We start from the raw sequence: 115,343 nt of genomic DNA, 5'->3' as shown, positions 1-115,343 counted from the left end.
CGTTATCATTGTGATAGCTGCAGACGATAGCGTGATGCCGCAAACCCGCGAGGCCATAAACCACGCACAGGCTGCAGGCGCACCAATCATCTTCGCGTTCAATAAGATTGACAGGCCAGGCGCCAACTCGGATAAGATCCGTGAGCAGCTATCGGCTATGAATATTCTGGTAGAAGAATGGGGCGGCAAATACCAAACCCAGGAAATATCTGCCAAAACAGGCTTAAATATCGAGCTGTTGCTTGAGAAAGTGTTGCTTGAAGCAGAATTGCTTGAGCTTACCGCCAACCCTAATAAACGTGCCGTGGGTACGGTAATCGAGTCGGCCCTGGATAAAGGCCGTGGTATCGTTACTACCGTATTGGTACAGGCCGGCCGCTTAAAAGTGGGCGACCCGATACTGGCCGGTTGCTACAGTGGGCGTGTAAAAGCGTTAACCAACGAACGTGGTCAGCGCGTAACTTCGGCAGGGCCTTCAACACCGGTACAGGTACTGGGTATGCAGGGTGCACCAACCGCAGGTGACAGGTTCAACTCGCTGGAAAGCGAAGTAGAAGCACGCGAAATAGCCAACAAGCGTTTGCAATTGCAACGCGAGCAGGGCTTACGTACCCAGAAACACATCACCCTTGATGAAATTGGCCGCCGTTTGGCAGTTGGTAACTTTAAGGAACTTAACATCATTGTTAAGGGCGACGTGGATGGTTCTATCGAGGCACTGTCAGATTCGTTACTGAAACTATCTACCGAGCAGATACAGGTGAACATCATCTCTAAAGCAGTTGGGCAGATATCAGAAAGCGACGTGTTGCTGGCTTCTGCATCAGATGCGATCATCATTGGTTTCCAGGTACGTCCTTCGGGAAGTGCGCGTAAACTGGCCGAAGCAGAGCAGATCGATATCCGCTTGTACTCCATCATCTACGATGCGATCAATGAGATAAAGGCAGCTATGGAAGGCATGCTTGCACCAACCTTCGAAGAGAAGATCGTTGCGAACGTGGAAATCCGTGACGTGTTCAAGATCAGCAAGGTGGGTACGATCGCAGGTTGTATGGTACTTGATGGTAAGATTACCCGTAACAGCAAGATCCGCATCATCCGCGATGGCGTGGTAGTGCACACCGGCGAACTGGCATCACTGAAACGTTTCAAAGACGATGTGAAAGAAGTTTTAACCGGCTACGAGTGCGGGTTGAACATCAACAACTACAACAACATCGAAGTTGGCGATATAGTAGAAGCATACGAAAACGTAGAAGTAAAGCGAAAGCTGGCTTAAGGGTTTTTGTTTAGATAATTGAAAGGGATGGCCAAAAGCTATCCCTTTTTTGGTTTGTAGTGCCCGGGTGTTTTGCCACGGCAAACAGAGCTGGAAATTCCTGGAAAATTATAGCTGAACCAAGTGCGATTTATTGGAAAAAGCTGGAAATATTTTTCGGTCCGAAAATGTGGTATTTTGTCAAAAAGGGCCATTACATGCAAACAAGGCTGTTTTTCGCCGTGCAAGAAAAATGCTACAAAACGCTAGAAAAACTCCGAAAAACACGGAAATACTCGGATTTTTTACGGTCTTTTGGTCAAAATGAGTCCTGTGGAGCAAAAATTAAGTCTTGTTCAAAGCGGTAAAAACAGGTGGGTAAGCTTTTCCAGTGCCGACCAATTCCACCGCATTTGTCCGGTATTTCTATAAAATAAAACTGGACAAAATCCGCGGGCCAAACCCACTAATCAACCACTGCTCTTATCCTGTCTTCGATTTGTTTTACCAGTTCGTCTACAGGTGTTTTGCCGGGTTCTATGGGTTCCAGCACCGTCCAGCTCATGGGGGTGAAGGTGTTTAGCGGGTACAGGCCGTAGCGGCGCATCTTCCACGAATCTTTGATGGCTACCGGTACCAGTAAGGCATCGGGACACTTCTTCAACAGCGCAGCCACACCTGCTGATTGAAAGGTTTTTACCTTGCCATCCTTAGAGCGCGTACCCTCAGGGAATATCATCGCGCTCCATTTATTCTCCTTCATCCGGATACCGAATTTTACCAGCTCGGTTATAGATTGCCGCGCGTCTTTCCTGTCGATATTGGCCCCACCGCCTACTTTGAGGTTGTAGGATATAGATGGTATGCCTTTGGTAAGCTCCACTTTGGATATGAACTTTGCGTGGTACTTCCGCAGGAAGTAAATCATCGGTGGTATGTCGAAATCGCTTTGGTGGTTGGCTATAAATATGATAGAGCGGCCAAGTGGCAAATTTTGCTTATTGGTGAATTTAACGGGGTTGAACAAAATGTAGTAGGTGCCCACCAGGAAGAAGTTGAGGATATCAACCGAACGCTTATGCGCCTTGTAGCCGCCCAGATTATAGCAAAGCCATTGTATGGGCTGAAAAATAATCAGCATCCCCATAAATGCAATAGTAGCAAGCGGGGACAAAAAATAGCCTAAAAACTTTTTCATTAACGCCGCAAAGGTATATTTTTTTGAGAAATTGGTAAACCTTTGGCTTATAATCTGTTCTCTAATTGCATCAGCTTTACTTTAAGTACGGCACCAACGGTTACCGAATCAGTTATTTCGCCGGCGTTTACCATGCGGTAAACCTCGTCAAAAGGCACTTTGTTCACTAATAGTTCCTCGGTGTCTTCAGGCTCGGCCTCGTGCTGCTCGAGCCCCCGGGCCATATAAATAATGCACAGTTCATCGCTTACCGAATTGGAGAGGTGCATCTGCAGTATCTCGGTCCACTCGCTGGCTTTAAGGCCTGTTTCTTCCAGCAGCTCGCGTTTGGCCGATTCTAATGGGTCGGTGCCCTCCGGGCCTCCGCCTTCGGGTATTTCCCAGCAATACTGGTTAAGCACAAAGCGGTATTGGCCAACCAGGTAAGTGTTCATATCTGCGTCCAAGGGGATAACGCCTATGGCTACATTTTTGAAATGCACCTTGCCGTAAATGCCCGGGTTGCCCGACGGGTTGAGCACCTTATACTCGGTAACGTTTATCCAGGGGTTATCATATACGTTTTGTTCGCCGGTTATGGTCCAGGGGTTTTCGGTAGGGTGTTGCATGGTGTCTGAATCAGAATTTAAGAATTTTCAGGATGCCTTTAAATCGCACCTAAAATAAGCAATTACACGGCCTTCCCTGCATTAGTCCGCTTCAAATATCCCGGCACATTCACCAATAATATGCCGGCTAATATGATAAACAAACTTAAAAGCTGGGCGGTGTTCACTTCCTCATGGATAAACAGCCAGCCCAAAAACACCGCTACCACCGGGTTTACATAAGTATGCGTGCTTATGATGGCCGGCGGCTTGATGCTAAGCAACCACACGAAAGATTGATAGGCAATAAGCGAACCCATTACGATAAGGAATATAAGGCCTGCCCAGGCTTCGCCCTTTACCGCGCCGAACGAAAAGCCAACCTGTTCGCTTTTGCAAAGGGCTACCACGGCTGCTGCAAGGCCGGCAGCCAATAACTGCACGCAGGCATTCATCACGGTAGAGCTTTTCCCCTCGCTGCCCTTTACGATGAGCGAGCCTATTATCCATAGCAACGCACCAAATAATATGGCCACGCTGGCAACAATAGCCATCGGCGAGGGGTGTATTTGAGCAACGCCCAGTTTCATAAACAAAAAGATGCCTATGAAGCCGATGATGAGCCCGCTAACGATAAATTTATTGGAGAAATACTCCTTCCAGCGTTTGCGGTCTATCACCAAAAGCATCAACGGCTCGGTTGCTACCAGTATAGCCGCCTGGCCCGAACTGATGTACTGCTCGGCCCATGCTATAACGCCGGTGCCCCCTACCAGCATCAATGTACCGGCCAGGGCATGGCGTAGCATCGCTTTCGTCTCGGGGAAGCTTTCTACTTTTATTTTGCACCAGGCAAGCAATAGCAAGCCGGCGGTAAGGTATCGCAAACTAATTAAAATAAAAGGCGGGAAACCCTGCAAGCCATATATCACCGCCAGGTAGGTGCTGCCCCATACCACGTATATGTTAAAGAAGGCGAATGCCACCAGCAATGGCGATATGGCTTTTTGCGTTTTCATGTCGGTGAATGCGTTGAGCTTATACTTGTTTGAGGGTATAAGCCAAATAAAAGGGTATAAAAAAAGCGGCTGAAAATTTCGGCCGCTTTTGTTGATTTTAATTTATTAGGGGAATTATAATCCAAATTCGGCTTTTACCTTATCCACGTAATCCAGCTTTTCCCAGGTAAACAGTTCCACTTCGCGCTCCAGCTTGCTGCCATCATGTGCGTTGAAGGTTTTGGTAACTATTTCGCTTGGTTTGCCAAAGTGGCCGTAAGCTGCAGTTTCGCTATAGATAGGGTTGCGCAGTTTAAAGCGTGTCTCAATAGCGTAAGGGGTCATGTTGAAAATCGACTCTACTTTTTTGGCTATCTCACCGTCGTTCAAACCAACCTTGGCAGTGCCGTAGGTGTTTACGTAAATACCCATTGGCTGGGCTACGCCAATGGCGTATGATACTTGTACCAAAACTTCGGTACAAACGCCGGCCGCAACCAGGTTTTTGGCAATGTGGCGGGTAGCGTAAGCTGCAGAACGGTCAACTTTAGATGGGTCTTTACCGCTGAATGCGCCACCGCCGTGCGCGCCTTTACCGCCGTAAGTATCAACGATAATTTTACGGCCGGTTAAGCCTGTATCGCCATGCGGGCCGCCGATAACGAATTTGCCGGTAGGGTTGATATGGTATTTGATATCGCTGTTAAAGAAGTGCGCGTATTTAGGGTATTTTGCTTTTACGCGGGGTATCAAAATGCTGATGATATCGTCGCTTATCTTTTTCAGCATGGCGGTTTCTTCGTCAAAATCGTCGTGCTGGGTAGATATTACGATGGCATCTATGCGTTGCGGGGTGTTATCGTCGGCGTATTCTAATGTAACCTGCGATTTTGCATCCGGGCGCAGGTATTTTATCTCAGTATTTTCGCGGCGGATAGCAGCAAGCTCAATCAATAAAGCATGTGCAATATCCAATGCCAGCGGCATATAATTATCGGTTTCGGCAGTTGCATAGCCAAACATCATGCCCTGGTCGCCTGCGCCTTGCTCTTCTGGTGCTTTACGCTCAACCCCCTGGTTAATATCTGGTGATTGCTCGTGTATGGCCGAAAGCACGCCGCAAGAGCTGCCATCGAACATGTACTCGCCTTTGGTGTAACCAATTTTGTTGATTACCTCGCGGGCAATCTTTTGAACGTCTAAATAAGCCTTAGATTTTACCTCGCCGGCCAAAATTACCTGTCCGGTGGTTACCAGGGTTTCGCAGGCAACTTTCGATTGTGGGTCGAACGCTAAGAAATTATCGATTAAAGCGTCGGATATCTGGTCGGCAACTTTGTCCGGGTGTCCTTCTGATACAGATTCTGAAGTGAATAAATATGGCATATTTTTATTTGAAATAAACGTTAAAGCCGAAAGTATGGATTTATTTGAAACTTGTAAAAAGAGAAGCAGGAATTAGCACTTTTTTACGTGGTTGCAACATGTGCAGGGCAGGCCCGCACCATCAAATCAGTCCACTTACGCGGGGCAAAAATAAAACAATTTTTCACAAAGCCGAAAATACATTTACTTTTGCCGCTTGTAAAGCTATATAGTTGAAAAGGAAAGCGTTATTTATTATAAACCCGGTATCGGGAGGGAAGAAGAAAGATGGGGTGCCGGAGCTTATAAAAAAGTACCTCGACCATTCACTATTTGAGTATAAAACCATATTTAGTACCGGCGTAAAGCATGCGCGCGATGTTGCACGCGAGCAGGCAAAATATTACGATATGATAGTTGCCGTAGGCGGCGATGGCACGGTTAACGAGGTGGCATCAGCAATAGCGGGCACTAACACGGTACTGGGCGTTATACCTTATGGCTCGGGCAATGGGCTATCGCGCTTTTTAAGCGTGCCTATGGATGCCGAGGGGGCCATAAAAGGCATCAACGCGGGCCGTATAATTAACATAGATGCAGGCAAGATGAACGACCGTTGGTTCTTCAATATGGCAGGGATGGGTTTCGATGCCCATATTAGCCAGGTATTTGCCAACGGAAGCACCAAACGAGGTTTTATCGGCTATCTTAAATCATCCATCCGCGAGATTTCGAGTTATAAAGCACAGCAATACCTTATTGATATAGATGGCGTGGAGTACCGGCGCGAAGCATTTATGCTGAGCATTGCCAATTCGTCGCAATACGGCAACAATGCGCATATATCGCCAACGGCCTCTGTGCAGGATGGTCTGCTTGATGTTTGCATCATCAAACCCTTCCCGTTATACCGTTTCCCCGAAATGGGCTTCAGGATGCTTTTCAAGGCAAGCGAAAGCTCTAAATATGTAGAGATTATCAAAGGGAAAAACATCAGCATTACCCGGTCGCAGCCCGGACCTATCCATTTAGATGGCGAGCCGAGGGAAGCCGGCGTAGATATAGCAATAAACGTAATGCCCGCCACGCTGCAAATTATTGTTGGCGATAACTATAAAGGCTGATAACATGGCAAAGAAAAACTATACCGGCATCATGTACTCTACAGATCCTGATTTCCAATATCAGGAGGAGGGTAGCCATGCCCAGGAAACCCTGCCGCCTCAGCAACAAAACCTCAAAATATTCCTGGATCGAATAAAAGGCAATAAGGTGGTAACCCGTGTAAACGGCTTTATAGGTATCGATGCCGATTTAGCGGCCATAGGCAAAAAACTGAAAACTAAATGCGGCGTTGGCGGTTCTACCAAAGATGGCGAAGTGCTACTGCAAGGCGATTTTAGGGACAAGGTGCTCACCTTATTACAGGCAGATGGCTATAAAGCCAAAAAAGCCGGCGGATAATCGTAAAAACTACACTAAACATTTACTTTGGAGGCACCCTGTGGGCAGCCATATGCATTCGATGCACGGTTTGTTTCAACTTGTACCAACTTGTACAGTCATACCCCATGCTGAGGGGCACAATCTTTATTATTTTCGGGGCATAGTGCTTTGTGTTACAGTGCTTTTGCGCCGGGGATTTGCCTGCTTGCGGCATTTTAAAATTTGGCCGATAAAAATCCGGGAGTGGCCAATGCGTAAAAACGACACACTGTGCGGCAAAAACATAGCTGTGACTATTGCTTAGACATTACTATATCAGCTTAGTTACACACTTTTTATGGCCCAAAGTTTGCTATTGACAAAAAAAATGGGTTTTATTGCAGAATATTATTTGACAAAAACACAATTTTACCGCGTAATAGCGTTAAGTATTACCATTTTGCAAAACGGCTTCGCGGCCTATATTAAATTATTATAAACAATTACATAAAAAGTTTTTTTAATTCATTTAAATTCTATTTTTGTTAACCGCTTAATACGCACACATTTTTATTAACTTATATTACTAACAAAACGAAAACTAAAATCAAAAGTAATGGCAACTGCACCAACAAAACCAACTACCCCTGTTAAGAAAGAAAGCTCAAGTGCATCAGGCGCATTTGCAACTTTAACTATTCCAATTTGCATCGCTGTGGCCGTATGTATTTACATCTTCATATTGGGCGATGGAAGTCATTATAAAGGTGGCAACTCTGAAAATGATGTGAACCCTGGCGATTACTTCGGTATCATCCACAAAGGTGGTGTTATCGTGCCTATCATCATGTCTTACCTGTTAATGGTTATCGTGTTCTCTATCGAGAGGGCAATCGTTATCGGCAAAGCTTCTGGTACCGGCAACGTAGATGTATTCGTTAAAAAAATCACATCGTTATTAAACGCCGGCGATATCAAAGCTGCCAGCGCTGCTTGCGATACTCAAAAAGGTTCGGTAGCAAACGTTATCAAATCGGGCTTGAAGAAATACAAAGAAATGGAAGAAGAGCCAAACCTGGATGTTGACCAGAAAACTTTGGCTATCCAAAAAGACATCGAAGAAGCAACTGCTTTGGAAATGCCAATGTTAGAGCAAAACCTTACCATCATTGCTACCCTGGTATCTATTGGTACATTAACCGGTTTGTTGGGTACGGTAATCGGTATGATCAAGGCCTTCGGTGCGTTAGCAGCTTCTGGTGCTCCAAACCAATCAGCCCTGTCTAACTCAATCTCTGAAGCACTTATCAACACTGCGTTGGGTATCGGTACTTCTGCCGTATCAATCGTAATGTACAACTTGTTTACTTCTAAGATAGATAAGCTTACTTACGCTATCGACGAAACAGGCTTCAGCATCGTTCAAACATTCGCTGCATCGCATAAAAACAGCAGGTAATAAAATATTAGTGCTTGTTTCCACGTTATGACAAAATATAATTTGGAATTTATTTGAAATTGTAACACTTAATATTTAACTTTACACCATGCCAAGAGTAAAAGTCCAAAGAAAGAGCACTTCGATAGATATGACCGCCATGTGCGACGTAGCTTTCTTATTGCTTACCTTCTTTATATTAACAGCAAAACCAAGGACCGAGGATCCTGTACCGGTTGACATACCGGCATCCACAACGGTACAACCTATCCCTGATGATAACATGCTGATGTTAACTGTGGGCCAGGGCAAAGTGTTCTTCTCGGTAGATGGTAACGATATCCGTAAAACACTGCTCAATCAGATGGGCGATAAGTACGGAATTAAGTTTACGCCTCAGCAACAGGAGAAATTTGCAGGGCTGCCAATATTTGGCGTGCCGATAAGCAAGCTGGGTGGTTTCCTGGATTTAGATGCAGAGGGAAGGAAAGCTTTCCAGCAAGAAGGTATCCCGCATGACACGACAGACAATAACGAGCTGTCTGACTGGATCCGCGAGGCGCGCCGCGTAGATGTAAGTTTGCACGGGTTAGCATTGCGTATTTCTATCAAAGGGGATAACAAAGAAGAATACCCAACCATCAAGAAACTGATAGGCGTTCTTCAGAAACAAAAGATAAACAAGTTCGCGCTGATCACTACGATCAAATCGGATCCTAAAAAATAAAAAGATGGCAGAATTAGATACCTCCGGCGGGGGTAAACATAAAGGCGGCAAGGTTCGCAGTAAAAAAGCCTCTACGCGCGTGGATTTAACCGCGATGGTGGATTTGGCTTTCTTGCTCATCACCTTCTTTATGCTTACCACTACGCTATCAAAACCAAAGGCAATGGATTTAACCATGCCTGATAAGGATGAGAAGACAAAAGACCAGTTGCCTATGGCAGCGTCACGCTCCATGACCTTGCTGTTGGGTGCCAACAACAAAGTAGAATGGTTTATTGGCGAGCCGGGCAAAACCCAGCCAACTACCGAAGGCTACGGTAAAGACGGCTTGCGTAAAACCCTCATCGAAAAAGGAAGAGAAATACAACAGAGTACGGGTAAATTCATGTTTGTGTTAATCAAACCAAGCGATAAATCAAACTATAAAAACATAGTTGATACGATTGACGAGATGAATATAACAGGGGTGCAATCGTATGCAATTGTTGATATCCTACCTGCAGAGCTTGAACTGCTCAAAAGGGATGGCAATTATTAAGTATAAATTAATGCGATAAGACAATGTTAGGATCAAAATTAGACATTCTAAACCAGCAATGGATAGACGTTGTTTTTAAAGGCCGTAACAAAGATTATGGAGCATACGAATTACGTAAGGACAATCCTCGTCATACCAACAAGGCCCTTATTATTGGCGTAGCTGTATTTGTTTTTGCGATATCCTTTAAAACAATCCTCAATAAAATTGAGGGCTTTATCCCTAAGGCTGATGAAAAGGTGAAGATTACCGAGGTGGTGCTTCCACCGCCACCGGTAGATCAAACCAAGAAACCACCTCCGCCACCTCCGGAACCACCAAAACCGAAGATTGACCAGGTGCGTTTCCCTCCTCCGGTTGTAAAACCTGATAACGAGGTACAGGAGAAAGAGCCTCCTACCCAGGAAGAGTTAAAAGTTGCCGACCCTGGCCAAAAAGACCAAAAAGGTGACCCTAATGCTGATATCAGGATTGAAGAACCTGTAGGTAATGCAGACGTAAAGCAAGTAGTTGAGGATAACCCTAACCAGATTTTCCAGGCGGTAGAGCAGCAACCTGCTTTCCCGGGCGGTGAAGGCGGTTTTGGTAAGTACTTATTTAAAGCTATACACTACCCGGCTGTTGCCAGAGAGAATAACGTACAGGGACGCGTAATTTTAACCTTCGTGGTTGAAAAAGATGGGTCGTTGACGGATATCAAGGTGCTTAGGGGCATAGGCAGCGGTTGCGACGAAGAAGCAATACGCGCTTTGAAAGCTTCCCCAAAATGGAAACCAGGTATACAAAACGGTCGCCCGGTTCGTGTGCAATTTAGCGTACCTATAGCGTTCTCGCTTGCTTCAGAAGAGTAATTTAATGTTACCTGATAATAACAAAGAGCAAAAATCGCCCAAAAGGCGGTTTTTGCTTATTTTAGGAGTTGTTACATTCGTGGCGCTTTTAGTTCTTGGGCTGTTGTTGATATTCCTGGATAACTTCCCGCCGCGATTAGATCCTACCCAAAAGAAGTTGTTTGGTGGGTTTGTATTAGTTTATGCAGTGTTGCGTTTTTCGCGCTACTTAAAAAGAAAGCCCGATAATGAAGAATAAGTATTTCCTTTTGTTGATAGGTGCACTGTTTATTTTAGCATTTCAGGGCTGTACGGAAAATAAAAAGGACAAGAAAGCAGTTATAGTAGACGGCTTTACGTCGGGTACGCTCGTTTTTGCAGCCGACGAGTCGTTTTCGCCAATAGTAGGCGAAGAAGAATATGTGTTCAGGGCCCTTTATCCAGATGCAAAGCCGGAAATAAAATACGCGCCTGAAAGCCAAACGATAAACGCCTTGATGAACGATAAGGTAAGGGTGGCCATTATTTCGCGCGAACTGGATACAACAGAGGTCGGTATCTTAAGGAGAAGGGCATTGGCCCCCGATGTTAATAAATTTGCTGTTGATGCCGTTGCGTTGATTGTTAACCAGGCATCTAACGATACTTTAATATCGGTTAAAGAGGTGATAGCCATGCTTAATGGCAAAGCTAAAACAGATAAAAACATCGTTTTTGATAACCCCAACTCAAGTTTGGTAAGATATTTGAAACAAATATCGGGGAACAAGGATTTTACACAGAAGAATATATACGCGCTGAAGTCTAATAAAGAGGTTATAAAGTACGTAAGTACCCACCCTGATGCCATTGGCATTACCGGATTTGCCTGGTTAAACGACCCGGATAAGGATTACGCCGACGATGTAAATAAGGTGAAGATAATGGGTGTTAAGGACGAAAGCAGTAAAACTGCGCCTAAAGAGTACTTTAAACCATCGCAGACAACGCTCGTCCAACATACGTATCCATTGAGCAGATCGCTGTATATAGTTGATTGCACAGGCAGAAAAGGATTGGGAGCAGGCTTTGCATCATTTTTAGCCAGCGAGCGCGGACAAAGGATAATATTGAAATCGGGCTTGCTGCCCGAGTCAATCCCCTCAAGGGAAATAAATATTAAACACTAATACTGAATACTAATTAAGAAACTAAGATAAGATGAAAATGATCAGTAAAATAAGTAAACTAGTTTTAGCGCTGGCATTTGTAGGCTCGTCGGTTTTAGCGCAGAGTTTAGAGGATGCGAAGAAAGCCATCGATGCGGAGCAATACCAGAAAGCTAAGGGCATGCTTAAGAATTTAACCGTTACCCAATCTACAAAAGACGAGAACTTTTTTTACCTGGGTTGGGTTTACATTTTGCAGGATTACACCGATTCTGCCAGAACCGTATTCAACAAAGGTATTGCCGTTAACCCTAAGTCGGCTCTTAACTACGCAGGTTTGGGTGTTGCCGCATTTGTTGATAAAGACAGGGCTACCGCAACAACCAACTTTAACCAGGCCATTGCTTTGGCAGGCAAAGCCAGCAAGCCTTACGCTTATATAGGCAAAGGTTATCTGATGTCGCCAGTGAACGACAGGGTATCTCCTGCTGATGCTGATGCGGCAATCGCTATCCTGAATAAAGGAAAGGCATTGAACGCTAAAGACGTAGACGTGTTGCTAGCCCTGGGAGATGCTTACCGCACGCAATCTAAAAACACTGAAGCATTGGGTAACTACCAGGCTGCGCTGGAAATAGATCCAAAACTGGCAGCTGCAAAAGTGGCTACCGGCGTGATCTGGAAATTCGCTAATAACTTCGAATCATCAGAAACCGAGTTCCAGGCTGCTTTAGCTATCGACCCTAATTATGGCCCTGCTTATCGCGAATGGGCAGAAACCGATGTGCGTTGGGCTTTAACAGACCCTAAAGTGGCATCTGTAAAAGTTAAGGAAGCTACGGAGCAGTATCGTAAATACTTGTCGTTAACAGATCTTTCGGTCGAGTCGCGCTTACGTTATGCCGACTTCCTGGTGTATTCAGGCGATTGGAAGACCTTGCAAACAGAAGCTGCAGCATTGGCTAAAGTTTCTTCTAACTTAAAAGTTCAGCGCTACTTGTTGTATTCATCAGTAGAGAATAAGGATTATCCTGCTGCGTTGGCTGCTGGTAACATATGGCTTCAGAAAGCGGACGCAAAACGCATTATCCCGCGCGATTACGTTTACCAGGGCCGTGCGCAGATTGCCTCCGGCTTAGACTCTTTGGGTGTTGCCTCATTGCGTACTGCTGCCACCTTAGATACTACCCAGGCAGATGTTTACCAGGAAATAGGTAAATCGTTATACGGTAAAAAGAAATTCCTGGAGGCCGCTGAAGCTTACAAGATGTACATCACTAAATCGCGTAAAACCACGCTGAATGATTACCTGTCTGAAGGCTTAAGCTATTACAAAGCCTACACCGATCAGTTCTTCAGCACTGCCAAGCCAAAGCCTACGCCGGATTCGACGCTATTGATCAAAGCCGACACCGCGTTCAGCTACATACAGCATAAAGCCGCATCGCCTTTGGCCATAGTGGCCTTGTACCAGGCGCGTGCCAACGACTTTAAAGAACCGGCCGACAGGACCTTGTATAAAGGTTATGCTAAGCCTTACTATGAGCAGTACATACAACTTGTTACCACCAAAGGCGTAACCGATGCGGATAAATCATTCCTGGGCGAAGCTTACGCTTACTTAGGTTACTACTACGAGTTTAAGGAAAAAGACGACGCTAAAGCCGCCGAAAACTTTACTAAAGCCAAGGAGTACGATCCGGCAAATAAGGCTGCGATAAACTACTTCCAAAGAAAGGCCCAAGGGGCGAAAGGCAAGTAACACCAGGCCTTTTAAAAATAATAAGAGCCCCTTGCAAAAGGGGCTTTTTTATTATCGGCTCATTTGTATATTTGCAGCATGGAATTACAAAGTTCACCCGGCGATTTTCTTCCGATTATATTCCAGATGCTGGTTGCGCTGGGTTTTGTGGTTACAACCATGTTTGTTACACACAAAATAGGCCCCAAACGTGTTACTAAGGATAAACTTACACCCTTCGAATCGGGTATAGAAGTTGTAGGCAACGCCCGCAGCGCCGTTTCTATTAAATATTTCCTGGTAGCCATCCTTTTTGTGCTGTTTGATGTGGAAGTAATTTTCATGTACCCCTGGGCGGTAAATTTTCGCGAGTTGGGCAAGGATGGGCTGATAGAGATGTTTATTTTTATGGCAACATTACTGGCTGGTTTTATCTACATTATTAAAAAAGGTGCTCTGGATTGGGATTAGTTTAGACTGATTCTAAATATATTGGCTCTCCTTTCTTCGTGTACTCGTTACAACGTATTTTATTAAATTTGCACATCAGTTTTAGCTGATGGGTTTATTTTATTTGATAGAAATTCATGAGTGATATTCAAATAGTTGAGGCCCCCGCAGGGGTAGAAGGTTCTGGCTTTTTTGCCACGTCGCTTGATAAAGCGATAGGTGTGGCCCGGGCAAACTCGTTATGGCCCTTACCATTCGCAACCTCTTGCTGCGGCATCGAATTTATGGCCACTATGGCCTCTACGTATGATCTTAGCCGTTTCGGTGCCGAGCGCTTGAGTTTTTCGCCCCGCCAGGCAGATTTGTTGATGGTGATGGGTACGATATCAAAGAAAATGGGTCCGGTTTTACGCCAGGTGTACCTGCAAATGGCCGAACCCCGTTGGGTGATGGCCGTTGGCGCATGCGCATCAAGCGGCGGTATTTTTGATACTTACTCGGTTTTGCAAGGGATTGACGAAGTGATACCGGTAGACGTTTACGTACCCGGCTGCCCTCCACGCCCCGAAGCAATAATAGATGGTTTTATGGCGATACAGGAGTTGGTTAAAACTGAAACCGGCCGCCGCCGTGAGGAACCGAAATACCAGGCATTGTTGGCTAAATACGGAATACAATAATGGGTAAGATAGCTAACGAAGTATTGCTGCAGGCATTGGGCGAGAAATTCCCCGGCCAGATTACCGAAGTTAATCAGGATTACGGACTTTTAACGGTAGAAACCGACAGGGAGCAAATCAGCGATGTGCTTGCCTACCTCAAAAACGACCCGGAACTGAAGTTTATTTTCCTTACGGATATAACGGCTATTCATTATCCTGAGCTGGAGAAGGCGATAGGGGTTATTTACCACTTGCATAGCTTAACTACCAATACGCGCATTCGCGTAAAGGTTTTCCTTTCTACCGATGACGTTCACATTCCAACGGCTACCATGCTATGGGAAGGCGCCAATTGGATGGAAAGAGAAACATATGATTTTTTTGGGGTGATATTTGACGGGCATCCCGACCTGAGGAGGATACTGAACGTGGATGACATGACGGTGTTCCCGATGAGAAAAGAGTTCCCGCTGGAAGATCCAAACCGTATTGATAAAAAAGATTACTTTTTTGGAAGATAATGCAGAACCATCCCGTATATACAGATAACGATCCGCAAACCGAGCATTCCACGCTCAACCTCGGCCCAACGCACCCTGCTACGCACGGTGTTTTCCAGAACGTGCTGGAGATGGATGGCGAGAGGATAGTTAGCGGCGTATCAACCATAGGCTACATACATCGCGCTTTCGAAAAGATTGCCGAACACCGCCCCTTTTACCAGATAACCCCGCTTACTGATAGGTTGAACTACTGCTCATCGCCCATCAATAATATGGGCTGGCACATGACGGTTGAGAAACTGCTTGGCATTACCATGCCGAAACGTGTTGATTATATGCGTGTGATCATTATGGAGCTTGCCCGTATTGCAGATCATATTGTGTGTAACTCGATATTAGGCGTAGATACCGGCGCGTTGACGGGTTTTACCTACATGATGCAGTATCGCGAAGCGATATACGAGGTTTACGAAGAGATATGCGGCTCGCGCCTTACCACAAACATAGGCCGTATAGGCGGTTTCGAGCGCAACTTCAATGATATCGCTTTCCGTAAGATAAAGAAAGTATTAAAAGATTTCAACTACGGTTTAAAGGAATTCGAAAGCCTTTTTAACCGTAACCGCATATTTGTGGATCGTACGCGCGGCGTTGCTGCCGTTACGACAGAGGACGCGCTCAGTTACAGCTGGAGCGGCCCCATATTGCGCGCCACAGGTGTTGATTATGATGTAAGGGCCATGGAGCCGTATTCATCCTACGAGGATTTCGATTTCGAAGTACCGGTTGGCGATAACGGCGACGTTTATGCCCGCTTTTTGGTGCGTAACGAAGAGATGTGGCAGAGCATGCGCATTATTGAGCAGGCCCTTGCTAAAATAGAGAAAGAGCCATCAGATATCTTCCACGCGGATGTGCCGGCGTTTTACCTGCCTCCGAAGGAAGAAGTTTACAATAATATGGAAGCCCTTATCTATCACTTCAAAATAGTGATGGGCGAAGTGGAAACCCCGAATTCCGAAGTTTACCACGCTGTAGAGGGAGCTAACGGAGAACTTGGTTTTTACCTGGTGAACGATGGCGGCCGCTCGCCATACCGTTTGCATTTCCGCAGGCCAAGCTTCATCAATTACCAGATGTATGCGCCCATGAGCCGCGGCATGCTGTTATCTGATGCCATTATTAACATGAGTAGTTTAAACGTAATAGCAGGAGAGTTAGATGCTTAGCGTACAAGATACCAATACGCCGGTTACATTTTCGCCGGAGCTTACAGCAAAGTTTGCTGATGTAGTTAGCCGTTACCCTGCAGGCAAGCAAAAATCGGCCTTGCTGCCTATACTGCATTTGGTGCAGGCAGAATACGGCTGGGTAAGCCCGCCGGCAATGGATAGCGTTGCCGACTACCTTTCAATCCAATCGATAGAGGTTTATGAGGTGGCATCGTTTTACACCATGTACTTTTTAAAGCCCCAAGGGAAGTACATGCTTGAAGTTTGCCGCACGGGCCCTTGTGAAATTGTAGGCGCAACGCCCATAATGGAACACATAGAAAAAACGCTTGGCGTAAAAGAGGGCGATGTTACCGAGGATGGCTTGTTTAGCTGGCGAGGCGTAGAGTGCCTTGCAGCCTGCGGTTATGGCCCGGTATTACAAATTGGCCCAGAATATACATTTTACGAAAACTTGACCACCGATTCGGTTGATAAACTGATAGGGGATTTAAAAGCGAAAGCAAATAATTAATGAGTGAACGAAGCAGGTTGATAAGCTGGGATTTAGCACTAACAGCAGGCATATTAATGTTTCTGTTTTTGCAGGTGCCAGGCAGCTACAACCTCATCATTGGGTTAATAACCGTAATGATACTTTCTAATTGTGTAAGAAATCATGTAACCGCTTATAAACTAAACGGTAAAATATATTAATAGTAATGGCTCGTAAACTTTTACTTGAACATATCAACGTACCCGGCATCAATACCTTTGATGTGTACCGCTCTAAAGGCGGCTATGCAGCGGTGGAGAAGGCCCTAAAAACCCTCACGCCAGAAGAAATTGTGGAAGAGGTGAAAAAATCGGGCTTGCGTGGTCGTGGTGGCGCCGGTTTCCCTACCGGGATGAAGTGGAGCTTTTTGGCCAAACCCGAAGGCGTGGCCCGTTACCTGGTGTGCAACGGCGACGAATCTGAACCAGGTACGTTTAAAGACCGTTTCCTGATGACTTACATCCCTCACTTACTAATTGAGGGGATGATTGTATCCAGCTTTGCGCTAGGTGCAAATACATCGTATATATACCTGCGCGGCGAAATGATGCCGCAAATACGCATCCTTGAGAAAGCTATTGCCGAAGCAAAAGCAAAGGGCTTTTTAGGAAAGAATATTTTAGGCACGGGTTATGACCTGGAGCTTTACGTGCAGCCCGGTGGCGGTGCATACATCTGCGGTGAAGAAACTGCATTGTTAGAGTCGCTGGAAGGTAAACGAGGCAACCCGAGGATAAAACCACCATTTCCGGCTATTGCAGGTTTGTATGGCTGCCCTACGGTAGTAAACAATGTAGAATCGATCGCAGCAGTTGTGCCAATCATTAACGATGGTGGCGACGAGTATGCTAAGATTGGCATAGGCCGCAGTACAGGCACCAAGCTGATATCAGCCGGCGGTAACCTGAAAAGGCCGGGCGTTTATGAGATAGACCTTGGCCTGTCGTGTGAAGAATTTGTTTACGGTGACGAATATTGCCAGGGCATAGCCAACGGCAAACGCCTTAAAGCGGTTGTTGCAGGCGGTTCATCAGTACCGATTCTCCCTGCTAATCTGTTTTTGAAGACGGTTAATAACGAAGCCCGCCTGATGAGCTACGAATCGTTATCTGATGGCGGTTTCGTAAGCGGCACCATGCTAGGTTCGGGTGGTTTCATAGCTTATGACGAAGACCAGTGTATCGTGCGCAATACCTGGAATTTTTCGAGATTCTATCACCATGAAAGCTGCGGGCAATGTTCACCATGCCGCGAAGGCACCGGCTGGATGGAAAAAGTTTTGCACCGCCTGGAATACGGTCACGGCAAAATGAGCGACATTGATTTGCTGGTTGATGTATCGAAAAAGATAGAAGGTAACACGATTTGCCCGCTTGGCGATGCAGCAGCCTGGCCGGTTGCCAGTGCTATACGCCACTTTAGGGACGAGTTTGAATGGCACGTAACAAATGCCTACGAAGCTACCACACGTAACTACGGGATAGCGCGTTATGCCGATCCGTTGAATGCAGTTGTAGCGTAGTAAAAAATGGAGCAGGCCGTTATCATTGAGTTTAACTATGGCCTCAAAGAGGATGAACCATTTTATGACCTGGTTGAAAGGTTGATGGCTCTGTTAAAGGATAGTGAAGTTGGTTTTTATGACGGGCATGAAATAGCCCTTGATAATAGTGACGGCTCATTTTACTTGTATGGCCCGGACGCTAAAAAGTTGTACGAACTGGTAAGAAAGGATTTGGAGACTGTTCCTTTTATGGTTGGCGCAAATATTATATTAAGGTTTGGGCCACCGGAAACAGGTGTTAAAGCAGTTAGCTTTAGTTTAAATTTGAATTAAAGTGTCCAGCTAATTTGAAGTAACTTTGAATATGCAAAGCATTGATGATTTAGACTTCTCGAAAACTTACACCTACGCGGATTACTATTCCTGGCGTTTTGAAGAGCGTTTGGAATTAATTAAGGGTAAGATTTTTAGAATGAGCCCCGCGCCAAGCGGAAATCACCAGATTATATCAGGTAATATTTCGGGGGAGTTACATCAATATTTAAAGAATAAGCCTTGCAGGGTATTTGCAGCACCTTTTGACGTACGACTAGTAAGAAACGAAAAAAGTGATAAAAAAGTAAAAACCGTAGTTCAGCCTGATGTTTGTGTCATTTGTGACTTAGCGAAGATGGCCGATCCAAGGAGTTGCCTGGGCGCACCGGATATTGTAGTGGAGATATTGTCGCCGGGGAACAATAAGAAAGAAATCAAAATAAAATACGATCTGTACGAGGAGTTTGGTGTAAAGGAGTATTGGTTGGTTTATCCGGACGAGCAATCGCTGATAAGATATATCCTTAATAGCGAAGGGAAATTTGTTACCGAAGGAAGAGCGTTGACTGTTGGTGATAAATTGATAACCCCCATTTTACCAGGTTTTGAGTTGGCGATGGACGATGTATTCGCCAAGTTATTTGAACAGGAATAAGAACTTAAACATACTTTGATAAGTATAAATTATAAATGAAGGTAACAATAGATAGTATATCCATTGAAGTAGAGCCGGGAACTACCATCCTGAACGCCGCAAGGATGATAGGTGGTGATATCGTTCCGCCTGCTATGTGCTATTACTCTAAGCTGGAAGGCACGGGCGGTAAATGTCGTACGTGTTTGGTGCAGGTAAGCAAAGGTTCTGAAAAAGACCCACGCCCTATGCCGAAGCTGGTAGCGAGCTGCCGTACTACCGTTATGGACGGCATGGAGGTAAAAAACATATCTTCCCCGGAAGTGATTGAGGCCCGTAAAGGTGTGGTGGAAATGCTTTTGATAAACCACCCGCTTGATTGCCCTGTATGCGATCAGGCCGGCGAATGCCACTTGCAGGATTTGGGTTACGAACACGGCGCAGCCAAAACCCGTTACGAATTCGACCGCCGCACGTTCGAGAAAATCGATATCGGTGATAAGATACAGCTGCACATGACGCGCTGCATACTTTGTTACCGCTGCGTGTTTGTGGCCGACCAGATTACCGACCATCGTATACACGGCATCCTTAACCGTGGCGACCACTCCGAAATTTCTACTTATATTACTAAAGCAGTAGATAACGATTTCAGCGGCAACGTAATAGACGTTTGCCCGGTAGGCGCTTTAACCGATAAGACTTTCCGCTTCAAGAACCGTGTATGGTTTACCAAACCGGTAGAGGCACACCGCGATTGCGACCACGAAAAGTGCAACGGTAAAGTAACCCTTTGGTACAAAGGCGAAGATGTTATACGCGTAACCGCACGTAAAGATGAATACGGCGAGGTGGAAGAATTTATATGCAATACCTGCCGTTTCGACAAAAAGAAAACAGCTGATTGGGTGATAGAAGGCCCGCGTAAAGTATCCAATAAATCGGTTATCAGCTCAAACCACTATGATACGCTTAAGCCACTGCCTGTGGTTAAAACCAACCCGGTATTGCAGCAAGCCAATAAAGAACAATTTGAAAGGGAGACGCGCTTATAATGGAAATAGCAGATATACTGATTAAGTTTGGGCTTATTATCGTTATATTCATGATAAGCCTGGTAGTAGCCATGTACTCTACTTATGCTGAGCGTAAGATAGCTGCCTTTTTTCAGGATAGGGTGGGCCCAAACCGCGCCGGCCCATGGGGCATTTTACAACCGCTGGCAGATGGCGGAAAAATGTTTTTGAAGGAAGAAATCATCCCAACAAACGCAACGCCGTTCTTGTTTATTGTTGGCCCATCGTTAGCTATCCTTACAGCCTGCATTGGGTCGGCAGTTATACCATGGGGGCAAAATATCGTTATTGCGGGCAAAACCATACCGCTGCAGGTTACCGATATCAACGTAGGTATCCTGTATATTTTCGGCGTAGTGTCACTAGGTGTTTATGGCGTGATGATTGGCGGCTGGGCATCAAACAATAAATATTCGCTGCTTGGCGCTATCCGCGCGGCATCGCAAAATATCAGCTACGAAATTTCGATGGGGCTGTCTATCATTGCCTTGTTATTGGTTACGCACACCTTAAGCCTTGCGGAGATTGCCCAACAGCAGCATGGCTGGCACTGGAACGTGATTTATCAGCCAGTGGGTTTTGTTTTATTCCTGATATGTGCTTTTGCTGAGACTAACCGCACACCCTTCGATTTGCCGGAGTGCGAAACCGAGCTGGTAGGTGGTTATCATACCGAGTACTCTTCGATGAAATTAGGTTTTTACCTGTTTGCGGAGTATATCAATATGTTTATTTCATCGGCAGTAATGGTTACCCTCTACTGGGGCAGCTACAATTACCCGGGCATGGATACCGTGAATGAGTTTTTGGGAGCAACCTGGGGGCCGCTGTTCGGCTTCGCGGTAATGTTCTTGAAAGTATTACTGTTCATCTTCTTTTTTATGTGGGTGCGCTGGACTATCCCGCGTTTCCGTTACGACCAACTGATGGACCTGGGATGGAAGGTTTTGATACCATTGGCTATCGCCAATATTGTGGTTACGGCTTGTGTTATTACTTTTTTATAATTGAGGATTAGTTTAAAATGGAATCATTAAGTAATAAAAAGAAAGTTTTAGAAGTAAAGCCCCTCAATTTTTGGGAACGTGCTTACCTGCCTGCTATTGCAAAAGGTTTGACCATTACCATGGGCCACTTCTTTAAAAAGCCGGTTACCATACAATATCCCGAGCAAAAACGCGAGTTCTCTGAAAATTTCAGGGGGCAACATTCGCTTAAACGCGACGAGAACGGTGCTGAACGCTGCACTGCCTGTGGCCTTTGCGCATTATCATGCCCTGCAGAAGCCATCACCATGACAGCAGCCGAACGCCAGAAAGGCGAGGAGCATTTATACCGCGAAGAAAAATACGCCGCCGTTTACGAAATTAACATGTTGCGCTGCATTTTTTGTGGCCTTTGTGAGGAAGCCTGCCCTAAGGAAGCGATATACCTCGATGGCGATGTGGTAGCATCAGATTACCTGCGTAAGGATTTTATTTACGGTAAAGACAAATTAGTAGAAGCACCTTTAAATCAATAACCAAAGTTTTATACCTTTGCCCAACCTTTTACACGGGCGAAAGTATTTAGTAAAATAAAACATGAGTACATTTTACTTCATCGCGTTTTTATCTGTCTTTTTCTCGATACTGGTTATTTCTGCGAAGAACCCGGTACATAGCATACTGTACCTTATACTTACCTTTTTTACGTTCACCGTACACTATATTTTAATGAACGCTCAGTTTTTGGCCATCGTAAACTTTATTGTTTACATGGGTGCCATACTGGTTTTGTTTTTGTATACGCTGATGCTCATCAACCTCAATAAAGAGAGCGAGCCGGTAAAACCTATTTATGTAAAACTTGCCGCAGTAGTGGGAGCAGGTATTTTGATGGTGGCGCTTGTATCATCTTTAAAAGTCGCCACTAACGTATCAGACCCGGTGGTGTTGCAAAACCCCAACCTTGGCCTGGTGAAAAACCTGGGTAAAGTATTATTCAAAGATTTTTTATTGCCTTTCGAGGTATCGTCGGTGTTGCTGCTATCGGCAATGGTGGGCGCTGTATTGCTGGCAACAAAAGATAAAAAAGAACAAAAAGCAACGATCTGATGAACAGTATAGCCAATACCATGCATGCGGTGCCGCTTAATCATTATATACTCTTAAGCGCGATTATTTTCTCTATCGGCGTTATGGGCGTGCTTTTGCGCCGCAATGCTATAGTGATATTCATGTCGGTTGAGTTGATGCTTAATTCGGTTAACCTGTTGCTTACCGCATTTTCGGTTTACCGCAACGACCCGGCCGGGCAGGTTTTCGTTTTTTTTATCATGGCACTTGCCGCAGCAGAAGTTGCCGTAGGCTTGGCCATTATAGTAATGATATACCGCAATACCAATTCGATAGATATCAACGTGTTGAACAGGTTGAAATGGTAGTAGGCCCCCCAGCCCCCTGAAGGGGGAGTTGGTAGGGATTTATAAAATTAAAATTAAAACTTCTGTTCCCCCTTCAGGGGGCTAGGGGGCAAGAACTATACAAATGGATAAATATATCTGGCTTATTCCTATATTACCTTTAGCCGGTTTTGTGATAAACGGACTTGGGCGCAACACCTTGTCGAAAAGCGTTATCGGCGCTATCGGCAGTTTGCTGGTGTTTGTGGCTTTCGGTATAAGCGCGCTTGCTTTTTTCCAGATAAAATCTAACGGCGTACCAATAAACGTTACGCTTTTCAACTGGATTAGCGTTGGCGACATAAAAATCCCTTTCGCTTTCCTGGTAGATCAGCTTAGCTCTATCATGCTGTTGATCATCACCGGCGTAGGGTTTCTCATACATCTTTACTCGGCCGGGTATATGCACGATGATGCAGGTTTCGGCAAGTTCTTTGCTTATTTGAACTTGTTCGTGTTCTTCATGCTGCTGCTGGTAATGGGCAGCAACTATATCGTGATGTTTATTGGCTGGGAAGGTGTGGGCCTTTGCTCTTACCTGCTCATCGGTTTTTGGTACACCAATGCCAGCTATGCCGATGCTGCCAAAAAGGCCTTCATAATGAACCGCATAGGCGACCTTGGCTTTTTGCTTGGCGTATTCATCCTCACTGCAGTATTTAAAAGCGTTGAATTTGCTACAATATTCCCTAAGGCAGCTACCATGATAAGGGGTGATTCGATGTTCACCCTCGTTACCTTGCTGCTTTTTGTGGGCGCAATTGGTAAATCGGCACAGTTACCGCTGTTTACCTGGCTGCCCGATGCGATGGCCGGCCCAACCCCTGTTTCGGCCCTGATACACGCCGCAACCATGGTAACGGCAGGTATCTATATGATAGCCCGCTCAAACATCCTCTTCACCATGGCACCGCAAACTATGGAGATTATAGCCATAGTAGGTTTAACTACAGCTTGTTTTGCCGCACTGATTGCCCTTACGCAAACCGACATCAAGAAGGTACTGGCTTATTCTACGGTATCTCAGTTGGGTTATATGTTTTTGGGTTTAGGCGTTGGCGCTTACACCGGTTCGTTCTTCCACGTGTTGACGCACGCTTTCTTTAAGGCCTTGTTGTTCCTTGGTGCAGGTTCGGTTATCCACGCCATGAGCGGCGAACAGGATATGCGCAAGATGGGTGGACTGAAGGGCAAGATAAAGATTACTTTTATAACCATGCTTTTCGGTACCGTCGCCATTGCCGGTATCCCTCCTTTCTCGGGCTTCTTCTCTAAAGACGAAATTTTAGCAGCGGCATTTGCACATAGCACTACTTTTTATGTAGTGGGCGTAATTACGGCCATGCTTACCTCTTTCTATATGTTCCGGATGATGTACCTTACTTTCTGGGGTAAATTCCGTGGCACGCACGACCAGGAACACCACCTGCATGAGTCGCCGCCGAGTATGACCATCCCGCTTATCGTACTGGCTATATTATCGATTATCGGCGGTTTTATTGGCGTGCCTGCTGTAATGGGTGGCCATCACGAATTGGGCGCTTACCTGGCACCGGTGTTCGAAGAATCTACCAAAATATTAGGCGAGCACGAACTAAGCCACAGCACCGAATGGTCGCTGATGGGGATTTCTGTTAGCGTGGCACTTATTGCGATGTTGTATGCCTACATCAAATATGTAAGAGGCGGCAGCTTGCCAGTGGCCGACGAGGAAGAACGCCCGGCATTGGCCAATCTTTCGTACCACAAATTTTATATCGACGAGTTGTACGATACCATAATACGCAAGCCATTGGATTTCCTGTCAGATTTTTTCTACAAGGTGGTGGAGCAGTTAGGTATTGATGGCCTGGTTAATGGCTTAGGTAAAGGCACCCTCGAGACAAGCAAAGGGCTGCGCTTGCTGCAAACGGGCAATGTAGGTTTCTACATATTTATGATGGTGGTGGGTATTATTGCCATTTTGGTTTACGGTTTAATTAAAATATAAAACGATAGCGTTTTACCCAATAAAATGACGGTTAGCATTTTACTTTTTTTACCGATTTTGGCAGCCCTTGTGGTATTGCTGTTCAAAAATGAGATGGCCAAACATGTTGCCATGTTTTTTGCCATTGCCGAACTGGCCCTTGCCCTTTATTTCCTAAACGGTTTCGTGGCCGATGCATCGCTGCAATATTCTATAGATGTTCCCTGGATAAAACAGTTCAGTATTTATTTTAAAGCGGGCATAGATGGCATAAGTATGGTGATGGTATTGCTTACTACCGTGCTGGTTCCGCTGATTATATTAACCACGTACGAACATCAGTACAAAAATGCCAAAGCATTCTACGCCCTTATTCTGTTTATGCAGGCGGGCTTGCTAACGGTGTTCACCGCGTTTGATGGTTTCTTGTTTTATGTGGGCTGGGAAGCTGCGCTTATCCCTATTTACTTTATTTGTGCCTTGTGGGGCGGCGAAAACCGCATCCGTATCAATATCAAATTCTTTATCTATACGTTCGCGGGGTCCTTGTTTATGCTGGTAGCCATCATTTACCTGTATCTGCAAACCCCAACCAAAGATTATGATCTGGAGCATTTCTACGCTTTAAGTTTAGATGCAAAGCATCAATCCTGGGTGTTCCTGGCTTTCTTTTTGGCCTTTGCCATCAAGATGCCGATATTCCCTTTCCATACCTGGCAGCCCGATACTTATACGGAAGCACCGACGGCTGGTACTATGATGCTATCCGGTATTATGTTGAAGATGGGTATTTACGGCGTTATTCGGTGGTTGATACCGAACGCACCGGTCGGCTTTTTAACCTGGGCTAACATAGCCATTATATTATCAGTAATCGGTATCGTTTACGCATCCATTATTGCTTTCAAACAAACCGATGGAAAGCGTTTGGTAGCATACTCATCTATCGCACACGTCGGGCTGATAGCAGCCGGTATCTTCGCCTGGAATATTTATGGCGTACAAGGTGCCATGATACAGATGGTAAGCCATGGTATCAACGTGGTGGGGATGTTTTTTATATGGGACATCATCAGCAGGCGGTTGAACACCCGCGATATAGACAAGCTTGGCGGTATAGCCAAAGTGGCTCCCAATTTTGCTATAGCATTTTTGATAATCGTTTTGGGTACGGTCGCACTACCTTTAACCAATGGTTTCGTGGGCGAGTTTCTGTTATTAAGAGGCGTTTTCGGCTGGGATATCGTTACGGCGGGCATTGCAGGTACTACTATTATCCTTGGCGCGGTTTATATGCTGCGCATGTATAAGGACGTAATGCAAGGCGAGCTGAACGAGCTTACCGCTACCTTTACAGATATCAAAGGATCGGAGAAACTAGCGTTGGGCATTATCTGCGCGCTGATCATCGTTATCGGCGTTTATCCGCAGCCATTGCTGCATATTTCCGAAGCTTCGGTTACGAATTTGCTGGAAACCGTGAGCCATAAATTTATTACAACGAAATTTTAAAGTACAGATATAATTAGCTAATGACCACTTTAATCATCATATCTGTTTTGCCTATCGTACTGCTGTACCTGGGTTTATATAAGGCCCAAAAGGCGCTTTTGCCGGTAACCATAGTAGGCATGTTGATTGCCCTTGCTGCCGCCGTTATGCAATGGACCAAGGAAGACCAGGCGCAGCCAATATATAATGGCATGATGCTTTTTAATAACTTCTCAATCGTTTTTTCGGTAGCAAGTATCGTGTCTACGATATTGATACTGATGCTTTCTAAAGGGTATTTCGAGAAGATAAGCAATCACATTGCCGAATATTACGCCATCATCCTGTTCTCGTTGGCCGGCATCATCGTAATGGTGAGCTTCCATAACTTAACCATGCTGTTTGTGGGTATCGAAATCATGTCGGTAAGTTTATACATCCTGGCAGGGATTCGCAAAAACGACTTCGCATCTAACGAAGCTGCACTGAAATACTTCCTGATGGGCGCATTCTCAACAGGTTTCTTGTTGTTTGGCATCACGCTTATTTATGGCTCTACCGGCTCGTTCGATCTGGATGCTATCAACGCCTGGGTGGTTACCAATCCACACAGCCACAATGCATTATTTTATACCGGGATATTGCTTATTATAGTTGGCCTTTGCTTTAAAGTTGGCGCAGCCCCCTTCCATTTCTGGACGCCGGATGTTTACGAGGGCGCGCCTGCGTTAATTACTGCCTTCATGTCTACCGTGGTTAAGGCAGCGGGCTTTGCAGCATTTTACCGTTTGTTTTCGGGAAGCTTTAGCACCGTATCTTCGTTTTGGTCGCCGGTTATATTGGTTATTACCATCGCGACACTATTTATAGGTAACATAACTGCGCTTTACCAGCAAAGCTTCAAGCGTATGCTGGCGTTCTCCAGTATATCGCATGCAGGCTACCTGTTATTTGCCATAGTGGCTTTAGGCGCGGCATCGGCAAATTCAATATTTGTTTATTCTACAGCATATTCTATCGCTTCTATCATCGCATTCGGTGCTTTAGTATTAGTAAGGCAGCAAACCGGTACCGATAACTTCGAGGGCTTCAACGGGCTTGCCCGCAAAAATCCATTCCTGGCTTTTGCGCTTACCGTGAGCATGCTTTCGCTGGCAGGTATCCCCTTAACGGCGGGCTTTGTTGGCAAGTTCTACATGTTCTCGGGTGCGTTGCTGCAGTATAAATATCTCATGGTAATTATTGCGGTAGTAAACGCTATCATCAGCATATTCTATTATTTCAGGGTAATTATTGCCATGTATTTCCGCAGTGCCGATCGCACCGAAGTACTTGTACCGGCTTACTACAAATTCGTTTTTGGCTTTTCGGTACTGGTTACGATTGCCATAGGCGTTTACCCCGAGTTGATATCCCGCCTTATTTAATTTATCGCTAAAGCATTTTCCATATAATATTTGTAGTTTTACGGATATACTTAATGGGAGATTTTTGGGAATACCTGCAGAATTTGACCGATGCGAAATCCATTATTAGCAATGGCGGTTTTTACTTGTTGCTTATAGTGGTTTACGCCGAAACTGGTTTGTTCTTTGGTTTCTTCCTCCCGGGCGATTATCTTTTGTTTTTGGCGGGTATATTAACCGCTGCCGGCATTATAGAAGTCCCCGTTTATATCCTGGTGCCGTCGTTAATAGTAGCCGGTATTTTGGGCAACTATACGGGTTACTGGTTTGGCTATCGAACGGGGCCGGTGCTTTTCAACAAAAACGATTCGTTATTCTTTAAGAAGCGTTATATAGCCGTTGCCGAGGAGTTTTACGACAAATACGGCGGCATGGCATTGATTTTAGGCAGATTTTTCCCTATAGTTAGGACATTTGCTCCTATATTTGCGGGTGTTGTAAAAGTAGATATCAAAAAGTTTACTTTATATAATATCATCGGCAGCGTTGCATGGGTTAGCATTTTAACGCTGGCCGGGTATTTTTTAGGCAGGAGGTTCCCGCAACTGAAAGATTACCTGCAATACATCATACTTGGATTGATAATAATAACAACCGTTCCGTTGATTATTGCTTTCGTAAAAAAGAAACTGGCAAAGGCAAACGACGGGGAACAACAGTAATATAGTAATATAACATATACCAAATGAGTACACAACATCCATGGCACCAGGTTTCTCCGGGAGAAAACGTTCCGGAAATAGTTAACGCGATAATTGAAATACCTAAAGGTTCTAAAGCGAAATATGAAATTGATAAGGATTCGGGTTTGTTAAAGCTCGATCGTGTTTTGTTTTCATCGGTAATGTACCCCGCTAATTATGGCTTTATCCCGCAAACTTATTGTGATGACAAGGATCCGCTTGATATTTTGGTGCTTTGTTCAATAGATGTTTACCCGATGAGCATCATCGAAGCAAAGGTTGTAGGCGTAATGCACATGGTTGATAATGGCGAGCAGGATGACAAAATCATCGCAGTTGCAAAAAACGACATGTCGGTAAATTATATTAACGACCTGAACGAGTTGCCACCCCACGCCATGACCGAAATCGTGCGTTTCTTTAAAGATTATAAAAAACTGGAAGGCAAAAACGTAACCATTGAGCACCTGCTGGGTTTACGTTACGCCCAAAAAGTAATTACCGAAGCCCAGGAATTGTATAAAACTACTTTTCCTGTTTACCAATAAATAATTGATGGACCCCGCGCATTACGAGATAAATGGCCTTTATATAATAGCAACCATATTTTTGGTGCTGCTCAACGGTTTTTTTGTAGCCGCTGAATTTGCCATGGTAAGGGTGCGTGGCTCGCAGATAGAGCTTAAAGCCAAAAGCGGTAGTGGCGTTGCCAAGGTTGCCCGCGGCATTTTGCATAATTTAGATGGTTACCTGGCTGCAACGCAACTGGGTATTACCATTGCCTCGCTGGGGCTTGGTGTTGTGGGCGAAGGAGTGGTTACCAATATTGTGATCAGGGGCTTTTTAGCTGTGGGAATCACTTTGTCTCCCGGCTTTAATACTGCTGCACATATTGTATCATTTGCGGTAATTACCGTCCTTCATATCGTTTTCGGGGAGCTTGCACCAAAATCCCTGGCTATACAGAAATCTGTCAGGACTACGCTAGCGGTTTCGGTACCGTTACAATTCTTCTTTGTTGTATTCAGGCCGCTAATCTGGCTGCTCAACGGTTTCGCCAACTTTATATTGAGGCTGATGGGCATCACCACCTTAGAGGGCGGCGAAGCGCATCACAGTTCCGAAGAATTGCAATACCTTTTGGAGCAAGGCAAGGAAAGCGGCGCGCTGGATTCTAACGAGCATGAACTGATACAGAACGTTTTTGATTTTAACGAGCGTGTGGTGAAGAACATCATGGTGCCGCGTACAAAAATATCGGGCATAGAGGTTGATACGCCTACCCACGAGCTGTTGGAGATATTGATAACCGAAGGTTACTCGCGCATGCCTGTTTATGATGACGTAATTGATAAGATTATCGGTATAGTGCATGCCAAAGATGTATTGCCACTATTGGCCAGGGGCGAGGAAATAGTACTGAAGAACATCATCCGCAAGCCTTACTTCATTCCTGAGACCAAGAAGATAAACGACCTGATGGCCGAACTGCAGCAAAAACGCATACAGATAGCTATCGTATCTGACGAGTTTGGCGGTACCGCCGGCATGGTTACCCTGGAAGATATCGTGGAAGAACTGGTGGGCGAGATACAGGACGAATTCGACGAGGAAAAACCCATCGTAGAAAAAATAAATGAACGCGAGTTTGTGGTAAACGCCCTTGCGCCTATATACGACGTGAATGAGCACCTGCCGCACGATTTGCCCGAGGATGGCGACTTCGATACCGTATCAGGCTGGTTAGGCGATATATTCGGCAAAATACCTGATGTGGGAGAGCAAAAGGAATCGAACGGCTATAATATAACGGTGCTGAAAAAATCAGACCAGAACATTGAATCGGTTAAGCTGGAATTGCTGATAAACGAAGAAGACGCTGTAGATTTACATTAGTAATTTTACCAATGCAGCTTTTTTACACGCCCGATATCGATCCCACCGTATCCCAATACTTTTTAAGCGAGGAAGAAAGCAAGCACGCCGTGCGCGTATTGCGTTTAGTAAATGGCGATGCCGTTACCCTGGTAGATGGCAAAGGCGGCTTGTACCGGGCCGAAATTAAGGATGCACACCCCAAACGCACCATCCTGCAAATAAATTCCGTTGAAACAGGCTTTGGTAAACGTAATCATTACCTGCACATAGCTGTAGCACCAACAAAAAATATAGAGCGCACCGAGTGGTTTTTAGAGAAAGCTACGGAGATAGGTATCGATGAAGTTTCGCTCATCATCTGCCAGCGATCGGAGCGCAAGGAGGCCAAGGTAGAGCGGCTCAATAAAATCATCACATCGGCTGTAAAGCAATCTATCAAAGCATATCACCCTGTATTGAATGAGGCGGTAACGTTTAGTCAGTTCCTGAAACAACCTTTCGAGGGGCAAAAATTCATGGCGCACTGTGCCGACGGCGAAAAATTGGCCCTGGCGCAATCTTTGGATAAACAAAGCCGTTATTTGATATTGATTGGCCCCGAAGGCGATTTTAGCCCCGCCGAAATAGATATGGCTTTGCAGAACGGATTTAAAGCCATAACTTTAGGTGAAAGCCGGCTGCGTACCGAAACCGCCGCACTGGAGGCCTGCTTCGAAACCAACTTTTTGAACCGGATATGAGGAACCCCCTTTTTTTTGCAGCCGCCATTGCTTTGCTACTGTGCATAAGCAGTTTTAGCGAGACATCGTATAAAATGGGGCGTATTAAATACAACGGCGGGGGCGACTGGTACGGCGATCGCACCGCGCTCATCAACCTCATCAAATTCTGTAATGAGAACCTGAAGACCAACTTCCAGCCCGAAGAGGAAACCGTGGAGGTAGGCAGCGAGGAATTATTCAATTACCCCTTTACGTTTATGACCGGCCATGGCAACGTGATATTTACCGATCAGGAAGCCAAAAACCTGCGGAAGTATTTAACAGGAGGCGGGTTCCTGCACATCGACGATAACTACGGTTTCGATCAGTTTATACGCCCGCAGATGAAGAAGGTATTCCCCGAGTTGGATTTTGTGGAACTGCCCGTAAACTACGCCATCTATCACCAGAAATACAGCTTCCCCACAGGCCTGCCTAAGATACACGAGCACGACGGCAAGCGCCCGCAAGGTTTCGGTTTGATATACAAAGGCAGGCTGGTATGCTATTATACCTACCAATGCGATTTGGGCAACGGCTGGGAAGACTTGGGCACTTACCCCGGCGATAGCCAGGAGACGCGGCTTAAAGCCCTGCGCATGGGCGCTAATTTGGTGCAGTATATATTTACGAAATGATATGTATAAGATAAAGGTAAATAACCGGCACGATTTCGAGGTAGACAGGCAAGCAGATGGTTTGCTGGTGAATAATGTTGCGGTAAATGCCGACATAGCGACTTTGAACCCAACCTTATACCATATCATAAGCAACCAGGCATCGTACAATGCAGAGGTGGTAAGTTTTGATAGAGCGGCAAAAACGGCCGAAATTAAAGTAAACAACAATGTTTATACCGTATCGGCAAAAGATCAGTTCGATGTATTGCTGGATAAGTTAGGCATGAGCAGTGCCAGCACTGCGCGGATAAGCGAGATAAAAGCCCCTATGCCCGGCCTGGTACTTAAGGTTTTTGCCCAGGAGGGCACAGAGGTGAAAAAGGGAGATAACCTTTTTGTGCTGGAAGCGATGAAGATGGAGAACATCATCAAATGCCCGGCAGATGTTGTGGTTAAAGCAATCAATATTAAACCCGGAGATAAAGTAGAAAAAGGGCAGGTATTAATGATGTTTTAACACGTAGTTTTAGAGATTCCCCCATTATTTTAATAGAATATTAACAAAAGGCGCAAAAACTTGTGCCTTTTGTTGCGTTTATGCTTTTTTTTTGTGAACTTACTTTTTCAATTCACTTAATTACTATCGCATGAAGAAATTTCTACTCTCATTCCTGCTGTTTTTTACCTGCGTAACGCTGGCTTTTAGCCAAAACGTTGCCGTTACAGGTAAAGTAACAGATCAGAAGGACGGCTCTGCGTTACCGGGAGTAACCGTGTCCGTTAAAGGCTCACCTACCATCGGCACCCAAACCGATATCAACGGTAAATACAGTTTATCTGTACCTACAGGGAAAGTACTTATATTTAAATATATCGGGTACAAAGATGTGGAGCAAACCGTAAGCGGGAGCGTTTTGAACGCCTCTATGGTAACCGATTCTAAACAGCTTACCGAGGTGGTAGTAGTTGGTTACGGTACGCAAAAACGCCAGAGCATTACCGGCTCGGTAGCATCTATTGCTGCCAAAGAGATAGAAAATACGCCGGTAACTACGCTGGAGCAAGCCATACAGGGTAAAGCGGCGGGTGTTGTTATACAATCAAACAACGGGAAGCTTGGCCAGGGCATTAAAATAAGCGTACGTGGTACTTCCTCCATATCAGCAGGTACGCAGCCTTTAATCGTATTGGATGGTATTATCCTTAACCAGGCCGATATATCAAGCACAAGCGCATCTACCAACCCGTTGGCAGATATCAACTTCAACGATTTCGAATCGGTGCAGATATTGAAAGATGCTTCTGCATCGGCTATCTACGGTGCACGTGCATCAAACGGTGTTATCCTGTTAACCTCCAAACAAGGTAAGGCGGGTAAAACTAAGTTGAATTTCAGCACGCAATTCGGTAACAGCAAACCATCACGCCACCGCCAATTTTTGAATACCGCGCAGTACCTGCAGATAGAGCGCCGTGCGGGCGTGGGCGGTGCCCTTCAGGATTTCAACAACGGGTTTTACGATACCTACGAAGATGCATTGGCCGATGACCAGGCATTCGTAGAAAGCCGCCTATTAAGATATGCTGCCGGCGTTGCCGATGTTGGCGCAGTCAACACCGATTGGGAGAAGCTTGCCTTTCAGGATGCTCCTCAAGCAATTTATGACCTTAACTTATCGGGCGGTAGCGATAAAACTACCTACCTCATATCGGGCCAGTATTCGGATCAGAAAGGTATTATAGTAGGCAATCGTTTCAAAAAATATTCGGGTCGCGTAAACGTTAGCAGCAAACCATTCAGTAGAGTAGAAGTGGGGCTGAACCTCAACTTCGCCAACACGGTGAACAACCGCGTATCAGACGATAACCAGTTTTCTACACCTTTGCAGATTGTGGCCCTATCGCCAAATACGCCGGTGATAGATCCGCGCACAGGTTTGCTCAGCGGAAGCCTGCCTGGTTCTGCAAGTAACTACCCGGTGTATTACAACCCACTGCTTAGCATAGATAATGCTTATTACAACACTACCATATTCCGTACCATAGGCAACGTGTACGGTAGCTGGGAGATATTGAAGCACTTAACGCTCCGTAGCGAGTTTGGTTTAGATCAAACCAACCAGAACGAAGATAGCTACTATGGTCGCTTAACGTTCCGCAACACCGGTACGCCAAACGGTTCGGGCGAGAACACCAATAATAGCATCATTCACTATACAGTAAACAACTACATCAACTACAAAAATATATTCGCTACCAATCACTCGCTGGATGTAACAGCAGGTACCAGTTACGAGTACAGCCACTTTGTAGGTAATGATATACAGGGCCAACAGTTCCCTTCAGATGCTTACAAGCAAATTGCATCTGCAGCGGTTAAATCCGGCGGCTCATCGTCACAAAGCGAATTCTCTTTCGTGTCATACTTCGCAAGGGCCAACTACGCTTACAAAGGTAAATACCTGTTATCGGCCAGTGCCAGAACCGACGCTTCTTCGCGCTTTGGCGTAAACAGCCGTTATGGTTTCTTCCCTGCGGTTTCTGCGGGCTGGATACTTTCAGAAGAAAGCTTCCTTAAAAGCTCTACCTTTCTCAGCAACCTGAAACTTAAAGCAGGTTACGGTTTAACAGGTAATGCCGAAGTAGGCGATTACCCTGCATTGGGTTTATTTGCGGGCGATGCCGGCTATAACGGATCTGCAGGCCAGCGTTTCATCCAGATAGCCAACCCCGACCTTAAGTGGGAAACCACAGGCCAGTTAGATATAGGCGTAGATTTCGGCTTTTTTAACAATCGTATCTCGGGAACTGTTGAATACTACAAAAAAAACACCCGCGATTTGCTATTGGGCGTAAACATACCGGGCACATCGGGCATATCTGTACAAACCCAAAACCTGGGTAAACTGTATAACAAGGGCTTCGAGCTTTCCTTGTCGGGTGATATATTCGTTGGCAAATTTAAATGGACCAGTAGCTTCAATGCGGCCTACAACAAAAACATCGTAACCGATATCAAAGGCCAGATATTAGGCAGCAACGACCTTAACCGCGTAATAGAAGGCCAGCCTATCGGCGTGTTTTACGGTAAAGAGTACGCAGGCGTGGATCCGGCAAACGGCGATGCCTTATATTTCCTGAATACCAAAGATGGCAGCGGCAACCTCATCAAAACCAAAACAGCCGATTACAATGCAGCGCAGAATGTGATACTGGGTAACCCAACACCTAAATACACCGGCGGTTGGACAAACACCTTCAGCTATGCAGGGTTCGATCTATCGGTAACTATGCAAGGCGCGTTCGGTAATAAAATTTACAACGGCGGCGGCCAATACATGACAGCCTCGGCCAGCAACGGTTTCGATAACCAAACCGTAGACCAAATGGCCTACTGGGATAAACCAGGCGACATTACCGATGTCCCCGAGCCGCGTTTATTCTACGGAAACGGCGTAAACGCATCAAGCCGTTACTTGTCTTCGGGCTCCTATGTAAGGATGAAAACCGTTGGCTTTGGTTATACCATTCCTAAAGCATGGTTAGCAAAAATAAGGCTGAACAACGCAAGGGTATTTATGAATGCTTACAACCTTTTCCTGATTACCAAATACAAAGGATGGGATCCGGAGGTTAACGCCGATTATCAGGCAAGCAACATCAACCTCGGCGTTGATTTTTACTCGGCTCCGCAGCCACGCACAATTACTTTTGGAGTGAACATAGGATTATAATTTTAATATTATAGCAATGAAAAAATTTAGACCGATATACATAACCGCTTTAAGCACTGCGCTGTTGATGACAGCCTGCAACAAGCAACTGGATCTTAAGCCTTTTCAGTCCGTTGGACAAGAGGTGGCCATCCTTACCTCAACCGATGTGCAAATTACCCTGGTGGGTGCTTATAACAGGCTTGCCTTATCAAGTACCTACGGTGGAGGGAATTTTCTGGAGCCCGATTTGATGGCTACGCAAACCCTTATAGATTGGCAAGGGACCTTTCAGGACCTGAGCCAGATGGTGGCCCAAACCGTTACCAACGATAACGGGTTCGTAGAGAGTATGTGGCTGGGATCGTACCAGGCCATAAACCAGGCCAATAACGTTATTGCCAATATAGACAAAGCCGATGCCGCACAAAAGAACCGCATGGAAGGCGAAGCCAAATTCATTAGGGGCATATTGTACTTTAACCTGGCCGAGATGTACGGCAAATCATATAACGACGGCAGCCCTGCAACCAACCTTGCGGTGCCTATTGTGACTACGCCCACTACGGTGATAGACGAGAATTCTAAAGTGCCTCGCGCTACCGTTGAGCAGGTTTATGCACAGGCTATAAAAGACCTTACCGATGCCCAAACGCTTTTGCCGGTGAGCAACAGCTTTTATGCAACAAAAAACGCAGCGACTGCTATGCTGGCCAGGGTTTACCTGCAGAAAGGCGATTATGCCAGCGCAAGAGCAGCTGCCAATACGGTAATAGCCTCGGGCAAGTATTCATTAGTTGATACTTATACCGATGAGTTCCCATACCCCGCACAGGTGCATGTGGATAACACTACCGAAGATATATTTGCTATACAGGTTACTGCGCAGCAGGGTACCAATGGCCTTAACACTTATTTTGGTTCGCCGGATGATAGTGGCCGTGGCGATATCATCGTTAGAGATAACTTCCTGGCGGAATTTGACCCGGACGACCAACGCGCAGCCATTTACACCGAAGATAGCGACGGTATTATCCGCGTAGGCAAATTCAATAACGTTTATGGTAACGTACGCGTTATACGCCTGGCCGAAATGTACCTGATACGTGCCGAAGCCAACTTTAGGCTGACTACCGCAACAGGCGCTACCCCGGTTGCTGATATAAACACCATCAGGGAGCGTGCAGGCTTAGATGACCTGGGCGCAGTTACGTTGGCAGATATCCTGAAAGAAAGAAGGCTGGAGCTGGCCTTTGAGGGTGGTTTCTTTTTGCATGATGCAAAACGCCTGAAACTGGATGTTGGCGCATTGCATTTCGACTCGCCGAAACTGGTGTTCCCGGTTCCGTTGCGCGAAATAAACGCCAATAGCAACCTGGTACAAAACGAAGGTTACTAACACTAATCCATAAAACAGAAAACCCCGAAGCCAATCAGCTTCGGGGTTTTTTGTTTTATGGGAGTGAGGCAGCGAACGGGCCTACTTTAGTTCGCCCAATTTTATCAGCGCATAAAATAGCCCTGTGCAATGTAACGATTGGGGTATCTTATTGTCGGCAAGCAACTGCTTCACTTCATCAATGGTGTATTCCATCACCTCTATGCGTTCGTGCTCATCAAGGCACTGTTCCTGCACTTTTTTGCCGCCGCGGGCCAGGTAGCAATAGGTAACGTTGCCCGCAGTAGATGGGTTGGCATACACGGTGCTTATCAGCTCAACTTCTTCAAAGGCGTAGCCGGTTTCTTCCAGCAGCTCGCGGCGCATGCCGGCCTCTTTATCTTCGCCTTCTTCTATTACGCCGCCGGGTATTTCTAATGACATAATGCCCGCTGCGTGGCGGTATTGCCTTATCATGATTATTTTATTGTCTTCGGTAAGCGCAACGGCGTTAGCCCAATTTGGGTATTCCAGCACGTAGTACTCATCTACTATAGTACCATCGGACATTTCGCATTTATCGGCTCGGAGGGTGGCCCAGGGGCCTTTATGCACATAAGTGCTGGAAAGCGTTTTCCATTTATGTTCGCTCATAGTTATTTTTAAAGAAACGCAATATATGGTTCCTCTTGTTTAAATTATCAAAAGATTCGTAATGATGCTCTTCCTCAAGCCTATCGAATATGGCGAGGACTTTGGTTAGGATAGCCGCCGTTTCCTCGTCGGCTTTAAAAGGTTCGGCAAATACATAAAGCATTTGGCTTAGGGCGTTCAGCTTTTCCGCACTGTAGGCCCTGGTTTTAAGCATCGAAACAAAGTCTGTTTCGGATGTTTGCAACAACTCATCCAACTCGGCATTATATTCATCCTGCAATACCGTGTTGAAGTATTGCCTGTACTCCTCGTCGTTGCTTTCGGCCTTTAGGCCGAATAGTTTCGCCAAAAGTAAAGCCATTTTACGTGTTTCATTAAGTATAAAATCGTATTGGGCCATAGTTTGAAGATTAGAGGTTAGTGGATTAGAATTTAGTCACAACCCGATATGGGGCAATTCCGGTATAAAGCGTGTTCTCTTTTTTAGAATTTAGAGCTTAGCATTTAGGATTTCATCACTTACCAGCTCCCGCTACTACCACCGCCGCCGCTGCTGCCGCCGCCAAAACCTCCCCAGCCGCCACCGCTGCTTCCGCCACCTCCGCCGGAGAACCCTCCCCAATCGCTGCCGCTGCTACGGCCACCGCCACCAAGCATATTGCCCGCCAGTAACCACCATAATGGATTAGCGCCACCACGACTGCCAATAATGCGCCCGCCACCGCCGCCGCCTCCTTTGCGGAAGATAAAAATGATGATAACGATTACGATGATGATAACGAAGCCCCAGGAACCCCCGCCATCACGGTTGCCTTTTTTGGTCTTGGTGCTTTTGAACCCGGAGGGCGCTTTATACTCGCCCTTGGTAAATTTGATGATGTCGTTTGTAGCGGCATCCAGCCCGGCAAAATACTCGCCTTCTTTAAAGCTGGGCTTCAAATCGTTCTGGATGATTTCCTGCGTTACGATGTCGGGCAGGGCGCCCTCTAAGCCGTAACCCGTTTGTACCGACATTTTGCGGTCCTCAATAGCTACCAGCACTAAAACGCCGTTGTTTTTTTCTTTGGTGCCGATGCCCCATTTGCGGATGAGCCCGTTGCCGTATTCTATGGTCTCGTAACCATCCAGTGATTTAACAATAACTATGGCTATCTGGTTGGTGGTAGAATCTTCGAACGCCCGTATTTTGGCATCCAACATTTGTTTTTCCTGGGGCGATAGCGTTCCCGTAAAATCGGCTACGGGGCTATCGGTTGGCCGCTCGGGATAGTTTTGCGCGAAAGCGCCTGTTATGCACAGTGCAAGGCCCAGGCACAATAATATTCTTTTAAACATTAGGGTAAGTTTAGTTGCCATCCATAAAGGCGATATCGTCGGGCAGTTCGTTTTTATCATCCAGCATGTGCGGGAAATATTTTTTTAGCTGCTCGCCGGCTTTGGCAATGCCGGTAATTATACCCTCCAGCAGGTTGCCGTATTTAAAATGGCTCAGCATATCTTCTTTGGTGCTATCCCAAAAATCGGCAGGCACCACTCCGTTTATACCGGCATCGCCGATGATGGCGAACTTACGGTCGACAGTGGCCACGTAAATAAGCACGCCATTGCGCAGTTTGGTTTTATCCATGCCTAACTGGCTAAAGTATTTTGCGGCGCGGTCAAGCGTGTTATCGCTGCAGGTTTTCTCCACGCAAACGCGTATCTCGCCCGATGTATTCTTTTCGGCCGCGGCCACAGCCTTTTGTATCTGCTGCTGCTCTTCTTCGGTAAATACTGCCATTTTATTTTTCGTGATTACACAGATTAATTTGATTTACACCGATTTTTAGGATTGCATTGCAGATAGCGTGGCATCTGTTTAAATCATAAAAATCGGTGTAATCAGAAATAATGTTATAGCTCAACCTTAGGTGCTTTAGCCGATGCCGGATCGGCCTGAAAATAGCCCTTCTCTTTAAACCCGAACATCTTAGCAGTAAGGTTTGCCGGGAACGAGCGGATTTTACTGTTGTAAGCCTGTACGGCTTCGTTGAAATCTTTGCGGGCTATGCTAATGCGGTTCTCGGTGCCTTCCAACTGCGATTGCAAGCCACGGAATGCGTCGTTTGCCCTTAAAGTGGGATAATTCTCGGTAACTTGTAATAGTCGGCCCAATGCAGTGCTCAGCTGACCCTGAGCAGCCTGGTATTGCTGTATGCTTTCGGGTGTAAGCTTGCTGGCGTCAACCTGTATAGATGTTGCTTTGGCGCGGGCCTGCACAACCTCTGTCAAGGTGCTTTTTTCGAAGTTGGCTTCGCCTTTTACGGTAGCTACCAGGTTAGGGATAAGGTCGGCACGGCGCTGGTATTGTGTTTCTACCTGGCCCCATTTGCCTTTTATATTTTCGTCGGCAGTAACCATGCTATTGTAGCTGCACGAGCTTAACGACATTGCGCCAACCAATACGGCAAGCGCTACGAATAATTTTTTCATGCTGATGTTGTTTTTAGTTTTCGGTGATGTGAATTTACGAATTAGATTACAAAAGCCGTACCGATGTTACAAAACGTAACAATTACGCCATATTGGCAATATACGCTTAGGTAAGCTGCAATTAAATAGCGTTAACCAAGATATGATTTTATATTTGCTTCCGGTTAATTTGTTTACTGATAGCACACCACCGCACACTAATGAAGAAATTATTAGCAGCCATATTCCTATTTGGCACGGCATCTGCCAACGCCCAAAACCCCACCCACGAAAAACTGGTACAGTACGTAAAGCCCATCATCGGTACACAGCGGATGGGGCATACCTATCCGGGAGCTACCGTTCCTTTTGGGATGGTGCAGCTAAGCCCCGAAACCGACACCGCCAGCTACGAACTAAACGGCAAATACAACCCCGACGTTTATAAATACTGCGCGGGTTATCAGTACGATGATAAAACCATCGTGGGTTTCAGTCATACCCACTTCAGCGGCACCGGCCACTCGGATCTGGGCGACTTCCTCATCATGCCAACCGTGGGCACATTAAAGCTTAACCCCGGAACGGCCGATAAACCCGGCAGCGGCTACCGATCTGCATTTTCGCATGCCAACGAGGTAAGCGAAGCCAACTACTACAAAGTAAAGCTTGACGAAAGCAATATCATCGCCGAGATGACCACCAGCGCCCGCGTAGGTTTCCATCAGTACACTTTCCCCAAAACCGATCAGGCGCATATCGTGCTCGATCTGATGGCCGGCATTTACAACTACCCCGATAAAACCGTATGGACGTACGTAAAGATACTGAACGATAGCACCCTGGTGGGTTACCGCCAAACCAATGGCTGGGCACGTACGCGCACGCTATATTTTGCGATGTCATTCAACAAAAAATTCGACCATTATGGCTTTAAAAAGTACGAGAAACGACAAGTTTACGGAGGCTTTTGGGGTAAATTCAACCAAACAAAAGACTTCCCCGAAATAGCCGGCAAACAGATACGCGCCTGGTTCGATTTCAAGACACAGGAGAACGAGAAGATTAAGATAAAGTTCTCCCTATCTCCGGTGAGCATGGATGGCGCATTGGCCAACATGCAAGCCGAGGTACCGGGTTGGGATTTCGAGAAGGTAAAAGCCGATGGCCAGGCCCTTTGGGAAACCGCTTTGGAGAAAATTACTGTTGGCGGCAGCGTAGACCGTAAACAGGATTTTTATACCGCCATGTACCATACCATGATAAACCCCACCGTTTATATGGACGTGGATGGCCAGTATAAAGGCATCGACCAGAATATACACAAGGCCGATGGCTTTACCAACTACACCACTTTTTCGCTGTGGGATACCTACCGGGCGTTGCACCCGCTGTTCAATATCATCGAGCCACAGCGCAATGCCGATATGGTAAAATCTATGCTGGCCCATTACGACCAAAGCCCCGAACATATGCTGCCCGTTTGGAGCAATAGCGGCAACGAGAACTGGTGCATGAGCGGCTACCACAGTGTGTCTGTATTGGCAGATGCCGTAGTAAAAGGCAACGCGCCCTTCGATGCCAACAAGGCTTTGGATGCTGCTGTAGCCACTGCGCGCCATCGCAGCTACGAGGGCATTGGCGAGTACATAGATAAGGGCTTTATCCCCGATGAAAAAACGGGCGTGTCGGTATCCAACACGCTGGAATATGCTTATGACGATTGGGCGATAGCCCAAATGGCCAAAAAGCTGAACAGGATGGATATCTATAACGAATTCATCAAACGCAGCGAGAACTATAAAAACGTTTACGACCCTTCGGTAGGCTTTATGCGCCCTAAACTGGCCAATGGAACCTTCCGCGCCAAGTTCGACCCACTGAGTACCATCAACGAAGGTTTTATAGAAGGCAACTCCTGGAACTACACCCTATTTGCCCCGCAAGACCCCGAAGGACTGATAAAACTAATGGGCGGCGATAAACGTTTCGTGCGATACCTGGACTCATTGTTCACTATGGAACTGCCCGATAAATACTTTGCCGAGACAGAAGACATTACCCGCGACGGTATCATAGGCAATTACGTGCACGGCAACGAGCCATCGCACCACGTGGCCTACCTGTACAACTGGACCGATAAGCCCTGGAAAACACAGGAACGCATACGTATGATACTGAACCGCATGTACAAGCCCACCCCGGATGGCCTGGGCGGTAATGATGATACGGGCCAGATGAGTGCCTGGTACATCTTCAGCACGCTAGGCTTTTACCCGGTTGCGCCGGCCTCTAACGATTATGCCATCGGCAGCCCTGCCATTACCAACGCAGTGATTCAAGTTGGCGGCGGCAAAACTTTTACCATCACCGTGAAAAACCAAAGCGAGAAGAACGTTTACATCCAAAAGATGTTGCTGAACGGCCAACCGCTAAGCGGCCTCACCATTACCCACCAGCAAATTATGGCTGGCGGCGAGCTGGTGTTTTTTATGAGCAGTAAACACAAATAGAAAGCAGCGGGTTACTATAGAAAACCAAAGAAAAACGCCGAAAAATCTACGATTTTTTACGGTGTTTTTCTTGTTTTACGGCCTTTAGCAATCCCGGTATTTTAACGCCCGATAACGGCGGTTTCTCTAAAAATAATATTCGCTTAACACCGGTCAGTTTTTTTAATAATAGCTTCGCGCAAAACTATATTTGTGTACGATGCAGACATTTATCAAAACAAGCAAGGCCTTATTGGTGCTGCTATGTGCAGCCACATTGGCCTCGGCGCAGCCAGAAGTTAAAAAGGCGCTTTTCATCATAGCGGATGGTATCCCCGCCGATGCGATTGAGAAGCTATCGACCCCCAACCTTAATGCCATCGCACGCGAGGGCGGCTATTTCCGTGCGCATGTGGGTGGCGATAAAGATACTTATAGCCAAACGCCTACCATATCTGCAGTGGGCTACAACAGCCTGCTAACCGGCACCTGGGTAAACAAGCACAACGTTTGGGATAACGATATCAAGGATCCCAACTATAACTACCCTACCATCTTCCGGCTGTTTAAAAACCAGTACCCTAAAAAAAAGATAGCCGTTTATTCCAGCTGGCTGGATAACCGCACCAAATTGGTTGGCGACAGCCTTGCCACTACCAATTATCTGCATGTAGATTACCATGCCGACGGTTTCGAGCTGGACACGATCAACTTTAAGCACGACAATGCGAGTGCCTACATGCACCGTATAGACGAAAGGGTTATTGCCGATGCCGCCACAGGCATCCGTAAGAACGCGCCCGACCTAAGCTGGGTGTACCTGGAGTTTACCGACGATATGGGCCACGGCCATGGCGACAGTCCCCAATACTACGAAGCCATACAGATGATGGATAAGCAAGTAGGCAAAATATGGGCTGCTATACAGTATCGCCAGAAAAACTTTAACGAGGAGTGGGAGATATTTATAACTACCGACCACGGGCGCGACGAGAAGACCGGGCATAACCACGGCGGGCAATCGGCCAGGCAGCGCTCTACCTGGATGTTTACTAACGCAAAAGGATTCAACGCCTATAAGAAATATTACTACCCCGGCATTGTAGATATTATGCCCTCAATAGCAAGGTTTATGAATATCAGCATCCCTGCGAAATACCAACGGGAGATTGACGGTACGCCACTCACGGGCCCGGTTTCGATAGCGGACGCAAAAGTAAACCTGGTACAGGGTGCAATAGACGTTAGCTGGAAAGCCTTTGGCAAAGGCGAAAAGGTAAAAATATGGGTTACGCCTACCAATAATGTTAAAACAGGCGGTGCCGATGACTATAAGTTATTGGGCGAATTTAATGCCGATACCGAACATGCCCTGGTTTCGGTAAAAGATATGCCATCGACCTTTTATAAAGTGGTGATAGAGGGTAAGTACAACACCGTAAATAAATGGATAGCCCCGGATCCTAAGAAATAATTAAAACAGGCGCTGCGCAGGTATATGCACAGCGCCTGTTTCAGTTTAAGTGTATTGCTTCAGCAGGTCCACAAAATTGTCTGTAGTGTGCGGCTCGCCTATGGCCCGGAATTTCCATGAACCATCGTGGCGGTAAACTTCTGCAAATATCATGGAACGCATACTGTTATAAGCACTGTTGCCCGATAGGCTAAACCTCGCAATTTCGCGCCCGCGTTTGTCAACCGCACGGATAAAGGCGTTCTCTACCATGCCAAAATGTTGTTTATGCGCCCGGCCCATGTAAATGGCCACCACAAATACTATCTTTTGGTATTGCTGCCCCAAGTCGTTCAGTTTTACGATAATTTGCTCATCGTCGCCTTCGCCGGCACCGGTGCGGTTATCGCCTGTAAGCCAAATGTGGCCCGAAGGGTGCTGCATAGAATTGAAGAAGATAATATCGCCACCGTAATAACTAATGCTTCTGCCGTTGGTGGTGGGGGCTTTCCTGCCGGTATTTACCACTTTGCCATTGGCATTCAGCAAGAATGCTATCGCATCCAGGTCGTACTCTTCTTCTTCTTCCTGGCCAAACAGGCCGGCAAAAAAGCCGGTTTCCTTTTTCCTAACGTCCCAGCCGAGCCCAATGGTTACTTCAGAAAGGTCGTACTCCGTACCGCCATCGTTTTTGCGGAGGTCGATGGTTTGCCCTTTCACTAAACTTATTGCCATAACTCGTCCTCCTGTTTATTTGATGATTTCGCCCTTGAAATGCTTGGCGAGAAAAAATCCCAGGTCTTCGCGATAGCCGATTCCCGAAGCTTCAAATTTCCAGTTCACATCTTTTTTGTAAAGACGGCCGAATTCGATGCCCGTTTCTATGGAAAAATCCTCGTCGAGTTCGTATTTCGCTATTTCCATTTTAGTGGTTTCATCTACAATGCGGATGTAGGCATCGCGTACCTGGCCAAAATTCTGGCGCCTGTGCGTAGCTTCGTGAATGGTTACCACAAACAATATTTCGGTAACCCGCGGATCAACCTGGTTAAGGTTTACGGTGATGATCTCGTCATCGCCTCCATCGCTGTTGCCACCGGTGGGGTCGTCGCCCGAGTGCGTTAATGCGCCATCAGGCGAGGCGGTGTTGCCATAAAAAACAAAAAATTGTTCGGCCGGGATGAGGCGGCCCGCACCCACCATAATTGCAGATGCATCAAGGTCGAAAGCTAAGCCGGTGCCCTCGTTGGGGTTCCAGCCTAAGCCAACACTTATTTGCGAAAGGCCAATATTGATCCTTTCGCCTTTTCTTAGCGTAATTGCCATATCAGTATGTATAAAAAGATTGTTTAGATGTTTGAATGCCAGGGTGTTCCATTTCAATAGAATTGGCAACGGCCGATTGAGGTCATCGTCGATTTTGGTGTCAAATTAAATGACAATTTTTAGATTTAACAACCTGGGGAATGTTACAGTAAGGGGCGGGGATTTTATTTAAATGTATGTAGGTAATACAGTTCTGTTTACTTTATCGCAAAGGCCTTTATTTTGGGCAAAACACCAACGAGTGGATTTATTGATAAAATGGCTGTGTTTAAGCGAAGAAGCCGTTTTTTGCAAAGACAATACAAGCAACAATAGCAATGGTGACAGGATTTTGTCACCATTGCTGAATTTGTAAATCCTTGATTAAAAGTAATTTAAGAGTGTTCACGGCGTTCACGCGGCGCATCGTGAACACGTACATACTATTTTAACCGTGCTTCGCCGCGATAATCTGCTCGCACAGGCCGAAAGAGAGCGTCATGCCGTTGCCGCCAAGGCCGTTGATAATGGTTACGCCGGGTTCTGCATCCAGTACCAGTTCGGCTTGGCCGGTGGTCATTTTGGGGAGGATGCCGTGCCAGGTTTGTACAACCCGGGTATCTTTAAAGTTGGTGAAAGTTTTTAAGTAAGCCAATATCATTTGGTTGATAAAATCCTTATCAAAGGGGTCGTGTACCAGGCCGTACTCGTGCGAATCGCCAACGGTAAGCTCGCCCAGGTGGTTTTGTGCGGCCATTACGTGGATGCCCCATTTAAGGTATTCGGCATATTCCTGCTCATAGCGGCTGCGCAGGGCAGGCAATGCCGATGCCGCGTGGAAACCGGGATAATGCACCATGCTTAAGCTGCCGCAGATTGCGGGGCCAATGCGCCAATCTTCGGGCTGGGCTACCAGGCGTATCATCTGTAGCTTGCACTTGGTGATTTTGAAAGAACTAAAAAGCTCGGGGTACAGCGTTTCGAAATCGGCGCCGCTGCAAACGTATATCTCATCGGCCTGCCAGCTGCGGTTACCGCTTAGCACTACGCTTTGCTCTACATGGCTTATAGCGGTATTCCAATGGAATTTAACATCGTACTTATCGGCAAGGTGCTGCGCAATATTGCCAATGGCTACGCGGGCTTCCACAATCATTTCGGCACTGCTCCATAGTGCGCCTTTAAGCCCGTTGGGGTTTACCGCTTCTGATTTAGCCAAAGTTTGCTGCGGACTAAGCAGGGCACAGTCGCGGTACCCCTGGTTCATATCGGCATATTGCTCCATTACGGCCAGTTCGTCGTCGTGGTAGGCTACGTGCAGCGAACCTACCTCATCGTGCCATATACCGGCTTCCATGCAGGTTTGTTTCCATATGCTGCGCGATAGCATGGCGCGTTCGAATAAAGGCCCGTTTGGCTGCCCAATTGGCCACACCATGCCAAAGTTGCGGATAGATGCGCCTACGGCGCGTTCGTTACGTTCAAAAACGGTTACCTCGTAACCGCGTGTGGCAAGGGCACGTGCGGTGGCCAGGCCAACAATGCCGGCACCGATTACGATTGCTGATGGGATACTCATAAAGTTGAAATATTTGAGGCTGCATCGGCCGCAGCTTTTTTGCGGGCCGAGCGGTAAAAATACAGGAGTGACAGCAAGCCGCAAACGCCGCCTACAATAGATACAACGATGGCTCCCTCCTTAAAAAACTGCGCCCAGCTGATGGTTGGCCTGCCCAGTTCTTTAACCAGCAGTACGCTCACACTGCCCAGGTACCCGATAGAATCGGCTACGTAAATTAAGAAACCAACGTTGCTTTTGTAGTGGAAGGTAGCTATCATCCGCTCAAAAAATATGGCATTGTAAGGCACATAAACCAGGTATAAGCCAAGGCCTACCATGGTCATCCATGCAACAGGGCCGATTGTTTTTAAAGAGAACAATACAGTGGACCCACCCGCCAGCAAACATCCTAGAATGATCATGAGGTGGATGAGGCTGAACGCCCGCAGGTTCTTTTTTACGAGGATAAGCAAGCTCATCGCGGCCAATACGATAACGGAGATTTGCGTGTCAATCCGGGCATAAATGGTGCGGTCTGTTATGCCCAGGCTGTTCCATATCTCCACGTTAAAGTTGTCGCGGATATCGCGCATAACGGTTATCAGCACATAAATAAAAAGCGTAAGTATAATGCCTGGTAAGAAACGGGCAATAAACTGTTTGCGTTCCAGCTTGGTCATAGGCAGCCGCTCGGTACGCAGGGCGATATCCTCCGGCGTTTGCGGCGGCATCAGCTCCAGTATCATTACAAACAAAATAAGCGGCAGCACAAACAGCGCCCCGGTTGCAAAAGGCATGTAATACTCGTTCACATGGTAAACGTGCATCAATGTTTGTCCTATCGTTTTTACGAAGCCCGAACCAAAAATAAAGCTGATAGAAAGCACTGCAGCCATAAACTCGGTAGAACGGCGGCCTTCGAGATAGCCGAAAACCAAGCCCCATATCAGCCCAAGCGGAAAGCCGTTAATAAAAAGGAAAATGATGTTATAAGGCGCGGGCGTAACTGCAAAGGCTAACAGCGCCAACCATGAAACCCCAACCAGCCCCAATATGGTTACGCCGCGTTTGGCGCCTTTTATTTCGGCAATAAAGCGGATGCCGTAAAATTTGCTGAGCATGTAGCCAAAGATCTGTGCAATTACCAGCCATACTTTATAATCGATATGCCAATATTGTTCGCCTAAAAATGTGCCGGCAGTAAACGCTTTGCGGAACGAATACATAGAAGTATAGGCCCCGAACGCAGAAATGGCTGCGAGTATAGATATGAGCCAATACGGCCAGGTAGCTACTTTTGCTTTTAGTTGAGTAACAATGGGTATGGCCATTTTTTGGGATGCTATATTTTAGAGCAGACAAGATCATCAAAAACATTGAGATTTTTAGAATCGACCCTATTGTTTAGCAAAACTAAACTATGTTTATTAATAATAAACCAAATTTAAGTTAAGAAATCTTAAACGGCCTATGCCTTTGCCTCGAAGAAATAGATGACCAGCATGCTTGCCTTGGTGGTGCCTGTGTTTTTTGGCGTATGCGGTATGCGACCGTCAAACAGCATCGAATCGCCCTCGGCAAGCGTGTACGATTTCTCGCCGAACTGGTATTCTATGGTGCCCGAGAGGATGTATTTATATTCATAAGCCTCGGTTTCTACCTGCGGGCGGTGCGCATTGGGTTGCAGTTCCAGTATGACGATATCAACCGTAGAGCTTTTTATCGATTGGGTGAAGATGCGCTGGTAATGGAACCCTTCGGCATGCTCTTTTTCGAAATGCTCGTAATCGGCCTTACGTCGGATGATGAGCGGGGAGCTGGCATCGGGTGAGTGGATGTCTTTGAAAAAAACATTCATATCTATCTCCAGTGCCTTAATGATATCTATCAGCACCACCAGCGAGGGGATGGTGCGGCTATTCTCTATCTGCGAAATAAGGCCCTTACTCACGTTAGCCCTTATGGCCAGTTCCTGTACGGTAATGTTTTTCTCGCGCCGCTTGTCTTTTATGCGGTTACTGATCTGTATCAGTACGTCATCTTCCATTTTTTATGCTGCAAATATTTTGGACGCTGGCAAAGTAGATAATATAATTAAAGGAGGCAAGGTATTTAGCTTATTTTAACAACTCCGATAAAACTTGCTCAGAATAACTTTGTGGCCAATTTTAACGCAAAGCACTAAAATTTTTTTCACGCAAAGACGCCAAGGCGCAAAGAAAATAAACCTTTGCGCCTTCGCGACTTTGCGTGCAATATTTAACCATATGCAAATCTTTGTGACCTCTATGTAAATCTTTGTGTCCTCTGTGTGCTCATAAACATGCACATCTTTGCGTGCTTTGCGGTAAAATTAACCACACGTAAAGTTCGTAAAGCCAATTTTTAAATGGCATAACAAATATCATGAAGACTTAATTTTACCATAATATTAAAAGCCGTTATTTTGGCGGTAAACAGGCTCCTATGTCCACTGAAATACGCACCCCTCAAGAGATCGTAGACGAAGTTTTTGCGCTGTACGAATTGCACGGCAACGAAGATTACATCGGCGAGCCGGTTTCGCAATTGGAGCACATGTCGCAGGCGGCTGCTTTGGCCGAAGCGGAGGGGTACGATGCAGAGGTTATACTAGCTGCTTTTTTTCATGATGTAGGCCACCTATGCGCCAGTTCGGAAAGTATGGACGGCATGGGCAACGTAGACCACGAAAGACTGGGTGCCAATTATTTGATTGAACGAGGCTTTTCTGCCCGCCTGGCCAACCTGGTAAACGGGCATGTGATAGCCAAGCGCTACCTAACCTATAAATATCCCGAATATTACGATAAGCTTTCGCCGGCCAGCAGGGTTACGCTAAGCTTTCAGGGCGGCGTAATGAGCGCCGAAGAAGCCGAAACGTTTGAACAGCACCCCGATGCCGAACTCATCGTGCGTATGCGCTATTGGGACGACGAAGCCAAACTGGAGCACATCCCGGTAGATAACGTTGCGCACCTGAAACAACTTGCGCTTACCCACTTGCGCCGCAGCTAACACGCCACCCTGGCCGACATGTTAAGTTTTTATCATGCCGCTATAATATAATTGTTACCATCTCCCCTTGTACTTAATCCTGAGTACACAAAGTGATAAAGTTTAGTTAATGTAAACTTAGTTTATAAATAATAAACAAAGTTTAGTATTGTCGAACAAAAACGAAACTTTTTACCACTCAAAAACAATTTATTAATGAAACAGATTTACAGACATTTAAAGGCCGTTTTAACGGTTGTAATGTTTTGTTTGCTGCCCGGCATGTTGCTGGCGCAAACGAAAATTACAGGTAAAGTTACCGATGAAACGCAGCAGCCCTTACCGGGGGTTACCGTGTCTATCAAAGGCACCCAGCAGGGTACGGTAACAGATGTAAACGGTCATTACAGCATCAACGCCTCAAAGGGCCAGGTGCTGGTTTTTAAATTTATAGGCTACGCAGCGCAGGAAATTGCCGTTGGCGATGATGCCGTGTATAACCTGAACTTCAAAGCCGAAAGCAAAGTGCTTAACGAGGTTGTAGTTACCGCGTTAGGCGTAAAAAAAGAGACCAAGAAATTGGGCTACTCGGTACAGGAAGTACGTGGCGCCGACCTGGTAAAGGCACGTGAGCCAAACGCTATCAACAGCCTTACCGGTAAAGTTGCCGGCTTAAACGTTGGCATAAACCAGGAGCTGCTTGCTGCACCAACGGTATTGCTGCGTGGTTCGCCGCTTGATTTTTATGTGGTAGATGGTATCCCCATCAACTCCGATACCAAGAACATATCAGCAGATGATATAGATACTTATACCATACTAAAAGGCCCAACCGCTGCTGCGCTATACGGTAGCCGTGGTATAAATGGTGCTATTTTGATTACCACCAAACGTGCAAAGAGCGCAACAAAGGGTTTCACCATCGAGCTTAACTCCAGTACGCAGTTCAACAGGGGCTTTATAGCTATCCCGAGGGTACAGAACAACTACGGTGGCGGCGATAACGACAAATACGCATTTGGCGATGGCGCCGGCGGTGGCGTTAACGATGGCGATTACGATGTTTGGGGCCCAAGGCTTAACGCTGGTTTGATGTTGCCACAATACGATGGCGAGTACGACCCAACCAAAACTTACGTAACTACTTTTGCCGACGGTTCTACCTTTACAGGCCACATTAAGCCAACTGCGTGGGTATCTCGCGGAGTTAACAACCTCGAAGGCTTTTTGCAGACCGGTTTATTAACCAGCAACAACTTAAGCATCTCTTCAACCTCGGATAAATCGACTGTGAGGATGTCGGTTACGCATGGTTACCAGCGCGGTATTACGCCAAACACCGGCTTAAATACCGTCAACTTCAACTTAATGGCCAGCTACAACCTTACCAAACAAATTAAGGTTGAGGGTAACCTGAACTATAACCGCCAGTACACCGATAACGTACCTGATGTAAGTTACGGCCCAAACAGTATCATCTACAACGTTGATTTATGGACCGGTGCCGACTGGAATATAGATGATGCACGTGATTACTGGCAGCCGGGTAAAGAAGGCATCCAATCAAAATTCGTGGAGTACAAACGTTACCATAACCCTTGGTTCCAAAGCTACGAGTGGACACGTGGCCATTACAAAAACGATATCTATGGCTGGGGCTCGATTACTTACAGCCCGGTTAAAGATTTCGACATTTTGCTGAGGAGCAACATCACTACGTACAATATGTTGAGGACTGAGAAGGAGCCATTCTCGGCACACCCTTATGGCGATGAGCACGGCCACGGTAACTACCGCGAAGACCGCCGCGACATCTTCGAAAACAACACCGATTTAATTGCTAAATACAACTTAAACGATATCGCAAAAACAGGCATTTCGGTTAACTTGCTGGCCGGTGGTACCTTGCGTAACCTTAAATACACATCAACCTTCGTGTCAACAGATCAATTGCTGATACATGATGTGTACACCTTCCAAAATACCATCAACCCCATTAGGGCTTACAACTTCGGCTCAAGCCTTATCACTACAAGTGCTTATGCATCTGCCGACGTATCATATAAAAATTACTTCACTATATCTGCAACAGGCCGCAGCGAAAAGTCATCGGCACTGCAAAACCAGTCGTACTTCTATCCGTCGGTTAGTATTGCAACTCCTATTTCTGATTACGTGAAACTGCCCGAAGTGATTTCTTTCCTTAAATTACGCGCCAGCTATGCTAACGTAAAAAGCGGTGGTACATCTACCTACATTGGCCCTGCCGGTTATCCGCTTGGCTATGGCGATGCTTACCAAACTACTTACGGTGGCCCTAACTACCAAACCGCACAGCCGGCTTACTCATTGGGTACCTCTTACGGTAACGTTACCGCAGCTTATGCACCAACTACGGCAATTAGCCCTAACATTAAACCTTACAGCCGTACCAACTACGAAGGCGGTTTGGAGATGCGTTTCCTACACGATCGCTTGGGTTTTGCGGGTACTTACTACCAGTATAAAGATGGTCCGCAATTGTTCTACCAACAATTGTCTGAAACCAATGGTAGTGCGCAAACTTTGGTTACCAATGGTTTATCAACCAAACGTACCGGTTACGAGTTCTCTATTAACGGCAGCCCTATAGTAGGTGAAAACTTCAAATGGGATGTGTTGATGAACTTAGGTACTTACAAAGAGGTTTATGATTCTTTTGCCGATGGCCAAAGCGGTATCGTATCTGGCGACCAGGTTTTCGTAAAAGGCGACCGAGTGGATAAATTATACGGTAAATACGAGGCGATGACTCCGGATGGCAAAGTGATACACGATGCATCGGGCTTGCCAAGGTACTTGCCAAAATCGCAATACTTAGGCAATGCCGACCCTGACTTTAGCTGGGGTATCAATAACAAATTCCGTTACAGGCAATTTACGCTATCGTTCCAGTTTGATGGTATGGTAGGTGGTAAAATACAGGACAGGGTTTACCGCAAGCTTGTTGAAGGCGGCCGCGGCGCGGTTACCGACGAAGGCGTTATTGGCGAGGCCCGTTTATACGAGTCGCAGCACTGGGGCGATCCAGGCTTTAAAGGCGCAGTTTACAGCGATGGTACCCCAATATTGGGCCATGATGGCGTAACGCTTGCACCCGGCAGCCCGGCCATACAGTTCGACCCATTGACTGGTGTTATTTCTAACTACAGCCAGTTGCAATTCGTAGCGAACACCACCCCTGTAAAATACGTGCAGGATTACGTGAACAACTTCTATAACGATCCGCAGCATACGGTTATCAGCAAAACTTACGCTAAGCTGCGCGAGGTTGTAATTGGTTACTCGTTGCCAACCAACCTGGTAAAGAAATTATCATTATCACGCGTTGAGTTCTCTATCGTAGGCCGTAACCTGTTGTACTTCTTCAAACCAGGGTATAAAGATATTGATGTTGACCAGTATCCGGGCCGTAACCAGCTGGGCCAAACCGCACTGGAGTACAACCTGCAAACCCCAACTACCCGTAGCTTCGGTTTCAACTTAAACGTGGTTTACTAAGCGATAAAGTATCACAAACACAAAAGAAACATTACATGAAAGCATTAAAAATAACTATAGCCTCTTTAGCCATCCTAGTTGCGGCATCGGGCTGTAAAAAAGAATTCGACCAGGATGTGCAAAATAAAAACCTGCCTGTAGCAGGTTTGTCGCCCGCGTTGTTGCTCCCTAATATCGAGACCGCAATTTTCGAGTCGGCTTATAACCAGGTAGAGCGCCAAAACCAGTACACCGCTTGTAATTATACCTATTACGATAACAACAAGTATTGGACAGGCAGCACCGGCTTAGATTACAGCAACCTGAACAACGTTGTTGCGATGGAAACAGAATCTAACAAGCTTAACGCCACGCTATCTAAACCATACCTGGCGCTGGCCAAATTCTTCAGGGCTTATTTCTTTGTGAGGATGAGCATGAAAGTTGGCGATGTGCCAATGACCGATGCTTTGAAAGGCTTAGACGGCCTTACGCCGAAGTACGATTCGCAGAAGCAGGTTTTCATCAATGCGCTGGCTTTATTGGAAGATGCCAATAAAGACCTTGGCGAAATGAACGCCGTAAACAAGCTTACCACCGGTACTTATGTAGTGGATAGCAAATACGATTTCTACTTCAGGGGCGACCTTACCAAATGGCAAAAAGTGGTTAACGCTTATCGCCTGCGTGTGTTGATAAACCTGAGCAAAAAAGCCAGCGATGCCGATCTGAACGTAAAAGCGCAATTTGCATCTATCATCAACAACCCAACCAAATACCCTTTGCTGGGCGGTATGGAAGATAACCTGCAATACGTTTATGATGGTGTATTCAGCATCTACCCAAACAGCCCGCGTAACTTCGGTAACGATGCTACCCGTTACAACATGGCTGCTACCTATCTTAACACACTTGCATCTTTAAACGATTTGCGCGCTATGAAGGTGGCCGAGCCGGCACGTGGCCTTGGCTTTGGCGATACCGATTTCCGCTCGTTCGTGGGCGGCGCTTCGGGCCAGGATCAAAGTAATATGGCTAACCTGGTACAGGCAGGAAAAATATCATTGATAGGCCGTCACCGTTATTACGAAACCCTAACCGGCGAGAACACTTTTATTGTTGGCTACCCCGAAATGTGCTTTAACATTGCAGAAGCTATTAATCAGGGCTGGGTTACCGGCGATGCCGAAGCATGGTACAAAAACGGTATCTATACCGATTTTGGCTTCTACGGCGTAAACGATGGCGCTAACACCGTTACTTTCCAAAAAAGCGGTGGTTTGCTTGGCGACGATGTATCGTACCCTGTCACTTTTAGCTACGCTACCTATTACAACCAGGCCGCTGTTAAATATGCAGGCAACACTGCTGATGGCCTTAAGCAAATCTTAACGCAGAAGTACCTGGCATTTGCCCGTAACTCTGGTCAGGAAGCTTATTACCAATGGCGCCGTACCGGCATCCCGGCGTTCGATATCGGCCCCGGCAATACCGATGGCGGCGTTATCCCGGTGCGTTACCAGTACCCGGCTAACGAGCGTACGGCCAATGCAACCAACTACAATGCAGCAGTGCAAAGCCAGTTTGGCGGTAAGGACGATATCTACCAGGCCTTGTGGATACTTAAATAATTTACCCCTAACCCATATACAATACAGCAAGGCAGTTAGCAATAACTGCTTTGCCTGTTTAAAAAAAAATATCATGAAAAAGCTATTATTTGTATTGCTGGCGGCTTTGGCCGTATCGCCGGCCATGGCGCAGCAAAAAACCAAGAACCTCATCATTGTAACGCTCGATGGCATGCGTTGGCAGGAGGTTTACCGAGGTGCCGATTCGGCGCTCATCAACTCCAAATTCACTAATGATAAGGAGGATGTAAAGAAAAGATATTGGGCCGCAACCCCACAGGAGCGCAGGGCCATATTGTTCCCGTTTTTATGGAGCACCATAGCAAAGCAGGGCCAACTTTACGGAGATAGGGATGCAGGCGGTAAAGACGAGATAGCCAACCCCTATAAATTTTCGTACCCGGGATATAACGAAATCTTTACCGGTTTCCCCGATGTGCGCATGAACACCAACGACCCTATAGTGAACCCTAACATGAACGTGCTGGAATACATCAACAGGCAAAAGGGTTTCGAGGGCAAGGTAATCGCTTTCTCATCATGGGAGCGTTTCCCGCAGATACTGAACGTGAATCGCTCGGGCTTGCCGGTGTACTCGGGTTATTCAGGCCTGAAGAATGCCGATGCTAACGACCGTTTAAAATACCTGAACGAGCTGCAGCAAAACGTGCCGCATTATGTAAACGACAGTACCCGGTCTGACTTTGTTACGTATGAGTACAGCAGGGAATACCTTAAACAGTACAAGCCGCGCGTATTGTTCATGGCCTTCGACGAAACAGATGATATGGCCCACAATGGCAACTACAAATCGTACCTGGAGATGGCGAAACAGGAAGACGGCTTCATCAAAAGCCTCTGGGAAATGGTACAAGCCGACCCTTTCTACAAAAACAACACCACCCTCATCATAACCTGCGATCATGGCCGCGGTTATGAGCAGTTGGATAGCTGGCGCCACCATGGCTCGGGTGTGGTGGGTGCTGAGCAAACCTGGTTCGCTGTTATTGGTCCGGATACGCCAGCTAATGGTGAAGTGCTTACCGGCACTACTTACCACAAGCAATTGGCCCAAACCATGGCCCAGCTACTCGGTCTCGACTTTAAAGCCAACGCCGGCCATGAGGTAGGCGATGCCATAAAAACCGTGACAAAGTAAAACCTACTAAATCCTTAAGAAATTTAAAGAAAACCGGCGATTTTTCTCCGGTTTTCTTCGTTTTTATACATGGTTTGCGCAACAGATGTTTTAACGATAAATTAATAGTATTTTAGTTTATTTGTTGAGCCCTTAGTTTAGCGTTATACCGTACCCATGTTGCTTAAATCAGTCCGTACCCTGGCCTTCGTCATCAGCGTTATGCTTTGCGGTATGGTGTACGCGCAAGACAAGGAAATAGCGGCTGCCGCCCAGATAAGTCAGCAGCACCCCGATTCGGCACTCATTATCCTCAGGAAAATCTCCGCACGGGCGGTAGAACGCAAAGACGGCCTTACCGAAGGCATGTGCATGCAGCAAATGGGGCAAATTTGTTATAACCAGGGCCATTATGCACAGGCTTTGGAATATTACCTACACGCTGATAAGATCTTCAGCAGTGACAATCACCCCGACCTACAAGCCGCCAATCTTGGCCAGATGGGCGTGTTCTATTACTACAATAAGCAACTGGGCAGGTCGCGCGCTATGTACAATAAGGCGCTGGCCATATACAGGCGAAACAATAACCTGGTAGGCCAGGCGGGTATTTTGGGCAACATAGGGCACCTGTACGAAAAACAGCACCGTTACGATAGTGCCTTTTATTACCAGAATCTCGCCCTTAAGAACTATACCCGCGCCAATTACAAAAAAGGTGCAGCCAAGATATACGAAAACCTCGGCAGTATTTACGAGGATTTGGCTAAGTACGATTCGGCCTACGCCAGCTTCAATAAATCGCTGCAGCTGTACAAGGAAGAGAATAACGAGGTTGCCTCCATAGAAGTAGTAAATAATCTGGGCGATATCCTGCGCAAAACCGGCCATTATGCCGAAAGTATTATCCAAACGCGGAAAGCCATGGCCCTTGCCCAAAAAACGGGGAATACTTACCAGCTGGCATCCTCTACCAAAGACCTGGGCAAGGCCTATCAATTGATGAACCGAATGGATAGCGCCTTTTATTATGCCGAGTTGAGCCGTAAGTATTCGCTGGAAATTTACTCGAGGGAGGGTGTAAACCAAACCGCCTTTTTGCAGGTGCTGTTTGATATGGATAAGAAGAGCAACGAGATTACCCGGCTCAATAATATCCGTAAGGTAAATTACATCATTACCGTAGCCGGGATTATTGTGGTGGTTTTGCTGGTGGCTTTGGGTGTAGTGGTGTTCAGCAGGCAGCGGCTAAAGATAAAAGACCAGCATGCTCTCGCCCGGCAAAAAGAGGCTGAGCACCGGGTGATGCAGCTGCAGCTCGAAAATCAACGACTGGAAGAGGAAAGCCTCAAACAGCAGCTCGAACTAAAAGGCCGAGAACTATCGGGCCATACGCTCAATCTTATCCGCAACAACCAACTGTTGGAGCAGATGCGCGGCACCCTGCAGGCCATGGTAAAAGAAGATAAGCGCGACCAGAAAAAGCAGATGCAGCAAATCATCCTGCAGATAAACGACAGCTTTAACCACGAGCAGCACTGGAAAGAATTCAACACCGCTTTTGAACAGGTGCACCAGCAGTTTTTTGAGAACATCAAACAATACAGCAGCGAACTCACCTCTGCCGATATGCGGCTAATAGCCCTGCTGCGCATTAACCTTAGCTCCGAGGATATAGCCACGCTGCTGGGGATTTCTACCGATAGCCTGCGTGTATCGCGTTACAGGCTTCGTAAAAAGCTCAACATAGGCCAGGGCGACAACCTCACCGCCTTTATCCAATCTTTGTAACAGCGTTACAAAAACCTCTCCCTGCAATCTATATTAACTCAATGCGCGGTGCTTAACATTAAGTTAATGTAACGGTAATGTAATGATAATGGAGGTTTTTATTTGTATTAAATAATTGATTATCAAATATTTATATACTATTGTTGCTTTTGTGTTTACACCTCTTGTAACGCTGTTACCTTTCTGTAACCCTCAGAATTTTTTTAATCGATGCCCGTAGTCCAACTTTGCAACATCCAAAAACAGAGTCAACAATTTGTACAAAACGTATCGAAAATGAATAAACTTTTATACCTTTTTATTCCGTTCCTTTTTTGCGCAGCAATTGCGAACGCAGCTAAAATAAAAGGCCATGTTTACGACAAGAAGTCGGGCGAGGCCCTGGTAGGCGCTACCGTAGTGCTTGAGAAAACAGGCAAGGCTACCAGCACCGGGCTGGATGGCTCCTTCGAAATAAAGGATGTGGAGGCTGGTCCGGCCACCCTCCGCATATCTTACATCACTTACCAAACCGTGGTACAGCAAATAGTGGTAGGCAAAGATGAGCCCCATGTGAAAATCTACATGGAATCTGCTTCTAAGGATTTAGGCGAGGTTGTTGTAAGGGCTACCACCGCCGGCTCAAACGATCGCGATGCCCGTCGCATTGAACAGAACGCGACCCAGGTAATGAACATCGTTTCGGGCCGGGCTATCGAAATATCGCCCGATTTAACCGTGGCAAACGTTATCCAGCGTGTATCGGGTATATCGGTAGAGCGTAACAGCAACGGTGATGGCCAGTACGCCATTTTACGCGGTATGGATAAACGATACAACTACACGCTGGTAAACGGCGTGAAGATACCAAGCCCCGATAACAAATACCGCTATGTTCCGCTGGATCTATTCCCGGCAGACCTGCTGGACAGGCTCGAGGTTTACAAAACCCTTACCCCAAACTTAGAGGGCGATGCCATAGGCGGTTCTGTTAACATGGTGATGAAGAACGCGCCGGATCATTTCCAGGTGAACGCCAACATTGCTACAGGTTACAGCCAGTTGTTTTTCGATCGCGATTTTACCAGCTTCGACGCTTCGGGCATCAGCCGCAAGTCGCCGTATGAACTGCATGGCCGCACCTACACCGCTACCCAGGCCGATTTTGCCAAAGGCACTTTGGACTATACTTCCAAAAAGCCTGCCCCTAACGTTATTGGTAGCTTATCTTTAGGCCAGCGTTTCTTCGATAGCAAGCTAGGCGTTATTGTTGCAGGTAGTTACCAGAATACCTACCGCGGTAGCAACAGCACGTTCTATAATTCGGCAGTAAACGGCACCGATGCTTACGCAGTTATCACCAGCAAAAGCTATCGTCAATATTCAGAACAGCAAACCCGCCTGGGCCTGCACGGTAAGGTTGATTACGCCTTCGATAAAAACAACAAGCTGAGCTTATACAACGTATTCGTAGATCTGAAGAACCAGCAACTGCGCGATGCGGTAGGCACATCTTACAACGGCGTTTACGACCCGACAGCAGGCAACGCCGAGCTGACGTACGATACCCGCAGCCGCTTAACCGAGCAGAAGATATACAACAGCACCCTGCATGGCGATCACAAACTCTTTGGCGATAGGTTTAAGATACAATGGTCGGCAGTTTACTCAACCGCGCAGAACGAGGTGCCCGATAATACCACCATCAGCCTGAACGGCCTTCGCCAGGATTTCGTGGATAAACGCACTTCGCTGGTGAACACCTCACCTGTAAACCGCCGCTGGGAACGTAATACCGACGAAGACAAAGCGGGTTATTTAGACCTTACTTACACCGCACCAATAGGCGGCGTAAAGGTAGACTTTACCGTGGGCGGCCTTTACCGCGATAAGCAACGCAGCAGCTTCTTCAACAACTACACCCTTGCGCCAACTGCTGCTAACGCAGGTCTGCTATATGGCGTTGATTTTAACAGCTACACCGATCTTAGCCTGGTAGTAAGCAACCCAACAGGGGCAGTAAGCAACCCGCTTACTTACGATGCTTCGGAGAAAATAAGCGCGGGTTACGGTATGTTCAAGTTTACCACCAACAACCTCGATGTAATAGGCGGTGCCAGGGTAGAGCATACTAATCAGGGCTACAACCTGTTGTTCCCGGCCGGCGAAACCAACCCTAAAGGTAGCCAGGTATATACCGATGTATTGCCAAGCTTAACTTTGAAATACCATTTAACCGATAAATCGCAGTTGCACGCTTCGTACTACAAGGCGCTTAACCGCCCTGGTTTTTATGAGATTGTACCCGGCAAGGTAGTAAACGAGGAATACCAGGAACGCGGTAACCCGAACCTGAAACGCGCCCTGGCCGATAACTTCGATTTGCGCTACGAGTTGTTCCCTGGTGCATCCGAGCAGTTGTTGGTTGGTGCTTTCTACAAAAACATCAAAGACCCTATCGAGTACACTTTCCAGGCAGACGCGGTTCGCGGCCAGGATATCTACTACAGCCCGGGCAACTTCGGTACCGCTAAAAACTATGGTGCCGAGGTTGATTATATCAAGTTCTTTAATAAAATCGGCATCAAGGCCAACTATACCTACACCCATTCGCGCATTACCACGCCAAAAACATCAAGGCGCATAAATGCCACTTCTGGCGATATTGAAGCGTTTTTGGTAAACCAATCGCGCCCCTTGTATGGCCAGTCGGAGCACATCGCCAATATGTCCTTATTGTATAAAGACACCAAGAAAGGCTGGGATATACAGGTTGCAGGCGCTTACACAGGCCCGCGCATCAATACTGTATCGCAGTTCCTCAATAATGACCTGTGGCAGCAAGGCTTCATCCAGATGGATGCATCGGCCGAGAAAAGGTTCAGGAGCGGCATGAGCGTATTCATAAAAGCGGGCAACTTGCTTAATACGCCAACCAAGCTGTTCATAAAAGGAACCAACCCCGAGAACGACAGGCTGAAGGAAGACATCGTATCAAACGGCCGCACCATTATCCGCAGCGATTACTATGGCCAAACTTATTTGCTGGGCCTGAGGTATAAATTCAACTAATATTTACATCAAAATAAAAATATATCGATATGAAATTTAAACTGATTATAGCAGCATTTGCAGCATCGGCCCTGATGTTCAGTAGCTGCGAAAAGGCCAACATAGATGTTGATACTACGCCGGCGGACGGTTCTGCCATAGGCGAAGTATCGGGTGTGTGGCAAAGGGGCAGTACACAGGTTATCAAGGGCGATATCATCATCCCGGAGGGTAAATCGCTTACCATCGAAGAAGGTGTAACCGTGTTGATGGATACACTTACCAAGCCAGAGATTGTGGTAAAAGGCAACCTGTACTCATTAGGTACTGCTGAGAACCCGGTAAGGTTCACAGTGAACGAATTGTATAAAACCCCGGCCAAGAAATTCGGTAAGCTTTGGGGCGGCATATTGGCGGCACCAAGCTGCGCCGAACTGGTGCTTGACCATACCATCATTGAATACGGCGGCGCAACCACTTCTGATGCTTCTACATCGGTAAAAATGGGCCTTTATAAAGCGGTTGCAGGCGAAAACCTGCCCGCCTTGTGGTTTTCTAATGTAAACGGCAGGCTGGTGGTACAGAACAGCATCTTCCGCAACCTGCAGGAAGATTGTACTTACATCGAAGGCGGCAAGATTATTTTTGCCAACAACGTGTTTTACACCACCGGTGTTACTGGCGGCGATGCCATGAACTTTAAATCGGGATGTTTGGCCGATGTTGCCTATAACCTGGTTTATAGTACCAATACAAACGCGCTCAAATTATCTAACGTCGGCGACCGTACCCCGCAGGCGTATATCATTGCCTACAACAACACCATGGTAAACACCGGTTGGAGAAGGCCTACCGCAAAAGGCGGTTCGGTGTGGTTGGAAGCTACCGTGCGTGCCGATTTGTACAATAACCTGTTTGCCAATACCCGTTTCGGCGTAAAACGCGACCCGAAGAAGCCTGAGGACGCGCGTTCTAAATACAGCAACAACTGGTACTATGGTTTCGACCAAACTACTGTTAACCAGTTCCAGCCAGGTAAGAATGACGTGATCGCCGGCACTAACGATGTAAGAGGCACCACAGCCGGTGAGAACGACCCTAAGTTTGTAAACTTCCCCTTGGATAACCCGGTTACCAGTCCTGATTTTAACACCGCCTGGGATTTCCATTTGCAGGGTATTTCACCTGCGCTTACTAAGGGGACTACCGCTTTTACCCGTCACCATAAAGGTGGCATCACCATGGCTAACGGTATTACCTATGTATCGCCGGAGCCGGCAGTATTCGTAGGCGCATACGGCACAAAATTATAAGCATGAGTGTTAAGTTTTTGAATAGGGTTCTGCCACTCCTGCTGGTTTGCAGCGGAGCGTGCGGGCAACCCATGAAACCCAAAACGCAAAACGGCGATGCCGCGATAGTAAAACCTCTTTTTGTAACCGAGCCCGTAAAATACGATACCGACGACCCCGCCATTTGGGTAAACCCTGCCGACCCTGCCAAAAGCCTGGTGATAGGTACCGATAAAAATGAAGACGGCGCGCTGTACGTTTTTGATTTGCATGGCAAAATTGTGCAAAGCAAAGTGGTAAGGGGTTTAAAACGCCCAAACAATGTAGACCTTGCCTACGGCCTGATGCTGAATGGCAAAGCAACCGACATTGTAATAGCCAGCGAACGCATGACGCATAAGTTGCGGATATTTTCATTGCCCGATATGCAGCCGGTGGATAATGGCGGCATTGAGATATTCGAGGGCGAGACAGGTTTCGAATACCGCGATTTAATGGGGATATCTATCTACACCGCCAAAGATGGCCGTATGTATGCCATAGCCGGCCGTAAAAACGGACCCACAACCGGCGGTTACCTCTGGCAATATTTACTGGGCGACGACGGCAGCGGGCATGTGAAAGCCACGCTGGTGCGCAAGTTTGGTACCTATAGCGGCAAAAAAGAGATAGAAGCCATAGCGGTTGATAACGAGCTGGGCTACATCTATTATTCCGACGAGCAGACAGGGGTAAGGCAATACTACGCCGACCCGGAGAAGGGCGACGCGCAGCTGGCCATATTCGGTACCAGCGGTTTCGCTGCCGACCATGAGGGTATATCGATTTATAAGCTGACGGATTCTACGGGATACATCCAGGTATCAGACCAGGGGGCTAACCGTTTCCAGGTGTTTAGTCGCGAAGGTACAGCGCAAAATCCGTTTGAGCATAAGCTGCTGAAGGTGGTGAATGTTGCTGCCACGCAAAGCGATGGCTCTGACGTGGTGAACGTTCCCCTTGACGGGAACTTCAAACACGGGTTATTCGTGGTGATGAGCAACGATAAAACCTTCCACTATTACCGCTGGGAAGATATAGCAGGTAAAGAACTGCAAGTAAAATAACAAGTAAAACAACCTAAACCAAGGCGCGTTGGCAATCGTTAATGGATGGCAACGCGCTTTTTTTTATTATCGCGCATGCCGTGGGATGACGACAGATACCCCATCCGGCCCGGCAATAAGCGCTTTAGATGCCATGCGGTAGAATAAGGAGTGCTCAACTATCCCCGGTATCATTTTAACCCTTGTGTTCAGTTCGCTCAGTGCCGGTAATTCGTTAAAGTAAATATCAACCAGTAAATTGCCGTTATCAGAAATAAGGGCACCGTCTTTTTGGGTACTCATGCGCAGGTTTAGCGCCGCAGGTGAAAACTCATCCTTAAGGGTTTTCAACACAATTTGCAGCGCTGTAGGCAATACCTCTATCACCAGCGGATATTTGGTGCTCAACTTCTCGCTGAATTTTGAGGTATCGCCCAGCAGAATGAACTCATCGGCCATTGAGGCCAGTATCTTTTCGGTAGCGTGGATGCCGCCGCCACTTTTCAGGGCGGTCAGCTGTGTATCGAACTGGTCGCAGCCATCGAAATAAATATCAAGATGGTCCAAATAACCAGGCGATTTAAGGCTGAGGCCTTGCCCTGCCAATAGGCCTGTCGTTTTAAAGGAGGAGGATGCGAAGGTTAGCGACCCCGCGAGCGCGCTGTCAGCTGCCAGCATATCAACCAAATATGCAATGGTTGCACCTGCGCCCAGCCCAATGGTTTGGCCTGGTTTTATGTGTGCTAAGGCTGCTTTTGCAGCTTCCTGTTTATAATCAGTCATGCATGCAATATAGGGAGGTGGGGCCGCATAATGAAATGGGGGAAGGCAAAATTGACCATGATTTAAGCTGCCCCGTAAATCGTAAGTATCGCGTAGCTTACACGGCATATATGCAAGTTCAGGATGTAATTGATACGAATAGTCGAAAACTTGATACGAAAAAGCGGCGTGATGCAAATCCCGTAGGGTATTTTTACCCACTCAATTATAGACTGCTTTTACGATGAATCTATCTAACAAATTAAAATGCCTCGGCCTGCTGGCGTTTTCCTTAGCTATTGGCCAAATTCAGGCGCAGGACAGGAAAGCCCCTTCATACCCGCTCATTACGCATAACCCAAACTTCAGCATCTGGAGTAATACCGACCAGCTGAATGCATCTACCACCACCCACTGGACCGGTTCGGATCATTCGCTGTTGGGACTAATTAATGTGGATGGTAATATCTACCGTTTTCTGGGCAAGGAAGAAGTAAAATACCAGCCGGTGCTGGGCACATCAGACGAAACGCCGTATAGCGTTAAATATACTGAAACCGCTCCGCAGGGCGATTGGACCTCCGCAGCTTACGCGGCCGGCGACTGGAAAACCGCTGCCATGCCGCTTGGCGATAACCCAAGCACGGTAAAAACGCTTTGGAAAACTGACAATATTTGGGTGAGAAGGGCTTTCAGCGTTGCCGATGTGGCCAGCATCAACGAGTTGTTTTTGAAGATCGACCACGATGATAATATCGAACTATACCTTAACGGGAAGAAAATCTATACCAAAACGGGCTGGACAAGCACGCTGCAATATTATGCGGTCAGCAAGGATGACCTGAAAGCGGGTGATAATATCATCGCTATCCACCTGGCCAATACAGCCGGCGGCCGCTTCCTTGATTTCGGCCTGGCGGATAAGTTGAAGGAAAAAGGCGCCAAAGTACAATTAGCCGACCAGAAGAATGTTGAGGTTACCGCCACCCAAACCATCTATAATTTTACCTGCGGCAAGGTTGATTTAAAGCTCACGTTCACCTCGCCATTGCTGATAAGAGACCTTAGCTTGTCATCGCGCCCGGTATCTTATGTCACCTACAGTGTAGCGGCGAACGATGGTAAAACACACCAGGTGAAAGTGTTCCTGGGTGCTTCGTCGGATATTGCGGTGTTCCGCCCGTCGCAGCAGGTAGCGGCGAAAAAGTATGCTACGGCAGCTTTGTCGGTACTTAAAGTTGGTACGGTAGAGCAAGCGATATTGGGGAAAGGCGCTGACGATATGCGGATAGATTGGGGTTACTTTTACGTTGCTGCACCTAAAACAGGCGGCGCGGTACAGTTCATTACTACGGGCAGCAACGCTGTAGATGCCTTCAGGAATGGTGCGACGGCGTCGACTGTATCTACCGGCAAATCTTTATCGCTGAATACGGTTATCCCTTTCGGCGCGGTTGGCAAAAGCGCTGTAGAGCGTTTTGTGGAACTGGGTTACGACGAGATATACTCGGTACAATACTTTAAAAACAACCTGCGCCCATGGTGGAACGCATCGGGTAAGGCAACCATGGATGGCCGGCTCACCGGCGCGTTTAACGAATACAAAAAAGTGATGCTGCAATGCGCGGCCTTTAATAAAGAGGTTTATGCGGCAGCATTAAAATCGGGCGGGAAAGATTATGCGCACCTATGCGTATTGGCTTATCGCCAGAGCATAGCGGCGCATACACTGGTAAAAAGCCCCAAGGGCGAAATACTGTGGCTATCTAAAGAGAACAACAGCGGCGGTTTCATCAACACGGTGGATGTTACCTATCCATCGGCACCGCTTTACCTCATTTACAATCCTAAATTACTGCAAGGGATGCTGAATGGTATCTTTTACTTCAGCGAGAGCGGTAAATACCCGCATCCATGGGCCGCGCACGATTTGGGTACCTACCCGCTGGCCAACGGCCAAACCTACGGTGAGCCAATGCCGGTGGAAGAATCGGGTAATATGATTATCCTGACCGCGGCTATAGCCAAAGCGCAGGGTAATGCCCAATTTGCTCAAAAGCATTGGAAAACCCTGAGCACCTGGGTTGATTACCTGGTAAGGGAAGGCCTGGACCCTAAAACGCAATTGTGTACCGATGACTTTGCCGGTCACCTGGCCCGCAACGCCAACCTTTCGGTAAAGGCTATTGTAGGTATTGCCTGCTACGCGCAAATGGCGCAAACCCTGGGCTATGCCGATACCGCAAAAAAATACAGGGCTATTGCCGAAAGCATGGTGCCCAAATGGATAAGCATGGCAGATGCCGGTGACCACTACGCGCTTACCTTCGATAACAAAGCCACCTGGAGCCAGAAGTACAACCTGGTTTGGGACAAGGTTTTGAAGCTGAACCTGTTCCCGCAGCGGGTTTATGATACAGAAACGAAGTACTACCTAACCAAGCAAAACAAATTCGGCATACCACTGGATAGCCGCGAAGCCTACACCAAAAACGACTGGATATTGTGGACAGCCACCTTCGCGCCAACCCGCGCGGAGTTTGAGGCCCTTGTAAAACCGGTGTACAGGCATGCCATAGAAACCGAATCGCGGGTACCGCTCAATGATTTTTACGACTCTAACACCGGCATCCGCGATAACTTCAAGGCCCGCAGCGTTGTAGGTGGTTTTTATATGAAACTTTTAGCTGATAAATTGAACGGAAGTAATGCGATAAGGGTTAAAAATAAATAAAAGAGTCGTCATTGCGAGGCACGAAGCAATCTCTACGCAGGACAAGGCGCTTTGCAAAGCCGCTCTGCTTTCCGGGAGATTGCTTCGTTCCTCAATGACGGGTTTTTGATGGCTTTTTATAGGCAAGCCTACCTTTGAATCTCAATCCCAAATACCGTTCTGCCCAGTAAATATTACTGGCTGGCCGCCAGTTACCAAAATGGTGTGCTCGTGCTGGGCCACAAAGCCGCCTTTGTTGCCGCTAAGGGTCCAGCCGTCGGCCTGGGTTTCGGCAATGGTAGATTTGGTGGCAATGAAGGTTTCTATCGCCACCACCGAATTTTTGCGGAAACGGGTGGTGTTATACTTATCGCAGTAGTTGGCAATTTCGTGAGGTTCTTCGTGCAGGCTGCGGCCAACGCCATGCCCTGTAAGGTTTTTGATAACGGTGTAGCCGGCTTTTTTGGCTTCTGTTTCTATCAAACGGCCAATCTCCGAAATCCTCACGCCGCCTCTAATGTTGTCGATAGCTTTTTTCAGGATGTCTTTAGATGCTTGTACCAGTTTGCCATGGCCATGGATGTCTTCGCCAAGTACGAAGGAGCCGCCGTTATCGGCCCAGTAGCTGTTCAGCTCTGCCGATACGTCGATGTTGACCAGGTCGCCTTCCTGCAGTATCTTATCTGCCGAGGGCATGCCGTGCGCGGCTTCTTCGTTAACGCAGATGCAGGTATAGCCGGGGAAACCATAAGTTAATTTAGGGGCCGAATTCGCGCCCATCTGCGCCAGCAATTCGCCGCCGTAATCGTCGAGTTCTTTGGTGGAGATGCCCGGTTTGGCGTATTCGCGCATCTTGCGCAGCGTAATGGCTACTGCATCGCTGGCCTGCTGCATGCCAACTTTTTCGTCTTCGGTAGTTATCGACATCGTTTAACGTTTTATGGCTGCAAAAATAACGATTAATACATTGAGCATGGTTTGCCGAACGTCAGTTTATAAGGTCAGCGTTTAAGGCGTTTATTCGCTCCTGAGGCTCTTCACCGGGTTGGCCATTGCTGCTTTTACCGCCTGAAAACTGATAGTTGCCAGCGCAATGATAATAGCTGCAAGCCCGCCCGCTGCAAACAACCACCAGCTGATGTTGATGCGGTACACATAATCCTGCAGCCATTGGTGCATGTAATACCAGGCAACAGGCGCGGCAATGGTAAAGGCAATGGCAATAAGGATGATAAATTCCTTCGAAAACAGATAAACGATACTGCCTGCGGATGCACCAAGCACCTTTCGGATGCCTACTTCTTTTATACGTTGTACCGCCATGAACGATGCCAGGCCATATAAGCCAAGGCAGCTGAGGAATATGGCGATGGCGGAAAATAGCTTGTACAGCTGCGATAGCTGGTTTTCCTGTTTGTAAAAGTTCCCGATCTTTTCATCGAGGAACTTGTATTCAAAAACCATATCGGGGAAGGTTTGCTCCCATATTTCTTTAACCGACTCGATGGTAGCGGGGAGGTTACCGGATGCCAGTTTTATGCCGGCCTGGTTATACATGGTGCCGTTGGTGGTAATCAACAAGGGTGCGAGCTTGTCGCGGAAAGAGCGGTCGTTAAAATCTTTTACCACGCCAACTACGGGGCAGGTGATGCGGTCGCCCCAGATGCTGATTTGCTTATTCAGGATATCTTCCGGGTTTTTGATGCCGAGGCTTTTCAGCAGCGACTCGTTGACCAGGAATTCGCGCGTCATGCCGGACGGTTTTAAATCCCGTCCTGCTATCAGGGTTAATTTATAAGTGCGCACGTAGTCATCGTCGGCAAATTTGGTGATGGCTTTAAAACCCGATTCTTTTTGCGCATGGTCGTACTTGATGGCGCTCCAGGTATCGTCGCCATTTTCGATAGGTGTGTTGGAACTAAAGGTTACCGCTTTTACATTATTCAATGCCAATAACCGGTTCTTGACATATTCCATTTTGCTCATACTTGCGCTATCCACCCGGAAGGGAGCATTGATTACCGCTTCCTTATCAAAGCCTAAAGGCTGGTTCATGAAATAATCCATTTGTTTAACAATGACGAAGGTGCCGATAATCAGCGCCTGCGCGATGACGAACTGGCCCACCACCAGCCCTCGCCGCAACGAGATACCCTTTGCGGGGTTGCTGCTAAGTTTACTCTTTAAAGCATTTACAGGATTGAAACGCGACAAAACGATAGCCGGATAAAACCCGGCGAGGGCTGTTACGATAATGAGTACGCCCAACAAGAAGATGATTATCGCCGGATTGCTGAACATGTTGAACGAGAGCGAAAGGTCCAGCAGGCGGCCCACCGAGGGCAGCGCGAAAATCGCGACGACCACTGCAAGCAGCACCGCACCCATCACAATCAGGAAGGTTTCTACGATGAACTGCGCCTGCAACTGGCCTTTGCTGCTGCCTAAAACTTTGCGCACGCCAACCTCTTTTGCCCGGTTAACGGCTTGCGCGGTGGAGAGGTTGATAAAGTTTACGCAGGCAATCAACAGGATGAAACCCGCAATGAGCCACAGCACATTGAGCAGGCTGCGGCTGATGGTTTTATTGTTGTAATTGCCTACCTGCGTATCATAATGCACGGCGCTTAGTGGTTGTACAATATGGCTGTCTTTATTATCCGGCGATCCTACCTTTCGCGAGTAGGCCTTCAATTGTTCGTTAAAGCTGCTGGCCGTGGTGTTGGGCGGCAGCATAACGTAGCAGCCATAATCGATTACGGTTTCGTCCCAATCGGTGTTTTGGGATAGATAATCTCCGGTAAATGCCGTGCCGTAGCTAACCACCACTTTCAGCTGAAAATCGGAATTTGCGGGGATACTTGCCAGTATACCCGACACCCTTACTACATCGATGCCGTGCTCGAACATATAGCCGCCCACCTGTATCTTCATGGTTTTGCCCATCGCCGTTTTCCAGTCGCCAAAGTATTTTTCGGCGGTTTCTTTGGTGAGGAATATGTTATTCGGGTCGTTTAGCGATGCGTACGAACCTGCAAGTAAGGGGAAGTCGAATATTTTAAAGAAAGAGGGCGAAGTAATAAACAGCCCCCTTTGTTCTTTGAATATCTTTTTCGGGCTGCCGTTGCTATCGGGTATGATCAGGTGATCGTTCTGGCTGGCAAAAATGGGGGCGACTTCTATCTGCGGGAACTCCGTCTTTAGTCCCTTGGGTATCGGGAAGGCAAGGTCTTTTCCGTAAGATATAGTGCCGGTTTCCGCGTAGTGGTATTCGGTAAGCAGGCGGTAGATACGGTTTTTCTTAGCATGGAAATTATCGAAGCTGGTTTGGTATTGGATGATGATAAAGATGACCAAACAAACGGCAATGCCCACGGCCAGGCCGGTAATGTTGATGGCGGCATAGCTCTTATTGTGCAGCAGGTTGCGCTTCGCTATTTTTAAATAATTCCTGATCATATAATTGCGGGTAAGTTTATCGTAAGCCCATTTAGCAGGGCTATCACGATTCAAAATTACCGGCGCAAATGCGGGGCGACTGCCCAAGTTATAAGATGGCTGCTCTTTTTTAAGGCTGTTTTTGTATTCCTGCGGACTTTTGCCCGTCAGTTGTTTAAAAATACGATTGAAACTGCTTTGCGAGTTGAAGCCTGACTCATATGCGATACCCAGCAGGGTGATATGGTCATAAGCAGCATCCTGCATCATACGGGCGGCGGACTGCACCCGGTACTCATTAATAAAATCGTTGAAGCTTTTTTTGAGTACGGTATTCAATATACGTGATACCTCGTGCGTGTGCAGTCCCAGCTTTTCGGCAAGGGAGCTTAAACTTAAATCGGGGTTCAGGTGGTATTGGTTTTGTTTAACCTGGTGTTTTAACCAGATGCCTTTTTCTTTGAGTTCGTTGGGTAACAGGGGTTTCGCTAAAGATGCGGTTTCTGCCGCCGCGCCGAGTTCTGGCACAATGAATGTCCTTGCCGCCATCCAGATGAGCATGGCCATCAAAAGCAGGTATATAGGATAATAAGCGGGTGTGCCTAAGCGATTGCCGTACCAAAAATAATCTGCTGCTGCGAGGGGAACCCACAATAGCCACAGCGAGCCGAAAACCGTAATCAAGCTACGGAGCCACCGCAAGCCGTGCCGGTAACGGTCGCCGTTGTTGAATAATTTTTGCGTATAGAAATTATCTATAGTGTTTCGGCATAAATATAGATATGTCAAAACGGAAACGAATGCCAATACATTAAGGACCAACCTTACTGTTTTTAAGCTCTCTGCAAACGGTAAAACCTGTGCGCATAGCTCCAATAACAAGGGGCTAAAATGCAGCAAACCCATCCGCCGGAATTGATAGCCCGGCCGGATAGTGGTTAACACATAGAAATAAATCAGCGGCCCAAGCGCCAGCGAAAATTGCATGGGCAAGCGGCTCCAAACAACAAGCCCGGTGTCTGCTGTCAATATCCGGGCTATCCATAATACAGCAACAGCCAACGCCCCGGCTAAAAAGCGATTGGCGGCCTGGTTGGCTTTACGAGTGAACCACAAAAGTGCGATTAAGGCAAAGCCGATGGATAGCAGCCCAAAGAAGGCCGCATCATAGAGGGTTATATGGAGGGTATAGGGTTGCAAGCCTCTGGAATTATTTATCTGTTTAAACGGTGCTGACTATTAATTGACATAGCTTTCGCTCCAAGGCCGCCATTCTTCAATCAAATAAATGCCACAACCAAAGCTTCCCACTCTTCTTCTAAAGATACATTCGGTCGTACCTTGCCTGCTTTGCTGTACCAGTAGTCGGCATTCCAGATGTCGCCTTCTTTACGGTGCAGGTAGGCATGCACCCAGGCCGATGCCTTATCGTTCAGCTGATCTACCTGGGCATGCGCCTGGTGCCAATCGTCTTTACCATCATACCACAGGCTTTTCAATTGCACCGATAGGCCACTCTCCGGGCGTTCTGAATTCAATGATGCTTTAAATTCGGCTAATGTTTTCATTGGGTTATGTTGGTTGCACTAAAGTACAAACAATATGCTGTTCGCATCAAACAAAAAACCTCCGGCATTGCCGAAGGTTTTCGTAGTAGTTTGATTCGTAATGATTAGTCCTTACCTTTTGGTAACCCTCACCCAGTCTACCAGCATTTTTGCTTTGTTGGTTTTGATGAGGCCGAGCGCTTTTTCTGACAAGCCGTAGTAAGGCTTTTTAAGCCCGTTTATTTTATAAGGATAGATACCGCCAACAGCAAAATTCAACAGCAGATATTGCTTATCGGTAAATATCCATTTGCCGTAATGCTCGGCCATAGTTTTAGTTACGCGGAACATGGTAACGCCATCGTATTTAAACACCAGGCTTTCGGGTGCCCAATCAACGGCATAGGTATGCCATTGGGCAGCATCGTTGCTTTTGTTGAAGTATTGGCGGTTAACAAAGGGGGTTTCGCCGCTGTAACCGGGGCCGTGCACGGCTGCGCTCACCCAGTCGGCTTCGCCAATAAATTCCATGATGTCGGTTTCGCCGCCGGCCGGCCAGGTGGGGTAGCCCAGCATCCACCAGGCAGGCCAAAGGCCATCTGCCGCTACCACTTTAATACGGGCCTCAGCGGTACCATAGGTAAAATCGAACTTATTAATGGTAGTAATCCTGCCCGAAATGAAGTCGAAGGTTTGCCCGTCGAACGTTTTAAAGCCCGGCGAATACTTTGGGCTTAGTACCAGTGCGCCATTGTGAGCGCCTTGGGCCGCTGCGCCGCTTGCAAAGGAAATTACGTTGGTAGAGTCTACATAAGCCTGCAATTCGCCATTGGTATGAAAGCCGGTGACTATCGGTGTCCACTTGCTGCGGTCGAGCTTATTGCCCGCAAAATCATCGAAAAAGATGACCTTGCCGGTTGGTTTTACCGGTGCGTTTTTTTTTGTTTGCGTATGGCCGGGCAGGGCAGATGCCACCGCTATTACCGCAGCAATGAAATGTTTTTTTGTGAGCATAAACTCGTTAGGGGATTATGATTTAAAAAAGGGGCACCCGGCAAGGGTGCCCCTTTGATGTTGTTATCTGTAAACACGTACGTATTCAACCTCCATGGTTGCACTGGTAATGCTTGGATCTACGGCACCGCCGAAGTTGCCGCCCATTGCCACGTTCATGATGAGGAAGAAGTTGGCATTAAACGGCGTGCTTGCCGTGTTGGCAAAGGTGTGATACACCACGCCATCAACCGCAAACTTCATTTCGGTAGGGCTCCAGTCTAAGCTGTACACATGGAACTCTGTAGATGCGGTTGGTATCATGGTGGTATTGCCCACGCCATTGCCGCCCGAATGGCCGGGGTAGTGCAGCGTAGCAAATATTTTGTTCTGCTGATTGCCAACATGCTCCATGATATCTATCTCGCCGCAGGCAGGCCATGGGGTGGTATCAATACTGCTGCCCAATGCCCAAAGGGCAGGCCAGGTACCGGCCCCGGCAGGCAGTTTCGCCTTGAACTCTACACGACCGTATTTGAAGTTGAACTTACCTTTAGAAAGCAAGCGTGCCGATGTATAATTAAACCCGCTGAAGGCTTCTTTCTTCAGGGTGATTTTCAATTTGCCATCGGCCACTACAGCGTTATCGGCACGGTTGGTATAGTACTCCAACTCGTTATTGCCCCAACCGCTGTTGTTGCCTAAATCGTAACCCCATTTGCCTGGATCCGGTGCGCCGGGTTTATCAAACTCGTCTGAAAAAACCAGCGCCTGGCTGGCTCCCACCGTAACCTGCGCCGTTTGCGTGGTAACCGAGCCCGAAGCGCTTTTTGCCGTAACCTTTACAGTGTAGGTGCCGGCAACCGGATACTTGTAAGTAACGGTGCCGGTGGTTGATGTTTGGAAAACGCCGTTGCCAAAGTCAAACTCGTACGATGCCGCGTTAGTAGCCGTAACCGTAAATGCTACATTGCCGCTGTTATCGGTACTCGGTACGGTAGCGATCTGGATGTCCGCCGGCTTGGTAGGGTCGGTTTTGTTGGTGTCTTTGCTGCAGCTTGCGGCTATGGCCACAAGTGCAATCATCATATATATGCGTAAATGTCTCATATGTTGGTTATTTAACTTTAAATTTCTGATACCATGCCAACCCATCGATACCGATGTTACGCAAGGTAATGGTGGTTGGGGTAATGGCCAGTATCTCGTAGGTATTGCCGCCGGTGCCAAAATTGATTAACCCGTTACCCGGAACTACGAATTGTATGCGGGTAGAGTTTGCGGTAGTAGAGCCAGAGGTTGCATTCATGAAGGTAAGCTTGCGTGGTGCCGCCAAATCGATAGTGTAGCAACCGTCGCCGCCTGATGCACCGTAGAACGCGGTTGCCGCCGCAATAGAGAACGACTGGCCTTTGTTGTTAACGGTTAGCGTTATGTTGCTGCCGTTTTTGGTAAAGGTCATCTCGTCGTCGTACAAACAAGGGTCGCGCTGGTTGGGGTCGGCACTGTAATAGTCAGACGCATAGGTGTTATTTGGTCCCACACCTACATGGCCCGGCGTTTCTTTGGCGGTAACCCATGTTTGCGAGCCGCCCTTCGTCAGATCCTGCATTATTTCTGAAGGAATTTCGAAGGCCACAAAAACGGTTATCTTTTTAGAAAGAGTAGACGTTACGCCCCCGGTACCGATTGCGCTAACAATAACGGTGTAATCGGTAGTGCCCGGGTTTGCGTACTTGTGCGTTACCTTGCCGGTTGGTACAATTTCCACATTGCCATCGCCATAATCTACCTTGTAAGAAACCGCGCTGGTTGCAGCAGCAGTGATACTAACATTGCCGGTACCGCCCCCGTTAGGGTTTGCTGCGTCCACGCCCTCAATTTGGGTGGTAAGCGTTACGTCGGTTGGAGTGAGGATTTTGCCGAAGGTGTATTCCGGCTTTTTGCAGCTTACCACGGCGATAACAGCCACAACAAAGGCTGCTGTTATGATTCTTATATTGATTTTCATTTGTTGTTTAGTTAAGGGTTATATCATCAAAATAGAAAGTGAAGTTGGCCGAGCCATCGCCCGACGTACCGTTGTCGAATATCAGCACCACTTTTTGATATGAGTTTGCCGTATTAATGGCGCTGTAATCAAACGTGAGCACTTCCCATTCGTTGGCTTTTGTAGTAGATACTTCTTTCTCGAAGCTGATACCGCCGTTGGTTAGGTTCTCCACTTTCAACAGCACTTTAGCACCAACCCTTGGCGACCATACCTTCATCGTGACAGTCTTCTTAGTCGAGAAATCGATAGGGTTATCCAGGGTGATGAAGCTACCGCCGTAAGTTGCGCCGGGATTTTTCACCATTTTGGCCACCTTGGTGCTGGTATTGATGCCGCCCGAAGCGGGGTTGTTTACCACGGTAACGTTGCCACCTTCAAAATCGGTAAAGGCGTAGGCCAGGGTAGACGATTGGAAATCGAGCGGGATACCTAATACCGATGCCGGCGCAGGTACTAACTTAAGATCGTCCCAATAGAACACCTTGCCCGAGCCGGCCACGCCAAAGTCGAAGAACACGGAGGCTTTATCGTAATTGGTGGTAGCATTAAAGGCCGGCGTACCTGCGGAGTTATTCAGGAAGTTGAACGTTAAGGTTTCCCATGCGTTGGCTACCGTGGTTACCACGTCGGTTTCAACAGATTTTGCGCCGTTGGTATGATCTTCCAGTTTTAATTTGATGGTTAAGCCCGCTGCGGGCGAATAAACACGTAGGCTCATCTGGGCAAAGGCGGCGGTGATAGGCACTTTGGTTGCAAAGCCTGCCGGTGTACCAATGGTAGTACCCGCCCAAACTTCGGCACCGCCCTGTTTGGTGGTCTTCTTAACTTTATTGGCTGCATTGCCGGGGTCAACGGCATCTACTGTGCTGTTGTTGCCAAAATCGGTAACGGTGTAATCGGTATTTGCTGCATCAAACGTTACCGGCAAACTTATTTGCTGTATAGGCACGCTCATTTGGAGGTCATCCATATAAAACACTTTGCCGCTGCCGCCGGTGCCGAAGTCGAAGAACATCGAGGCTTTATCGTAAGTAAATGCCGGGTTTATAGCCGGCGTGCCTGCCGAGTTGTTATTGAAATTGAATGTTAAAGTTTCCCATTGGTTGACTTTGGTAGTCAGTACATCTGTTTCGACAGAGTTTGCGCCGTTGGCATGGTCCTCTAATTTCAATTTTATAGTTAAGCCTGCGGCAGGAGAGTAAACCCTTGCTGTCATTTTTGAGTTAGCAGCAGTGATACCAACTTTGGTTGCAAAGCCGAGGCCTGTACCTAAAGTAGTACCTGCCCAAACTTCGGCACCTCCCGGTTTGGTAACTTTCAACACTTTATTGCCTGCGTCTGCAGGGTCGGCAACTACGCCGCTTTGGTTACCGCCAAAATCGCTCATCGTATAATCAAAGTTAGGGTCGTCGAAGCTTAGCGGCAGATCTATCTGTTTGCCAACCTTAATGGTTCGGGTAGCATTTGTAGTTGCCACGCCACCGCTCAGGGCCACTATGCGTACGGTGTATGTACCTGCAGCTTTGTAGGTATGCGCAGCAGGCTGGCCTTCTATAAAGGTGTCGAAAGGCTCGGGAACGGTGCCCGCTTCGTCACCATAATACACATGGAACATGGTTTCGTAATCGGCTTTCGCGTCAACGGTAACCGTAAGGCCGCTGGTGCTAATAGCCGGGGTAAGGTTCTCCGGCGCACGGAAAGATACCGTGAGTGGCTGGGTAAACTCCACCGTTTGGCCGCCAATATTGTGGCCAACCAACTTTACCTGGTAAACGCCTTCTGCATATTTATGGTCGATGGTTTTGCCTGCGGCAACCTTAACATAGGTGTCGCCGCCATCGCCAAAGTAAACGTCGTAGCTGGTTACGCCTTCGCCGTTTGGTATAATAGTTACCAGTCCGGTATTATCCTGCGTAATGTTGTAAAGCACGCTCAATTTGCCCGGGGCCGAGGCCTGGGTAACAAACGAGGTATCCAGATAATCCTTTTTACAGCCAGCTGCTGTGGCAAGTACCAGGGTTAATCCTAAATAATATTTTATTGCCTTCATAATTTGTAATAATTAAGGTTTAGTAGCCTGGGTTTTGTGTGATGCCTGTAATGGTTATCTCCGTTTGCGGGATAGGGAACACCTCGTGCTTGCCGGCAACGAAGCCCGAAAGCTTAGAGGCTGCCTGACCTGTACGCACCAGGTCGAAGAAGCGGTCGCCGTCCATAGCCAGTTCCAGCCTGCGCTCGTTCCATATAGCCAGTTTAAGTGCATCGCCGGTGGCGGTAACATCATGTGCAGTGTCTTTAAATGCGCGGCGGCGTACCTGGTTAAGGTAACCCAGCGCTTTAGTGTTATCGCCGCCGCTGCGGTTGATGGATTCGGCTGCCATCAGCAATACTTCGGGGTAACGCATCACGCGGAAGTTGTTAAGGTAGTTCAGCTCTATCTGGCCCGATGTTTCGCCTTTGCGTGGCAGGTATTTGCCGTTGTAAAGCCCGGTGTTGCGGTAAGGGGCTACCGAGTAAACGATATTGAACTCAGGGTGGGCGGCTTTATAAGCCTCAATATTGAATGCGGTAATATCTTTACGCTGATCGCCGGCAGCGTAGGCACTGGCCAGGTTCTGCGTAGGCAGGTTGGTGCTCCAGCCTGCTGCGTATGGCATGGCGCCGCTGCCGCTAAGGCCCCTTATACCGTTTTGCTGTACCGCATAGTTGCCCTGACCGCGGGTTGCGCCGCCCCAATTGTAATATGGCGAGCCGTTGGTGTATTGCACTTCGAAAACCGACTCGCTGCCATTTTCGCCCGCTGCCAGGTAGATGGATGGGAAATCGGCCACAAGCGTAAACGCGTTTGATGCGATAATGGGCTCCAGAACCGCATCAGCTTCGGCAAATTTATTCTCGTACAGGTAAACCTTACCCAATAAACCTTGTGCGGCATACTTGGTAATGCGGCCCTGCTGCGATTGCGTTGTTGGCAATGCAGCAATAGCTGCAAGCAGGTCCTTCTCTATCTGGGCGTAAACATCGGCTTTAGGCGAACGCGCAAGGCCCCGCGCTTCGGTAAGCGAAATGCGCTTATCCAGGAACATCGGCACATCGCCCCACATTTTTACCAAGGTAAAGTAGTAGTAGGCCCGCAGGAAATACACCTCGCCATACAAGGCATCCTTACCGGTAAAACTAATGGTTTGGCCTGCCGGGTTTTTATCCTTGTTCTGCACAATGTAGTTGGTGCGGTTAACGCCTTCGTATGCAACTTTGTACAAATCTTCCAGCGCGGAGTTTACCGGGGTGAGGGTAAAATCATCTATCTGCTGCAGTGCCAGTACGTCTGATGCGCTCTCGCCGCCCGCAACTGAGTTATCTGAGGCAATATCGCCAATAACTGTTACCTGGTTTAGCCATTGCACAGGTGTGTAGGCACTTACCACCATGCTGCGGTAATCGCTTTCCGATTTAAAGTAATCCAGATCGGTAGTTACGAAATCCTCATGCGGATTGTAATCGATAAATTTTTTACATGAACCCATCAGCGTTGCAACAACAGCCAGGCCCACCATCTTTATATATATCTTTTTCATTGTTTTCCTGTTTAAAGCCATTACAAATTAATATCAAGCCCTACTGCATAAATACGTGCCTGCGGATATGCGCCACGATCTATACCATTCTCCAGCAAGTTGCCGCCGCCCGATATCTCAGGGTCGAAACCGTTGTATTTGGTGATGGTGAATGCATTTTTTACCTGGGCATATATCCTTACAGATTTGAATACGTTTTTCAGCATCGCTTTGGAGAAGGTATAACCCAGCTGGATGTTCTTCACCTTTACGAACGAGCCATCCTCTACATATCGGTCTGATACGCGGATGTTGCTGTTAGGGTCGGTGAAAGAGTATCGTGGGTAACGTGCATCATTGGTGGTGCCTTCGCCGGTCCACCGGGCCAATACAGCGCGGTATTTGTTGCTGAAGTTAGCGTTACGCTCATAAGCGCGATAGATATCGTTGCCTATAGATGCATAAGTCAGTACGCTCATATCAAATCCTTTGTAAGCCATATTCAGGTTCCAGCCCAGGGTAAAGTTGGGGAAAGGGTCGCCTATTTTGGTTTGATCGGCTGCGTTAATTACGCCATCGTTATTGGTATCCATAAAGCGGATATCACCGGGCTGGGCACCTGACTGAGTAGGGGCTGATGCGATTTCTGCTGCGTTCTGGAATAGGCCCATGGTTTTATATCCGTAGAAATATGCCGGGGTTTGGCCTTTCTCAAACACGGTAACCGTTTGCGACTGCCCATTGAAGAAACCGCCGCCAAGGATACGGGCAGTACCATCTGAGTTGGTTGCCGTTACCATGTTTTTGATGGTAGTAACGTTGAACGTGTTGCTCAGCTTAAAGCCACCTATGTTTTCATTATAGGCAATGCTGATATCTAAACCGCTGCTTTTTGTTGAACCGATGTTATACGGCGGCACGGGTAAAGTACCATAAATGCCCGGTGCTGTTGGCGTGAACAGCAAGCCGCTTACCCTTTTTTGGTAATAGTCTGCAGAGATAGAAATCTTGTTGTGGAACATGGTCATATCGAAGCCGATGTTGCCTTGTTTTTGTTTTTCCCAGGCCAGGTCATCGTTGCGTGATGAGGCAAGAGTTGAACCGGTGTAGAACACGTTGCCATAGTTGTAACCGTTGCTGTTGGCAGTTGGGCCGTAGTCCGGGCCGCCGGTGGCAATTTTGTTGTACTGTGGTGATACGTTTTCGTTACCCGTAACACCATAGCTGCCGCGGATCTTCAAATAATCGATAAACGATGGTTTGAAGAATTCTTCGCTGGTAACTACCCAGCCTAAAGAGCCTGCGTAGAAATCGGCAAATTTGTTGTTTACGCCGAAGGCATACGAACCATCGCGGCGTGCCGAGAATGATGCCAGGTAACGGTTTTTATAATCGTAGTTTACACGACCGAAGTAGGAAAGGTTCCTGCGGAAATACTGGTAGTAACCGCCGGTTTGCGCATTTGGGTTATCGGCACTGTTGGTACCCGTAGCAGCAGAATAGTCGGCAAATTCCCATGAGTTGAAGGGTACATCCTGCCTGCCAACGTTCATGCCATTGCCGGTGATCTTCGCCATCGAAAAACCTAATACTGTTTCGAAATGGTGGTCTGTTGCTACGTTGAAGTTATAGTTGGCAAAATTCTCCCAGGTGTAATTGAAGTTGCTGTTTTTGCTTTGGTTTACGCTGTTGTGCCTGCCTGCAATCGGGTTGCCGCCAGCATCTAAACCGTTTTCAACATTCAGCGGGCCGAAAAATACAAGCGGCGTAAAGCCTTTCGATTTGTCGTCGTATTTAGTATAACCAAAACGGCTGTTTACTTTAAGCCCTTTGATAATATCGTATTGCAACTCAAACTTACCGTAGATTTTGCTCCCGGTGTTGGTGTTGTAGGTATTGTCCAACTGCGTAAGCGGGTTGGAGATTTCCGACAGCAGCAAATTGCTGTAACCATACTTGCTGGTTACGTTGGGGTCGGTATTGTAAACCGGTACGGTTGGGTCGAAGTTGAGGGCGTTACCGATAACGCTATTGAACGAGTTCTCGCCTACGCCTTTGTTATTGAGCAATACGCCGGTTGTGTTTACGATGAACTTCAGCTTCGATGTGAAATCGAAAGTAAGGTTGGCCGTAAAAGTACCTCGGTTAAAGTGCGATTTATCATAACCGCCTACTATACCGCCCTGGCTGAGGTAGCCTCCCGATAGGAAGTACGACATTTTATCGCTGCCGCCGCGTGCCGATATATTATGCGATTGCATAGGCGCGGTGTGGAAGATTTCTTGCTGCCAGTTGGTGCCGGTGCCTAGTATAGAAAGATCAGGGAAGATGACGTTGCCGCCTGATGCCACGCTACCTTCATTTACGATGGCACCGTATTCAGCAGCATTCAGCACCCCAATGCGACGCGAAACATCTTGTACGCCGTAGTTGCTGTTGATAGAGAATTCTGTCTTTTGGTTTTTGCGGCCCGATTTGGTAGTCACCACAATAACGCCATTGCCGCCCTTAAGGCCGTATATGGCTGTGGTTGCGGCATCTTTCAGTACATTGATAGATTCGATATCCGAAGGGTTGATGGAGTTAAGGTCATCCAGCGACTGGATGGAACCATCTACCACTACGGTAGGGTCGTTGCCCGAGAACGAGGGAATACCCCTTACCAGCACAGCTGGCTTTGCCCCTGGTGAGCCCGGCTGTATTACCGTAACACCCGATACCTGCCCTTGCAGCACCTCCTCGGTACGTACCGCGTTAAGCTTTTTGATATCTGAGGCTTTTACTACGGATATAGCCCCCGATATATTGGTTACCCTCTGCGTGCCGTAGCCTACTACCACTACTTCGTTCAAGGCCTGGGTGTTATCGTCCAAAACAAAGTTTTCTACGCCTGCGGCTGTTACGGTACGTTCTACAGAAACCATACCGATGAACGATACTACGATAACGCCTCCGTTTTGCGGAACGGTTAGCGTATAATTACCGTTTATATCTGTTACGGTGCCGATAGTTGTGCCTTTAATGGCAACAGATGCGCCGGGCACGCCTTGCCCGTCGGATTTTTGGGTTACTTTACCGGTTAAGCGGAGGGATTGTGCATAAGCCTCGCTAACAAAAAATAGCAAAGCTATAACCACAAGAAACTTGAGTTTAAATTGCATAAGGTTAAATGTTAGTTATGATTAATAGGTTGGGGGCCGTGCCCGTTGTTGGTTGTAAAAGTTTTCTCATAAAAGGATTTTAGGCGCATAAAAATGCACGCGGTTAATAGGTCATAGATGATGTTGTGCGTTTATAATTGGTTTATAGTAAGCGCCGGATGCGCTGGTTCACGGGGTCAAAAGTAGACTATGGATAAGCGTTAAAGAGAATAACGGACTACATCACTACTACAACAAGGCAAAAAAAAGCCATAAAAAAGCCGATATTAGGGCAACCATCAAACCAATGATAAACGATGTTTCTTGCCCGGCATAAGTTGCTGTATTTTAAATGCTTAACCGTAATTGTATTTGTTGCGCGGGCAAACTTTGCGCTGTCGCAGGCCTATATAGCGCAGCGCAAAACCATTAATTACGAAAAACGGCAGTACAATGGCGGTACGCAGAACTGGAAAATACGCCAGGATGCACAAGGCCGTATGTATTTTGCCAATAACGAGGGCGTATTGGTATTTGATGGCTCCAATTGGCAGCTTTTCCCCTTACCAAACCGTACCATCGTGCGCTCGCTAGAGTTTGGTGCAGATAAAAAATTATACGTAGGGGGACAGGACGAGATAGGCTATTTTTCTCCGGGCAAAAATGGCTCGCTGGTATTTACATCGCTCAAAGCACTCATCCCCAAAGCCGACCAGGTTTTTTCTGACCTGTGGGATATCGTTAGCATTAAGGATGATGTTTTTTTTCGATCTAACGATAAGATATTTAAATACAGCAAAGGCAAAATAACGGCTTATCATGCCCGCTCGTGGTTGTTTATGGGCTGCCATCAGGATAAACTACTGGCGCACGACGAGCAAAAAGGCTTGCTGCAATATGTCGATGGCAACTGGCAGCCCTTTATCGCCAAAAAGGATTTACCAAACGGGTTTTACATTACTTCTATATCCAAATACAGCACCTCGTTTAGCCTGGTTACCACAGCCAAGGATGGCGTTTTTATTTTGAGCGGTAACACGTTGCGAAGCTTTACACTTACAGGTGATGGAATAGATAATCATCAGCATTTCTCAGCTGCGTTGGCTCTGGACGATGGTACTTATCTGATAAGCACCTATTTAAACGGCGTTTACCAGGTTGACCGTACGGGCCAAGTAATAGAGAATATCGCCAAAAAAGAAGGACTTCAGAATATGTTCGTGCGCTACATGTTTGCAGACGCCAACCATAATGTTTGGCTGGGCCTGGACAACGGCATCGATTTTATTGCCTATAATAACGCTGTGAAGCACATCAGCCCCGCTATATTTAAGGATGGAGGAGGCTATGCTACGGCATTTTACCATAACCGGCTTTACTTTGCCCTATCAAACGGTATTTACCAGGTACCCGTAACCGATATGGGCGACTTGAGCTACGTAAAAAACAACTTCAAGATTGCCGCCGAAGGACAAACCTGGAATATTGCCGCTGTAGGCAGCCACCTTTTAGCCGGCCGCGACGACGGGCTGTTTGAAGTGGAAGATGGCAAAATTGTACCTATTTATAATGCCACGGGGTTTTGGATGTTCCAGCCGTTTGCAAACAGCCTTAAGCAGCCATTAATAGCGGCAGGTAATTATTACGGCGTACGATTGTTTGGGGATAGTGGCGCAAAACTTACCGACAAAGGTAACCTGGGTGCGTATTACGAATCGGCAAGGTTTTTGGAAGTTGACGAAGACAATATGATTTGGACATCGCACCCATATCGCGGTGTTTATTGCCTTAACCCCGAAACAAAAAAAGTTAAGAACTACAGCAAGGAGCAGGGGCTGCCATCTGCACTCAATAATTTTGTGTTTAAGGTAAAAGGCCGCGTTGTTGTGGCTACAGAAAAAGGTATTTATGCCTATGATGCCCGAGCGGACAAATTTGTGCCTTCGCAGCCTTTTAAGTCGATTTTTGGCACGCGGGGGATAAGGTATTTAAAGGAAGATAACCTGGGCAACATTTGGTTTGTAGAAGGAAAAAGCCTTGGCGTGGTAGATTATTCGGCAGCGCCAACCATTATCAATTTCCCGGAGCTGAACAACCGTATCCTAAGCGGGTTCGAGAACGTTTACCCCATCAACGCCGAAAATATATTCGTGGGCAGCGAGAACGGGTTTTACCATATCAACTATGCAAAGTATAAACAGAACATCCGGCCGCTAAAGGTTTACATCCGCAGCGTACGGTCGGGCTCGGGTACGGATAGTTTGTTGTTTGGCGGATATGGCAGCAATATAGGGGGTGATGATAAGCCATCGGCAAATGACGTGTTGGATCTGGGCTATGCATTCAACTCGCTGCATTTTGAATATTCATCGCCGGTTTTTGAGGAGCAATCTAATGTAGAATACAGCTATTTTTTGGAAGGTTTCGATAAGCAATGGTCAGATTGGTCTAAGCGGTCGGAAAAGGATTACACCAACCTACCCGCGGGCAATTACTTTTTTAAGGTGAAGGCCCGCAACCACCATAATAACGAATCGGCCGTTACTGTGTACGCATTCAATATCAATCCACCGTGGTATCAAACCATTTGGGCCTATGGCCTATATATTATTGCCATTGCGGGCGGGCTTTACCTGGCATACCAAAAGCAGGAACAGCGCCACATCATAAAACAACAAAAAGAATTGCTGTTGCAGCAGCAAAAAAACCAGGAAGAGCAACAGCAACTGGCCTACCAGCACCAACTGGAACTTGAACGATCGGAGAAAGAACTTGCCAACCTGAAGAACGAGAAACTGCAGGCCGAGGTGGAATTCAAAACCTCCGAACTGGCATCATCTGCCTTGAACCTGGTGCAGCAAAAGGAATTCCTGACAAAGGTGCGCGAAGAGTTGTTGCGCCTGCAAAAACAAGGAAAAGACACCGTGGAGGTGGCCGAAATCAAAAAGATACAGCGCATGCTTACCGAAGAAGATAAGCTTAACGAACAATGGGAGCAATTCTCTATCCATTTCGATAGGGTGCATGCGGGCTTTTTATCCTTGCTTAAGGATCGCTACAGCACCATCAACCAACAGGAACTGAAGCTTTGCGCCTACCTCATCATGAACTTATCGAGTAAGGAGATAGCCCAACTGATGGCCATATCCGTGCGCGGGGTAGAAGTGAGCCGCTATCGCCTGCGCAAAAAATTACAGATTCCTACCGAGATGAACCTCTTCGAATTCCTGTTCAACATCCAGCGGGAACTGATGAAATAGCGGGGTGCCATTCTTTTGAATCAGCAAAATAACCTGCTAAAATTTGCGTGTTTTTTGATCAATAGCGCGAAAAAAGGTACAAAGTTGCCATTACAGTGACGTGTTTTAGGCACTTGCGCAAATGCTTCAGCGCAATGGTTAACTCATTTTCCACGTTGTGTTTGGAGATGCCCACAAATGTCAATAGGTGGTTTTAGCCAAAGCCGGTGGCGGAGTTTTTAAGACTTCGAACAAGCCCCTGCACCAATCAAGGCCGGCTGGGGTATTCAGGCTAAAACTCCAAAACTCTTCCAGGTCGCCAACGTTCATCGTCATTTGGGTGTACCCCTGCGATTTATGTTCGGCAATTTCCCAGTTAGCAATTACCTTATAGTTCACCCGGTTCATGTAGCTGAAACATTGCGTGCGGTCGATAAAAAAGCTGGGGGTGTCGGCAGTTGTATGGCAGAGGGTGTATTTCCCATCGTTGCCGAAGCTTGGCACCCTACTGCCTTTATCGCGGGTAGCTACTGCCAATACTACCGGCCTGTTGTTGGCGGGGAGGCTATTAACAACTTCCAATGCCAGTAGGGTAGCAGCTTTATGCGCGCCGTGCGTTTGGGCCACGGGCAAAAGGGTAAGCACAATATCGTAACGATTTTTGTTTAGGACGGTAAGCAAGGCCTTTTTCACGTAGGGCACGTTCCAGCTGGTGTCTATTGGTTCCCGTTCGTTCAGGGTAAAATGTGCATCGGGCTGGTTGAGGAAATAGTAACGATGGACGCCAATAATGCGCCCTGCGTTTTTAAGTTCCTGTTTTCGGATGGCGGGCAGCTTTCGGCGGCCTACCTGCTCATTGGTAAGGCTTATATTATAATAAGCCTCGGCAAGGGTGGAGTATTTATAGCCCGCCTCGCCATTGGTGATAACCGCAATATCTACCAGGCCGTGGTGTTCTTTAGCTATTTTGTATAGGGTAACGGCCATTTCGCTCTCATCATCGGGGTGTGCAATCACCACCAGTACCCGTGCGGGCGTATCAGGCACGCAACCACGCGCAGTGGCCGCAGAGCATATAATAAGGACGGCCAACAAGATATATAAATAGCTTAATTTCATTTTTTAATTATGGGAGGTGTGAGGATGGGTTCGAACCATCGTAAGGAGTTTTGCAGGCTCCCGCCTAACCACTCGGCCACTCCACCTTGTTTTTGTTGTGTACTCGGAACAACCCGTATATGTTTTTGCCGTGCACCCTGTTCTTATCAATAAAAAACTGACAGGAAACGGGACTGGCCGGCTTTGCGCAATTATGCCGCAATCAGCTGATAAATAGCCGCAAGTTTACCGGCGGCATAATTTATCTCTTCCGGGGTGTTGAATTTGCTAAAAGAGAATCGGATGGTATCTCTACCCGCTTCAACGCCGAGCGCACGAAGCACGTGCGACGATGAGCCACTGCTGCAGGCACTCCCGCCCGATACAGATATGCCATACTCGTCCAAACATCGGAGCAGGTCGGGGTTTAACGATGGCACATTGATGCTGAGTACGGTATATAAGCTTTTATCCGCAATGGCCGAATTTCCGTTGAAATTTACGCCCCGCAGCGTTTCGGTAAGCCCGGCAATCAGCTGGTCTTTCAATTGCTGTATGTATTGCCGGTGCTCGTTTATATCGGCATAGGCCAGTTGCAATGCTTTGGTAAGGCCGATTATACCGGGGATGTTTTCTGTGCCTGCACGCAACGCTCTTTCCTGGCCGCCGCCGTGTAGTAATTTGGCCGGCCTTAGGCCCTGCCGACAATATAAAAAGCCTATACCTTTTGGCCCGTGGAATTTGTGGGCAGAGGCAGCCAGGAAATGAACTTTAAGCTTGCTTACATCGTGCCGGTAATGGCCTATGGTTTGCACCGTATCGGTATGGAAAAGCGCATCGTGTTTTTCGCAGATGTTGCCTATCTGTTCAATATCGTTAAGATTGCCAATTTCGTTGTTGGCGTGCATTACCGATACCAGGCTGCGCGGGTTGGTGCTTAGTAAATATGCTAAATGACTAAGATCCAGGTTTCCTTTTTCGTCATGAGCGATGAAGCTTACCGATATTTCGCCGGTTTTTTTGAGGTGCTCCAGCAAACTTAACACGGCATGATGCTCGAACCTTGTGGTAATTACATGCTTTACGCCGGCGTTGCGTACGGCCGTTAATATGGCAGTATTATCGGCTTCGGTGCCGCCCGATGTAAAAATGATTTCGTTTGGCGAAGCATTGAGCAAACCGGCAATGGTTTTTCGGCAGCTTTCGATAGCTTGTTTTGCTTCGCGACCGTGCTGATGATGCGATGATGGGTTGCCGAAATGATTGAGCAGATATGGCGTCATGGCTTCAAACACTTGTTTATCAAGTGGGGTGGTAGCGGCGTTGTCGAGGTAAACTTTCATGGTAATTTAATTAAATTTTGATTTAAACAGGCCAGAAAGCGAGGTGAGATTTACCGCTTAACAAGTTGAAAACTTGCACTCTTATCTTTCTCCTGTTTTGGCAGGAGTTGGAATTAGCACCTTAAATAATAGGTTGCCAAGACGTCATAGGGCCATTCCCTCGGTCTTTCTGGATAAGTTTAAAAGAACGTTTCGATGCAAATGTAAATAAATTCTATTAATCCCATAGAAATTATAGAAAAAATTTGAGAAAACGAAATTTACCATTACATTTGCAGCATCCGCAATTAGCGGTACTGTGTTTTATAATGATAACCCAAGGTTTAAATAATCAATTTTTAATGCGAATGCCCATGCCTCAGATGGGTATGTGCAGCTGTTGTTGCTAACCTCCCAAGCACAAACAAGCTCAGTTTATTAAAAATATTATTTGCCTCCCATGTTACCTTCTTCTTTTACTGTTACAATCAACCTGCGTTTTGTTGCCACTATTTTGCTGGCCGGCACTATTGCTTTACTTTCTACTTCCTGGTCTGAATTTGCCCACCGCCCGTCTGAAGATGTTGCGGCGGGGCCTGCGGCCTTTAGCACTGCGGTAACTTCGCATACCATAGCCTTAAATGGCAAAAAGCTGGCTTATAGGGCAAAGGCGGGATACCTGGGTATAGGTCATTCGAAAGGCCGTGCTGCGGCTAATGTTTTTTACGTGGCCTACAGCCTTGATAATAACGTTAGTGCTGCAAAACGCCCCATTACCTTTGTGTTTAACGGCGGGCCCGGTTCCTCTGCGCTATGGTTGCATATGGGTTCGTTTGGGCCGGTGCGCATTAACGGGCGCGGGAAGGTTGAAGGCAACAGCAATACCTGGCTTGGTTTTACCGACCTGGTATTTATAGATCCTGTTGGTACCGGCTACAGCCGTGCCACCGACGGTACCGATGCCCGCAAGTTTTATGGCTATAAAGAAGATGTCGGTTCTATCGCCGAATTCATACGCGCCTACCTGGCAGATAACGGCCGTGAAAACGATGCGGTTTTTTTGGCCGGAGAGAGCTACGGCGGCCTGCGAGCTGTGGGCCTGGCCGAAAGCCTGCAGGCCACCGGCGGGGTAAAGCTTGCCGGCATAACGCTTATTTCGCCCGCGCTTAATTACCAGTTGATTAGTTTTAAGGAGGGTAACGAGACACCCTATGCTTACTACCTGCCAACATATGCGGTTACAGCCCGCTATCATCACAAGTTAGATGCCCGCCTGGATAGCCTTACCGACGAGCAATTGATGAGCCGCGCAGCAGCCTTCGGGCAGGGTACTTACACTCGTTTTCTCCATTTGGGCGATGCCGCGCCACAGGCTTTAATAAACAAGGTTATAGATTCGCTGCATTATTTTACCGGCCTAAGCAGGGATTATTTGACGGAAGCGAACGGAAGGGTAACTGATGGCCAATTTACCGCCGAGCTTTTGGGTAGCGATAGCCAAACGATAGGCACTTTCGATGGCCGCGTAAAAGACACCCTACAACATGGCGACCCCAGCATTGCCGCTATACTTGCGCCGTTCACGCAGGGCTTTAAACAATATGTGCAACAGGTGCTTAAGTATGATAATGAATTGCCTTACCTGGCCACTACTGCAACCAGCGGTTGGAACTACGGGCAAGGAGCAAACAATTGCTACATTAATGCATCGGCCACTTTAAAAAAGATAATGACCCAAAACCCTGGCCTAAAAGTGCAGGTGGTAGGCGGGTATTACGATTTGGCTACACCTGTAGCCGCTACCCACTATGTATTGAACCATTTAGGCCTGGGGAAGCAAATACGCAAAAACCTCACCGTAAAATATTATAAAGCGGGCCATATGTTATATACAAGCGATACAGCTAATGCCGCTTTTAATGATGACAGCCGCACATTTTATGCCAGTGCGATTGCATCCGTGCGTTGATTTACTCCTGTCACCCAACCCGGGATAAGTGTTCAGGCTATCCGGCAAGTACTGAGGCCCCCTGTTAGCGATCAACGCCGCCTGCCTACCGGGTTCGTTGCAGCCTTGCGCCCGGGTCTCTTTGGTGCCCTAAATGCAAATTAACAGGGCTTTACCACAACCTTATTTAGCAGATATTTAAAAACTTCATCCAATTGCGTATTAATTGTTTTTTATACAATAATAATCTCTTGTTCTTGTATCGGCTGGTGCGCTAAGCCTCAATCAGCAAATTCGCGGCCCGTTACGCTCTTTAGTATTTGATTATTGAAACCCACAAAGGCAGCCAGTTAAGTGCCTAAATCGGGTTTGCCGCAATTTTCAAAAAAATCGTATTAGAATCTAATAGAATAGTAGTGATTTTACCCGCGGCAGTTGATTAAAATTGTTCAATTATAAATCGAGCGTTGCCCGCGTATATGTTTTGGGCAGCCATATTAACAAAATACTTTTTAGATAAAACGGCTTTTGGGTTGTCGGAAGATATCCTGGGCCTGCAGTCTCAACCATTTAGATTTTAACTAATTGGTTTGCTGCCTTCGCATGTTTAAAAAACATGCTGAAGCTTTTTTACGGTTAAAAAATTTTAAGTGTTAAATATACAATAATAAAAGCCTCTAAAAAAATCAATTATGGGATAGCAAAAGGAAAAGTAAAACCAAATGGCCAGTAAAAAAAATGCGCGGCATCGCAGAACAAAACCTAAAATAATTATATGGAAAAACTATACAAACAATTGCTTTATACTTTCAAACTACTGCCAATAATGGCACTAACAATGTTAAGTTCGGCCGCAATAGCGCAGAATGTACACGTTGAGGGAGTAATAAAAGATAAGGTAGGCCCCCTACCTGGCGCAACCGTAAAAGTAGATGGTAGTACTAACGGCAAAACAACAGATGTTAACGGCCGGTATAAATTAGATGTACCACCCAACAGTAAATTAACCATTACATCTGTTGGTTATCAAACCCAAAGCGTAAGCCTTAAAGATTATACCGTTTTAAGCAACGGCACCTACATCGTTGATATTGTTTTGGCAGAGAGCGAGAATAATTTGAACGAGGTGGCTATTGTTGCGTACGGCACACAGAAAAAGGCAAGCCTGGTGAGCTCAATCACCAGCGTGAGCACCAAGCAGCTTAAAGGCTCTACCAGTAACTTAACTACCATGCTTGCAGGTGTTGTGCCGGGTATGATATCTTACCAGCGAAGCGGCGAACCGGGTGCAGATAATGCCCAGTTCTTCATCCGTGGGGTGGGTACTTTTGGCGCAGGTAAGGTGGATCCTTTGATATTGATAGACGGTATCGAGTCATCCACTACCGACCTTGCCCGCTTGCAGCCTGATGATATTGCTGGTTTTTCGGTATTGAAAGATGCTACAGCATCATCATTGTACGGCGCGCGCGGTGCTAACGGCGTTATACTGGTAACTACAAAACGAGGCGACGCGGGTGCCGTTAAATTTAACGTGCGTGCAGAAAGCTCCACATCATCAAATATCAAGAACATTCAGCTGGCGGACAATATTACTTACATGACACTGGCCAACGAAGCGGTGCTTACCCGTAACCCGCTAGGTGTTTTACCTTATTCGCAAAATAAGATAGACCATACCGCTGCGGGCGACGATCCTTTATTGTACCCAAGCAACAACTGGTTAAAACAGTTGATAAAAACCAAAACCAATAACCAGCGGTACAATATGAATGCCAGCGGTGGTGGCGAAAAAGCTAAGTACTACCTGGCCATGACCTATAATATAGATAATGGCAACCTGGCCCAAAACAGCCTTAACAATTTCAGCAACAACATTAAGCTGCAATCGTACTCCATCTTATCAAACACAACTTTAAACCTAACCAAAAGTACCGAAGCAGTAGTAAGCTTAAAGGGCCAGTTTGATAGCTACAATGGGCCAAACGGCGGGGGCGGTTATACGTTTTTAAATGCATTGTGGAGCAACCCGGTTGCTTTCCCGGCAATTTATCCAAGTAGTTTATTACCTTATGTAGAGCACCCGCTTTTTGGTAATGCCATAATTCCGGGCGGCGCGCTGTACATGAACCCATACGCGAAATCGCTATCTGGCTTTCAAAGCTCGAATACCAGTACGCTGACGGCACAATTAAACCTAAGCCAAAAGCTCGATTTTATTACAGAAGGTTTATCTGCCAGGGCAATGGGTTACACCACCCGTTATTCGTACTTCACCGTATCGCGCCAGTATAGCCCATACTACTATCAATCAAACGTATCAAACGGCGAGTTCAGTGGTCTGAGTTTGCTTAACAATGGGCAAACAGGCAGCATTGGTGCTACGCCAACGGAGTACCTGACCTATAACCAAAACCCACAATTAAACGTTTCTAATTCTGTTACTTACGTAGAAACTGCTATTAACTATAACCGCACATTTGCCAAAAAGCATGCGGTAAGTGGCTTGCTTATTGGTACCATGCGCAACTATCTTACCGGCAACGCGCCAACGCTGCAGCTGTCGTTACCGTCGCGTAACCAGGGCGTATCGGGCAGGATGACTTACGGTTACGATAACCGCTACCTGTTTGAATTCAACTTTGGTTATAACGGCTCCGAGCGTTTTGCGGCCAACCACCGTTTTGGTTTCTTCCCCTCTGTAGGTGCGGGCTGGGTGGTTTCCAACGAGAAATTCTTTGAACCGTTGCTGTCTACAATTGATAACCTTAAATTCAGGTTTACTTACGGTTTAGTAGGTAACGACCAGATAGGCTCGGCTACAGACCGTTTCTTTTACCTCTCAGATGTTAACCTCAACAATGGCAGTATTGGCCAGTTTGGTACCAACTATACTTATAGCAGGCCAGGCGTAGTTACTTACCGTTACGAAAACCAGAATATTACCTGGGAGCAATCGCGTCAACTCAATATAGGTATGGATTTAACGGTAGCCAAAAACTTCAATCTTACGCTGGATGCTTATCAGCAAAACCGCGATAATATTTTATTGGTGCGCACCACCATCCCTACATCAATGGGTTTGCAAGCCAATATATCATCAAATGCGGGTAAATCATCAAGCAAGGGGATAGATGTGGCCATGGATTACAAGGTGAACTTTGGTTCGTCATTCTGGGTTCAATCGCGCGGTACGCTTACTTACGCAAAAAGCAAGCTGCTTAAAAACGAAGAGCCCGTTTATCCTGATAACCTGCAATACCTCACCAGGGTGGGCAACTCTTTAAGCCAGCTATATGGCCTTATTGCTGAGCGTTTGTTTATCGACGATAAGGATGTGGCCAACTCGCCTGTACAAGGCTTTGGAGATTACAAAGCGGGTGATATTAAATACCGCGACATGAACGGCGATGGTAAAATATCCAGCTCTGATGTGGTGCCTATTGGCTACCCACAGGTACCTGAGATTATTTATGGCTTTGGTTTTTCCGTAGGCTATAAAAACTTCGATATCAGCGCCTTCTTCCAGGGTTCTGCACGCTCATCGTTTTTTATCAACTCGGCTGATATTTCTCCCTTTTACCAGGTTAGTGGGTATCAGCCGTGGAACGGGCTGGATAGGGGTAACCAAAGCAGTTTGCTGAGCGCTATAGCAAATGACCATTGGTCTGAAGATAACCGTAACCCTTATGCTTTTTACCCGCGCTTAAGCACGCAGATACAGGGTAATAACACGCAGGCATCAACCTGGTGGTTGCGTAACGGTGCATTCGTGCGCCTTAAATCGGCAGAGATCGGGTACAACTTCAGCAAAAACGCACTTAAAAACATCCATTTAAGCAGCGCACGTATTTACGCAAACGGGCTAAACCTGGTATCGCTCAGCAGCTTTAAGCTTTGGGATCCGGAGATGGGTACATCCGGTTTAGGGTATCCTATTCAACGTGTGTTTAACTTAGGCTTAAGGGTAGAATTTTAAAAGCTTTCAAATTAATTATATGAAAACTAATTATATACAAAAAATAAAGCTCGCCGCATCAGGCAGCGCACCAAAGGGGGCAATCGCCTTGTTAATGGGCGCCTTTATATTGGTGCTGCCAGTTTCATCGTGCAAGAAACCCTTCCTGGATGTTGTGCCGGATAACGTTTCTACAATAGCCAATGCCTTTGTTTCTAAAGCCGAGGCCGAGAAATATTTGTTTACCTGTTACTCGTACCTGCCAACCGGGGCAGATCCAACTTATAACGTGGGCTTAACCGCTGGTGATGAAGTTTGGGTAGAAGACCCGGCGAACCACATACGCTCTACCAATGTGCTGCAGTTGCCAAGGGGTTTCCAAAACTCATCAGATCCTATTGCCAATTACATGAATGGTACCCGGGATGCAGCAGGGAACTACCGCGCCATACGCGATTGTAACGTTTTCCTGGAAAACGTAAGCGACCTTACCAAGGTGCGCGACCTGGATATAGATACGCGCGAGCGCTGGATAGCCGAGGCACAATTCTTAAAGGCCTTTTATCATTTTCAGTTATTCCGCGCCTATGGGCCTATCCCCATCATTGATAAAAACCTGGCTATAGATGCATCTATAGAAGATGTAAGGGTAAAACGCCGCCCCGTTGACGAGGTTGTGGCTTACATAGCAGGTTTATACGACCTGGCAGCTTCCAAACTGCCGCTGACTATCCAAAACGAAGGCAGCGACCTGGGCCGCTTAACCAAGCCAATTGCCTTAAGCATGAAAGCCAGGTTACTGGTAACTGCTGCAAGCCCGCTTTTCAACGGCAACCCGGATTATAATTCATTTAAGAATAAAGACGGAGAACTGCTGTTCAACTCAACTTACAGTGCCGAAAAATGGCAGGTTGCTGCAGACGCCTGCAAAGCTGCGATTGATGCATGCGAATCGCAGAACATCCATCTGTACAAGTTTCCCGCCCAAACAGTTAAACTAAGCGATACTACCATGACCCAAATGGGCATCAGGAACGCTATGAGCGAAAAATGGAACGACGAACTTATTTGGGGTTTAACGGTAAATAACATTGGGTTTAGCTCATTCTTCCAGTCGATGTGTGCCGGCCAGTATGATTTTAACAACGCTGATGCCGCAAAATCGGCCAACCGCCCGCTACTTGGCCCTACCATAAAAATGGCAAAAATGTTCTACACCAAAAATGGTGTGCCCATCAACGAAGATAAAACGCTTGATTTTAGTAATATATCTAAGCTGCGTGTTGGTAACCATGACGAGCGTTTTTATATAAAAGAAGGTGAGACTACCGCGAGGCTTAATTTTGACAGGGAGCCACGCTACTACGCGGATCTTGGTTTCGACCGTGGTGTTTGGTACATGGCCAATAGCCCAACAAAAACGGATGTTGACACCTGGTGGTTAAAATCGCGCGGTGCCGAAATTGGCCAGTCGTCGCCAATACCTATTGCTGGTTTCTACATGAAAAAGGCACTTAACTGGCACTACGAATGGGCAACCGTTACTTATTTAAATTATCCATGGCCTGAGATGCGTTTGGGCGACCTGTATCTGCTTTACGCAGAAGCATTGAACGAAGCACAAGGCCCCGGCGCCGCTGCTTACGATTACTTAAACCGTGTGAGAGAAAGGGCCGGCTTGCCTACCGTGCAGGTTTCATGGACAAACTTTAGCATCAACCCAACAAAGTACACTACTAAAGATGGTTTACGTGCGATTATACAGCGTGAGCGCGCCGTTGAGCTTTGCTTTGAAGGGCAGCGTTATTGGGATCTTTTGCGTTGGAAAACAGCAGGTGTTGAACTGAACAGCAACGTAACAGGTTGGTCGATAAGCGAAAATTCGCCGGAGTTGTATTACAGAGAACGTTCTATCTACTCCAGGCACTTCGTTATCCCGCGCGATTACTTATGGCCAATACAGGAGAACGATTTGCTTGTTAACCAGAACCTGGTACAAAACCCTAACTGGTAAGCGTATATAATTAAATGTTTAACAATAAAAACATTAACATGAAATCAATGAAATTACGAACTGCTTTTTGTATGTGGCTGTTAGCAGTAGTAGCATCGGGCTGCAAGCAGGAAACGCTTAACAAGCCGCTTACGAACAATACCAATGCCCCCGGCGTGGTTAGCAATGTGCAGGTGGAGAATAAAAACGGATTAGCGGTTTTAACCTACGCACTGCCAACTGATGGCGACCTGTTTTATGTAAGAGCGGTTTACGAAACCTCGCCCGGCAAATCGCGCGAGGTAATTGCATCCCGCTATTCCAATACCCTAACGGTAGATGGCTTTGGCGATACTGAAGAGCACGTGGTAAAACTATATGCCGTCAACTCCAGTGAAACAGCTTCGGCGCCGGTTAACGTTACAGTAAAACCCTTAACGCCGCCGTATGAGCTGGCATTTAATTCGCTTAAAGTAACAGCCACCTTTGGCGGGTTCAAAATTACGGCAGATAACCCAACAAAAGACAATTTAGCTATAGTGCCTTTGGTTGACACTGCCAATAACGGCCAGTTTGTACAATCTAAGGGTATGGATAATGTTTATAGCAACAGTGCAGCTATAGAAGCAACGGTACGAGGGCAGCCCCCTGTTGACAGGAAATATGGGTTTTTTGTGCGCGACAGGTTCCTGAACAGGTCTGATACCTTGTTTTTAAACCTTACTCCGTTTTTTGAGGAGCAGTTCTCGAAGCTCGATTGGTCGACTTATACGCTGCCGCAAGATGCCACAAACCTGTATTCATATACAAATGTGGGCAGGATGATTGATGGTGACGCCAACCCATACTGGCCAAATTGCCTTTTCACCATGGAGAGCGCAGGCAGCCCGCAAATGGTAACAGTAGATTTGGGTAAGCAGCGCATATTCAGCCGCTTTATACTTTATCCGTACCAGGAACTTGGTACTGTGTTTTATGTAAGGGGTAACCCGCGCGATTTTGAAATATGGGGCTCCAACTCGCCAAACCCTAATGGTAATTTAGATGCATCGTGGACAAAGTTGGTTACCTGTAACGTGGTGAAGCCATCAGGCGCTGCTTCTGGCACCGAAACAACAGCAGATTATAATTATGGGCATAACGGATGGGGCTTTGATTTCCCGGCAGGGCTTCCGGCGTATCGATACATCAGGATCAGGAATTTACGTAACTGGACCGGGTCGTACTTTATGAGTATAGCCGAGTTTACGTTATTCGGTAAGTAATAGTGTAGCGGCATTTTTAATTCAATTTCAATTATGAAACAATATAAAAACATACCATACTTCCTTTTAGTGCTGATTGTATTCGCGCTTAGCGCCTGCACTAAAATGGATGATTACAAAAAGAAGTACGAACCAAACGGCGCAATTTCGTACCCGGGCAAGTTGGATTCCGTACAGGTATTCTCCGGCAGGAACAGGGTGCTGCTAACCGGTCTATTTACATCCGATCCTAAGATCGTAAAATACAAAGTGTATTGGAACAGTAAGCAGGATTCGATAGAAACTGCGGTAACGCGTACCAATGGCGTAGATACCGCAAAACTGCTTATACCAAACCTGCCAGAAGGCGTTATGACTTTTGAGATACGCACTTATGACAACGAAGGGCATATATCCATCCCGGTAACGCTGGCCGGTAACGTGTATGGCGATCAGTACCAGGCTTCATTATCTAACAGGGGTATAGCCAAAGCCGAACTGCAGGGAGATGGCTCGGCACTGATTAACTGGGCAGATGTAAACGCTGATGACGGTTTGCTTTCTATGCAAATTAGGTACACTGATGTTAACAACAAGTTGCACGATACTTTAATAACATCGCAGGTTACCGGCCAAAGCACGTCGCTGCCAAAATTTAAGGCAGGTGCATCTATCAGTTACCGCAGCGCTTTTAAACCTAACAAAACTGCAATCGATATTTTTTATACCGATTTTCAGGACCATAGCGTAAAAGCCGAGGTAACCAGCATTTACTTGTCGAACACCGGGCCTTTTACAAGAGCGACACCTGGTGGCCGATGGGGCGTGCTTGGCGCGCCATGGATAACCAATGCTGCCGCAAAAAATAAAGACGGCGGTACCAACGGCGGCTTCTCTGCCGACGAAGGCGGCGTTATCAACTGGGAGACCTGGGGCAACACGCCTGTAGTAAACGGTATAGTTTACCAGCCAACATCGACCGCTTTACCTGCGGGCACTTACCAGGTTTCGTTCACCTACTATTCCGAAATACAATCTAACTCAACGGTGTACTGTATAGCAGCGGCGGGTGGCTCCGGCATACCGGTATTGGCCAATCTTACTTCATCATTAGGGTATGCCAGTATGTTTAACGGCGCAAACGTAGGCGCAACCTCTCCTAACGTTAAAGAAACAAAAACCTTTGAATTTGTATTGACCTCGCCGCAGGTGGTATCAATCGGGTTTTTAGGGAATGTTATTGGTAACGGTAACCCGGGGAGTTACTTCCAGGTACTTAATATCAAACTGTTCAGGAACTAGTAATTGAGTTTACCCAAATTGGCCGGAGGCATTTTTGTTACGATAACAAAAATGCCTCTGTTGCTAAAAGGGTGCCCGTTGATAGTTAAGAAAATAAATGCGTGGTTATAATTGGTAAGCTCCGGTGTATGAAATACCCGGGGCTTTTTTCTTTAATGGCAGCAAAGGGTATGCCCATATTTTAACCGCCATTACCAAAGTTGGAAATTCATGGAAAATCACAGATGAAACCCGTGCAAAAATTCTACAAAATAAAACCCGGAAAAAAAGAGCGGTTCAGCTTTACCTAAACCGCTCTTTTAAGCTTATTTGATGCATGGTAGGGGTTATTAGTTAACGTAGAATTTTTTTCTGAAGCTTGATGGCGATAAGCCTTTATACTTTAAAAACTGCCTGTTAAAATTGGCCGGGGTATTATAGCCGCTCTGGAAGAATATCTCGGAAATAGTCATGTCGCTTTCCATAAGCAGTTTGCATGCAAAGCTCAGCCTTACCTCGTTCAGGAACTCTATATAGGTTTTTTTAACCGTTTTCCTGAAGTGTTCGCAAAAGGCGGGGATGCTCATGCCGGCTATGTCTGATACTTCTTTTAATGTAATTACCCGCGCAAACTCGCTGTTGGTAAATTTAAATACCTTTTCCAGCCTGTCGGTTTTTTGGCAGGCGAGGGTGTGAATGTTGGCCGTTGAGAGGAGCTGGCAATCATTATCCTCTGCAATGATGTTAAGGCACGAGCACAAGGTTATAATGCGGTCGAATCCACGTTGAAATTCAAGTTCTTTGATTTTTGCTGATAATGTAGATGTACAGCAATCGCTTACTTTTATGCCGCTTTTAGCCTGCTCAAACAGATGCCTGATGTTAGATGTTTCGGGGAGCGAAATAAAGTCCCGTCCCCAAAAATCTGCTTTAAACTGCACCAGCACGGCGCAAGTTGTGCTAGCCGGATTTGTACAGGTAAATGTGTGCGGCACATTGGCCCCAATCAGGAAAACATCGCCCGCGGTAAACTTGCCCGAGTAGTTTCCAACAAAGCAGCTACCGCAACCTTCCAATATCAATACGATTTCTAACTCGGTATGATGATGCCATGGGATATCGAATTGCGCCGATTTAAAAGTTTTGGCAAAAAAGGTCGACTCGTGAGTAACGGGTAGTTTTTGTAAAGTTGAAGTCATAACATATCGTTTAAAATAGGTTGTACGGTACTATCTTCAATAATGGCTTTTAACCCCATGCCCTGCATTTTGAAGAATAGATTTATTATTGGTTTATTAGCAAACCCTTTAGCTGCATTTTGGTAACAACTTGTGGCTGCTTTATAGGCGTTTACTTATTCCGAAGATAATATTAATTTATTAATTGTAAAATAGACACTTAAAAAATTATCAAAAAAATTACTGTTTATTCTTCTGGACTTATTGCGGGCTTAACGGTAAATGCTCGGCTGCTTTTCATCTTTGATGCTTCGTTGTTCATTAGAGTTGGTTTATATTTAGGTATTTGGTTAAAATAAGAGCCAAAATGAAGATAATATCATAGATATTTAATCTTCATAAGCACTAATAAGCCAGTTGTCAGTCTTTTTAAATCTATGGCCCAATACTGTTAGCTGTTAACTGAATTTAAAAACGGCAGTTTAGTAAAGCGTAATTCTATATCTTTGGCAAACGAGACCGGCGGCCTATAATAAGTGTTGTTTTTACACTAAACAGTTGGTTTAATCAAACAAATGTAAATTAGGGCAGCGTTTGCATAGGGGGGTAATTATCTCTAATATGGGGGACAAATAATAAATGGGCATTTTTTTTTAATAAACGGGGTTTAAACGGCCGGTTTTTCAGGGCGAATCAAGGCCTTGAAGAATAGGAATTTATAAGGCCATTTATTGCTTCAGGGCGAGGGTTGCATATAAGCTGAAGAATTAAAAACGATACAACGAGTCAAAAACGGGTATATTTATTAATACCTCATCAATTAGTATAATAGTTTCCGTAAAAACCAGGCTCTTGCTTAACAAGCCTTTAATATGTATCTGAGTTATCGCGCGGTCGTCATTCTTCTGTTTACCATCTGCAGCCAATCGGCGCTTATGGCGCAACAGCAAATGACCAAGCTTTCCATTACCGACGGCCTGTCGAATAACTCGGTACGCTGCATTTATCAGGATAAGAAAGGCTTTATGTGGTTTGGTACTTTCGACGGGCTTAACCGTTACGATGGTTACGAGGTAAAGGTTTACAGGAATAAGTTCAGGGACACTGCGTCGTTGCAGCACAATTACATTTACGCCATAAGCGAGGATAATAAGCATCAAATTTGGGTAGGGACCGGCCAGGGCCTGATGGCACTAGACCCCGTTACCGATGATTTTCATTGGGCATATTACCGGGATTACCACTCTAAAAAGCTGTATAAGCTAACATTTAATATAGATGTAATTAAGGCAGATAGCGAGGGCAACCTTTTCATCGGCACTAACAGCTCGGGGGTATTCTTAAAGCCGCACGATAGCGATATCTGCATCCAACTGCCTGTGAAATATGGCATGAATACTCTAATGTATGTAGATTGCCCTACCATAGATATTGATAAGCATAACAAGGTTTGGCTCTTTTTATCGGAAATAGGCTTGTGTTATTACGATAGCAATGCTAAACAAATTGTATTGGCAAGTAACAGCGTTAAGTTGGCTGGCCGCATAAAAGCAGATAATGAAGGTATAGTTTGGATAGGGAGCACCCAGGGGCTGTTTAAGTATGCCGTGCAGCAAAAAAAGATTGTAGAGACCTATCGGGCGGGCGCAGGTCAGTTATCGGGCAATAACATTAGCTCATTGTTGCTCTCGCGTAATCATAACCTTTACATCGGTATTGAAGGCGGAGGGGTTACCATATTAAACCCTGCTTCGGGTAAATTTAGTTACATAAGGCAGGGCCAAAAAACAGGGCTGCTGCAGAGTAACGCAGTGATGGATATTTACCAGGATAAAGAATCGCGGATATGGATTGCGACCGTGCGCGCTGGCGTTTACATTATAGATCAGCAGAAGAGTTACTTTCAAACGTACCGGCACGAAACCGGCGACGTGCATAGCCTGGTTAATGATTACGTATCGTCTTTTTGCGAATACGATAAGCAACGGCTTTGGGTAGGCTCAGAAGATGGCGGCGTTTCTGTGATGGACAGGACAACGGGAAAGTTCCAAAACTTCGTCCATTCAAATAATTCCCCCGCCTCGCTTAGCAGCAACACGGTTACCTACATCGTAAAAGACTACCTTAATAAAATGTGGGTGGCCACTTTTGCGGGTGGCGTGAATCGTTTTAATGCGCAAAGCGGGGGGTTTGAGCATTTTGAATGCGAAAACCCGGAAACCGGTGAACGGAATAAGAATGTTTGGCTTTTATATGAAGACAGCCGCAAAAATCTCTGGGCCGGCACATTCTCCAACGGCAAGCTGTACAGGTTTAACAGAAAAGCGAATAAGTTTATTGTTTTTGATCAACAGGTAAATGACCCCTATTCGTTTGTAGAAGACCGCGCCGGCCAACTGTGGTGCGGCAATGCGGAGTATCTTATTAAGCTCGATACTGCAAAACATAACCATGTTTTTTATAAGATAGATAAGCCTGTACGCGCAATTTATGAAGATAAAAGCGGCAATTTTTGGTTAGGCACAGAAGGCGGAGGCTTGTGCTTGTTTAACAGGGCATCGGGCAAAATCGTAAGTAGGTACACCGATAGTGAGGGGCTATCTAACAATTCGGTTTTGAATATACTGGAAGATAACTCCGGCAAACTGTGGTTGAGTACCTTTAGGGGGATAACAAGCTTTGGCTACAAGGATTTTAAAATGAGGAGCTATTTCGAAAGCGATGGCCTGCAAAGCAATCAGTTCTCAGCTAATTCAGCCTTGAAGTTAAAATCGGGAGAGCTTGCTTTCGGCGGCATAAATGGTTTTAACCTATTTTACCCGGATAGCATTGCCACTCGTAATTATATGCCTCCCGTAGTGTTTACCAACATTACGGTAAATAATAAAAAGATTACCAGCCAAAATACAATTACCAATAACAACGGCACCCGAGAGGTGCAAGGTTTAAAAGTGCCGTATGATGAAGCAATACTTTCCTTCGCGTTTGCCGGGCTGGAGTATTCCTCGCCCGAGCATATTAAATACGCTTACTACCTGGAGGGCTTGGATAAAGACTGGATACAAGCTGGCAATCAAAGAATTATTACGTACAACAACATCCGCGAGGGCAACTACACCTTGCACATACGATCTACCAATGCTTTAGGTAAATGGAACGCACAGCAAACCACGCTGAAACTGATAATTACCCCACCCTGGTTCCGTGCCTGGTGGGCCTGGTTACTCTATACGGGTGCGCTGGTATGGGTAATGCTGGCTTTCATTAGTTACCGAACCAGCAAGGCCAGGCTGCAATACCAAATAAAGCTGGAGCGTATGAACAGTGAGAAAGAAGCTGAGCTAAGCCTGCGGAAAACATCCTTTTTTACGCATGTATCGCACGAGTTTCGTACCCCGCTTATGCTCATCATTAACCCATTGCAAGAGATACTTGCCCGGCCAGCTCAGCAAAAAGACGTAGAGCTGGGTATCATTTATCGTAATGCGCGGCGGCTGGTGAGCCTTATAGATCAGTTGCTGCTTTTCAACAAAACAGAAAACGACGGTACCGATCTGCAATTAAGCCTGATTGATTTTTCTGCGCTTTGCAGGCTCACTTACGAAAGTTTTGCTTACCAGGCCCGCAATAAGGGGATAACCTATCAATTATTTATTGACGAGGAGCATATCAACTTATATGGTGATAAGCCGAAAATTGAAGTTATCCTTTACAATTTGCTATCAAATGCGCTTCGTTACACCGATAGCGGCGGCACGGTCGCATTCAGGTTGTCACAATCGGAAGGGCTTATAAATATTGCGATAAGTGATACGGGATATGGTATTGCTCCCGAAACGGGCGAGCACCTTTTCGATAAGTTCTACAGGTCGGGTAATCCCCGGTCGAGCCAGAAAGCCGGATTCGGCATAGGGCTTTATCTGGTGCATCAATTTGTAAAGCTGCACAAAGCCGATATTAGTTACGAGAGCAAATTAGGGCAAGGGACCACCTTCTTTATTAATTTCAAAAAGGGGAAAGTGCATTTCCCTGGCCTCCAAATAAATGAGATTATCGAAAGCGGGAACGTTTTCCTGGATGAACTCTCCGGCGAGCAGGAACTTACCAATTACGCACTCCAGGCTAATGCGGACGCAATTACCGCCGCTGATGATACACAGGTGCCGGGCGACAACCCAGCCAGCCTGACAGAGCAGGCTGTTTTTTCTAAACGCACCATGCTGGTGATTGATGACCACCCCGACATGCGGATTTATCTTAAACAGATATTTAAAGGCCAATTCTCCATGCTGGAAGCCGCAGATGGTTTCGAGGGGATTTTGATGGCCAGGGAGCATGTGCCTGATATTATTATCAGCGATATTACCATGGATGGCAAAAGCGGCCTTGAGCTTTGCGAAGAGATAAAGGCCAATCCCTCGCTCGCCCATATCCCTTTAATTTTAATTACGGCCAATTCATCCCAGGAAATCAGGTTGAAAGGCATTAAACATGGGGCCGACGATTACTTTTCCAAGCCGCTGGATAAAGAACTGCTAATCGCGAGGATAGATGCCTTGCTGGATAGCCGCAACAGCCTCCAGAATTACTTTTACCGTAAGGTTACCCTTAAGGAGCAAAGCGTGAAGATATCCGAAGAGGAAAAACTATTTATCGACCGCTGCATCCTGGTTATCGAAAATCGGTTAGAAGATGATGATTTTGGCGTTGATGAACTGGCTGCCGATATTAACGTGAGCCGCTCTAACCTGTTCAAGAAAATAAAGCTCGTATCTAACCAAACGCCTAATAGTTTCATCCGGTTTGTGCGTTTAAGGCGTGCCGCCGAGTTGTTCATCAACACATCGTTGAATGTTAATGAAGTATCGGTAATTGTGGGCTTTAAAGATGTAAAGTATTTCAGGGAGCAGTTTTCCCAGCTTTTTGGCTTAAACCCGTCAGAATATATCAAAAAATACAGAGACCCTTTTTCGAAGAAGTTGTCGCTTAACCCGGCAATCAAAAGAAATAATTAAACCTGTGCGGTCCTTAAGATAGTTTCAGGTTTAGATAGGAAAATTGTAGTAATCTGCCGCTTAACCCCGTAAACTTGATGCTAGGGTTTGCACCTTGTTTAATGTTTTTAAGTTTCAATCTTCCATGAATAATTACAGGGTTTTCTTTTTGTCGCGGTTGTTTTTTGCCTGCTTTGGTTTCCTTGGGGCGCAGCAGGTTTATGCACAAAGTACGCCGCCTGCGGGCAAGGGTAAATTTATGCCCATTGCACAATGGTACGATGATAAAGGGGTGGCCATTAATGCCCACGGCGGAGGCATCCTTTTTAAGGATAACGTTTATTATTGGTTTGGCGAGCATAAGGTGGCAGGTAGCGCCGGCAATACATCTCAGGTTGGCGTGCATTGCTACTCATCAACCAATTTATACGATTGGAAAGATGAAGGTATTGCCTTGCCCATGTCTGATGATGAGCGGAGCGATATTGTAAAGGGCTGTGTTTTAGAACGCCCCAAGGTTATTTACAATGCCAAAACCAAAAAATATGTGATGTGGTTTCACCTCGAACTGAAGGGTAAGGGTTACAGTGCAGCTCGCACAGGCCTGGCAATTAGCGATAAGCCAACAGGCCCGTACCGGTATATCCGAAGCTACCGACCCAACGCAGGCAGAATGCCGTTTTACCCAAAAGGCACGCCAGACAGCGATAGGGTGAACGCTACAATTGTAAAAGAGCAAGACAAGTTTTTTATGCGCGATTTTGCCGGCGGCCAAATGGCCCGCGATATGACTTTATTTGTTGATGACGATGGTAAAGCCTACCACATTTTCTCGTCGGAAGAGAACTACACATTGCATGTGGCCGAATTAAACGCCGATTACACTGCGCATACGGGGAAGTTCTCAAGAGTTTACATTGGCCAGCAAACCGAGGCCCCCGCAATTTTTAAACGCAACGGCATTTATTATATGATAGGATCGGGCTGTACGGGCTGGGCGCCCAATGCGGCGCGCTTGTTTAGGTCAAAATCGATATTCGGCCCATGGGAATACCTGGGTAACCCATGCATTGGACCCAATAAGGGACTTACCTACGGCGGCCAAAGCACCTATGTTTTAAACGTTGACGGTAAAAAAGATGCGCTGATATTTATGGCCGATAAATGGGAGCCAAAGAACGCAATAGATGGCAGGTACATTTGGCTACCCATAAGGTTTACTGGCGATGGCGTAAAGGTGGTTTGGAAAGATAGCTGGGATGTGGGTGATTTAGGTGAATAATCAAAAGAGCAACCCCATATTTATTATAATGCATCCGTAACCAAATTGCATCCCGAGCCAAATCGAAAAAATTTGCGGGATAACAGCCGCAATATTTTAAGTGTTGATTATACAATTAATAAATTAATGTTATCTTCGGGAATCGATAAACACAATCAGAAGCCATGCAATATTTGTTACGCTGCTAAAATTTGTGTGAATTTGTTGAAGACAACCTTTTATAAACAGAACCCTCGGCTCTTCCCGGTTTTCGAGGCCTATTTTTTTTAAAGTATTATGAAAATGAAAAAACCACTGCTCATGCTGTGTGCTGCAGCTACTATGTTGGGTGCCAATGCCCAAACGCAGCCCAAAGTTTATACCATTACAACCGGCCAGGTAAAGGCACATATCGAGCCAACTATGTACGGCATTTTTTTCGAGGATATAAATCTGGCGGCAGATGGCGGGGTGTACGCCGAACTGGTAAAGAACCGCTCTTTCGAATTCGATTCGCATTTGGCTGGCTGGCAGCAGCAGCAAAAGGCCGGCGGCAAAGGCAGCATAGAAGTTTTGGACCGCACGGCCGAACGCCCCGAAAATGCACACGTTATTAAAATAGATGTAAGCGACAACGCAGGATATTTTGGTTTATCGAATGAAGGTTTCCGGGGCATGGGTATCAAGAAAGGCGAAACTTACAGCTTTTCGGTAACGGCTCGTAAACCAACCGCAAATGCTGTATCCTTATTGGTGGAGCTGCATAGCGCGAAAGGCATTGTTATCGGCACCGCCATCCTAAAGCCAACATCAACGGAATGGAAAAAATATAATGTAAAGTTTGTGGCAACCGCTACCGAAGATAAAGCATCCTTATATGTTTGGCTTAAAGGCAAAGGAACGGTTGAACTGGATATGATATCGCTGTTTCCGCAGCACACCTGGAAAAACCGCCCTGCCGGCCTGCGTGCGGATCTGGTGCAGAAGCTGGCCGATATGAAGCCGGGGTTCCTACGTTTCCCGGGTGGTTGTATTGTAGAGGGGCGCGATTTGGCTAACCGTTATCAATGGAAAAAAAGTATTGGCGATATAGATAAGCGCGAGAACCTGATAAACCGCTGGAACATGGAGTTTAAGCATCGCCCGGCGCCCGATTATTATCAAACTTTCGGCCTGGGCTTTATGGAATATTTTATGACGGCAGAGGATATTGGGGCAACGCCATTGCCAATTTTAAATTGCGGTATGGCCTGCCAGTACAATACGGGGCAGTTAGTGCCCTTGGATCAGTTGGACCCATACGTGCAGGATGCATTGGACCTTATTGAATTTGCCAATGGCGGGCCCGATACCAAATGGGGCAAGCTACGTGCCGACCTTGGCCACCCCAAACCTTTCAACCTGAAAGTATTGGGCGTAGGCAACGAGCAATGGGGCGAGCAATATATCGCCCGGTGGAAAATTTTTACCAAAGCCATAAAAGACAAGTACCCATATGTGAAAATTGTATCGAGCGTTGGCCCCAGCCCCGGTGGCGAAGAATTTAACCGCCTGGATAAATTCTTCAGGACCGAACATGCCGATATCTTAGATGAGCACTATTACCAAACGCCTAAGTGGTTTTTAGATAATGCAACCCGTTACGATAATTACGACCGTAAAGGGCCTAAAATATTCGCGGGAGAATATGCAGCGCAAAGCGTAGGCACTGGTAGCCCCGATAATAAGAATAATTGGGATTGTGCTTTAGCCGAGGCAGCTTTTATGACCGGCCTGGAACGCAATGCCGACGTAGTGAACATGGCATCATACGCACCGCTTTTTGCACATGTGGATGGCTGGCAATGGACACCGGACTTGATTTGGTTTGATAACCTGCGCTCCTACGGCACGCCAAACTATTATGTGCAGCAGCTCTTTTCGCTAAACAAAGGCAGCGATGTGGTGCCCTTGTTAAAAGACGGCGAAATGGTAACCGGCCAGGATGGATGTTACGCCACGGCCAGTATTGATAAAAGCACCAAAGAGCTCATCATTAAGTTTGTGAATAGCGGCGCAACGGCACAACCGGTGGTATTTAATATCGATGGTGCATCGGCCGGAAAAAAAACCGCAGTGGTTACTACCTTGCGTAGTGCCGATAAAGCGGCGGTAAACTCATTTAAGGCACCAAAACTGGTTAGCCCGGTTAAAAGTACCCTTGTGGTAAACGGCAAAGCGGTTAACGTTACCATAGAACCATACACTTTTAAAGTGATAAGGCTGAAATTGATTTAAGCAGAGGCTTTTGAAAAACAGCATCATCATTATTGCTTTCCTTATCCTGGGCCAAAAGCTTGCGGCTCAGGATTTGAAAACGGATATATCGGTACATGACCCTGTTATTATTAAACAGGATAGCGTTTACTATGTCTTCTGCACCGGCAATGGCATAACCAATTGGTCGTCGGTAGATAAAGTTCATTGGAAGCGCGAAAAGCCGGTGTTTGCTGCTGCGCCCGCCTGGGTGAAAGATTTTTTACCCGAATTTAGAAATTACATCTGGGCGCCTGATATATCGTATTATAAAGGGCAGTACTATCTGTTCTATAGCGTTTCGGCATTTGGTAAAAACAAGTCGGCCATTGGTATGGCAACCAACACCACGCTGCACGCAAGCAGTGCCGATTACAAATGGGTAGATCATGGGCAAATCATCCGGTCGGTACCCGGGCAAACCAATTGGAATGCTATAGACCCAAACCTGGTAGACGATGGCCAAGGCAACCCCTATTTGGTATTCGGGTCGTTTTGGGATGGCATTAAACTGGTAAAGCTGCAAAAGGACAGGTTAAGCCTTGCCGGAGACATAGCTACTATACCAACCATTGCCAGCCGAAAGCGCAGCGCGAATGCCATAGAGGCGCCATTTATATTTAAGCACGATAAATACTACTACCTGTTTGCATCGATAGATTATTGCTGCCAGGGGCCTAAAAGCACTTACAAAATGATTATCGGCCGTGCCGAAAATATCAGAGGGCCTTACCTTGATAAGGATGGCGTGGCCATGAGCGATGGCGGCGGCAGCATCTTATTGGAAGGCGATAAAGATTGGTACGGCGTGGGCCACAACGGCGTCGCCACATTTGATGGTGCCGATTACATCATTTTTCACGGCTATGATGCTGCCGACAGGGCTATACCCAAATTGCGGCTGGCCAGGTTAAACTGGGTAAGCAACTGGCCCGATATAAACAAGAACGATTTGACTAAACAATAGGAATATGATGGCACGAACTTATTACAAGCTGAAAACTATATGGTTGATGCTGATGCTTGCAATGGGGCCGGCTATTGCACTGGCTCAGCATACGGCGGTGGTAACCGTTAACCTGGCTAAGGAGAAAGCGCCTATGACTCCCGTTTGGGCATGGTTTGGCTACGATGAGCCAAACTACACCTATATGAAGGATGGCAAAAAGCTATTGACCGAACTGGCCGCGCTAAGCCCCACGCCTGTTTACGTGCGTACGCATAGCTTGCTGGTAACCGGCGATGGCGTAGCCGCTTTAAAATGGGGATCTACCAACGCCTATACCGAAGACGCCAACGGCAACCCCGTTTACGACTGGCACCTGGTAGATAGCATTTTTGATGCCTACGTTAACCGCGGTATGAAACCCCTGGCGCAAATTGGATTTATGCCGCAGGCCTTATCTACCCACCCGTATCCTTACCGCCACCACTGGAAGCCTGGCGATCCTTACGACGATATCATGACAGGGTGGGCATATCCACCAAAAGACTACAATAAATGGCGCGAGCTGATTTACCAATGGGTGAAGCATAGCGTTGCACGATACGGGCAAAAAGAGGTGGAAAGCTGGTACTGGGAAGTTTGGAACGAACCCAACTATTACTGGAAAGGCACCCAAAAGGAATTTTTTAAGTTATATGATTATGCCGCCGACGGGTTGAAAAAAGCCCTGCCAACTGCCAAAATAGGCGGGCTTGATATTGCGGGTACATCAAGCAAGGGTTCGCAGGCTTTCCTTAACGCGTTTATAAAGCATTGCATTACCGACACCAACTACGCAACCGGCCAAATAGGCTCGCCATTGGAATTGATTACCTTTCATGCAAAGGGTCAGCCAAGGCTTATTAAAGGCATGGTACAAATGAATGCGGCACCGCAGTTGAATGATATTGCAACAGGGTTCGGCATTGTGGCTTCGTACCCGGAAACCAGGAACCTTCCTGTTATTATAGGCGAATCGGACCCTGAGGGATGCGCCGCCTGCGGCATGGCCACCAACCCCTCAAACGCTTACCGTAACGGCACCATGTATTCAAGCTATACGGCGGCAACCTTTGCGCGCAAGTATGAGTTAGGCGATAAGTACGGAACCAATTTCACAGGAGCGGTTTCCTGGTCGTTCGAGTTTGAGGATCAGCCCTGGTTTTATGGCTTCCGCGATCTGGCCACAAACGGGGTAGACAAGCCGGTGCTCAACGTGTTCCGCATGTTCGGCAAAATGAGGGGAAACAGGGTAGAAGCTATCAGCAACCGCATGTATTCCTTAAAAACGGTGATGGACTCCAGCGTTCGCGGCGAGCTGACGGACATTGGCGTACTGGCATCAAAAGATAAGAAATCGGCGGCGGTGATGGTATGGAACTATCATGACGACGATAAAGCGGGCCCTGCCGAACAGGTAGCCCTGACTGTCAACGGCATACCATCGGCAAAGGTTTTATTGACGCACTACCGGATAGATAGCGAACACAGCAATTCGTACGAAGTGTGGAAAAAGATGGGCTCGCCACAAAACCCAACCAGTGCACAAATTGCCGAATTGGAAAAGGCTGGCGGGCTGCAAACACTAGGTAAACCACAAAAATTGAAGACGCAGAAAAATACTTTGCTGGTAAACTTCGGCCTGCCGAGGCAGGGTGTTTCGCTGCTGCTGATAAGCTGGTAATCGGTGCTTAAAAATTCCAGGTTTTTGTCCAGTTTTTATTTTATAAAAATTCAAAAAAAATCAGGGAATCGGGCTTGGCCCGGGATGGCTTGCACGACGGTTTTTCAGTGCTCTGAGGGCTCTAAATTGCCCAAAATACCCGAGAAAATCCGAGTTTTTCGGAGGTTTTTCGGTGTTTTTTATGGCTTTTTCCTGCGCGTAATAAAAAGGCCTTAATTTAAGCAGAAACGGCATTTTTGAGCAAAAGGCCCGATTTTTGGCTGAAAAAATTTCCAGCTTTTTCCAGCTTTTCGACAGATTTTAGCTTAGGATTTCCAGGAAATTCCAGCCTTGCTGAATGCCAATATCGTGCCTTTAAGACTTAATGTGGTTAGCGACTGTCGTGAGGAGTTCGGGTATATCAAAGGGCTTGCAAATAAAGCCGTTGGCGCCGCAGCGTTCTGCGGTGGCCTCCAGGTTACGTGTTCCGGAAATCAGGATTACCGGGATATTTGCAGTAGCAGGGTTTTGTTTCAGTTGGTAGCAGATGTCGTGCCCGGTTTTATCGCCGCTTAACCAGTTATCCATCAGCAACAAACCGGGCGGTTGTTTCTCAATGCCATACAGCATGGTAATATCCTTGCCGGCACTCACCTCATAACCTGCTTCCGTTAAAGCCGTGGCTATGATTTCCAGTGTATCAGCATCATCTTCTATCACCAAAACCGTGGATTTTAACATAACTCGATTAAACGCACAAATTATAAAATTGAGTGGATATCAGCAAAGTTCATATTGGAGAATAGCGGTTACCTGCGGCGTAAGCAGGCGCACATCGTGCGGCACATGCAAAGGGATGGGCAGGTAATCGCCTGCCGCTAATTCGAATACCCGGCCACCTATAGTACAGGCGCAACGGCCCTCCAGTATAAAAAAACTTTCAGCGTAAGATTCGTGCACCTCTTCGGGTACATCAACCCTCGAAACTACAAGTGATTGCACATATCGTTCGTCACGGCGGATTTCCTTGAAAAAAATGGATTCCACAGGTTCGTTGGGTAACAGTGGCTCTATGGCTTTCAGCCAGCTTAGGTAGTTAGAATGCCGGGATGTTGGCGGTAAATTGCCTAATTGCAATTCTTCGCCGGCAAACCCAAGTTGGGCAAGCACTTTGTCTTTGAGATTTAGAGGGGCTTTTACAGCACGCAAACCGAGCAGTTTTTCCAGCACCAATTCGGCATCCGCCTGCTCCGCAGGCAAATCATCTCCAAATAAACCAAATGCCCTGGTACCGTCCATGCTTGTAAAGGTAACAATTAAACAGCTAGCTTGTATAAGCGGGCAGCAATGCAAGTTAATCGCTATATTTATCCGTTTTTTCCGCTAGTCCTATGATGAACAAATTCCACCGTAACCTCCGCTTGGGGTATGGTTTTTCTATATTTATACTACTGGTGGTTGGCCTGGTATCGTGGCTTACGCTGAACAGTTTGCTTAAAAGCAATCGCGCCGTAGCCCACAGCGGCGAGGTGATGCAGAAGCTGGAGCAATTGCTATCTACCATGAAGGATGCCGAAACGGGCCAGCGCGGCTACCTGCTAACCGGGCAAGCTAAATTCCTGGAACCCTATAACGGGGCTTACAAACAAGCCGGCGACCTTGGCCGGCAACTACAGGTACTTACTGCAGATAATGCCAGGCAGCAAGCCAATGTGGCTGCCATCCGTAGTATTTTGCAGCAACGCCTCGATATCCTTCAGGAAGTCATCGATAAAAAACAACGCGGCCAGGCCATTGCGTCCTCAGACCTCAATGAAGGCAAGGCAGCCATGGATAGTTTCCGCGCGGCTATCGCTAAAGCAGAACAAGCGGAGCGCGGATTGCTCACAGAAAGGGCCTCCAGTTTAGAACACTATAGTAGCCTGGCCCCGGCTATTATCGTACTTGCGCTGTTGTTGGCCCTGGGTATCGCTGCTTACTCTTACCGCAAGGTAACCCGCGATTACCGCGACAAAGAAAAATTGCGCCGTGAACTGGTACAAAGCGAAGAAGAAACCCAGGCACTAAACGAAGAGCTGACGGCCGCCAACGAGGAGATTATGGCGACCAACGAAGAACTGGCAAATGTCAACGAAACGCTGGAACAGCGGGTGGCCGAACGCACCAGGGCTTTGCAGGATAGCGAACAGGAAACCCAGGCCCTGAACGAAGAACTGTTATCTATCAATGAAGAGATGATAGCGACTAACGAGGAACTGCACGCGGCCAACGATGAATTGCGGCAGGCCGATGAACGCAGCGCCAAGCTGGCCGCAATAGTAGAATCTTCTGACGATGCCATTATAGGCAAAGACCTCGACGGTGTGGTGACGGCCTGGAACCGGGGTGCCGAAACCATCTTCGGGTATAAGGAAGCGGACATGGTGGGGCATTCCATCTTGAAATTAATACCCGGGCACCTGCACCATGAGGAACCGCTAATCTTAAACAGGTTGCGCAATGGCGAAAAAATAGATCATTACGAAACCGTGCGCCAAACCGCCGACGGCCGGCAAATCAACGTATCGCTTACTATTTCGCCTATTCGCGATAAAGCAGGCAAGGTGATAGGTGTATCAAAAATAGCCCGCGATATTACCGAGCAAAAACGCGACGAAGAACGCAAGAACGACTTTATAGGTATGGCCAGCCATGAGCTCAAAACGCCACTGACTAGCTTAACGGCGCTGGTACAGGTGATGCAGCTGAAATATAAAGACCATAGTGATCCGTTCTTGCTGCAGGCCCTGGGTAAGGCTAGCCAGCAAGCCAAGAAGATGAGCAATTTGATCAATGGCTTCCTGAACGTATCGCGCCTGGAATCGGGCAAGTTGGAAATCAGCAAAATGGGGTTCGACCTGGCTGCCCTCATTGGCGAGCAACTCGAAGAAATGCGGCTGACGGTAAGCACGCATCAGTTCCATTTCGAAGCAGATGCGGAGTTGACGGTTAATGCCGACCGTGATAAAATAGGTTCGGTTATCTCCAACCTTTTATCCAATGCCGTGAAATATTCGCCCAAGGGTAAAAATGTCATTATCCGGGCAGAAAAGCAGGCGGACGTGATACAGGTGAGCGTACAAGACGAAGGGATGGGCATCCGTAAGCAAGATTTGCCGCATATTTTTGACCGCTATTACCGCGTCGGCACCGAACATACAAAGCATATCGCCGGTTTTGGCGTAGGGTTGTATATCTGTGCGGAGATTATCCAGCACCATGATGGCCGCATATGGGCCGACAGCGAAAAAGGGGTTGGCTCTACCTTTCAGTTTACCTTACCTGTTTGATAGGGAAAGGCACCCCCGGGATAGCGCTGGCCAATCAGGACAATAATGTCGAATAATGAACGTGGTCTTATTGCGCATAGGTGTCATCTTGTATAAGCGTCAGCACTACTTTATAAGCTGATTTTTTCTCCCAGCGCGCTATCAGCCAGGCAATAAAACTCAAGGTGAAGATGTCGTCATTTTCAGACGTGCCCGCCATGTTTAAAACCGTCTTCCTATACGCCGTATCAAAGACTACATCGGGTTTTAGCAGGTATTTTTCAACCAGCCTTAGAAAGAACAGCACGCGATCTTCCGACGTTTTCAGCAGGTACTTCTTATATCGGCGCCGGAAACTGTTTAGCCGGGACATGGCCAGCTCGATGTTGGAGAACTGTGCATGCACCAAAATTTCCATCAGATTCTTTCTAATGGTCCATAACATGCCCATTTTTTTTTCGTACCAGGCATCGGTGCGCGTCAGTAAAGTAAGCTGCTTCAAACTTCCCCGGTCATTGCACAGGGCCAAAAACATGGTCAGGCATATCCGTATATCCTCTATATCTTCCGGTTTAGAACGATGCTTTGTATTGGAAAGCACTTGCTGCAACAGCGTAATGGCATCATTGGCATAGCCTGTATAGAATAGGTTGAGCGCAGAAAGCAGAGATTGGCGCAAATAAAACAGTTCGTAATAGCGGCTATCCGTCGCCATTAAATCCATCATCTCCTTGAGGTAGGATGTACTCCCCGCAAAATTCTTTCGCCTAAGGTGAAAGTTCGCCAGAAAATACAAGATGGATATATGGTGAAAAAGATAGGATTGTGTTTTATGCGCCTGGCCTTGTATAAATTTATCCGTGCGATTGACATAGCGTTCTATCAGCGCATAATTCTGCTGTATTGCCGCGTATTCATTCGCGATGAAAAGGATCTGGTAAATGGACTTGTACGTCATCAAGTCCTCTGCGGAAATTTTGTACTTCCGTATCGTCGTTATCATCAGGGCCGTCAAATTAACCACCTTACCTTTCAGGTGTATCTCCTGTAGTTCCTTCCTCAAAAAGGCATAGGCCATATTTAGCTTAGCCTCCCGCTGCATATCCGCCTGATTCTGCAGGAAACGCGCAGTTAAAGCTTCGAAGTCTTCCGCACCAGTTAGGTGGGCATACTGCAGCTTCAACAGTAATAGCTCATTCAACAAATTAAACTGCTCTAAATGTTCGGCCATCCGTTCGGCTTTATCCAAACATTTGAAGGCTATCTTCACCACGTCGTTCTCTAACAAAAAACGCCCCACCACAACCAGCCGCAGCGCATCATAAGTATCGGAATGATTGCTCTCAAAGGTTTTCTGCGATAAGAATAGCAGTAAATTATCCTGCAGCCTTTTACGAAGTGCATGATATGCGTCATTATTTTTTTCCGGGTCGTAGAGTTTACTTAAGTTACTTATATCGTCAGTTTCTATCAAATCAAGTAAAGCCAAATTCTTAACGTCTGCCCTCTTGTTTTTCCGCTGTAAAAACTGCCTGAATAGCTTTTTGTCGGTATTGTTGAGCAGGCTGGTTAGCTCTTGAATGGAGTCCATATAGATATAATTGCGTAAATAAAGATACGATAATTACAAATTATATCGTCAGTAATTATCGTATTATAACTTTTTCAAGTGTGTTTTATAGCCCACATTTGCTTCCATATTAATTATTAAAACAAAACAAACATGGAACCGCTACAAAACAAAACAGAAGGAAATTTGCCCATTGCAAAATATGGCGAAAACATCAGAAACCCATTTAAACCCACCGCCGCATTTATAGGCGCATCCTGGTTGGCCTTATTGGTAGGCATGGCGGGATATCTCATCGGTTTATGGAATGCAACTATGGATTTGAACGAAAAAGGCTATTATTTCACCATCTTATTATTTGGCATGTTCGCGGTAATATCCGTGCAGAAAAGCGTAAGGGACAGGGCCGAAGGACTTGCCGTTACCGATCTTTACTACGGCTTGAGTTGGTTTGCCACCATTGCGGCAATGGTACTATTAACGATTGGCCTTTGGAATGCCGATTTAGCAAGAAGCGAAAAAGGATTTTACGCCATGGCATTCTGCCTGTGTATGTTTTCGGCCATTGCCGTACAAAAGAATACCCGCGACGCAAAGATGTTCGGCGATAAAGACCTGTAACGTAGCGGTTGCCGCCCCGCAGCGCCTTGCTTTGCAAGCCTGCGGGGTTTTTTGTGTGCGCCCGGCACGGGCGCAAGCTATAGGGTGAGAGTCCCGAACGCGCCTTGATAGTGGGAAGCGTTAACCAAAAGCAAGGGTGTCGTGGGTGACTGCGAATCTGAAGGAAGCTGGCGGTAAATCTCTGGCCTGACGAACA

General features: G+C 46.8%; 88 protein-coding genes, 1 tRNA gene and 1 riboswitch (1 of these 90 running past the window's edge). Of the genes, 58 read left to right on the top strand and 31 right to left on the bottom strand.

Annotated elements, in window-relative coordinates; translation table 11 throughout:
• Positions 1-1,282, top strand: the end of a protein-coding gene (infB, locus tag AC1DYT_RS19245; RefSeq protein WP_477471151.1) for a translation initiation factor IF-2. The gene continues 1,751 nt to the left of window position 1, outside the view; 1,282 of the gene's 3,033 nt are visible here — the last part of the coding sequence; its start codon lies beyond the left edge, outside the window; its stop codon occupies positions 1,280-1,282.
• 445 nt (positions 1,283-1,727) lie between these two features.
• Here infB and AC1DYT_RS19240 read toward each other — a convergent pair whose 3' ends face one another.
• The 4 genes from AC1DYT_RS19240 to metK form a co-directional block, all read right to left on the bottom strand.
• Complete coding sequence (locus AC1DYT_RS19240; protein WP_477471150.1) at positions 1,728-2,459, bottom strand: lysophospholipid acyltransferase family protein; 732 nt, start codon at positions 2,457-2,459, stop codon at positions 1,728-1,730.
• Positions 2,460-2,506: 47 nt separating this feature from the next.
• A complete protein-coding gene (locus AC1DYT_RS19235; RefSeq protein ID WP_477471149.1) occupies positions 2,507-3,067 on the bottom strand; it encodes an NUDIX domain-containing protein in 561 nt (186 codons plus the stop codon).
• 62 nt (positions 3,068-3,129) lie between these two features.
• Complete coding sequence (locus AC1DYT_RS19230; RefSeq protein ID WP_477471148.1) at positions 3,130-4,065, bottom strand: EamA family transporter; 936 nt, start codon at positions 4,063-4,065, stop codon at positions 3,130-3,132.
• Between the two features lie 114 nt (positions 4,066-4,179).
• Positions 4,180-5,430: a methionine adenosyltransferase gene (metK, locus tag AC1DYT_RS19225; protein WP_477471147.1), complete on the bottom strand. Its 1,251-nt coding sequence runs from the start codon at positions 5,428-5,430 to the stop codon at positions 4,180-4,182.
• 212 nt (positions 5,431-5,642) lie between these two features.
• Here metK and AC1DYT_RS19220 point away from each other — a divergent pair, with 212 nt between their 5' ends.
• From AC1DYT_RS19220 to AC1DYT_RS19060, 33 genes are all read left to right on the top strand, one after another.
• Positions 5,643-6,533: a diacylglycerol/lipid kinase family protein gene (locus tag AC1DYT_RS19220; protein ID WP_477471146.1), complete on the top strand. Its 891-nt coding sequence runs from the start codon at positions 5,643-5,645 to the stop codon at positions 6,531-6,533.
• 4 nt (positions 6,534-6,537) lie between these two features.
• Positions 6,538-6,873 carry a translation initiation factor gene (locus AC1DYT_RS19215; RefSeq protein ID WP_477471145.1) on the top strand — a complete coding sequence of 112 codons (336 nt, stop codon included), beginning with the start codon at positions 6,538-6,540 and terminating at the stop codon, positions 6,871-6,873.
• Between the two features lie 577 nt (positions 6,874-7,450).
• Entirely contained in the window at positions 7,451-8,293 is an 843-nt protein-coding gene (locus tag AC1DYT_RS19210) for a MotA/TolQ/ExbB proton channel family protein (protein ID WP_477471144.1), read from the top strand.
• Between the two features lie 88 nt (positions 8,294-8,381).
• Positions 8,382-8,999: an ExbD/TolR family protein gene (locus tag AC1DYT_RS19205; protein ID WP_477471143.1), complete on the top strand. Its 618-nt coding sequence runs from the start codon at positions 8,382-8,384 to the stop codon at positions 8,997-8,999.
• 4 nt (positions 9,000-9,003) lie between these two features.
• Complete coding sequence (locus tag AC1DYT_RS19200; protein ID WP_477471142.1) at positions 9,004-9,537, top strand: ExbD/TolR family protein; 534 nt, start codon at positions 9,004-9,006, stop codon at positions 9,535-9,537.
• Positions 9,538-9,560: 23 nt separating this feature from the next.
• On the top strand, positions 9,561-10,388 hold the full coding sequence (locus AC1DYT_RS19195) for an energy transducer TonB (RefSeq protein WP_477471141.1): 828 nt from the start codon (positions 9,561-9,563) through the stop codon (positions 10,386-10,388).
• Positions 10,389-10,392: 4 nt separating this feature from the next.
• Positions 10,393-10,626, top strand: coding sequence for a hypothetical protein (locus tag AC1DYT_RS19190; RefSeq protein WP_477471140.1), 234 nt, complete (start codon positions 10,393-10,395; stop codon positions 10,624-10,626).
• Complete coding sequence (locus tag AC1DYT_RS19185; protein ID WP_477471139.1) at positions 10,616-11,536, top strand: PstS family phosphate ABC transporter substrate-binding protein; 921 nt, start codon at positions 10,616-10,618, stop codon at positions 11,534-11,536. The genes AC1DYT_RS19190 and AC1DYT_RS19185 overlap by 11 nt, the downstream gene beginning before the upstream one ends.
• A gap of 31 nt (positions 11,537-11,567) precedes the next feature.
• Positions 11,568-13,277 carry a tetratricopeptide repeat protein gene (locus AC1DYT_RS19180; protein ID WP_477471138.1) on the top strand — a complete coding sequence of 570 codons (1,710 nt, stop codon included), beginning with the start codon at positions 11,568-11,570 and terminating at the stop codon, positions 13,275-13,277.
• A gap of 78 nt (positions 13,278-13,355) precedes the next feature.
• On the top strand, positions 13,356-13,727 hold the full coding sequence (locus AC1DYT_RS19175) for an NADH-quinone oxidoreductase subunit A (protein WP_477458122.1): 372 nt from the start codon (positions 13,356-13,358) through the stop codon (positions 13,725-13,727).
• A 116-nt stretch (positions 13,728-13,843) separates the two neighbouring features.
• On the top strand, positions 13,844-14,386 hold the full coding sequence (locus AC1DYT_RS19170) for an NADH-quinone oxidoreductase subunit B (RefSeq protein WP_477471137.1): 543 nt from the start codon (positions 13,844-13,846) through the stop codon (positions 14,384-14,386).
• Entirely contained in the window at positions 14,386-14,889 is a 504-nt protein-coding gene (locus tag AC1DYT_RS19165; RefSeq protein ID WP_477471136.1) for an NADH-quinone oxidoreductase subunit C, read from the top strand. The genes AC1DYT_RS19170 and AC1DYT_RS19165 overlap by 1 nt, the downstream gene beginning before the upstream one ends.
• Positions 14,889-16,100: an NADH-quinone oxidoreductase subunit D gene (locus AC1DYT_RS19160; protein ID WP_477471135.1), complete on the top strand. Its 1,212-nt coding sequence runs from the start codon at positions 14,889-14,891 to the stop codon at positions 16,098-16,100. Before AC1DYT_RS19165 ends, AC1DYT_RS19160 begins: the two co-directional genes overlap by 1 nt.
• Positions 16,093-16,617, top strand: coding sequence for an NADH-quinone oxidoreductase subunit NuoE family protein (locus AC1DYT_RS19155; protein ID WP_477471134.1), 525 nt, complete (start codon positions 16,093-16,095; stop codon positions 16,615-16,617). Before AC1DYT_RS19160 ends, AC1DYT_RS19155 begins: the two co-directional genes overlap by 8 nt.
• 187 nt (positions 16,618-16,804) lie before the next feature.
• The gene (gene nuoF / locus AC1DYT_RS19150) at positions 16,805-18,160 is read left to right on the top strand and encodes an NADH-quinone oxidoreductase subunit NuoF (protein WP_477471133.1); all 1,356 of its coding nucleotides are present in this window, start codon (positions 16,805-16,807) and stop codon (positions 18,158-18,160) included.
• 6 nt (positions 18,161-18,166) lie between these two features.
• On the top strand, positions 18,167-18,475 hold the full coding sequence (locus AC1DYT_RS19145) for a hypothetical protein (protein ID WP_477458128.1): 309 nt from the start codon (positions 18,167-18,169) through the stop codon (positions 18,473-18,475).
• A gap of 31 nt (positions 18,476-18,506) precedes the next feature.
• A complete protein-coding gene (locus tag AC1DYT_RS19140) occupies positions 18,507-19,112 on the top strand; it encodes a Uma2 family endonuclease (protein ID WP_477471132.1) in 606 nt (201 codons plus the stop codon).
• Between the two features lie 35 nt (positions 19,113-19,147).
• The gene (locus AC1DYT_RS19135; protein ID WP_477471131.1) at positions 19,148-20,146 is read left to right on the top strand and encodes an NADH-quinone oxidoreductase subunit G; all 999 of its coding nucleotides are present in this window, start codon (positions 19,148-19,150) and stop codon (positions 20,144-20,146) included.
• Entirely contained in the window at positions 20,146-21,174 is a 1,029-nt protein-coding gene (gene nuoH / locus AC1DYT_RS19130) for an NADH-quinone oxidoreductase subunit NuoH (RefSeq protein WP_477471130.1), read from the top strand. Before AC1DYT_RS19135 ends, nuoH begins: the two co-directional genes overlap by 1 nt.
• A 17-nt stretch (positions 21,175-21,191) precedes the next feature.
• Positions 21,192-21,689, top strand: a complete 498-nt coding sequence (locus tag AC1DYT_RS19125) for a NuoI/complex I 23 kDa subunit family protein (protein WP_477458132.1) — start codon at positions 21,192-21,194, stop codon at positions 21,687-21,689.
• Positions 21,690-21,750: 61 nt separating this feature from the next.
• On the top strand, positions 21,751-22,263 hold the full coding sequence (locus AC1DYT_RS19120; RefSeq protein ID WP_477471129.1) for an NADH-quinone oxidoreductase subunit J family protein: 513 nt from the start codon (positions 21,751-21,753) through the stop codon (positions 22,261-22,263).
• Positions 22,263-22,592, top strand: a complete 330-nt coding sequence (gene nuoK / locus AC1DYT_RS19115) for an NADH-quinone oxidoreductase subunit NuoK (protein ID WP_477458134.1) — start codon at positions 22,263-22,265, stop codon at positions 22,590-22,592. The genes AC1DYT_RS19120 and nuoK overlap by 1 nt, the downstream gene beginning before the upstream one ends.
• 103 nt (positions 22,593-22,695) lie before the next feature.
• Positions 22,696-24,600 carry an NADH-quinone oxidoreductase subunit L gene (gene nuoL, locus AC1DYT_RS19110; protein WP_477471128.1) on the top strand — a complete coding sequence of 635 codons (1,905 nt, stop codon included), beginning with the start codon at positions 22,696-22,698 and terminating at the stop codon, positions 24,598-24,600.
• 24 nt (positions 24,601-24,624) lie between these two features.
• Positions 24,625-26,091, top strand: a complete 1,467-nt coding sequence (locus AC1DYT_RS19105; RefSeq protein ID WP_477471127.1) for a complex I subunit 4 family protein — start codon at positions 24,625-24,627, stop codon at positions 26,089-26,091.
• 20 nt (positions 26,092-26,111) lie between these two features.
• Positions 26,112-27,497, top strand: a complete 1,386-nt coding sequence (locus AC1DYT_RS19100) for an NADH-quinone oxidoreductase subunit N (RefSeq protein WP_477471126.1) — start codon at positions 26,112-26,114, stop codon at positions 27,495-27,497.
• 53 nt (positions 27,498-27,550) lie between these two features.
• Positions 27,551-28,198 carry a DedA family protein gene (locus tag AC1DYT_RS19095; RefSeq protein WP_477471125.1) on the top strand — a complete coding sequence of 216 codons (648 nt, stop codon included), beginning with the start codon at positions 27,551-27,553 and terminating at the stop codon, positions 28,196-28,198.
• A gap of 23 nt (positions 28,199-28,221) precedes the next feature.
• Positions 28,222-28,767, top strand: coding sequence for an inorganic diphosphatase (locus AC1DYT_RS19090; protein ID WP_477458140.1), 546 nt, complete (start codon positions 28,222-28,224; stop codon positions 28,765-28,767).
• 7 nt (positions 28,768-28,774) lie between these two features.
• Positions 28,775-30,115, top strand: a complete 1,341-nt coding sequence (locus AC1DYT_RS19085) for a hemolysin family protein (RefSeq protein ID WP_477471124.1) — start codon at positions 28,775-28,777, stop codon at positions 30,113-30,115.
• A gap of 11 nt (positions 30,116-30,126) precedes the next feature.
• Positions 30,127-30,837: a 16S rRNA (uracil(1498)-N(3))-methyltransferase gene (locus tag AC1DYT_RS19080; RefSeq protein ID WP_477458142.1), complete on the top strand. Its 711-nt coding sequence runs from the start codon at positions 30,127-30,129 to the stop codon at positions 30,835-30,837.
• The gene (locus AC1DYT_RS19075; protein ID WP_477471123.1) at positions 30,834-31,496 is read left to right on the top strand and encodes a DUF4159 domain-containing protein; all 663 of its coding nucleotides are present in this window, start codon (positions 30,834-30,836) and stop codon (positions 31,494-31,496) included. Before AC1DYT_RS19080 ends, AC1DYT_RS19075 begins: the two co-directional genes overlap by 4 nt.
• A 1-nt stretch (position 31,497) precedes the next feature.
• The gene (locus tag AC1DYT_RS19070) at positions 31,498-31,995 is read left to right on the top strand and encodes an acyl-CoA carboxylase biotin carboxyl carrier protein subunit (protein WP_477471122.1); all 498 of its coding nucleotides are present in this window, start codon (positions 31,498-31,500) and stop codon (positions 31,993-31,995) included.
• Between the two features lie 130 nt (positions 31,996-32,125).
• Complete coding sequence (locus tag AC1DYT_RS19065) at positions 32,126-35,212, top strand: SusC/RagA family TonB-linked outer membrane protein (RefSeq protein ID WP_477471121.1); 3,087 nt, start codon at positions 32,126-32,128, stop codon at positions 35,210-35,212.
• A 16-nt stretch (positions 35,213-35,228) separates the two neighbouring features.
• Positions 35,229-36,590 (top strand): RagB/SusD family nutrient uptake outer membrane protein, encoded by a 1,362-nt coding sequence (locus AC1DYT_RS19060; protein WP_477471120.1) that lies wholly within the window; start codon positions 35,229-35,231, stop codon positions 36,588-36,590.
• A gap of 81 nt (positions 36,591-36,671) precedes the next feature.
• On the opposite strand, the gene AC1DYT_RS19055 is transcribed toward AC1DYT_RS19060, so the two are convergent.
• From AC1DYT_RS19055 to AC1DYT_RS19035, 5 genes are all read right to left on the bottom strand, one after another.
• Positions 36,672-37,223 (bottom strand): NUDIX hydrolase, encoded by a 552-nt coding sequence (locus tag AC1DYT_RS19055; RefSeq protein ID WP_477471119.1) that lies wholly within the window; start codon positions 37,221-37,223, stop codon positions 36,672-36,674.
• The gene (locus AC1DYT_RS19050; RefSeq protein WP_477471118.1) at positions 37,210-37,623 is read right to left on the bottom strand and encodes a hypothetical protein; all 414 of its coding nucleotides are present in this window, start codon (positions 37,621-37,623) and stop codon (positions 37,210-37,212) included. Before AC1DYT_RS19050 ends, AC1DYT_RS19055 begins: the two co-directional genes overlap by 14 nt.
• Positions 37,624-37,742: 119 nt before the next feature.
• The gene (locus tag AC1DYT_RS19045) at positions 37,743-38,558 is read right to left on the bottom strand and encodes a TPM domain-containing protein (protein WP_477471117.1); all 816 of its coding nucleotides are present in this window, start codon (positions 38,556-38,558) and stop codon (positions 37,743-37,745) included.
• A 10-nt stretch (positions 38,559-38,568) separates the two neighbouring features.
• Complete coding sequence (locus tag AC1DYT_RS19040) at positions 38,569-39,003, bottom strand: TPM domain-containing protein (protein WP_477471116.1); 435 nt, start codon at positions 39,001-39,003, stop codon at positions 38,569-38,571.
• Positions 39,004-39,116: 113 nt separating this feature from the next.
• Positions 39,117-39,695, bottom strand: a complete 579-nt coding sequence (locus AC1DYT_RS19035; protein WP_477471115.1) for a LemA family protein — start codon at positions 39,693-39,695, stop codon at positions 39,117-39,119.
• Positions 39,696-39,895: 200 nt separating this feature from the next.
• Between AC1DYT_RS19035 and AC1DYT_RS19030 the strand changes: the two genes are divergently transcribed.
• Both AC1DYT_RS19030 and AC1DYT_RS19025 read left to right on the top strand, forming a co-directional pair.
• Positions 39,896-42,187, top strand: coding sequence for a GH92 family glycosyl hydrolase (locus AC1DYT_RS19030; RefSeq protein ID WP_477471114.1), 2,292 nt, complete (start codon positions 39,896-39,898; stop codon positions 42,185-42,187).
• A 199-nt stretch (positions 42,188-42,386) separates the two neighbouring features.
• Entirely contained in the window at positions 42,387-43,640 is a 1,254-nt protein-coding gene (locus AC1DYT_RS19025; RefSeq protein ID WP_477471113.1) for an alkaline phosphatase family protein, read from the top strand.
• Positions 43,641-43,685: 45 nt separating this feature from the next.
• On the opposite strand, the gene AC1DYT_RS19020 is transcribed toward AC1DYT_RS19025, so the two are convergent.
• From AC1DYT_RS19020 to AC1DYT_RS19000, 5 genes are all read right to left on the bottom strand, one after another.
• On the bottom strand, positions 43,686-44,354 hold the full coding sequence (locus AC1DYT_RS19020; protein ID WP_477471112.1) for a TerD family protein: 669 nt from the start codon (positions 44,352-44,354) through the stop codon (positions 43,686-43,688).
• Between the two features lie 15 nt (positions 44,355-44,369).
• On the bottom strand, positions 44,370-44,945 hold the full coding sequence (locus AC1DYT_RS19015; protein ID WP_477471111.1) for a TerD family protein: 576 nt from the start codon (positions 44,943-44,945) through the stop codon (positions 44,370-44,372).
• Between the two features lie 427 nt (positions 44,946-45,372).
• A complete protein-coding gene (locus tag AC1DYT_RS19010; RefSeq protein ID WP_477471110.1) occupies positions 45,373-46,503 on the bottom strand; it encodes a TIGR03364 family FAD-dependent oxidoreductase in 1,131 nt (376 codons plus the stop codon).
• Positions 46,500-47,816, bottom strand: coding sequence for a DUF5690 family protein (locus AC1DYT_RS19005; protein WP_477471109.1), 1,317 nt, complete (start codon positions 47,814-47,816; stop codon positions 46,500-46,502). The genes AC1DYT_RS19010 and AC1DYT_RS19005 overlap by 4 nt, the downstream gene beginning before the upstream one ends.
• A gap of 137 nt (positions 47,817-47,953) precedes the next feature.
• Complete coding sequence (locus tag AC1DYT_RS19000; protein WP_477471108.1) at positions 47,954-48,532, bottom strand: helix-turn-helix domain-containing protein; 579 nt, start codon at positions 48,530-48,532, stop codon at positions 47,954-47,956.
• Positions 48,533-48,951: 419 nt separating this feature from the next.
• On the opposite strand from AC1DYT_RS19000, the gene AC1DYT_RS18995 reads away from it, so the two are divergent.
• From AC1DYT_RS18995 to AC1DYT_RS18960, 8 genes are all read left to right on the top strand, one after another.
• The gene (locus tag AC1DYT_RS18995) at positions 48,952-49,521 is read left to right on the top strand and encodes an HD domain-containing protein (RefSeq protein WP_477471107.1); all 570 of its coding nucleotides are present in this window, start codon (positions 48,952-48,954) and stop codon (positions 49,519-49,521) included.
• A 195-nt stretch (positions 49,522-49,716) separates the two neighbouring features.
• A complete protein-coding gene (locus AC1DYT_RS18990; RefSeq protein WP_477471106.1) occupies positions 49,717-53,040 on the top strand; it encodes a SusC/RagA family TonB-linked outer membrane protein in 3,324 nt (1,107 codons plus the stop codon).
• 35 nt (positions 53,041-53,075) lie between these two features.
• Positions 53,076-54,650: a SusD/RagB family nutrient-binding outer membrane lipoprotein gene (locus AC1DYT_RS18985; RefSeq protein WP_477471105.1), complete on the top strand. Its 1,575-nt coding sequence runs from the start codon at positions 53,076-53,078 to the stop codon at positions 54,648-54,650.
• 73 nt (positions 54,651-54,723) lie between these two features.
• Complete coding sequence (locus tag AC1DYT_RS18980; protein WP_477471104.1) at positions 54,724-55,809, top strand: alkaline phosphatase family protein; 1,086 nt, start codon at positions 54,724-54,726, stop codon at positions 55,807-55,809.
• A 156-nt stretch (positions 55,810-55,965) separates the two neighbouring features.
• Positions 55,966-57,579, top strand: a complete 1,614-nt coding sequence (locus AC1DYT_RS18975) for a tetratricopeptide repeat protein (RefSeq protein WP_477471103.1) — start codon at positions 55,966-55,968, stop codon at positions 57,577-57,579.
• A 276-nt stretch (positions 57,580-57,855) separates the two neighbouring features.
• On the top strand, positions 57,856-60,630 hold the full coding sequence (locus AC1DYT_RS18970) for a TonB-dependent receptor (RefSeq protein WP_477471102.1): 2,775 nt from the start codon (positions 57,856-57,858) through the stop codon (positions 60,628-60,630).
• A gap of 29 nt (positions 60,631-60,659) precedes the next feature.
• Positions 60,660-61,922 carry a right-handed parallel beta-helix repeat-containing protein gene (locus tag AC1DYT_RS18965; protein ID WP_477471101.1) on the top strand — a complete coding sequence of 421 codons (1,263 nt, stop codon included), beginning with the start codon at positions 60,660-60,662 and terminating at the stop codon, positions 61,920-61,922.
• A 71-nt stretch (positions 61,923-61,993) separates the two neighbouring features.
• The gene (locus AC1DYT_RS18960; RefSeq protein ID WP_477471100.1) at positions 61,994-63,007 is read left to right on the top strand and encodes a phytase; all 1,014 of its coding nucleotides are present in this window, start codon (positions 61,994-61,996) and stop codon (positions 63,005-63,007) included.
• Positions 63,008-63,073: 66 nt separating this feature from the next.
• On the opposite strand, the gene rpiA is transcribed toward AC1DYT_RS18960, so the two are convergent.
• Positions 63,074-63,769, bottom strand: a complete 696-nt coding sequence (rpiA, locus tag AC1DYT_RS18955; RefSeq protein WP_477471099.1) for a ribose 5-phosphate isomerase A — start codon at positions 63,767-63,769, stop codon at positions 63,074-63,076.
• A gap of 223 nt (positions 63,770-63,992) precedes the next feature.
• On the opposite strand from rpiA, the gene AC1DYT_RS18950 reads away from it, so the two are divergent.
• The gene (locus tag AC1DYT_RS18950) at positions 63,993-66,482 is read left to right on the top strand and encodes a glutaminase family protein (RefSeq protein WP_477471098.1); all 2,490 of its coding nucleotides are present in this window, start codon (positions 63,993-63,995) and stop codon (positions 66,480-66,482) included.
• Positions 66,483-66,623: 141 nt separating this feature from the next.
• On the opposite strand, the gene map is transcribed toward AC1DYT_RS18950, so the two are convergent.
• The 9 genes from map to AC1DYT_RS18905 form a co-directional block, all read right to left on the bottom strand.
• Positions 66,624-67,388: a type I methionyl aminopeptidase gene (map, locus tag AC1DYT_RS18945; RefSeq protein WP_477471097.1), complete on the bottom strand. Its 765-nt coding sequence runs from the start codon at positions 67,386-67,388 to the stop codon at positions 66,624-66,626.
• 90 nt (positions 67,389-67,478) lie between these two features.
• Positions 67,479-71,099, bottom strand: coding sequence for an ABC transporter permease (locus AC1DYT_RS18940; RefSeq protein WP_477471096.1), 3,621 nt, complete (start codon positions 71,097-71,099; stop codon positions 67,479-67,481).
• A gap of 80 nt (positions 71,100-71,179) precedes the next feature.
• On the bottom strand, positions 71,180-71,467 hold the full coding sequence (locus tag AC1DYT_RS18935; protein ID WP_477471095.1) for a hypothetical protein: 288 nt from the start codon (positions 71,465-71,467) through the stop codon (positions 71,180-71,182).
• A gap of 111 nt (positions 71,468-71,578) precedes the next feature.
• Positions 71,579-72,460 (bottom strand): glycoside hydrolase family 16 protein, encoded by an 882-nt coding sequence (locus tag AC1DYT_RS18930; RefSeq protein WP_477471094.1) that lies wholly within the window; start codon positions 72,458-72,460, stop codon positions 71,579-71,581.
• A 63-nt stretch (positions 72,461-72,523) separates the two neighbouring features.
• Entirely contained in the window at positions 72,524-73,528 is a 1,005-nt protein-coding gene (locus AC1DYT_RS18925) for a family 16 glycosylhydrolase (RefSeq protein WP_477471093.1), read from the bottom strand.
• Positions 73,529-73,556: 28 nt separating this feature from the next.
• The gene (locus AC1DYT_RS18920) at positions 73,557-74,450 is read right to left on the bottom strand and encodes a PKD domain-containing protein (RefSeq protein ID WP_477471092.1); all 894 of its coding nucleotides are present in this window, start codon (positions 74,448-74,450) and stop codon (positions 73,557-73,559) included.
• A gap of 7 nt (positions 74,451-74,457) precedes the next feature.
• The gene (locus tag AC1DYT_RS18915; RefSeq protein WP_477471091.1) at positions 74,458-76,542 is read right to left on the bottom strand and encodes a hypothetical protein; all 2,085 of its coding nucleotides are present in this window, start codon (positions 76,540-76,542) and stop codon (positions 74,458-74,460) included.
• 19 nt (positions 76,543-76,561) lie between these two features.
• The gene (locus tag AC1DYT_RS18910) at positions 76,562-78,070 is read right to left on the bottom strand and encodes a RagB/SusD family nutrient uptake outer membrane protein (protein ID WP_477471090.1); all 1,509 of its coding nucleotides are present in this window, start codon (positions 78,068-78,070) and stop codon (positions 76,562-76,564) included.
• A 20-nt stretch (positions 78,071-78,090) separates the two neighbouring features.
• Positions 78,091-81,210: a SusC/RagA family TonB-linked outer membrane protein gene (locus tag AC1DYT_RS18905; protein WP_477471089.1), complete on the bottom strand. Its 3,120-nt coding sequence runs from the start codon at positions 81,208-81,210 to the stop codon at positions 78,091-78,093.
• A gap of 296 nt (positions 81,211-81,506) precedes the next feature.
• On the opposite strand from AC1DYT_RS18905, the gene AC1DYT_RS18900 reads away from it, so the two are divergent.
• Complete coding sequence (locus AC1DYT_RS18900; protein WP_477471088.1) at positions 81,507-84,449, top strand: triple tyrosine motif-containing protein; 2,943 nt, start codon at positions 81,507-81,509, stop codon at positions 84,447-84,449.
• Between the two features lie 180 nt (positions 84,450-84,629).
• On the opposite strand, the gene AC1DYT_RS18895 is transcribed toward AC1DYT_RS18900, so the two are convergent.
• The 3 genes from AC1DYT_RS18895 to AC1DYT_RS18885 form a co-directional block, all read right to left on the bottom strand.
• Positions 84,630-85,547: a PIG-L family deacetylase gene (locus AC1DYT_RS18895; RefSeq protein ID WP_477471087.1), complete on the bottom strand. Its 918-nt coding sequence runs from the start codon at positions 85,545-85,547 to the stop codon at positions 84,630-84,632.
• Between the two features lie 14 nt (positions 85,548-85,561).
• Positions 85,562-85,633: transfer RNA gene (locus AC1DYT_RS18890), tRNA-Cys, on the bottom strand.
• A 105-nt stretch (positions 85,634-85,738) separates the two neighbouring features.
• Positions 85,739-86,869 carry a cysteine desulfurase family protein gene (locus tag AC1DYT_RS18885; protein ID WP_477471086.1) on the bottom strand — a complete coding sequence of 377 codons (1,131 nt, stop codon included), beginning with the start codon at positions 86,867-86,869 and terminating at the stop codon, positions 85,739-85,741.
• Between the two features lie 78 nt (positions 86,870-86,947).
• Positions 86,948-87,049: riboswitch (SAM riboswitch) on the bottom strand.
• Between the two features lie 259 nt (positions 87,050-87,308).
• Between AC1DYT_RS18885 and AC1DYT_RS18880 the strand changes: the two genes are divergently transcribed.
• The 5 genes from AC1DYT_RS18880 (at position 87,309) to AC1DYT_RS18860 (ending at position 97,293) form a co-directional block, all read left to right on the top strand.
• Positions 87,309-88,817: a S10 family peptidase gene (locus tag AC1DYT_RS18880; protein WP_477471085.1), complete on the top strand. Its 1,509-nt coding sequence runs from the start codon at positions 87,309-87,311 to the stop codon at positions 88,815-88,817.
• Between the two features lie 754 nt (positions 88,818-89,571).
• Positions 89,572-92,775 (top strand): SusC/RagA family TonB-linked outer membrane protein, encoded by a 3,204-nt coding sequence (locus tag AC1DYT_RS18875; protein WP_477471084.1) that lies wholly within the window; start codon positions 89,572-89,574, stop codon positions 92,773-92,775.
• 19 nt (positions 92,776-92,794) lie between these two features.
• Positions 92,795-94,768 (top strand): RagB/SusD family nutrient uptake outer membrane protein, encoded by a 1,974-nt coding sequence (locus AC1DYT_RS18870; RefSeq protein ID WP_477471083.1) that lies wholly within the window; start codon positions 92,795-92,797, stop codon positions 94,766-94,768.
• Between the two features lie 47 nt (positions 94,769-94,815).
• Positions 94,816-96,012, top strand: coding sequence for a DUF5000 domain-containing lipoprotein (locus AC1DYT_RS18865; RefSeq protein ID WP_477471082.1), 1,197 nt, complete (start codon positions 94,816-94,818; stop codon positions 96,010-96,012).
• Positions 96,013-96,045: 33 nt separating this feature from the next.
• Entirely contained in the window at positions 96,046-97,293 is a 1,248-nt protein-coding gene (locus AC1DYT_RS18860; protein ID WP_477471081.1) for a DUF4998 domain-containing protein, read from the top strand.
• A gap of 329 nt (positions 97,294-97,622) precedes the next feature.
• Here the strand turns inward: AC1DYT_RS18860 and AC1DYT_RS18855 are convergent, their stop codons facing one another.
• Entirely contained in the window at positions 97,623-98,471 is an 849-nt protein-coding gene (locus tag AC1DYT_RS18855) for an AraC family transcriptional regulator (RefSeq protein ID WP_477458188.1), read from the bottom strand.
• Positions 98,472-99,322: 851 nt separating this feature from the next.
• Between AC1DYT_RS18855 and AC1DYT_RS18850 the strand changes: the two genes are divergently transcribed.
• From AC1DYT_RS18850 to AC1DYT_RS18830, 5 genes are all read left to right on the top strand, one after another.
• Positions 99,323-103,465 (top strand): hybrid sensor histidine kinase/response regulator transcription factor, encoded by a 4,143-nt coding sequence (locus AC1DYT_RS18850; RefSeq protein ID WP_477471080.1) that lies wholly within the window; start codon positions 99,323-99,325, stop codon positions 103,463-103,465.
• Between the two features lie 124 nt (positions 103,466-103,589).
• Positions 103,590-104,726, top strand: coding sequence for a glycoside hydrolase family 43 protein (locus AC1DYT_RS18845; RefSeq protein ID WP_477471079.1), 1,137 nt, complete (start codon positions 103,590-103,592; stop codon positions 104,724-104,726).
• Between the two features lie 282 nt (positions 104,727-105,008).
• Entirely contained in the window at positions 105,009-106,982 is a 1,974-nt protein-coding gene (locus tag AC1DYT_RS18840; RefSeq protein WP_477471078.1) for an alpha-L-arabinofuranosidase C-terminal domain-containing protein, read from the top strand.
• Positions 106,983-106,992: 10 nt separating this feature from the next.
• Positions 106,993-107,967: a family 43 glycosylhydrolase gene (locus AC1DYT_RS18835; RefSeq protein WP_477471077.1), complete on the top strand. Its 975-nt coding sequence runs from the start codon at positions 106,993-106,995 to the stop codon at positions 107,965-107,967.
• Between the two features lie 4 nt (positions 107,968-107,971).
• Complete coding sequence (locus tag AC1DYT_RS18830; RefSeq protein WP_477471076.1) at positions 107,972-109,669, top strand: GH39 family glycosyl hydrolase; 1,698 nt, start codon at positions 107,972-107,974, stop codon at positions 109,667-109,669.
• Positions 109,670-110,023: 354 nt separating this feature from the next.
• Here AC1DYT_RS18830 and AC1DYT_RS18825 read toward each other — a convergent pair whose 3' ends face one another.
• Entirely contained in the window at positions 110,024-110,389 is a 366-nt protein-coding gene (locus AC1DYT_RS18825) for a response regulator (RefSeq protein WP_477471075.1), read from the bottom strand.
• A 39-nt stretch (positions 110,390-110,428) separates the two neighbouring features.
• Entirely contained in the window at positions 110,429-110,947 is a 519-nt protein-coding gene (locus tag AC1DYT_RS18820) for a cupin domain-containing protein (RefSeq protein WP_477471074.1), read from the bottom strand.
• Between the two features lie 92 nt (positions 110,948-111,039).
• Between AC1DYT_RS18820 and AC1DYT_RS18815 the strand changes: the two genes are divergently transcribed.
• A complete protein-coding gene (locus AC1DYT_RS18815) occupies positions 111,040-112,977 on the top strand; it encodes a sensor histidine kinase (RefSeq protein WP_477471073.1) in 1,938 nt (645 codons plus the stop codon).
• A gap of 67 nt (positions 112,978-113,044) precedes the next feature.
• On the opposite strand, the gene AC1DYT_RS18810 is transcribed toward AC1DYT_RS18815, so the two are convergent.
• Entirely contained in the window at positions 113,045-114,547 is a 1,503-nt protein-coding gene (locus AC1DYT_RS18810; protein ID WP_477471072.1) for a hypothetical protein, read from the bottom strand.
• 132 nt (positions 114,548-114,679) lie between these two features.
• On the opposite strand from AC1DYT_RS18810, the gene yiaA reads away from it, so the two are divergent.
• On the top strand, positions 114,680-115,147 hold the full coding sequence (gene yiaA / locus AC1DYT_RS18805; protein ID WP_477458198.1) for an inner membrane protein YiaA: 468 nt from the start codon (positions 114,680-114,682) through the stop codon (positions 115,145-115,147).
• Positions 115,148-115,343 lie beyond the last annotated feature (196 nt).

It is taken from the genome of Mucilaginibacter sp. P1_D10, from assembly GCF_056406215.1.
The sequence above is the reverse complement of the archived record's forward strand: the minus strand, read 5'-3'. Positions and strand labels throughout refer to the sequence as shown.

Excerpts from the sequence above, each read along its gene's own strand:
- AC1DYT_RS18960 (WP_477471100.1), top strand. The coding sequence starts at position 61,994 with ATGAAACCCAAAACGCAAAACGGCGATGCCGCGATAGTAAAACCTCTT.
- AC1DYT_RS19020 (WP_477471112.1), bottom strand. The coding sequence starts at position 44,354 with ATGGCAATAAGTTTAGTGAAAGGGCAAACCATCGACCTCCGCAAAAAC.
- AC1DYT_RS18885 (WP_477471086.1), bottom strand. The coding sequence starts at position 86,869 with ATGAAAGTTTACCTCGACAACGCCGCTACCACCCCACTTGATAAACAA.
- yiaA (WP_477458198.1), top strand. The coding sequence starts at position 114,680 with ATGGAACCGCTACAAAACAAAACAGAAGGAAATTTGCCCATTGCAAAA.
- AC1DYT_RS18950 (WP_477471098.1), top strand. The coding sequence starts at position 63,993 with ATGAATCTATCTAACAAATTAAAATGCCTCGGCCTGCTGGCGTTTTCC.
- AC1DYT_RS18820 (WP_477471074.1), bottom strand. The coding sequence starts at position 110,947 with ATGGACGGTACCAGGGCATTTGGTTTATTTGGAGATGATTTGCCTGCG.
- AC1DYT_RS18920 (WP_477471092.1), bottom strand. The coding sequence starts at position 74,450 with ATGAAAATCAATATAAGAATCATAACAGCAGCCTTTGTTGTGGCTGTT.
- AC1DYT_RS18900 (WP_477471088.1), top strand. The coding sequence starts at position 81,507 with ATGTTTCTTGCCCGGCATAAGTTGCTGTATTTTAAATGCTTAACCGTA.
- AC1DYT_RS18935 (WP_477471095.1), bottom strand. The coding sequence starts at position 71,467 with ATGAAAACATTAGCCGAATTTAAAGCATCATTGAATTCAGAACGCCCG.
- AC1DYT_RS19050 (WP_477471118.1), bottom strand. The coding sequence starts at position 37,623 with ATGGCCCAATACGATTTTATACTTAATGAAACACGTAAAATGGCTTTA.
- AC1DYT_RS18925 (WP_477471093.1), bottom strand. The coding sequence starts at position 73,528 with ATGATGATTGCACTTGTGGCCATAGCCGCAAGCTGCAGCAAAGACACC.
- AC1DYT_RS18830 (WP_477471076.1), top strand. The coding sequence starts at position 107,972 with ATGATGGCACGAACTTATTACAAGCTGAAAACTATATGGTTGATGCTG.
- nuoH (WP_477471130.1), top strand. The coding sequence starts at position 20,146 with ATGGAAATAGCAGATATACTGATTAAGTTTGGGCTTATTATCGTTATA.
- AC1DYT_RS19105 (WP_477471127.1), top strand. The coding sequence starts at position 24,625 with ATGACGGTTAGCATTTTACTTTTTTTACCGATTTTGGCAGCCCTTGTG.
- AC1DYT_RS18850 (WP_477471080.1), top strand. The coding sequence starts at position 99,323 with ATGTATCTGAGTTATCGCGCGGTCGTCATTCTTCTGTTTACCATCTGC.
- AC1DYT_RS18905 (WP_477471089.1), bottom strand. The coding sequence starts at position 81,210 with ATGCAATTTAAACTCAAGTTTCTTGTGGTTATAGCTTTGCTATTTTTT.
- AC1DYT_RS19140 (WP_477471132.1), top strand. The coding sequence starts at position 18,507 with ATGCAAAGCATTGATGATTTAGACTTCTCGAAAACTTACACCTACGCG.
- rpiA (WP_477471099.1), bottom strand. The coding sequence starts at position 63,769 with ATGACTGATTATAAACAGGAAGCTGCAAAAGCAGCCTTAGCACACATA.
- AC1DYT_RS19075 (WP_477471123.1), top strand. The coding sequence starts at position 30,834 with ATGAGGAACCCCCTTTTTTTTGCAGCCGCCATTGCTTTGCTACTGTGC.
- AC1DYT_RS19055 (WP_477471119.1), bottom strand. The coding sequence starts at position 37,223 with ATGAGCGAACATAAATGGAAAACGCTTTCCAGCACTTATGTGCATAAA.
- AC1DYT_RS18865 (WP_477471082.1), top strand. The coding sequence starts at position 94,816 with ATGAAATTACGAACTGCTTTTTGTATGTGGCTGTTAGCAGTAGTAGCA.
- AC1DYT_RS19200 (WP_477471142.1), top strand. The coding sequence starts at position 9,004 with ATGGCAGAATTAGATACCTCCGGCGGGGGTAAACATAAAGGCGGCAAG.
- AC1DYT_RS19230 (WP_477471148.1), bottom strand. The coding sequence starts at position 4,065 with ATGAAAACGCAAAAAGCCATATCGCCATTGCTGGTGGCATTCGCCTTC.
- nuoL (WP_477471128.1), top strand. The coding sequence starts at position 22,696 with ATGGATAAATATATCTGGCTTATTCCTATATTACCTTTAGCCGGTTTT.
- AC1DYT_RS19090 (WP_477458140.1), top strand. The coding sequence starts at position 28,222 with ATGAGTACACAACATCCATGGCACCAGGTTTCTCCGGGAGAAAACGTT.
- AC1DYT_RS19190 (WP_477471140.1), top strand. The coding sequence starts at position 10,393 with ATGTTACCTGATAATAACAAAGAGCAAAAATCGCCCAAAAGGCGGTTT.
- AC1DYT_RS19180 (WP_477471138.1), top strand. The coding sequence starts at position 11,568 with ATGAAAATGATCAGTAAAATAAGTAAACTAGTTTTAGCGCTGGCATTT.
- AC1DYT_RS19000 (WP_477471108.1), bottom strand. The coding sequence starts at position 48,532 with ATGGAAGATGACGTACTGATACAGATCAGTAACCGCATAAAAGACAAG.
- AC1DYT_RS18815 (WP_477471073.1), top strand. The coding sequence starts at position 111,040 with ATGATGAACAAATTCCACCGTAACCTCCGCTTGGGGTATGGTTTTTCT.
- AC1DYT_RS19175 (WP_477458122.1), top strand. The coding sequence starts at position 13,356 with ATGGAATTACAAAGTTCACCCGGCGATTTTCTTCCGATTATATTCCAG.
- AC1DYT_RS18870 (WP_477471083.1), top strand. The coding sequence starts at position 92,795 with ATGAAAACTAATTATATACAAAAAATAAAGCTCGCCGCATCAGGCAGC.
- AC1DYT_RS18855 (WP_477458188.1), bottom strand. The coding sequence starts at position 98,471 with ATGACTTCAACTTTACAAAAACTACCCGTTACTCACGAGTCGACCTTT.
- AC1DYT_RS19135 (WP_477471131.1), top strand. The coding sequence starts at position 19,148 with ATGAAGGTAACAATAGATAGTATATCCATTGAAGTAGAGCCGGGAACT.
- AC1DYT_RS19235 (WP_477471149.1), bottom strand. The coding sequence starts at position 3,067 with ATGCAACACCCTACCGAAAACCCCTGGACCATAACCGGCGAACAAAAC.
- AC1DYT_RS18985 (WP_477471105.1), top strand. The coding sequence starts at position 53,076 with ATGAAAGCATTAAAAATAACTATAGCCTCTTTAGCCATCCTAGTTGCG.
- AC1DYT_RS19120 (WP_477471129.1), top strand. The coding sequence starts at position 21,751 with ATGAGTACATTTTACTTCATCGCGTTTTTATCTGTCTTTTTCTCGATA.
- AC1DYT_RS19145 (WP_477458128.1), top strand. The coding sequence starts at position 18,167 with ATGGAGCAGGCCGTTATCATTGAGTTTAACTATGGCCTCAAAGAGGAT.
- AC1DYT_RS18995 (WP_477471107.1), top strand. The coding sequence starts at position 48,952 with ATGTCCACTGAAATACGCACCCCTCAAGAGATCGTAGACGAAGTTTTT.
- AC1DYT_RS19210 (WP_477471144.1), top strand. The coding sequence starts at position 7,451 with ATGGCAACTGCACCAACAAAACCAACTACCCCTGTTAAGAAAGAAAGC.
- AC1DYT_RS19160 (WP_477471135.1), top strand. The coding sequence starts at position 14,889 with ATGCAGAACCATCCCGTATATACAGATAACGATCCGCAAACCGAGCAT.
- metK (WP_477471147.1), bottom strand. The coding sequence starts at position 5,430 with ATGCCATATTTATTCACTTCAGAATCTGTATCAGAAGGACACCCGGAC.
- AC1DYT_RS19045 (WP_477471117.1), bottom strand. The coding sequence starts at position 38,558 with ATGTTTAAAAGAATATTATTGTGCCTGGGCCTTGCACTGTGCATAACA.
- AC1DYT_RS19125 (WP_477458132.1), top strand. The coding sequence starts at position 21,192 with ATGGAATCATTAAGTAATAAAAAGAAAGTTTTAGAAGTAAAGCCCCTC.
- AC1DYT_RS19085 (WP_477471124.1), top strand. The coding sequence starts at position 28,775 with ATGGACCCCGCGCATTACGAGATAAATGGCCTTTATATAATAGCAACC.
- AC1DYT_RS19205 (WP_477471143.1), top strand. The coding sequence starts at position 8,382 with ATGCCAAGAGTAAAAGTCCAAAGAAAGAGCACTTCGATAGATATGACC.
- AC1DYT_RS18810 (WP_477471072.1), bottom strand. The coding sequence starts at position 114,547 with ATGGACTCCATTCAAGAGCTAACCAGCCTGCTCAACAATACCGACAAA.
- AC1DYT_RS18970 (WP_477471102.1), top strand. The coding sequence starts at position 57,856 with ATGAATAAACTTTTATACCTTTTTATTCCGTTCCTTTTTTGCGCAGCA.
- AC1DYT_RS19185 (WP_477471139.1), top strand. The coding sequence starts at position 10,616 with ATGAAGAATAAGTATTTCCTTTTGTTGATAGGTGCACTGTTTATTTTA.
- AC1DYT_RS19030 (WP_477471114.1), top strand. The coding sequence starts at position 39,896 with ATGAAGAAATTATTAGCAGCCATATTCCTATTTGGCACGGCATCTGCC.
- AC1DYT_RS18965 (WP_477471101.1), top strand. The coding sequence starts at position 60,660 with ATGAAATTTAAACTGATTATAGCAGCATTTGCAGCATCGGCCCTGATG.
- AC1DYT_RS18895 (WP_477471087.1), bottom strand. The coding sequence starts at position 85,547 with ATGAAATTAAGCTATTTATATATCTTGTTGGCCGTCCTTATTATATGC.
- AC1DYT_RS18910 (WP_477471090.1), bottom strand. The coding sequence starts at position 78,070 with ATGAAAAAGATATATATAAAGATGGTGGGCCTGGCTGTTGTTGCAACG.
- AC1DYT_RS19170 (WP_477471137.1), top strand. The coding sequence starts at position 13,844 with ATGAGTGATATTCAAATAGTTGAGGCCCCCGCAGGGGTAGAAGGTTCT.
- nuoF (WP_477471133.1), top strand. The coding sequence starts at position 16,805 with ATGGCTCGTAAACTTTTACTTGAACATATCAACGTACCCGGCATCAAT.
- AC1DYT_RS19100 (WP_477471126.1), top strand. The coding sequence starts at position 26,112 with ATGACCACTTTAATCATCATATCTGTTTTGCCTATCGTACTGCTGTAC.
- AC1DYT_RS18980 (WP_477471104.1), top strand. The coding sequence starts at position 54,724 with ATGAAAAAGCTATTATTTGTATTGCTGGCGGCTTTGGCCGTATCGCCG.
- AC1DYT_RS19215 (WP_477471145.1), top strand. The coding sequence starts at position 6,538 with ATGGCAAAGAAAAACTATACCGGCATCATGTACTCTACAGATCCTGAT.
- AC1DYT_RS19005 (WP_477471109.1), bottom strand. The coding sequence starts at position 47,816 with ATGGCCATACCCATTGTTACTCAACTAAAAGCAAAAGTAGCTACCTGG.
- AC1DYT_RS19025 (WP_477471113.1), top strand. The coding sequence starts at position 42,387 with ATGCAGACATTTATCAAAACAAGCAAGGCCTTATTGGTGCTGCTATGT.
- map (WP_477471097.1), bottom strand. The coding sequence starts at position 67,388 with ATGTCGATAACTACCGAAGACGAAAAAGTTGGCATGCAGCAGGCCAGC.
- AC1DYT_RS18915 (WP_477471091.1), bottom strand. The coding sequence starts at position 76,542 with ATGAAGGCAATAAAATATTATTTAGGATTAACCCTGGTACTTGCCACA.
- AC1DYT_RS18860 (WP_477471081.1), top strand. The coding sequence starts at position 96,046 with ATGAAACAATATAAAAACATACCATACTTCCTTTTAGTGCTGATTGTA.
- nuoK (WP_477458134.1), top strand. The coding sequence starts at position 22,263 with ATGAACAGTATAGCCAATACCATGCATGCGGTGCCGCTTAATCATTAT.
- AC1DYT_RS18990 (WP_477471106.1), top strand. The coding sequence starts at position 49,717 with ATGAAACAGATTTACAGACATTTAAAGGCCGTTTTAACGGTTGTAATG.
- AC1DYT_RS18930 (WP_477471094.1), bottom strand. The coding sequence starts at position 72,460 with ATGCTCACAAAAAAACATTTCATTGCTGCGGTAATAGCGGTGGCATCT.
- AC1DYT_RS18880 (WP_477471085.1), top strand. The coding sequence starts at position 87,309 with ATGTTACCTTCTTCTTTTACTGTTACAATCAACCTGCGTTTTGTTGCC.
- AC1DYT_RS19155 (WP_477471134.1), top strand. The coding sequence starts at position 16,093 with ATGCTTAGCGTACAAGATACCAATACGCCGGTTACATTTTCGCCGGAG.
- AC1DYT_RS19080 (WP_477458142.1), top strand. The coding sequence starts at position 30,127 with ATGCAGCTTTTTTACACGCCCGATATCGATCCCACCGTATCCCAATAC.
- AC1DYT_RS19165 (WP_477471136.1), top strand. The coding sequence starts at position 14,386 with ATGGGTAAGATAGCTAACGAAGTATTGCTGCAGGCATTGGGCGAGAAA.
- AC1DYT_RS19195 (WP_477471141.1), top strand. The coding sequence starts at position 9,561 with ATGTTAGGATCAAAATTAGACATTCTAAACCAGCAATGGATAGACGTT.
- AC1DYT_RS18840 (WP_477471078.1), top strand. The coding sequence starts at position 105,009 with ATGAAAAAACCACTGCTCATGCTGTGTGCTGCAGCTACTATGTTGGGT.
- AC1DYT_RS19040 (WP_477471116.1), bottom strand. The coding sequence starts at position 39,003 with ATGGCAGTATTTACCGAAGAAGAGCAGCAGCAGATACAAAAGGCTGTG.
- AC1DYT_RS19060 (WP_477471120.1), top strand. The coding sequence starts at position 35,229 with ATGAAAAAATTTAGACCGATATACATAACCGCTTTAAGCACTGCGCTG.
- AC1DYT_RS19070 (WP_477471122.1), top strand. The coding sequence starts at position 31,498 with ATGTATAAGATAAAGGTAAATAACCGGCACGATTTCGAGGTAGACAGG.
- AC1DYT_RS19015 (WP_477471111.1), bottom strand. The coding sequence starts at position 44,945 with ATGGCAATTACGCTAAGAAAAGGCGAAAGGATCAATATTGGCCTTTCG.
- AC1DYT_RS18975 (WP_477471103.1), top strand. The coding sequence starts at position 55,966 with ATGTTGCTTAAATCAGTCCGTACCCTGGCCTTCGTCATCAGCGTTATG.
- AC1DYT_RS18845 (WP_477471079.1), top strand. The coding sequence starts at position 103,590 with ATGAATAATTACAGGGTTTTCTTTTTGTCGCGGTTGTTTTTTGCCTGC.
- AC1DYT_RS19010 (WP_477471110.1), bottom strand. The coding sequence starts at position 46,503 with ATGAGTATCCCATCAGCAATCGTAATCGGTGCCGGCATTGTTGGCCTG.
- AC1DYT_RS19065 (WP_477471121.1), top strand. The coding sequence starts at position 32,126 with ATGAAGAAATTTCTACTCTCATTCCTGCTGTTTTTTACCTGCGTAACG.
- AC1DYT_RS19035 (WP_477471115.1), bottom strand. The coding sequence starts at position 39,695 with ATGAAAAAATTATTCGTAGCGCTTGCCGTATTGGTTGGCGCAATGTCG.
- AC1DYT_RS19240 (WP_477471150.1), bottom strand. The coding sequence starts at position 2,459 with ATGAAAAAGTTTTTAGGCTATTTTTTGTCCCCGCTTGCTACTATTGCA.
- AC1DYT_RS18875 (WP_477471084.1), top strand. The coding sequence starts at position 89,572 with ATGGAAAAACTATACAAACAATTGCTTTATACTTTCAAACTACTGCCA.
- AC1DYT_RS19095 (WP_477471125.1), top strand. The coding sequence starts at position 27,551 with ATGGGAGATTTTTGGGAATACCTGCAGAATTTGACCGATGCGAAATCC.
- AC1DYT_RS18825 (WP_477471075.1), bottom strand. The coding sequence starts at position 110,389 with ATGTTAAAATCCACGGTTTTGGTGATAGAAGATGATGCTGATACACTG.